This is a genomic window from Pseudomonas fluorescens NCIMB 11764 (genome assembly GCF_000293885.2).
Classification (GTDB): domain Bacteria; phylum Pseudomonadota; class Gammaproteobacteria; order Pseudomonadales; family Pseudomonadaceae; genus Aquipseudomonas; species Aquipseudomonas fluorescens_B.
On the sequence record NZ_CP010945.1, the window covers coordinates 804,191 to 918,407 of the forward strand.

General features: G+C 58.0%; 110 protein-coding genes and 3 pseudogenes (2 of these 113 cut by a window edge). 45 read left to right on the plus strand and 68 right to left on the minus strand.

The genetic code is table 11. The features are described 5' to 3' along the window. Positions 1 to 264, minus strand: partial view of an ATP-binding cassette domain-containing protein gene (locus B723_RS03735; protein WP_017341422.1) — the start only. Its footprint begins 1,647 nt before the window's first position; the window shows 264 of its 1,911 coding nt (coding positions 1–264); its start codon is at positions 262 to 264; its stop codon lies off the left edge, out of view. Positions 265 to 314: 50 nt separating this feature from the next. Here B723_RS03735 and B723_RS03740 point away from each other — a divergent pair, with 50 nt between their 5' ends. Continuing rightward, entirely contained in the window at positions 315 to 779 is a 465-nt protein-coding gene (locus tag B723_RS03740) for a TIGR02444 family protein (RefSeq protein WP_017341423.1), read from the plus strand. On the opposite strand, the gene B723_RS03745 is transcribed toward B723_RS03740, so the two are convergent. Further along, positions 776 to 1,954 (minus strand): AlgP family protein, encoded by a 1,179-nt coding sequence (locus B723_RS03745; protein ID WP_017341424.1) that lies wholly within the window; start codon positions 1,952 to 1,954, stop codon positions 776 to 778. The two genes, B723_RS03740 and B723_RS03745, sit on opposite strands and share 4 nt — an antisense overlap. A 192-nt stretch (positions 1,955 to 2,146) precedes the next feature. Here B723_RS03745 and B723_RS03750 point away from each other — a divergent pair, with 192 nt between their 5' ends. Beyond that, positions 2,147 to 2,812: an FKBP-type peptidyl-prolyl cis-trans isomerase gene (locus B723_RS03750; protein ID WP_017341425.1), complete on the plus strand. Its 666-nt coding sequence runs from the start codon at positions 2,147 to 2,149 to the stop codon at positions 2,810 to 2,812. A gap of 65 nt (positions 2,813 to 2,877) precedes the next feature. On the opposite strand, the gene B723_RS03755 is transcribed toward B723_RS03750, so the two are convergent. The 8 genes and pseudogenes from B723_RS03755 to B723_RS34025 all read right to left on the minus strand — a co-directional run. Further along, entirely contained in the window at positions 2,878 to 3,336 is a 459-nt protein-coding gene (locus B723_RS03755) for an Rsd/AlgQ family anti-sigma factor (RefSeq protein ID WP_007899333.1), read from the minus strand. 178 nt (positions 3,337 to 3,514) lie between these two features. Further along, entirely contained in the window at positions 3,515 to 4,066 is a 552-nt protein-coding gene (locus tag B723_RS03760) for a disulfide bond formation protein B (RefSeq protein WP_017341426.1), read from the minus strand. A gap of 298 nt (positions 4,067 to 4,364) precedes the next feature. Continuing rightward, the gene (locus tag B723_RS03765; protein ID WP_017341427.1) at positions 4,365 to 5,603 is read right to left on the minus strand and encodes a heme biosynthesis protein HemY; all 1,239 of its coding nucleotides are present in this window, start codon (positions 5,601 to 5,603) and stop codon (positions 4,365 to 4,367) included. Then, complete coding sequence (locus B723_RS03770) at positions 5,600 to 6,754, minus strand: uroporphyrinogen-III C-methyltransferase (RefSeq protein WP_017341428.1); 1,155 nt, start codon at positions 6,752 to 6,754, stop codon at positions 5,600 to 5,602. The genes B723_RS03765 and B723_RS03770 overlap by 4 nt, the downstream gene beginning before the upstream one ends. A 16-nt stretch (positions 6,755 to 6,770) precedes the next feature. Beyond that, a complete protein-coding gene (locus B723_RS03775; RefSeq protein WP_017341429.1) occupies positions 6,771 to 7,538 on the minus strand; it encodes a uroporphyrinogen-III synthase in 768 nt (255 codons plus the stop codon). Next, positions 7,535 to 8,476: a hydroxymethylbilane synthase gene (gene hemC, locus B723_RS03780; RefSeq protein ID WP_017341430.1), complete on the minus strand. Its 942-nt coding sequence runs from the start codon at positions 8,474 to 8,476 to the stop codon at positions 7,535 to 7,537. Before hemC ends, B723_RS03775 begins: the two co-directional genes overlap by 4 nt. 138 nt (positions 8,477 to 8,614) lie before the next feature. Next, on the minus strand, positions 8,615 to 9,361 hold the full coding sequence (locus B723_RS03785) for a LytR/AlgR family response regulator transcription factor (protein WP_017341431.1): 747 nt from the start codon (positions 9,359 to 9,361) through the stop codon (positions 8,615 to 8,617). Then, a pseudogene (locus B723_RS34025) lies at positions 9,358 to 9,564 on the minus strand (sensor histidine kinase); the annotation flags it as partial. The pseudogene B723_RS34025 and the gene B723_RS03785, both read right to left, overlap by 4 nt. A 244-nt stretch (positions 9,565 to 9,808) precedes the next feature. Between B723_RS34025 and argH the strand changes: the two are divergent. Continuing rightward, entirely contained in the window at positions 9,809 to 11,203 is a 1,395-nt protein-coding gene (argH, locus tag B723_RS03790) for an argininosuccinate lyase (RefSeq protein WP_017341432.1), read from the plus strand. 129 nt (positions 11,204 to 11,332) lie between these two features. Here argH and B723_RS03795 read toward each other — a convergent pair whose 3' ends face one another. Continuing rightward, positions 11,333 to 11,992, minus strand: a complete 660-nt coding sequence (locus tag B723_RS03795; protein ID WP_017341433.1) for a glutathione S-transferase family protein — start codon at positions 11,990 to 11,992, stop codon at positions 11,333 to 11,335. A gap of 125 nt (positions 11,993 to 12,117) precedes the next feature. Between B723_RS03795 and B723_RS03800 the strand changes: the two genes are divergently transcribed. The 3 genes from B723_RS03800 to B723_RS03810 all read left to right on the plus strand — a co-directional run bounded on the left by B723_RS03800 (position 12,118) and on the right by B723_RS03810 (position 16,048). After that, positions 12,118 to 12,414, plus strand: coding sequence for a hypothetical protein (locus B723_RS03800; RefSeq protein WP_017341434.1), 297 nt, complete (start codon positions 12,118 to 12,120; stop codon positions 12,412 to 12,414). A 350-nt stretch (positions 12,415 to 12,764) separates the two neighbouring features. Beyond that, the gene (locus tag B723_RS03805) at positions 12,765 to 13,010 is read left to right on the plus strand and encodes a TIGR02647 family protein (RefSeq protein ID WP_017341435.1); all 246 of its coding nucleotides are present in this window, start codon (positions 12,765 to 12,767) and stop codon (positions 13,008 to 13,010) included. Between the two features lie 194 nt (positions 13,011 to 13,204). Continuing rightward, positions 13,205 to 16,048: a class I adenylate cyclase gene (locus tag B723_RS03810; RefSeq protein ID WP_017341436.1), complete on the plus strand. Its 2,844-nt coding sequence runs from the start codon at positions 13,205 to 13,207 to the stop codon at positions 16,046 to 16,048. An 8-nt stretch (positions 16,049 to 16,056) separates the two neighbouring features. On the opposite strand, the gene rnk is transcribed toward B723_RS03810, so the two are convergent. The 3 genes from rnk to cyaY form a co-directional block, all read right to left on the minus strand. Next, entirely contained in the window at positions 16,057 to 16,467 is a 411-nt protein-coding gene (gene rnk, locus B723_RS03815; protein ID WP_017341437.1) for a nucleoside diphosphate kinase regulator, read from the minus strand. Positions 16,468 to 16,743: 276 nt separating this feature from the next. Further along, positions 16,744 to 16,962 carry a DUF1289 domain-containing protein gene (locus tag B723_RS31875; protein ID WP_017341438.1) on the minus strand — a complete coding sequence of 73 codons (219 nt, stop codon included), beginning with the start codon at positions 16,960 to 16,962 and terminating at the stop codon, positions 16,744 to 16,746. Between the two features lie 4 nt (positions 16,963 to 16,966). Then, positions 16,967 to 17,299, minus strand: coding sequence for an iron donor protein CyaY (gene cyaY / locus B723_RS03820; protein ID WP_017341439.1), 333 nt, complete (start codon positions 17,297 to 17,299; stop codon positions 16,967 to 16,969). Positions 17,300 to 17,668: 369 nt separating this feature from the next. Between cyaY and lptM the strand changes: the two genes are divergently transcribed. The 6 genes from lptM to B723_RS03845 are packed head-to-tail and all read left to right on the plus strand — an operon-like array spanning position 17,669 to position 22,277. After that, positions 17,669 to 17,842 (plus strand): LPS translocon maturation chaperone LptM, encoded by a 174-nt coding sequence (lptM, locus tag B723_RS31880; protein WP_017341440.1) that lies wholly within the window; start codon positions 17,669 to 17,671, stop codon positions 17,840 to 17,842. 10 nt (positions 17,843 to 17,852) lie between these two features. Then, entirely contained in the window at positions 17,853 to 19,100 is a 1,248-nt protein-coding gene (lysA, locus tag B723_RS03825; RefSeq protein WP_017341441.1) for a diaminopimelate decarboxylase, read from the plus strand. A 4-nt stretch (positions 19,101 to 19,104) separates the two neighbouring features. Then, the gene (gene dapF, locus B723_RS03830; protein ID WP_017341442.1) at positions 19,105 to 19,935 is read left to right on the plus strand and encodes a diaminopimelate epimerase; all 831 of its coding nucleotides are present in this window, start codon (positions 19,105 to 19,107) and stop codon (positions 19,933 to 19,935) included. 13 nt (positions 19,936 to 19,948) lie between these two features. Then, positions 19,949 to 20,674, plus strand: coding sequence for a DUF484 family protein (locus B723_RS03835; protein WP_017341443.1), 726 nt, complete (start codon positions 19,949 to 19,951; stop codon positions 20,672 to 20,674). A 2-nt stretch (positions 20,675 to 20,676) separates the two neighbouring features. Then, on the plus strand, positions 20,677 to 21,576 hold the full coding sequence (gene xerC / locus B723_RS03840; protein WP_017341444.1) for a tyrosine recombinase XerC: 900 nt from the start codon (positions 20,677 to 20,679) through the stop codon (positions 21,574 to 21,576). After that, positions 21,573 to 22,277 carry an HAD family hydrolase gene (locus B723_RS03845; RefSeq protein ID WP_017341445.1) on the plus strand — a complete coding sequence of 235 codons (705 nt, stop codon included), beginning with the start codon at positions 21,573 to 21,575 and terminating at the stop codon, positions 22,275 to 22,277. The genes xerC and B723_RS03845 overlap by 4 nt, the downstream gene beginning before the upstream one ends. A gap of 201 nt (positions 22,278 to 22,478) precedes the next feature. On the opposite strand, the gene sutA is transcribed toward B723_RS03845, so the two are convergent. The 4 genes from sutA to glnK all read right to left on the minus strand — a co-directional run bounded on the left by sutA (position 22,479) and on the right by glnK (position 25,251). Beyond that, positions 22,479 to 22,799, minus strand: coding sequence for a transcriptional regulator SutA (sutA, locus tag B723_RS03850; RefSeq protein ID WP_017341446.1), 321 nt, complete (start codon positions 22,797 to 22,799; stop codon positions 22,479 to 22,481). Between the two features lie 101 nt (positions 22,800 to 22,900). Beyond that, on the minus strand, positions 22,901 to 23,326 hold the full coding sequence (locus B723_RS03855; RefSeq protein ID WP_017341447.1) for a secondary thiamine-phosphate synthase enzyme YjbQ: 426 nt from the start codon (positions 23,324 to 23,326) through the stop codon (positions 22,901 to 22,903). A 213-nt stretch (positions 23,327 to 23,539) separates the two neighbouring features. Next, positions 23,540 to 24,877, minus strand: a complete 1,338-nt coding sequence (locus tag B723_RS03860; RefSeq protein ID WP_017341448.1) for an ammonium transporter — start codon at positions 24,875 to 24,877, stop codon at positions 23,540 to 23,542. Positions 24,878 to 24,912: 35 nt separating this feature from the next. After that, a complete protein-coding gene (gene glnK / locus B723_RS03865) occupies positions 24,913 to 25,251 on the minus strand; it encodes a P-II family nitrogen regulator (protein ID WP_002555808.1) in 339 nt (112 codons plus the stop codon). Between the two features lie 417 nt (positions 25,252 to 25,668). Here glnK and B723_RS03870 point away from each other — a divergent pair, with 417 nt between their 5' ends. From B723_RS03870 to B723_RS03880, 3 genes are all read left to right on the plus strand, one after another. Continuing rightward, on the plus strand, positions 25,669 to 25,929 hold the full coding sequence (locus B723_RS03870; protein WP_017341449.1) for an accessory factor UbiK family protein: 261 nt from the start codon (positions 25,669 to 25,671) through the stop codon (positions 25,927 to 25,929). A gap of 420 nt (positions 25,930 to 26,349) precedes the next feature. After that, positions 26,350 to 26,874 carry a BRO-N domain-containing protein gene (locus B723_RS03875; protein WP_017341450.1) on the plus strand — a complete coding sequence of 175 codons (525 nt, stop codon included), beginning with the start codon at positions 26,350 to 26,352 and terminating at the stop codon, positions 26,872 to 26,874. Between the two features lie 270 nt (positions 26,875 to 27,144). Continuing rightward, a complete protein-coding gene (locus tag B723_RS03880) occupies positions 27,145 to 28,638 on the plus strand; it encodes a YifB family Mg chelatase-like AAA ATPase (RefSeq protein WP_017341451.1) in 1,494 nt (497 codons plus the stop codon). Positions 28,639 to 28,642: 4 nt separating this feature from the next. On the opposite strand, the gene B723_RS03885 is transcribed toward B723_RS03880, so the two are convergent. The 3 genes from B723_RS03885 to B723_RS03895 all read right to left on the minus strand — a co-directional run bounded on the left by B723_RS03885 (position 28,643) and on the right by B723_RS03895 (position 33,184). Further along, positions 28,643 to 29,857, minus strand: a complete 1,215-nt coding sequence (locus B723_RS03885) for an aldose 1-epimerase family protein (RefSeq protein WP_017341452.1) — start codon at positions 29,855 to 29,857, stop codon at positions 28,643 to 28,645. Positions 29,858 to 30,105: 248 nt separating this feature from the next. Continuing rightward, positions 30,106 to 32,082 (minus strand): methyl-accepting chemotaxis protein, encoded by a 1,977-nt coding sequence (locus tag B723_RS03890; RefSeq protein WP_017341453.1) that lies wholly within the window; start codon positions 32,080 to 32,082, stop codon positions 30,106 to 30,108. 181 nt (positions 32,083 to 32,263) lie between these two features. Further along, positions 32,264 to 33,184: a LysR substrate-binding domain-containing protein gene (locus B723_RS03895; protein WP_017341454.1), complete on the minus strand. Its 921-nt coding sequence runs from the start codon at positions 33,182 to 33,184 to the stop codon at positions 32,264 to 32,266. Positions 33,185 to 33,343: 159 nt separating this feature from the next. On the opposite strand from B723_RS03895, the gene B723_RS03900 reads away from it, so the two are divergent. After that, positions 33,344 to 34,741 carry a NorM family multidrug efflux MATE transporter gene (locus B723_RS03900; protein ID WP_033037660.1) on the plus strand — a complete coding sequence of 466 codons (1,398 nt, stop codon included), beginning with the start codon at positions 33,344 to 33,346 and terminating at the stop codon, positions 34,739 to 34,741. A gap of 60 nt (positions 34,742 to 34,801) precedes the next feature. On the opposite strand, the gene B723_RS03905 is transcribed toward B723_RS03900, so the two are convergent. Then, positions 34,802 to 36,475: a putative bifunctional diguanylate cyclase/phosphodiesterase gene (locus B723_RS03905; protein WP_017341456.1), complete on the minus strand. Its 1,674-nt coding sequence runs from the start codon at positions 36,473 to 36,475 to the stop codon at positions 34,802 to 34,804. A 264-nt stretch (positions 36,476 to 36,739) separates the two neighbouring features. On the opposite strand from B723_RS03905, the gene rep reads away from it, so the two are divergent. Both rep and B723_RS03915 read left to right on the plus strand, forming a co-directional pair. Beyond that, positions 36,740 to 38,749 (plus strand): DNA helicase Rep, encoded by a 2,010-nt coding sequence (gene rep, locus B723_RS03910; protein ID WP_017341457.1) that lies wholly within the window; start codon positions 36,740 to 36,742, stop codon positions 38,747 to 38,749. 70 nt (positions 38,750 to 38,819) lie between these two features. Next, positions 38,820 to 39,392, plus strand: coding sequence for a xanthine phosphoribosyltransferase (locus B723_RS03915; RefSeq protein ID WP_010465159.1), 573 nt, complete (start codon positions 38,820 to 38,822; stop codon positions 39,390 to 39,392). A 32-nt stretch (positions 39,393 to 39,424) separates the two neighbouring features. Here the strand turns inward: B723_RS03915 and B723_RS03920 are convergent, their stop codons facing one another. Both B723_RS03920 and B723_RS03925 read right to left on the minus strand, forming a co-directional pair. Beyond that, the gene (locus B723_RS03920) at positions 39,425 to 40,387 is read right to left on the minus strand and encodes an IS110 family transposase (protein WP_017341458.1); all 963 of its coding nucleotides are present in this window, start codon (positions 40,385 to 40,387) and stop codon (positions 39,425 to 39,427) included. 297 nt (positions 40,388 to 40,684) lie between these two features. Continuing rightward, on the minus strand, positions 40,685 to 41,833 hold the full coding sequence (locus B723_RS03925; protein WP_017341459.1) for a hypothetical protein: 1,149 nt from the start codon (positions 41,831 to 41,833) through the stop codon (positions 40,685 to 40,687). Between the two features lie 452 nt (positions 41,834 to 42,285). Here B723_RS03925 and B723_RS03930 point away from each other — a divergent pair, with 452 nt between their 5' ends. Beyond that, the gene (locus B723_RS03930) at positions 42,286 to 43,209 is read left to right on the plus strand and encodes a hypothetical protein (protein WP_017341461.1); all 924 of its coding nucleotides are present in this window, start codon (positions 42,286 to 42,288) and stop codon (positions 43,207 to 43,209) included. A 225-nt stretch (positions 43,210 to 43,434) separates the two neighbouring features. On the opposite strand, the gene B723_RS03935 is transcribed toward B723_RS03930, so the two are convergent. The 7 genes from B723_RS03935 to dadA form a co-directional block, all read right to left on the minus strand. Next, positions 43,435 to 45,357, minus strand: a complete 1,923-nt coding sequence (locus B723_RS03935) for an acetyl-CoA hydrolase/transferase C-terminal domain-containing protein (RefSeq protein ID WP_017341462.1) — start codon at positions 45,355 to 45,357, stop codon at positions 43,435 to 43,437. A gap of 119 nt (positions 45,358 to 45,476) precedes the next feature. Continuing rightward, a protein-coding gene (locus B723_RS03940) for an IS3 family transposase (RefSeq protein ID WP_416739011.1) occupies positions 45,477 to 46,699 on the minus strand; the annotation gives its coding sequence in 2 pieces (ribosomal slippage) (positions 45,477 to 46,348 and positions 46,348 to 46,699; 1,224 coding nt in all). A 107-nt stretch (positions 46,700 to 46,806) separates the two neighbouring features. Continuing rightward, the gene (locus B723_RS03950; RefSeq protein WP_017341466.1) at positions 46,807 to 47,220 is read right to left on the minus strand and encodes a c-type cytochrome; all 414 of its coding nucleotides are present in this window, start codon (positions 47,218 to 47,220) and stop codon (positions 46,807 to 46,809) included. A 182-nt stretch (positions 47,221 to 47,402) separates the two neighbouring features. Then, positions 47,403 to 47,951, minus strand: a complete 549-nt coding sequence (locus tag B723_RS03955; protein ID WP_007947433.1) for a cupin domain-containing protein — start codon at positions 47,949 to 47,951, stop codon at positions 47,403 to 47,405. A 126-nt stretch (positions 47,952 to 48,077) separates the two neighbouring features. After that, complete coding sequence (alr, locus tag B723_RS03960; protein WP_017341467.1) at positions 48,078 to 49,151, minus strand: alanine racemase; 1,074 nt, start codon at positions 49,149 to 49,151, stop codon at positions 48,078 to 48,080. Positions 49,152 to 49,247: 96 nt separating this feature from the next. Next, positions 49,248 to 49,601 (minus strand): RidA family protein, encoded by a 354-nt coding sequence (locus tag B723_RS03965; protein ID WP_017341468.1) that lies wholly within the window; start codon positions 49,599 to 49,601, stop codon positions 49,248 to 49,250. Further along, the gene (gene dadA, locus B723_RS03970) at positions 49,573 to 50,877 is read right to left on the minus strand and encodes a D-amino acid dehydrogenase (RefSeq protein WP_031319174.1); all 1,305 of its coding nucleotides are present in this window, start codon (positions 50,875 to 50,877) and stop codon (positions 49,573 to 49,575) included. The genes B723_RS03965 and dadA overlap by 29 nt, the downstream gene beginning before the upstream one ends. Before the next feature lie 156 nt (positions 50,878 to 51,033). Here dadA and B723_RS03975 point away from each other — a divergent pair, with 156 nt between their 5' ends. Then, complete coding sequence (locus B723_RS03975; RefSeq protein ID WP_003177284.1) at positions 51,034 to 51,522, plus strand: Lrp/AsnC ligand binding domain-containing protein; 489 nt, start codon at positions 51,034 to 51,036, stop codon at positions 51,520 to 51,522. Between the two features lie 143 nt (positions 51,523 to 51,665). Here the strand turns inward: B723_RS03975 and B723_RS03980 are convergent, their stop codons facing one another. Then, positions 51,666 to 52,019, minus strand: a complete 354-nt coding sequence (locus tag B723_RS03980) for a YkgJ family cysteine cluster protein (RefSeq protein WP_007947437.1) — start codon at positions 52,017 to 52,019, stop codon at positions 51,666 to 51,668. A gap of 147 nt (positions 52,020 to 52,166) precedes the next feature. Here B723_RS03980 and B723_RS03985 point away from each other — a divergent pair, with 147 nt between their 5' ends. Beyond that, entirely contained in the window at positions 52,167 to 53,459 is a 1,293-nt protein-coding gene (locus B723_RS03985; RefSeq protein WP_017341470.1) for an NAD(P)/FAD-dependent oxidoreductase, read from the plus strand. Positions 53,460 to 53,510: 51 nt separating this feature from the next. Here the strand turns inward: B723_RS03985 and B723_RS03990 are convergent, their stop codons facing one another. Then, entirely contained in the window at positions 53,511 to 53,756 is a 246-nt protein-coding gene (locus B723_RS03990; protein WP_017341471.1) for a DUF1127 domain-containing protein, read from the minus strand. A 179-nt stretch (positions 53,757 to 53,935) separates the two neighbouring features. Here B723_RS03990 and B723_RS03995 point away from each other — a divergent pair, with 179 nt between their 5' ends. Both B723_RS03995 and B723_RS04000 read left to right on the plus strand, forming a co-directional pair. Beyond that, positions 53,936 to 55,369, plus strand: a complete 1,434-nt coding sequence (locus B723_RS03995; RefSeq protein ID WP_017341472.1) for a PLP-dependent aminotransferase family protein — start codon at positions 53,936 to 53,938, stop codon at positions 55,367 to 55,369. A 60-nt stretch (positions 55,370 to 55,429) separates the two neighbouring features. Then, the gene (locus tag B723_RS04000; protein WP_017341473.1) at positions 55,430 to 56,998 is read left to right on the plus strand and encodes a phospholipase D family protein; all 1,569 of its coding nucleotides are present in this window, start codon (positions 55,430 to 55,432) and stop codon (positions 56,996 to 56,998) included. Positions 56,999 to 57,037: 39 nt separating this feature from the next. On the opposite strand, the gene B723_RS04005 is transcribed toward B723_RS04000, so the two are convergent. Beyond that, positions 57,038 to 58,183: an MFS transporter gene (locus tag B723_RS04005; protein WP_017341474.1), complete on the minus strand. Its 1,146-nt coding sequence runs from the start codon at positions 58,181 to 58,183 to the stop codon at positions 57,038 to 57,040. Positions 58,184 to 58,368: 185 nt separating this feature from the next. Next, entirely contained in the window at positions 58,369 to 59,862 is a 1,494-nt protein-coding gene (locus B723_RS04010) for an aldehyde dehydrogenase (RefSeq protein WP_017341475.1), read from the minus strand. Positions 59,863 to 60,110: 248 nt separating this feature from the next. Between B723_RS04010 and B723_RS04015 the strand changes: the two genes are divergently transcribed. Then, on the plus strand, positions 60,111 to 60,473 hold the full coding sequence (locus tag B723_RS04015; RefSeq protein WP_017341476.1) for a cupin domain-containing protein: 363 nt from the start codon (positions 60,111 to 60,113) through the stop codon (positions 60,471 to 60,473). A gap of 97 nt (positions 60,474 to 60,570) precedes the next feature. On the opposite strand, the gene rpmG is transcribed toward B723_RS04015, so the two are convergent. Then, positions 60,571 to 60,726, minus strand: a complete 156-nt coding sequence (gene rpmG, locus B723_RS04020; protein WP_007894709.1) for a 50S ribosomal protein L33 — start codon at positions 60,724 to 60,726, stop codon at positions 60,571 to 60,573. Positions 60,727 to 60,737: 11 nt separating this feature from the next. After that, a complete protein-coding gene (rpmB, locus tag B723_RS04025; RefSeq protein WP_007894701.1) occupies positions 60,738 to 60,971 on the minus strand; it encodes a 50S ribosomal protein L28 in 234 nt (77 codons plus the stop codon). Positions 60,972 to 61,417: 446 nt separating this feature from the next. Here rpmB and B723_RS04030 point away from each other — a divergent pair, with 446 nt between their 5' ends. Then, positions 61,418 to 63,004 carry an ABC transporter substrate-binding protein gene (locus tag B723_RS04030; RefSeq protein ID WP_017341477.1) on the plus strand — a complete coding sequence of 529 codons (1,587 nt, stop codon included), beginning with the start codon at positions 61,418 to 61,420 and terminating at the stop codon, positions 63,002 to 63,004. Between the two features lie 76 nt (positions 63,005 to 63,080). Here the strand turns inward: B723_RS04030 and radC are convergent, their stop codons facing one another. Further along, complete coding sequence (gene radC, locus B723_RS04035) at positions 63,081 to 63,755, minus strand: RadC family protein (protein ID WP_017341478.1); 675 nt, start codon at positions 63,753 to 63,755, stop codon at positions 63,081 to 63,083. A 136-nt stretch (positions 63,756 to 63,891) separates the two neighbouring features. On the opposite strand from radC, the gene coaBC reads away from it, so the two are divergent. The 5 genes and pseudogenes from coaBC (at position 63,892) to B723_RS04065 (ending at position 68,650) form a co-directional block, all read left to right on the plus strand. Continuing rightward, positions 63,892 to 65,100 (plus strand): bifunctional phosphopantothenoylcysteine decarboxylase/phosphopantothenate--cysteine ligase CoaBC, encoded by a 1,209-nt coding sequence (coaBC, locus tag B723_RS04040; protein WP_017341479.1) that lies wholly within the window; start codon positions 63,892 to 63,894, stop codon positions 65,098 to 65,100. Positions 65,101 to 65,105: 5 nt separating this feature from the next. Then, entirely contained in the window at positions 65,106 to 65,561 is a 456-nt protein-coding gene (gene dut / locus B723_RS04045; RefSeq protein WP_017341480.1) for a dUTP diphosphatase, read from the plus strand. 341 nt (positions 65,562 to 65,902) lie between these two features. Next, positions 65,903 to 67,279 (plus strand): annotated as a pseudogene (locus B723_RS04055) (phosphomannomutase/phosphoglucomutase); the annotation flags it as partial. Between the two features lie 17 nt (positions 67,280 to 67,296). Continuing rightward, positions 67,297 to 68,202 carry an acetylglutamate kinase gene (gene argB / locus B723_RS04060; protein WP_008007602.1) on the plus strand — a complete coding sequence of 302 codons (906 nt, stop codon included), beginning with the start codon at positions 67,297 to 67,299 and terminating at the stop codon, positions 68,200 to 68,202. A gap of 190 nt (positions 68,203 to 68,392) precedes the next feature. Next, positions 68,393 to 68,650 carry a hypothetical protein gene (locus tag B723_RS04065; RefSeq protein WP_017341483.1) on the plus strand — a complete coding sequence of 86 codons (258 nt, stop codon included), beginning with the start codon at positions 68,393 to 68,395 and terminating at the stop codon, positions 68,648 to 68,650. Positions 68,651 to 68,740: 90 nt separating this feature from the next. Here B723_RS04065 and pyrE read toward each other — a convergent pair whose 3' ends face one another. Continuing rightward, on the minus strand, positions 68,741 to 69,385 hold the full coding sequence (gene pyrE, locus B723_RS04070) for an orotate phosphoribosyltransferase (RefSeq protein WP_017341484.1): 645 nt from the start codon (positions 69,383 to 69,385) through the stop codon (positions 68,741 to 68,743). A gap of 82 nt (positions 69,386 to 69,467) precedes the next feature. Between pyrE and B723_RS04075 the strand changes: the two genes are divergently transcribed. After that, a complete protein-coding gene (locus B723_RS04075) occupies positions 69,468 to 70,247 on the plus strand; it encodes an exodeoxyribonuclease III (RefSeq protein WP_008030595.1) in 780 nt (259 codons plus the stop codon). Between the two features lie 85 nt (positions 70,248 to 70,332). Here B723_RS04075 and gltS read toward each other — a convergent pair whose 3' ends face one another. The 3 genes from gltS to rph all read right to left on the minus strand — a co-directional run bounded on the left by gltS (position 70,333) and on the right by rph (position 73,161). After that, positions 70,333 to 71,538 carry a sodium/glutamate symporter gene (gltS, locus tag B723_RS04080; RefSeq protein ID WP_017341485.1) on the minus strand — a complete coding sequence of 402 codons (1,206 nt, stop codon included), beginning with the start codon at positions 71,536 to 71,538 and terminating at the stop codon, positions 70,333 to 70,335. Between the two features lie 502 nt (positions 71,539 to 72,040). After that, on the minus strand, positions 72,041 to 72,409 hold the full coding sequence (locus B723_RS04085; RefSeq protein ID WP_017341486.1) for a DUF4870 domain-containing protein: 369 nt from the start codon (positions 72,407 to 72,409) through the stop codon (positions 72,041 to 72,043). A 29-nt stretch (positions 72,410 to 72,438) separates the two neighbouring features. Further along, on the minus strand, positions 72,439 to 73,161 hold the full coding sequence (gene rph / locus B723_RS04090) for a ribonuclease PH (protein WP_010465211.1): 723 nt from the start codon (positions 73,159 to 73,161) through the stop codon (positions 72,439 to 72,441). 281 nt (positions 73,162 to 73,442) lie between these two features. Here rph and B723_RS04095 point away from each other — a divergent pair, with 281 nt between their 5' ends. The 6 genes from B723_RS04095 (at position 73,443) to B723_RS04120 (ending at position 78,735) form a co-directional block, all read left to right on the plus strand. Then, a complete protein-coding gene (locus B723_RS04095) occupies positions 73,443 to 74,306 on the plus strand; it encodes a YicC/YloC family endoribonuclease (RefSeq protein ID WP_017341487.1) in 864 nt (287 codons plus the stop codon). 12 nt (positions 74,307 to 74,318) lie between these two features. Beyond that, positions 74,319 to 74,939: a guanylate kinase gene (gene gmk / locus B723_RS04100; RefSeq protein ID WP_017341488.1), complete on the plus strand. Its 621-nt coding sequence runs from the start codon at positions 74,319 to 74,321 to the stop codon at positions 74,937 to 74,939. 168 nt (positions 74,940 to 75,107) lie between these two features. Then, positions 75,108 to 75,371, plus strand: coding sequence for a DNA-directed RNA polymerase subunit omega (gene rpoZ / locus B723_RS04105; protein WP_003177259.1), 264 nt, complete (start codon positions 75,108 to 75,110; stop codon positions 75,369 to 75,371). A 57-nt stretch (positions 75,372 to 75,428) separates the two neighbouring features. Then, positions 75,429 to 77,534 carry a bifunctional GTP diphosphokinase/guanosine-3',5'-bis pyrophosphate 3'-pyrophosphohydrolase gene (spoT, locus tag B723_RS04110; RefSeq protein WP_017341489.1) on the plus strand — a complete coding sequence of 702 codons (2,106 nt, stop codon included), beginning with the start codon at positions 75,429 to 75,431 and terminating at the stop codon, positions 77,532 to 77,534. Between the two features lie 25 nt (positions 77,535 to 77,559). Then, on the plus strand, positions 77,560 to 77,940 hold the full coding sequence (locus tag B723_RS04115; protein WP_003229509.1) for a RidA family protein: 381 nt from the start codon (positions 77,560 to 77,562) through the stop codon (positions 77,938 to 77,940). A 54-nt stretch (positions 77,941 to 77,994) separates the two neighbouring features. Next, positions 77,995 to 78,735, plus strand: coding sequence for a hypothetical protein (locus tag B723_RS04120; protein WP_017341491.1), 741 nt, complete (start codon positions 77,995 to 77,997; stop codon positions 78,733 to 78,735). A gap of 139 nt (positions 78,736 to 78,874) precedes the next feature. On the opposite strand, the gene B723_RS04125 is transcribed toward B723_RS04120, so the two are convergent. Beyond that, positions 78,875 to 79,732 (minus strand): SDR family oxidoreductase, encoded by an 858-nt coding sequence (locus B723_RS04125; protein ID WP_017341492.1) that lies wholly within the window; start codon positions 79,730 to 79,732, stop codon positions 78,875 to 78,877. 188 nt (positions 79,733 to 79,920) lie between these two features. On the opposite strand from B723_RS04125, the gene exbB reads away from it, so the two are divergent. The 6 genes from exbB to B723_RS04155 all read left to right on the plus strand — a co-directional run bounded on the left by exbB (position 79,921) and on the right by B723_RS04155 (position 86,838). Beyond that, positions 79,921 to 80,889: a tonB-system energizer ExbB gene (exbB, locus tag B723_RS04130; protein ID WP_031319175.1), complete on the plus strand. Its 969-nt coding sequence runs from the start codon at positions 79,921 to 79,923 to the stop codon at positions 80,887 to 80,889. 6 nt (positions 80,890 to 80,895) lie between these two features. Next, positions 80,896 to 81,324 carry a TonB system transport protein ExbD gene (gene exbD / locus B723_RS04135; protein WP_017341494.1) on the plus strand — a complete coding sequence of 143 codons (429 nt, stop codon included), beginning with the start codon at positions 80,896 to 80,898 and terminating at the stop codon, positions 81,322 to 81,324. Further along, entirely contained in the window at positions 81,321 to 82,067 is a 747-nt protein-coding gene (locus B723_RS04140; protein WP_017341495.1) for an energy transducer TonB family protein, read from the plus strand. The genes exbD and B723_RS04140 overlap by 4 nt, the downstream gene beginning before the upstream one ends. A 277-nt stretch (positions 82,068 to 82,344) precedes the next feature. After that, a complete protein-coding gene (locus B723_RS04145) occupies positions 82,345 to 83,274 on the plus strand; it encodes a hydrogen peroxide-inducible genes activator (protein ID WP_017341496.1) in 930 nt (309 codons plus the stop codon). 9 nt (positions 83,275 to 83,283) lie between these two features. Beyond that, a complete protein-coding gene (gene recG / locus B723_RS04150) occupies positions 83,284 to 85,359 on the plus strand; it encodes an ATP-dependent DNA helicase RecG (RefSeq protein WP_017341497.1) in 2,076 nt (691 codons plus the stop codon). Positions 85,360 to 85,437: 78 nt separating this feature from the next. Next, complete coding sequence (locus tag B723_RS04155) at positions 85,438 to 86,838, plus strand: aminoacyl-tRNA deacylase and HDOD domain-containing protein (protein ID WP_017341498.1); 1,401 nt, start codon at positions 85,438 to 85,440, stop codon at positions 86,836 to 86,838. Positions 86,839 to 87,110: 272 nt separating this feature from the next. Here the strand turns inward: B723_RS04155 and B723_RS04160 are convergent, their stop codons facing one another. Continuing rightward, on the minus strand, positions 87,111 to 87,494 hold the full coding sequence (locus B723_RS04160) for a hypothetical protein (RefSeq protein ID WP_017341499.1): 384 nt from the start codon (positions 87,492 to 87,494) through the stop codon (positions 87,111 to 87,113). Between the two features lie 332 nt (positions 87,495 to 87,826). On the opposite strand from B723_RS04160, the gene B723_RS04165 reads away from it, so the two are divergent. Next, a complete protein-coding gene (locus B723_RS04165; protein WP_017341500.1) occupies positions 87,827 to 88,225 on the plus strand; it encodes a DUF6124 family protein in 399 nt (132 codons plus the stop codon). A gap of 131 nt (positions 88,226 to 88,356) precedes the next feature. On the opposite strand, the gene B723_RS04170 is transcribed toward B723_RS04165, so the two are convergent. The 14 genes and pseudogenes from B723_RS04170 to B723_RS04235 all read right to left on the minus strand — a co-directional run bounded on the left by B723_RS04170 (position 88,357) and on the right by B723_RS04235 (position 100,258). Beyond that, positions 88,357 to 88,932, minus strand: coding sequence for a lysozyme inhibitor LprI family protein (locus tag B723_RS04170; protein ID WP_017341501.1), 576 nt, complete (start codon positions 88,930 to 88,932; stop codon positions 88,357 to 88,359). Between the two features lie 88 nt (positions 88,933 to 89,020). Beyond that, entirely contained in the window at positions 89,021 to 90,118 is a 1,098-nt protein-coding gene (locus B723_RS04175; protein WP_050558267.1) for a tetratricopeptide repeat protein, read from the minus strand. Positions 90,119 to 90,194: 76 nt separating this feature from the next. Then, positions 90,195 to 91,052, minus strand: a complete 858-nt coding sequence (locus tag B723_RS04180) for a tetratricopeptide repeat protein (protein WP_017341503.1) — start codon at positions 91,050 to 91,052, stop codon at positions 90,195 to 90,197. 79 nt (positions 91,053 to 91,131) lie between these two features. Next, complete coding sequence (locus B723_RS04185; protein ID WP_144425199.1) at positions 91,132 to 91,638, minus strand: hypothetical protein; 507 nt, start codon at positions 91,636 to 91,638, stop codon at positions 91,132 to 91,134. Positions 91,639 to 91,749: 111 nt separating this feature from the next. Beyond that, a complete protein-coding gene (locus tag B723_RS04190; protein ID WP_017341505.1) occupies positions 91,750 to 92,595 on the minus strand; it encodes a tetratricopeptide repeat protein in 846 nt (281 codons plus the stop codon). Positions 92,596 to 92,683: 88 nt separating this feature from the next. Beyond that, positions 92,684 to 94,411 carry a tetratricopeptide repeat protein gene (locus B723_RS33575; RefSeq protein WP_238588306.1) on the minus strand — a complete coding sequence of 576 codons (1,728 nt, stop codon included), beginning with the start codon at positions 94,409 to 94,411 and terminating at the stop codon, positions 92,684 to 92,686. Further along, positions 94,408 to 94,839 carry a hypothetical protein gene (locus tag B723_RS04200; protein ID WP_017341507.1) on the minus strand — a complete coding sequence of 144 codons (432 nt, stop codon included), beginning with the start codon at positions 94,837 to 94,839 and terminating at the stop codon, positions 94,408 to 94,410. The genes B723_RS33575 and B723_RS04200 overlap by 4 nt, the downstream gene beginning before the upstream one ends. Before the next feature lie 24 nt (positions 94,840 to 94,863). Next, entirely contained in the window at positions 94,864 to 95,346 is a 483-nt protein-coding gene (locus B723_RS04205; protein ID WP_017341508.1) for a hypothetical protein, read from the minus strand. Positions 95,347 to 95,369: 23 nt separating this feature from the next. Beyond that, positions 95,370 to 95,819: a hypothetical protein gene (locus tag B723_RS04210; protein WP_017341509.1), complete on the minus strand. Its 450-nt coding sequence runs from the start codon at positions 95,817 to 95,819 to the stop codon at positions 95,370 to 95,372. 11 nt (positions 95,820 to 95,830) lie between these two features. After that, positions 95,831 to 95,930: pseudogene (locus tag B723_RS33580) on the minus strand (cell division protein); the annotation flags it as partial. A gap of 1,280 nt (positions 95,931 to 97,210) precedes the next feature. Beyond that, complete coding sequence (locus B723_RS04220; RefSeq protein WP_144425200.1) at positions 97,211 to 97,615, minus strand: hypothetical protein; 405 nt, start codon at positions 97,613 to 97,615, stop codon at positions 97,211 to 97,213. Positions 97,616 to 97,948: 333 nt separating this feature from the next. Beyond that, a complete protein-coding gene (locus B723_RS04225; RefSeq protein WP_017341513.1) occupies positions 97,949 to 98,542 on the minus strand; it encodes a hypothetical protein in 594 nt (197 codons plus the stop codon). A gap of 106 nt (positions 98,543 to 98,648) precedes the next feature. Further along, a complete protein-coding gene (locus tag B723_RS04230; RefSeq protein ID WP_017341514.1) occupies positions 98,649 to 99,527 on the minus strand; it encodes a hypothetical protein in 879 nt (292 codons plus the stop codon). Then, complete coding sequence (locus tag B723_RS04235; RefSeq protein WP_017341515.1) at positions 99,524 to 100,258, minus strand: DUF2515 family protein; 735 nt, start codon at positions 100,256 to 100,258, stop codon at positions 99,524 to 99,526. The genes B723_RS04230 and B723_RS04235 overlap by 4 nt, the downstream gene beginning before the upstream one ends. A 71-nt stretch (positions 100,259 to 100,329) precedes the next feature. Between B723_RS04235 and B723_RS04245 the strand changes: the two genes are divergently transcribed. Next, positions 100,330 to 101,417 (plus strand): IS3 family transposase gene (locus B723_RS04245; RefSeq protein ID WP_144425201.1). Its coding sequence is split into 2 segments (ribosomal slippage): positions 100,330 to 100,582 and positions 100,582 to 101,417, totalling 1,089 coding nucleotides; the frame shifts between segments, so codons are not numbered across the junction. A gap of 3 nt (positions 101,418 to 101,420) precedes the next feature. Here the strand turns inward: B723_RS04245 and B723_RS04250 are convergent. The 10 genes from B723_RS04250 to icmH form a co-directional block, all read right to left on the minus strand. Next, positions 101,421 to 101,732 (minus strand): hypothetical protein, encoded by a 312-nt coding sequence (locus B723_RS04250; protein ID WP_017341519.1) that lies wholly within the window; start codon positions 101,730 to 101,732, stop codon positions 101,421 to 101,423. A 53-nt stretch (positions 101,733 to 101,785) separates the two neighbouring features. Further along, complete coding sequence (locus B723_RS33425; RefSeq protein WP_017341522.1) at positions 101,786 to 102,391, minus strand: hypothetical protein; 606 nt, start codon at positions 102,389 to 102,391, stop codon at positions 101,786 to 101,788. 166 nt (positions 102,392 to 102,557) lie between these two features. Beyond that, positions 102,558 to 103,160 carry a hypothetical protein gene (locus tag B723_RS04260; protein WP_017341523.1) on the minus strand — a complete coding sequence of 201 codons (603 nt, stop codon included), beginning with the start codon at positions 103,158 to 103,160 and terminating at the stop codon, positions 102,558 to 102,560. A 146-nt stretch (positions 103,161 to 103,306) separates the two neighbouring features. Further along, positions 103,307 to 103,903 carry a lysozyme inhibitor LprI family protein gene (locus tag B723_RS04265; protein ID WP_017341524.1) on the minus strand — a complete coding sequence of 199 codons (597 nt, stop codon included), beginning with the start codon at positions 103,901 to 103,903 and terminating at the stop codon, positions 103,307 to 103,309. Beyond that, on the minus strand, positions 103,885 to 106,539 hold the full coding sequence (locus B723_RS04270) for a pesticin C-terminus-like muramidase (protein ID WP_017341525.1): 2,655 nt from the start codon (positions 106,537 to 106,539) through the stop codon (positions 103,885 to 103,887). The genes B723_RS04265 and B723_RS04270 overlap by 19 nt, the downstream gene beginning before the upstream one ends. 53 nt (positions 106,540 to 106,592) lie before the next feature. Next, a complete protein-coding gene (locus B723_RS04275; RefSeq protein WP_017341526.1) occupies positions 106,593 to 108,635 on the minus strand; it encodes a type VI secretion system tip protein VgrG in 2,043 nt (680 codons plus the stop codon). Positions 108,636 to 108,663: 28 nt separating this feature from the next. Beyond that, positions 108,664 to 109,680, minus strand: a complete 1,017-nt coding sequence (locus B723_RS04280) for a serine/threonine-protein kinase (protein ID WP_017341527.1) — start codon at positions 109,678 to 109,680, stop codon at positions 108,664 to 108,666. After that, complete coding sequence (locus B723_RS04285) at positions 109,677 to 110,405, minus strand: PP2C family protein-serine/threonine phosphatase (RefSeq protein WP_017341528.1); 729 nt, start codon at positions 110,403 to 110,405, stop codon at positions 109,677 to 109,679. Before B723_RS04285 ends, B723_RS04280 begins: the two co-directional genes overlap by 4 nt. Then, entirely contained in the window at positions 110,405 to 113,944 is a 3,540-nt protein-coding gene (gene tssM / locus B723_RS04290) for a type VI secretion system membrane subunit TssM (protein ID WP_017341529.1), read from the minus strand. Before tssM ends, B723_RS04285 begins: the two co-directional genes overlap by 1 nt. A 13-nt stretch (positions 113,945 to 113,957) precedes the next feature. After that, on the minus strand, positions 113,958 to 114,217 hold the final stretch of the coding sequence (gene icmH / locus B723_RS04295) for a type IVB secretion system protein IcmH/DotU (RefSeq protein ID WP_017341530.1). It continues 616 nt past the right edge of the window; the window shows 260 of its 876 coding nt (coding positions 617–876); its start codon lies beyond the right edge, outside the window — the gene reads right to left on this strand; its stop codon occupies positions 113,958 to 113,960.

Consider the following 114,217-nt stretch of genomic DNA (forward strand, 5'->3'; position numbering starts at 1 on the left):
GTCGCCATCGAGCACGTAGTCGACCGCCAGGCGTTCGAGCGTCTCGATTTCCTGGCGCATGTGGGCGATGCGCCAGTCGGCCGGCAGGAAGCAGTCACCCGAGTCCGGGTGCAGCTCGCCCCGAATCAAGGCGAACAGGCTCGATTTGCCGGCGCCGTTGGCACCGATGAGGCCGGCTTTGTGGCCGGCGTGCAGGGTCAGCTCGGCGTCTTCTAGCAGACGTTGCGGGCCACGCTGTAAAGTCAGGTTCTGAAGTCGAATCATAATGGCGGCGGAGTCTACCAGCTTCGCTCGCAACTGGCGCGAGTAGCACTATGTCCTCTGACCTGTGGAGCTTTTCCCTTGGCACTTACGCCCGTCCCGGCGTTGAAGCCGCGTGCCTGACTTTGCAGTCGGCGGGGGTGAATGTGTGCCTGTTGTTGTGTGGCCTGTGGCTCGGACAGCGCGGAGTCGCCTGCAACGGGCAACGATTGCAGCAACTGCGAAACGTGGCCGAACCTTGGGACACGGAAGTCGTTCGACCGCTGCGCGCCTTGCGCCTGCAATGGAAAGCCAACGCGACTGAAGATGCCGAACTGGATGCGTTACGCGAACAAGTGAAAGTGCTGGAGCTGGAAGCCGAACGGCATCTGTTGTTGCGACTGGAGCGATCGGCGCAAAGTTGGCCGCAGGATGAGGCGACCGATTTATCGGCCTGGCTGGAGGGTGTGGCGGCGGACGCCGCACACCTGGGCCGCGACGCGCTGCATCAGCTGCGCGCCGCGGTAACCGGCACTTAGGAAGCGCTGGTTGGGGTGGTGCTGGTGCTCGACGGCGCTACTGGCGTTGGCGCAGTGGTGGCTGTCGAGGTAGAGGCTGCTGGTGCAGGAGCGGCCGAAGCGGATGGCGCTGGCGTCGCTGGTTTGGCAGCAGGAGCCGGGGTTGGCTTGGCAACGGCGGCCGGTTTTTTCACGGCTGGTTTGGCAGCGGCTGGTTTTGCGGCTGTCGCTGGTTTGGCGGCGGCTGGCTTGGCAGCAGCAGTTTTTACAGCTGGTTTTGCAGCTGGTTTTGCCGCCGATTTAGCAGCCGGTTTAGCGGCTGGCTTGGCAGCGGTTTTTGCCGCTACCGGTTTTGCGGCAGGCTTGGCAGCAGGTTTCGCGGCGGCGGTTTTGGCGGCTGGTTTGGCAGCAGGTTTCGCCGTAGCAGGTTTGGCAGCAGCGGTTCTTGCAGCCGGTTTAGCGGCCGCGGTTTTCGCCGCAGCAGGTTTGGCAGCGGCGGTTCTTGCAGCCGGTTTAGCCGCCGCAGTTTTCGCTGCAGCAGGTTTTACCGCCGCGGTTCTTGCAGCCGGTTTAGCGGCTGCTGTTTTGGCAGTGGCTGGCTTGGCGGCAGGTTTGGCAGCGGCTGTTTTCGCTGCCGGTTTTGCAGCGCTGGCAGCGACCGTTTTTTTCGCAGCCGGTTTAGCGGCGGTTTTTGCTGCGGCTTTCACCGGAGCCTTTGCAGCAGGCTTGGCCGGTGCCTTTGCAGCAGCCGGTTTGGCCGCGGCTTTCTTGGCAGGGGCCGCAGCAGGCTTGGCCGAACGCAGGGACAACGCCTTGCCGACAGCCTCTTGTACACGACCGACGCCCTGGGCCAGTTTCAGGCTTTCTTGAGCATCGCGCTTGAGTTGCAGAATGTAGGTGCGGGTCTCGGACTGACGATCCTTGAGGGAGTCGAGCAAGTCTTCGAGTTGCTTCACTCCGTCCTTCGCCTTGGCTTGTGCCTTGGCCTTGCCGGCCGCCGCAGCGTCCTGCAATTTGGTGCGGGATTTGTGCAATTTCTCCTGCGCTTTTCCGCGCTGCTTTTCCAGTTTGGCGAGCAATTTTTCAGCATCAGCCAAGGCTTGTGAACAAGCGGTTTCCAAATGCTCGAGCAAGCTGCCCGAGAGTTGTTGGAGTAAGTGCAACGGGGTATTTACAGGCTTCTTGGTGGCCGACATGGTTTACCTCCTGGCTGACGTGGGTGCGGCTCATACTAGACCTCTGCTGCTACCGCCGCTAGGGCATGTTGACAGTATCGAAAGCGCTGCGTTGCAACGGATCGAAAATCTTCCGGGCTTGCGTAAAACAAGTTCACTGTCGCACGCATTCACACTGGCATAATCTGCCGCATCTCAGGTCGGAGAGTGCCGATGTCGCGCTACCTTTTTTTATCGCTGTGCATGTTTTTTTCCGTGGCTCAGGCCGCCGAAAAAACCACCGGAAATGAAGCTCACGATCTCGCGTACAGCCTGGGCGCAAGCCTCGGTGAGCGTCTGCGCCAGGAGGTTCCCGATCTGCAACTTCAGGCACTGGTCGAAGGATTGCAGCAAGCCTATCGAGGCAAACCGCTGGCCCTGAAAGACGAGCAGATCGAACAGATTCTGGCCGAGCATGAAGCGCAGGTTGCCTTGCAACAGAGTGAGCCGCAGAGCGAAGTCGCCCTCGAAAAAGAAAAACGTTTTCTCGCGGAAGAAAAAGCCAAACCCGGTGTTCGTGAACTGGCCGATGGAGTATTGCTGACGGAGTTGGTGCCAGGCACCGGCGCGAAAGCCGGCCCGAATGGCAAGGTCCAGGTCCTGTACATCGGTCGACTTCCCGACGGCACCGTGTTCGATCAGAACAGTCAGCCGCAGTGGTTCAGTCTCGACAGTGTGATCAGCGGATGGCGCAGCGCCCTGCAAAACATGCCGGTCGGTGCGAAGTGGCGATTGGTGATTCCATCGGCACAGGCTTATGGCGCCGACGGTGCCGGCGACTTGATCGATCCATTCACGCCGCTGGTATTCGAAGTCGAATTGCGCGGGGCCACCGGCTGAACAGCGCAAACGAAAAACGGCGCGCATAAGCGCACCGTTTTTTTGAGGGTGTTACCGGAAGGGGTTCAGGCTTGAACCGAATCCTCTTCCTTGTGAGCCGTGTGCAGCACCTCGATCAGGCAGTCTTCCAGTTCGAAGCGTTCGTGCAACAGGCCACCCAGCTCCTTGAATTTCTCTGCCACGCACTTGCCTGCATCGCACAGGTCGTTGAACGCAAGCAGCTTCTCGGTGATGACGTCGATACGCGGGTAGATCGTCTCGGCCAACTCGAGGCCGCGAGTGTCGCCAAACGCCTTGGCTTCGCCCGTCAGCTGTTCGTAGATCTCGAAGTGCCCGGCAGACACGTAATCGACCAGCACGCCGCAGAATTCCTGCAATGGCTTGCGGTTCTCGCCCAGAGCTTCAGGCTTGGCGCCGAGAGCATCATAGGCCCGAACCAGTTCGTGACGCTCCTGCAACCAGCGATCGATCAGCAGATGCACTCCACCCCAGCGTTCCTGAGCATTCTGACAACTTTCGAGCATGGTGATCTCTCTTCCCTTGTGGGTCATGCTGCCCTACACCTGTCGCACACTTGAAGATCAAGAATCGGCCAGGCAGAGCGTCATTCGAGCAACATAATTCCAATGACACGTGCGGGCCAGATTATGCCCGCGCGACTGTGGCTTCAAGGTACGCAGGAGATAAAGTTCATACAAGTGTTTAATCGCCCGCCAGCGCGGGGTGCGACGACTCGCCGCTGAGCGGTCGCCGGCAGGCGATCCAGACAACGCGTAGCAGCTGCTGAATACTGAGAATTGTCATCGCGACAAAGAACAACAGGCTCCACTCCGGCAAGCTCAGGTCGAACAGCGTCCATGAAATCCGTGCACAGTCGGCCGTGCCGTTGAACATTTGCTGCACAACATAAACCCAGGGATTGCTTGCGAACAGATCGGCCAGATCCGGCGAACACGTTGACAGCTGTTGCAGCGGGTCGCCTTGCAGCAACACCTGGCGCCACGCCGTCGCTGTTCCCGCCAGGCTGCACAGCAAACCCAGCAGCCAATACAGGGAAGAACCCAAACGGCCGGGCCCATGCACCGAAGCCATCAGGCAGACACCCGTGAGTAACGCCAGACACATCCGCTGCAACAGGCACATGCCGCACGGCTGGAGGCCGACCGCATATTCCAGGTAATAGGAAACGCCCAAGGCCAGGGCGTCGGCAACGAAAACCATGAAAAACAAGGAGCGTGAGCAGGCCAACGACATGGCTTTTCCGTACCAGTAGAGACAAGTGGTTACGGTAGAGGAAAGCGCGCCAGCCTTACAAGACGGGTCAGCAGGGACACTTCAACAGAAGTGTAGGGAATTCCCGACAGAGTTGAGAGGATCAGATGTAGTCCTCTGTAGGACTTTGTTACCAACCGACCAGGACTGTAAGAATTAACGTCTTTTTGGCGAGGGAGCTTGCTCCCGTTCGATTGCGCAGCCATGGTAAATCAAAGGGTTGCTTCGCAATCAGGCGGGAACAAGCTGCCTCGCCACAGGCTTCAACAGCGGTTAACTTTTAGACGGCTGCAGGCACCGGCAACGGCGCTGCCAACAAACGCTCATCCAGCAAGCCAAGGCCTTCCTGGAACAACTGATTGCTGCGCTCGGTGTCACCCAGTTGTGCCAGCAATCGCGCCAGCTCCGCACAGGCTTCCGGGTTGCGCTGCACGCGCAGGCTGCTTTCCAGATAGTCCCGGGCCTTGCCCCACAGACTGTTTTGCAAACACAGGCGACCCAGGGTCAGCAACAGACTCGGGTCGGCCGGATGGTTCTTCAGCCAGCCCTCGGCGGTTTGCAGCTGACGGGCCGGATCACTGCCGCGAACCAGTCCGTAAAGGCGGGCCAGATGGCTGTCGTAGTTGCGCTTGAGCGCCGTTCGCAAGACCTCTTCGGCCTCGATCTGGGCGCCGATTTGCCGAAGCTGCTCGGCATACGCCAACACCAGTTGCGGTTCCTGGCGCTGTGCCGAAGTGAGTTGCTGCCAGGCGCGGTTGAGCGATTGCAATCCGACGGTTCCGTCTTCTTCGCGGTGCGCCGCCAGGGACAGGTTTTCCCCCCAGGCCCGGCGTTCCAGTTCGGCCAGCTCGGCCGGCGGCAGGACCTTGTCCTTGCGCAGCTCCGGCAGCAGGCGAATAACGGCCGACCAATCACCGCGCTGTTGATGCAAACGCTGCAACTGGCGCAAGGTCTGGACGTTATGAGGGTGACGCTCATGCATCGCCTGCAAGGTCACCAGGGCGCCATCGGTGTCGCCGCGATCGCTCTGCAGTTGAGCGTGACTCAAGGCGATCGCCAACTCGGCCTGGGGCTGGCGCTCCAGCGCACGCTCCAGCAAGTTGTCGCTTTCCTCGTAGTGGCCTTGCTCGTTGGCAGCGCGAGCAGCGCCGAGGTAGTAAAGCAGTGGCTGGCGCTCGGCTTCGGCGGCGCGATGCAAATGACGCTGCGCGCTGGCCCAGCGACCTTCGGCCAAGTCCAGCTGACCGTGTTCGATCGCCACTTGCACCCGACGGCTGCGGTTGCGCCGCGACCAGGGATTGACCACGCCACTGGACGTCATGACCAGTTCGATCAACGCCTTGATGCCCCAGAATACCAGCCACAACACCGCCACCAGGGCCAGGGTTGCCCACAGGCTCGATTCGAAACGGAAGCTCTTGTAAGCGATCAGCACGTAGCCGGAATGCTCGGCAATCGCCAACCCCAAAGCGGCGGCAGCGGCGATGACCAGAAACACGATCACATAGAGGCGCTTCATGGCGTGGCCTCCGGCAGAGTGTTTGCGGCAGGCTTGGCCATGGGTTTGATCGAATCCTCGGCGTTGACATTACGTCGCTCGAGATAGCCCTGAACCGCGCTCAGCGTGGCGGTCAGATCCGGCGTGACCACGGTAACCGGCTGCTTGCTCAGTTCGCCAACCTGCTCGAGCATCACTTTGCTCTGCGGGTTGTCCGGATTGAAGTTGCCTTTGAGCACGTCCCGCGCTTCGGCCAACGCCTGGGTGTAAACCGCAGCCTGACCGTTGAGTGCCGCCCACTGCGCCTGCTCCAGCGCCAGGCTCAGGGCCAGACGCACCTGGCTCAGGCTTTGCCCTGCCAGCAATGGACGTACATTTTTGTCAGCGTTGAAATCGATGCGGATGTAACGCGAGATCTGATCCCACCACTGCGCCCAGCGACTGGCGCCGTCGCCATCGGCGGTCAGGCCCAGCAGGGATTCGCCGCGGTCCTTGTACTCGGGTGCGAGCTCGGTGAGGTTGATGACTTGATCGCGCAGCGCCCCCAGGCGCAGGAAAAGGCCAGTGCGATCCGGCTGTTCGGTGCTGCGCAAGGCGACCAGGGTTTTCGCCACTTGCTCGCGAGCGGCAAAGGAACCCGGGTCGTTCTGTTCACGAAGAATTTCGTCGGCGCCCTGCACCAGGGCCTGAGCGCTGCTGATGTCCTGCAACGCCGAAAGTCGCAGGCTGGCCAGGCGCAGCAAGTGTTCGGCCTCGGCTAGACGCCAGTCCTTGCGGCTCGCGCCGAGGACGGTTTCCAGACGTTGATTCAAACGTTGCTGATCGCCTTGCAGTTGAATCACCAGACGGCTTCGAGCGTCCAGTTCTTCGGCGGCTGGCATTTGCTCAAGGCGCGCACTCAGGCGCTGCTCATTCAGCTTCAGGCTTTGCGCCTGATCGTTCAACGCCTGCACCTGGCTCAACTGCTGCTGCGTATTGGCTTGCAGGTGACGCACCTGCCAGACACCCCAACCGCCCACCGCCACACCGGCGGCGCCCAACAGCAACGCGACTATTGCCAGCCCATTGCCTCGGCGCTGCTCGGCAGCAGGTGGCGCAGTTTCAACCGGAGTTTCAACCGGCGCATCAAGCACTGGCTTCACGTCATCTTTAGGCAAGGCTGTTTCGTTCACGTATCCATCCTTTGCATTAGAGAACGGGTTCGGGATGCTCCCGTAACGCCGTCAGCAAAGCCGCGGCACTGGCGCCACGACAATCCACAACTGTTTGGGCTCCGGCGGCACGTGCCAGCTCGGCAACCCTGGGGCTTGGAACAAACAACGGCAACCGCGCCAATTGCGGCCAGGCAGCGCCGGCCAATCGATGCAGGTGCTCAAAACCCTGTCCACTGCTGACCACCAGTCCGTTCAAGCGTTCCGCCTTGATCCGCTCTGGCAGTACTGCTGGCGGGTATTGCGGCAGATCGCGGCGGTACAGTTCCAGATACTCGACACTAGCACCAAGCTCGCGCAAACGCTCAGCAAGCAACTCGCGCCCGCCCTCTCCGCGCATGATCAATACCCGTGGATCGGGCGGTGCGACAGCCTCGCGCAACGACGCAAGTTCCAGCAAGGCTTCGCTGTCATCACCCTCGGCCGGAAAACTCACGTCCAATCCGTGGTCATCGAGAATCCGTGCGGTCGCGGCGCCCACGCTGAACCACTTCTGGCGTGGTGGTTGCGGCCAGTATTGACTGACCAGCTCCACCGCGATTCTGGCGGCCGGCTTGCTGACCACGATTACCGCGCAGTACCGATCCAGATGCTGAATCACCTCGCGCATTGTGTCAGAGGCAGGAATCGGTTCAATTTCCAAAAGCGGCAAACTGCTGCTGAAAATCCCCGCTTCGGCCAAAATTTCGCTCAGCGCCGCCGACTCATCCGCGGGACGCGTCAGCAGCAGGCGCCAGCCCGTCACTCGTGACCTGCCTCGCCGTAGACCGCTTTCAGAATGTCATTGGCGCCCTGGTTCAGCAGGTCTTCGGCCACTTGCACACCCAAGGCCTCGGCATCGCTGCGCGGCGCACGGGCCTCGGCGCTGAGCAGCAGGCCGCCGCTCGGATCGCCCACCAGACCGCGCAACCAGATCTGCTCGCCTTCCAGCACGGCGTAACAGGCGATCGGCACCTGACAGCCGCCATTCAAATGTTTGTTGAGCGCACGTTCGGCCGTCACGCGGGTGGCGGTGTCCTGATGGTGCAGCGGTGCCAGCAAAGCGTGGATTTCGCTGTCGACGGAGCGGCATTCGATGCCGACAGCACCCTGGCCACCGGCCGGCAGGCTGTCATCGACGCTGATGGCAGAGGTGATTCGATCTTCGAAGCCCAGACGAATCAGGCCGGCAGCCGCGAGAATGATGGCGTCGTATTCACCGGCATCAAGCTTGGCCAGACGCGTGTTGACGTTGCCGCGCAGGAAACGGATTTCCAGGTCCGGGCGACGGGTCAACAACTGGGCCTGACGGCGCAGGCTGGAGGTGCCGACAATGCTGCCTTGCGGCAGTTCGTCCAGGCTGGCGTAGGTATTGGAGACGAATGCATCACGCGGGTCTTCTCGCTCGCAGATGCAAAACAGGCCGAGGCCTTCGGGGAAGTCCATCGGCACGTCTTTCATCGAATGCACGGCGATGTCGGCTTCGTTCTCCAGTAGAGCCGTTTCCAGTTCCTTGACGAACAGCCCCTTGCCGCCGATTTTCGACAGCGGTGAGTCCAGCAGTTTGTCGCCACGACTGACCATGGGCACCAGTGTCACGAGCAGACCCGGATGGGCCGCTTCAAGACGGGCTTTGACGTATTCGGCCTGCCACAGGGCGAGAGCACTTTTGCGGGTGGCGATGCGGATTTCGCGAGAGGACATGGATCAATCCGTACTGAATAGATACGGCGGATAATAACAGCTCAGCCAAATCCACTTTGACTTGTATCAGGTATTGCCTGGCCTCCCTGGCCCCGGATGTCCGGCAATCGGGTGAAAAATTCACCTGAGGATGGCGAATTAAAGCTGTTGCATCATTTTGCGCACGCCGGCCACATGACGCCGGCTGACGATCAGGGCGTCGCCGTTCAGGCCTTTGAGGAACAGCTGAAAGTGTCCCAGAGGCGTGCGTTGCAGGCGCTCGATGCGTTCGCGGGCGACCAGTGCGTTGCGGTGGATGCGCACGAATCGGTCACCGAATTCATCTTCAAGGGCCTTGAGCGGTTCATCCAGCAGCACTTCGCCGCCTTCATGGCGCAAGGTCACGTATTTATGGTCGGCAATAAAGTAGACCACCTGACCCAACGGGATCAGCTCAATACCCTTGCGGGTACGCGCGCTGATATGGCTGCGAGGGCCGCTACCGGTTTCGGCGGCGGGACGGGTCAAAGCCGCAAGCTGGACACGATTGGGCCGCTCGGCTTTTTTCAATGCTTCATGCAATTGTTCTGTACGCACAGGTTTCACCAGATAGCCTACGGCGCTGGCCTGTAAGGCTTCCACGGCAAATTCATCGGGCCCTGTGCAAAACACCACGGCTGGCGGGGTTTCACGTTCGCATAACCGTGCAGCCACTTGCAGGCCGTCGAGGCCTGGCATGCGGATATCGAGCAACACGATATCCGGCTTGTGGCTGTCGATCAGTGCCAACGCTTCTTCGCCGTTCGTGGCGCTGGGCTCCAGGACACTGTATCCCTCGAGTTCGCCGACCATTCGGCTCAGGCGCTCGCGGGCAAGGGGTTCGTCATCAACGATCAGGACATTCATATTGCGCTGGATTCCTGCGTGAGTCTCGCACAAGGATAGCGTAGACAAGTGGAGTGACGTCCGTCACCGCGATCCACGCTAAGACTAGCGCGAGGGCCAAAAAGTGCCGCCCGTCCGACCGCTAAATTTTTATTTGCCGGGCAATCGGCGGTTGGCGAGGCATCGCCGTAGGGTTTGCTGATACACAATACGAACACCCCCTCTGCTTATAGTCCGCTGCAGCGCCGAGAAGTGCGCTGATCCTACTGTCCAACTGTAGACGGTTGCCGGGACGTTATTACTCAATTGAAAAATATCGTTGCGCAATTCCGGTCAGGCTGGCTTCGAGCATAGGCCGGGACATGAGAAAAAAACGTATCGACCAGTGTCAGCGACAGGATTGGCAACCCTGTTATTATCCGCGACAGCTTTCAACGCCATCTTTCTTCAGCCGATACGAGCGAATTCATGAGCACTGACAAGACCAATCAGTCCTGGGGCGGCCGCTTCAGTGAACCCGTCGACGCCTTCGTCGCCCGCTTCACCGCCTCCGTCACCTTCGACCAGCGCCTGTATCGCCACGACATCATGGGCTCGATCGCCCACGCCACCATGCTGGCCAAGGTCGGCGTGCTGACCGATGCCGAGCGCGACAGCATCACCGATGGCCTGAAGACCATCCAGGGTGAAATCGAGGCCGGCCAGTTCGACTGGCGCATCGACCTCGAAGACGTGCACATGAACATCGAGGCGCGCCTGACCGACCGCATCGGCGTGACCGGTAAAAAGCTGCACACCGGCCGCAGCCGTAACGACCAGGTCGCCACCGACATCCGCCTGTGGCTGCGTGACGAGATCGACCTGATCCTGGCGGAAATCACCCGCCTGCAAAAAGGCTTGCTGGAACAGGCCGAGCGCGAAGCCGGCAGCATCATGCCGGGCTTCACCCACCTGCAGACCGCACAGCCGGTGACATTCGGTCACCACATGCTGGCCTGGTTCGAAATGCTGAGCCGCGACTACGAGCGCCTGGTCGACTGCCGCAAGCGCACCAACCGCATGCCTTTGGGCAGCGCCGCACTGGCGGGCACCACTTACCCGATCGACCGCGAGTACACCGCTCAACTGCTGGGCTTCGATGCCGTGGGCGGCAACTCGCTGGACAACGTGTCCGATCGTGACTTCGCCATCGAGTTCTGCTCGGCCGCGAGCATCGCGATGATGCACTTGTCGCGTTTCTCCGAAGAGCTGGTGCTGTGGACCAGCGCCCAGTTCCAGTTCATCGATTTGCCGGATCGCTTCTGCACCGGCAGCTCGATCATGCCGCAAAAGAAAAACCCGGACGTGCCGGAACTGGTGCGTGGCAAGACCGGCCGCGTCTTCGGCGCGCTGATGGGCCTGCTGACCCTGATGAAAGGCCAGCCACTGGCCTACAACAAGGACAACCAGGAAGACAAGGAGCCGCTGTTCGACGCCGCCGACACCTTGCGCGACTCGCTGCGGGCGTTTGCCGACATGATTCCGGCGATCAAACCCAAGCACGCGATGATGCGCGAAGCGGCCCTGCGCGGTTTCTCCACCGCCACCGACCTGGCCGACTACCTGGTGCGTCGTGGCCTGCCGTTCCGTGATTGCCACGAGATCGTTGGCCATGCCGTGAAGTACGGCGTGGAAAGCGGCAAGGACCTGGCGGAAATGAGCCTGGAAGAACTGCGCAAGTTCAGCGACCAGATCGATCAGGACGTGTTCGCCGTGCTGACCCTGGAAGGTTCGGTGAACGCCCGTGACCATATCGGCGGGACTGCGCCAGCGCAGGTCAAGAAGGCTGTGGCTCGCGGTCAGGCGTTGCTCGCCAGCCGTTAAGCCGCCAAAAGCTTCGCGAGCAAGCCCGCTCCCACACTGGGTCTCTGGTGTTCACAAATCATGTGTTCACCATCAATCCAGTGTGGGAGCGGGCTTGCTCGCGAAAGCGACCTGAAGGACGCTACAAATCTATTTCTTGGACGCGACCATCGCCATGAACGCTGGCATCGCCGCTTCCTTGTCCGCTGCGATCCGCTGCACGTTCGGGTTCTGCTCCAAACGCTCCAGCAGTGCCCGGGCCGCTGGCATTTCAGCCAACAAATCCAGGTCGAACAGCTTCTTCGCTACCGCACAGGCCAGCGGCACGCTGTACAGAAAGTACAGATCTGCAATGCTCAGGCTTCCGCCCGCGACATAGGGGGCAAACTTGCCGTGCCGTCCCAGCGAGGCAAAACCCAGCAGCAACTCAGCCTTGGTCTTGTCCTTGATCGCGTCCGGCACCTTCATGCCGAAGAATGCTTCGCCATAACAGGCGCGCCCCGGCAACTCGATGTACAGCTCGATTTCCTTGGCCAGTGCCAGGACCTGCGCCCGCTCGAAGGGATCGCCCGGCAGCAGCGGCGTACCTTTCTGGCTCTGCTCGATGTATTCGAGAATCACCGCGGTTTCATTGACGAAACCTTGCTCGACACCCAGCACCGGGACCTTGCCGCGCGGACTGATTGCCAATGCCTCGGGGCTCGTGCCCGCATAAAACGGTACTTCTTCGAACGGCAGACCTTTCTCCAGCAACGCCAGTTTCACCATGTTGTAGTAGTTACTGACGGAAAATCCATAAAGCTTCAGCATTACAAAGCCTCCAGGCCGTGCGGGGTGGGCAGTGCCTGCTTTATAGAACGCCAGGGCGTTTCTTGCCAGCAGCATCATGGCGCTGAATGCAGGTAAACTGACCGCCTTTCCTTGAGGAGCCTGCCATGAGCGAGCCAACCCCCGACAACAACCAGGACGATATCGACGAAGAAGAATTCGCCGAAAACACCCTGGTCGAAGCCATCGAAAACCAGATCGAAAGCGACAATCCGCCTGCCGCCAAGGCCACCTTCAACAAGTTGACCCTGGTGGGTTACGAACGTGAAGAAATCCTCAACCTGATGGCCCACGTTCTGGCGGTGGAAATCGACGCGATCCTCGAAGAAGACCGCGCATTCAACACCGAATGGTACGAAGCGGCGCTGCGTGCCCTGCCAGAATTGCCGCCGGAAAAGAAGTAACCCTTCATTGCCGGATGGGGCTTTTGTGGCCAGGGACCTTGCTCCCGCTGGATCGCGCAGCGGCCCCAAAAGCTTTACGGCTGCTACACAGCCGAGCGGGAGCAAGCTCCCTCGCCACAGTTAAGCCCCCCTCAGCAAGCTTCCCCTCAGCAACACCCCACACAATTTGTCACCCATCATTCCTGCCTTCCTCCAGCCCCTGACTACACTGGTACGCACCCCGCTGCCGCACCACCCGCCGGGGAATGCCTCCCAAGGTGAAAAACCCTGTCGCGAGCACTGGACATGCCGCACGAGTGGGATCACCTTAGGGGCGCTGTCGTCCAATTCCTAGAAAGTCTGGAGTCCTTATGTCGCTTACCCCTGAGCTGGTTGCCGAACTGGAAATCCTCGCACTCTTCAACCTGGACAGTTCCCAGGAAGGTTTGAAAATTCATCAGACCGCTGCCCCGAAAGCCATTGCTGCCGCTCAACGCCTCTTCGCAAAAGAACTGATCGACCAGCCTGATGGCGGTTATCTGACCAGCCTGGGTCGAGACGCCGCGCAAAACATACAAACCGTCCTGACCATTCTGAGCGTCCCGGAAACCGCCTGAGCACCACCGCATCGCCCACGGAAACCCCTGCTACGGGATTTCCGCGGGCACACTTCGTTGCATGCCGTCGCCCAGCGATAAAAATCTGACGTCAAAAAACAAAATCCGCTTAAACGTCCCGCGACCGAGGCGCTAAACTGCCCTTCATTCTGAGACCTCCCACGTCCGAGCCCTGCGAGCCGGTTTGAGCTGACATGACCCGCACCCATGAAATCCGCCCTGATCTGGACGAGGGGATCGACCGCAAGGTTCTCAGCCAGCTGCGCGCACGCTTTTTAAAACTCAACGAGGGCCGCATGGCCCGCGCCATGGAAGGGCTGTCGACCCGCCAGCAAGGGGTGTTGACCCTGCTGCCGCTGTTTTTCCACGTCAATCATCCGTTGTTGCCGGGTTACGTTTCGGGCAGCACGCCCGCCGGGCTATCGAACTTCGAGCCCGACGCCAATGCCCTCGCCGAAGCCCAACGCCTGACCCGATCGTTTTCCTACAAGCCGCGCCACGGCAGCAATCCGCCGCGACCGATTCACGGCCTGTTTCTGATGGGCAGCCTCGGCACCCTCGCCCAGGCCGATCAGAGCGACATGGACGTCTGGGTCTGTCACGCACGGGACTTGAGCGAAAGCGAACTCAACGAGCTGCGTAAAAAGTGCCAGCTGCTGGAAACCTGGGCCGCGAGCCAGGGCGCCGAAGCGCATTTCTTCCTGATCGACCCGGCGCGCTTCGTGCTCGGCGAGCGGGACAATCAACTGAGTTCGGAAGACTGCGGCACCACCCAGCACTACCTGCTGCTGGACGAGTTCTATCGCACCGCCATCTGGCTGGCCGGACGCACGCCGATCTGGTGGCTGGTGCCGGTTTACGAAGAGGCCGCCTACGACCGCTACACCCACGCGTTGCTCTCCAAGCGGTTTATCCGCGCGGACGAAACCCTTGATCTGGGACACCTGGCGTACATCCCCCCCGGCGAATTCATCGGTGCAGGACTCTGGCAGTTGTTCAAGGGTATCGAGTCCCCCTACAAGTCGGTGCTCAAGCTGTTGCTGACCGAGGTCTACGCCAGCGAACACCCCAGGGTTCAGTGCCTGAGCCTGCGATTCAAGCAAGCTGTGTTCGCCAATCGGCTCGACCTCGACGAGCTGGATCCGTACGTCGTGGTCTACCGGCGCATCGAGGAATACCTCACTGCCCGTGGTGAACCGGAGCGTCTGGAGCTGGTGCGCCGTGCGCTGTACCTGAAGGTCAACCGCAAACTCACCGGCAGCAGTCGCACCCAGAGCTGGCAGCGTTCGTTGCTTGAACGCCTGGCCCACGAGTGGCACTGGGATCATCGTCAACTGGCCCTGCTCGACAGCCGCAGTCAGTGGAAAGTCCGCCAGGTCAGCACTGAGCGCCGGGCGTTGGTCAACGAACTGAATTACAGCTACCGCTTCCTGACCGAGTTCGCCCGCAGCGAACAAACCGTCAGCCTGATCAACAAGCGCGACCTCAACGTGCTGGGCCGGCGCCTGTACGCGGCGTTCGAGCGCAAGGCGGACAAGGTCGAATTTATCAACCCCGGCATCGCCCCGGACCTGGCCGAAGACACACTGACCCTGGTGCACGCGCCCAACAAGAAAGAATCGGGGCAAACCCAGTGGGGCTTGTACAACGGCAGCCTGACCGCCCACGAGTGGGAGCACTTCGCGCCGATCAAGCGCAGCCGTCAACTGCTGGAACTGCTGACCTGGTGCCATCGCAACGGCGTCATCGACAGCAGCACCCGACTGGCGTTGCATCCCGGCGAGAGCGACCTGAGCGAGTTCGAACTGTTCAACCTGCTCGGCAGCCTGCAACAGAGCATCGCCCTGCCGCTGCCCACCGTCGCCGAAGAACCCTTGTTGCGCGCCAGCGTGCCGACCGAGGTGCTGATTCTGGTGAACGTCGGTGTTGACCCGCTCAAGCATCACCGCGACCTGAACATTCTGATGACCACCGAGCGCACCGACTCTCTGAGTTACGCCGGGGTTCGGGAAAACCTGGTACTGACCCTCGATCAGGTCACGCTCAACAGCTGGAATGAAGTGCTGGTCAATCGCTTTGACGGCCCTCACGCCCTGCTCGACTGCCTGCGCGATTACCTCAATAACCTGCCAAGCGGACCGCGACAGCCAAAATTGCGCGTGCGTTGCTTCTGCCATAACCGCGCGCAATTTATCGCGCAGCGGGTCGAAGAAGTGATCGACACCGCGCAGAACCTGCTGCTGAGCAAACTCAATCATCGCTACCTGATTCAGGTCCAGCAGCATTACCACGTGCTGGAACTGGTGCCAGGGCAGGTCAATCACGTCGCCCTCGCCACCCTGCCGGCACTGTTCGATTACCTGGGCGAAGAACTGGCAAGCTACAGCCCGCTGCACCTGGACCCGATGGCGCTGGAAGATCAGGACCTGGCGCTGATTCTGCCCATGGGCCAGCCAGACTGTATTCAGGTGTTCTACCGGATTCACGACAACCAGGCCGATCTGTACGTGATGGATGAATTCAACGCCTTGTGGCAGCAGCGTTTGCCCTATCACGACGAACAAAGCCTGCTCGTGCCGTTGCAACGCTTCCTGCAATCGATCCAGTACCGGCGCGATGCCTTGCTGCCGATGGACGCTGCCCAGCCATTGAGCCTGGACACGCTGTATTACCAACTATTGCCATCCGGCCCTGGGCGAGCCCGCCGGGTCGAGCCCAAAACCCCGCCGCAAACCCCGGTCAACAAACCGTTCTACGACGTGCAGGCAATCGTCGGCAAAGCCGCACCGGGCGAAGTGCACGTCACGTTGTATTGCAATCAGCGGGAATTTTCAGAGCTGGAGCATGGCGAGCAACTGTTCAGTGTGGTCGCCCGGGAAATTGTCGAACAGCGCCGCGAGACCGAACGCTATCGCTGCTACATCACCGACCTGGACCTCTCGGGCCTGCTCGGTGATGGTCAGAGTTCAAGCAATTTGTATTTGCGCTACAAGGCCGATCTGGAGCGCGCACTGAACGACGCGCTCGAGTTGGTCTGAAGAAAAGCTTATTCCGGGAAGTCGCCGCCATGGGCGGGCTGCGATTCGACTGCCAGCAGGGTCAGTTTCAGAGTCTTGCCGCCAGGTGCCGGCCAGTCGATGTGCTGGCCGACCTTCAGGCCCAGCAGTGCGCTGCCGACAGGCGCCAGAATGGAGATCTTGCCTTCGTCAGCGTTGGCATCCTTTGGATACACCAACGTCAGGTGATAGTCCTTGCCGCTGCTTTCTTCACGGCAATGCACACGGGAATTCATGGTCACGACATCGGCGGGCACTTCATCGTGACCGACCAGCGTATCGGCGCGATCCAGTTCGGTTTGCAGCGCGATAACGCCCGGCAGCGTGTCGTCCAGGCTGTCGATCAGGCGTTCCAGACGCTGAACGTCCAGACGAGTAAGGGTGATGGAAGGTGCGGTCATGATAGAGGCAGACTCCTTTCTTCTGCACAGAAAAAGCAAAACCCCGCCAGAAAAAGGCGGGGTTTTCACGAACCTCGATGGGTTGAGGCGTTTCTGGACACTATCACAGCTCAAAAAATATACAAGTGAGGGGCGACCACAGCCTGGCGCAGACTTTGGGAGAGGAGGCTTACGTGTGGCGAGGGAGCTTGCTCCCGTTCGGCTGCGCAGCAGTCGTAAGCTTTCCGGGGCAGCTTCGCAGCCCAGCGGGAGCAAGCTCCCTCGCCACAAAAGCCCTTATGCCAGGGCTTTGCGCTGAACGGCCTGCGCGCAGATGACTCGCCGACGATCATCATCCGCCGAGCGCCATTCGCGGATGTCTTCGACATGGCGAAAACACCCCAGGCAGACCTTCTGTTCATCCAGCCGACACACGCCGCTGCACGGCGAGGGCACCGCCGGGCTGACATTGCTGTAAAGCGGCTTTGGCGGACGAGCGGGGGCAGGCTCAGTCACGATCTCACAGACCTTCGAAATCGAATTCAGCGCCGGCCTGTTGCTTGACGATGCGCTCAAGCATCTCGCCGAGCTGCTCTTCGCTCTTGTCGCACATCCAGCGCTCGCTCTCTTCGTCGTAGTCGAAGTGGAAGCCACCCGATACCGCCGCCAGCCACAGCTGACGCAGGGGCTCCTGGCGGCTGAAGATCAACTGGCTGCCATTTTCGAACTTGACGGTGAGCACACCGGCCGAGCTCTCCAGATCGATATCCAGGTCGCTCTCATCGAAAATATCCTCCAGCGATTGCTGGGTAGCATCGACCAGATCGTGGAAACGGGCTTCGGTCAAACTCATTGCGGCAACCTCAAAAAGTGTCTGTTCACGCTCAAGCGCCGCAAGATACGGGCGAGCCCCAGTGATTGCAAAGAATAACGACCCAGCACCGATTTAGGTACATCAAACACCGCCCCTGTGGGAGCGGGCCTGTGGTGAGGGGATTTATCCCCGTTCGACTGCGCAGCAGTCGCAAGCACTCCCGATTAGCGAACTGCTGGGGCTGCTGCGCAACCCAACGGGGATAAATCCCCTCACCACAAAGGTTCGCTCCCACAGGGATTGCACCTAACTGGCCAAGCCCCGCCGGACGGGAGCCCGGTCGCATAGGCAAGCTGCCGGGTGGCCGGTATACTCCGGCGCAATTAACGCATTTTCAAGGATTTCGCCATGAAGCGCCTGATCTCTTCCCTTGCTGCGCTCGTCGCGGTTGCCTGTCTTGTGTCGGCCTGTGGTCAAAAAGGCCCGCTGTACCTGCCCGACGAAAACCAGGACCCGGCCGAGCAGGCGCAGTCCTCGCAAAAGCAGCCGTCGAAGGCACACAAGCACGACGTCTACCAATAAGGGAACCGCCATGGACGCTTTTAACTACCGTGACGGTGAGCTGTTCGCGGAAGGGGTTGCCCTGTCCGCCATCGCCGAACGCTTTGGCACACCGACCTACGTCTACTCCCGCGCCCACATCGAAGCCCAGTACCTGGCGTTCGCCGATGCGCTGGCCGGCATGCCGCACCTGGTCTGCTTCGCGGTCAAGGCCAACTCCAACCTGGGTGTCCTGAATGTCCTGGCGCGTCTGGGCGCCGGTTTTGACATCGTCTCCCGTGGCGAGCTGGAACGCGTTCTGGCCGCCGGCGGCAGCCCCGACAAGATCGTGTTCTCCGGTGTCGGCAAGACCCGTGACGACATGCGCCGCGCCCTGGAAGTCGGCGTGCACTGCTTCAACGTCGAATCCACCGACGAGCTGGAGCGCCTGCAAGTGGTCGCCGCCGAGCTGGGCGTTCGCGCCCCGATCTCGCTGCGCGTGAACCCGGACGTCGATGCTGGCACCCACCCGTACATTTCCACCGGTCTCAAAGAGAACAAGTTCGGCATCGCCATTGCCGACGCCGAAGACGTGTACATCCGCGCCGCGCAACTGCCGAACCTCGAAGTGGTCGGCGTCGATTGCCACATCGGTTCGCAACTGACCACCCTGCCGCCATTCATCGACGCCCTGGACCGCCTGCTGGGCCTGGTCGACCGCCTCGGCGATTGCGGCATTTACCTGCGCCACATCGATCTCGGTGGTGGTTTGGGCGTGCGTTATCGCGATGAAGAGCCGCCACTGGCTGCCGACTACATCAAAGCCGTGCGCGAGCGTCTCGACGGCCGCGACCTGGCGCTGGTGTTCGAACCGGGCCGCTTCATCGTCGCCAATGCCGGCGTGCTGCTGACCCAGGTCGAGTACCTCAAGCACACCGAACACAAAGATTTCGCCATCGTCGACGCGGCCATGAACGACCTGATCCGTCCGGCGCTGTATCAAGCCTGGATGGACGTCACCGCCGTGCGCCCCCGTCAAACCGCAGCACGTGCCTATGACATCGTCGGGCCGATCTGCGAGACCGGCGATTTCCTGGCCAAGGATCGTGAGCTGGCCCTGGAAGAAGGCGACCTGCTGGCCGTGCATTCGGCCGGTGCTTATGGGTTTGTCATGAGTTCCAACTACAACACCCGCGGCCGTGCCGCCGAAGTGTTGGTGGACGGTGATCAGGCAGTTGAAGTGCGTCGCCGTGAGACGGTAGCCGAGTTGTTTGCTGGCGAAAGCCTGCTGCCGGAGTAAAACCATGCTGCTGCGTTTTACCAAGATGCACGGCCTGGGCAATGACTTCATGGTCCTCGACCTGGTCAGCCAGCACGCGCACATCCTGCCCAAGCATGCCAAGCAATGGGGCGACCGGCACACCGGCATCGGTTTCGACCAGTTGCTGATCGTCGAAGCGCCGAGCAACCCTGACGTGGATTTCCGCTATCGGATCTTCAACTCCGACGGCTCCGAAGTGGAACAGTGCGGCAACGGTGCGCGCTGTTTCGCCCGTTTTGTGCTCGACAAGCGCCTGACCGCAAAACGGCAGATTCGCGTCGAAACCAAAAGTGGCATTATCGAGCTGGATATCCGCAGCGACGGCCAGATCAGCGTCGACATGGGCGCACCGCGCCTGGTGCCGGCCGACATACCGTTCGTTGCCGACAGTCAGGCGCTGAGCTACTCGCTCGACGTCGACGGCGCAGCCGTTGAACTGGCCGCCGTGTCGATGGGCAACCCGCATGCGGTGTTGCGCGTCACGGATATCAACAACGCACCGGTGCATGAACTGGGGCCGAAAATCGAACATCACCCGCGCTTTCCTGCGCGGGTCAATGTCGGTTTTCTCCAGGTCATCGACCGGAACCGCGCGCAGTTGCGCGTCTGGGAACGCGGTGCCGGGGAAACCCAGGCCTGCGGCACCGGCGCTTGTGCTGCTGCGGTGGCCGCGATCAGCCAGGGGTGGATGGATTCGCCGCTATTGATCGACCTGCCCGGCGGGCGTCTGTCCATTGAATGGGCAGGCCCAGGCCAACCGGTGTTGATGACCGGTCCGGCAGTCCGTGTTTACGAAGGACAAGTACGTCTTTGAGTGAGTCAAACCCATGACCGACAAGCCCCAGGTTCCCGCCCGACAGCCCGACGAATCCCCTTCCGAAAGCCTTGAGGCGGCGGCGATTGCCGCGTACCTGGAGGCTCATCCGGACTTCTTCGTCGAGCACGAAGAATTACTCCCGGCCATGCGCATTCCGCACCAGCGTGGCGACACCATCTCGCTGGTCGAGCGCCAGATGACCATCCTGCGCGATCGCAACATCGAATTGCGCCATCGCCTCTCGCACTTGATGGACGTGGCCCGCGACAACGACCGCCTGTTCGACAAGACACGCCGCCTGATTCTCGCTTTGATGGACGCCAGCAGCCTGGAAGACGTGGTGATCAGCGTCGAAGACAGCCTGCGCCAGGACTTTCAGGTGCCTTTTGTCAGCCTGATCCTGCTGGGTGACAACCCGATGCCGGTCGGCCGCTGGGTGACCCACGCCGATGCGCAAACCGCCATTGGTGGTTTGCTCTCGGAAGACAAAAGTGTCAGCGGCAGCCTGCGCGAGCATGAACTGGACTTCCTGTTCGGTGAAGAGCAGCGCAAGCAGATTGGCTCCACCGCCGTCGTCGCCATCAGCCATCAAGGCATCCACGGCGTGCTGGCCATCGCCAGCCGTGATCCGCAGCACTACAAAAGCTCGGTGGGCACGCTGTTCCTGAGCTACATCGCCGAAGTCATGGGCCGCGTGCTGCCACGGGTCAACAACTCCCTTCGCTCGGTACGCTGATCGTGGAACGGCAACTGGACGCTTACTGCGATCACTTGCGCAGTGAGCGGCAGGTGTCGCCCCACACGCTGTACGCCTATCGCCGCGACCTCGACAAGGTGCTTGGCTGGTGCGTCAAACAGAACATCGACAGCTGGGCCACCCTGGATATTCAGCGCTTGCGCAGCCTGATCGCTCGCTTGCATTCCCAGGGTCAATCGTCGCGCAGCCTTGCGCGCCTGCTCTCGGCCGTGCGCGGGCTCTATCACTATCTGAATCGCGAAGGCCTGTGCGATCACGATCCGGCCAACGGTCTGGCGCCGCCGAAAGGCGAACGACGGCTGCCGAAGACCCTCGACACTGACCGCGCCCTGCAACTGCTTGAAGGTGCGGTGGAGGATGATTTCCTGGCGCGCAGGGATCAGGCGATCCTGGAGTTGTTCTACTCCTCCGGCTTGCGCCTGTCGGAGCTGACAGGACTCAATCTCGATCAACTGGACCTGGCTGACGGCATGGTCCAGGTGCTCGGCAAAGGCAGCAAGACCCGACTGTTGCCGGTGGGTAAAAAGGCCCGCGAAGCACTGGAGTTGTGGTTGCCATTGCGCGCCATGACCAATCCGGCAGATGACGCGGTGTTTGTCAGCCAGCAAGGTCGGCGCCTCGGTCCTCGGGCCATTCAGGTGCGAGTCAAGGCCGCTGGCGAGCGCGAGCTGGGGCAGAACCTGCACCCGCACATGCTGCGACATTCTTTCGCCAGTCACTTACTGGAATCTTCGCAAGACCTGCGAGCCGTGCAGGAATTGCTCGGCCATTCGGACATCAAGACCACCCAGATCTACACCCACCTGGACTTCCAGCACCTGGCGACGGTCTACGACAGTGCCCATCCACGGGCCAAACGCATTAAGGGCGATGATTCATGACGATCCAATTGATCACCTTCGACCTCGACGACACCCTGTGGGACACCGCCCCGGTGATCGTCAGCGCCGAAGCCATCCTGCGTGAATGGCTGACCGAACATGCACCGAATCTGGGCGCGGTGCCGGTGGAGCATTTGTGGACGATTCGCGAGCGCATCCTGAGCAGCGAACCGGGACTCAAACATCGCATCAGCGCGTTGCGTCGGCGAGTACTGTTCCATGCGCTGGAAGAGGCCGGCTATGACCATGGCCAGGCGTCCGACCTGGCTGATCAGAGTTTTGAAGTGTTTCTGCATGCGCGGCACCAGCTCGAAGTATTCCCCGACGTGGAGCCGACTCTGGAGGTTCTGGCCAAACACTACGCGCTGGGCGTGGTCACCAACGGCAATGCCGATGTGCGCCGGTTGGGGCTGGCGGATTACTTCAAGTTTGCATTGTGCGCCGAAGACATCGGCATCGCCAAACCGGATGCGCGACTGTTTCATGAAGCGTTGCAGCGTGGCGGCGCGACCGCGCAAACGGCGGTGCATATTGGCGATCATCCGGGTGATGACATTGCCGGGGCGCAGCAGGCGGGGTTGCGGGCGATCTGGTTTAACCCGCAAGGCAAATTGTGGGAAGCGCAGAAGTCGCCGGATGCCGAGATTCGCAGCCTGACCGAATTGCCGGCGTTGCTGGCGCGGTGGAACGCCCAACACTGATCCTGAAAACACCACAAAACCCTGTGGGAGCGAGCCTGCTCGCGATGAGGACTTAACATTCAAAATAGATAGTGGCTGACACACCGCCATCGCGAGCAGGCTCGCTCCCACAAGGGATTGCATCGCCCCGAAAATTTTATCCCTCCCATGAAAAAAGCCCGCAGCGACGGCGGGCTTTTTCAGCAAGCAGGAAGCAAGCGCTTAGATAGGCCGGCTGCCGTACTTGTTGTCAGGCTTCTTGGGAGGATCGGCGACCACATTGGCCTCCACTTCCTGCACCTTGCCGCCCTTGGCCAGGAACTCTTCCATGGCTTTGGCCAGGGCATCGCGCTCCTTGTTTTTTGCTTCGACGCTCGGCAGCTCATCGACCGATACCGCAGCCTTGGCCTTGCCTTTGGCGGTCGGAACGGGCGCTTCCCCGCCGTCGTCTTCAACGACGTCGTCGGTCGCAGCTTCCAGGCCTTCCTCGGTTTCGTCGTCGCCTACTTCGAGGTCGTCGTTTTCCAGATCATCGTCGCTCATGTTCTACCTCATGACTTGCGAAAAGCAGATTAGTTATAGCCCAGCTTCACCGTCTGTCGACAGCCGCCGGAAAAATTCGATAACCACTGGTGACCAGCGGTTCATGCCTCTTCACCGTGCAAGGTGGCGAGGACTTTACGGGCACCGCCAAAATCACGGTGCTCGCCCAGATAAACGCCTTGCCAGGTCCCCAACGCCAGTCGGCCTGCCGAAACCGGCAAACTGAGCTGACAGCCAAGCACGCTGGCCTTGAAGTGCGCCGGGAGGTCGTCCAGGCCTTCGTCGTTATGCTCATAGCCGTCTGTTCCTTGTGGGATCAGACGATTGAAAAATCGTTCGAAGTCGCGACGTACCGCCGGATCGGCGTTCTCGTTGATGGTCAACGACGCCGAGGTATGCTGCAGCCACAAATGCAACAGACCGACCCGACACGCCTTGATTTCAGGCAGGCCGGCGAGTAACTCGTCCGTTACCAGATGAAAGCCCCGGGGCCTCGCCCGCAGGGTAATCAGAGTCTGTTGCCACATACAGTTCTCCGCACGTTCGGGGCGCATTCTAGCGCGCTCTGGGAAAAAACAAAGGCCCTAATATTCCTTCAATCATGTAAGCCATTGGCCGCAGAAAAACGCCCGTCGTAAACGCCCTTAAACGTGTACGAAAAAACCTTTCAGCAGGTCCTTCACTGACAAATCCCAGACAAAAAAATGCCCGGCAAGCCGGGCAAATTTTTATGCGCGTGCTTACAAGTTGTAGCCGCGTTCGTTGTGGAGTGCCAGATCGATACCGACGGCCTCTTCTTCTTCGGTGATACGCAGACCCATGACGGCGTCCAGCACCTTGAGAATGATGTAAGTGACGATCGCGGTGTAGATCACCGTGAAGCCCACGCCTTTGCACTGAATCCAGACTTGTGCGGCGATGTCGGTAACGGTGCCGAAGCCACCCAGCGACGGTGCAGCGAACACACCAGTCAGGATCGCGCCGAGGATACCGCCGATACCGTGCACACCGAAGGCGTCCAGGGAATCGTCATAGCCGAGCTTGCGTTTCAGGGTGGTGGCGCAGAAGAAGCACACCACGCCCGCTGCCAGGCCGATCACCAGCGCGCCCATCGGGCCCACGGTGCCAGCGGCTGGCGTGATGGCGACCAGACCGGCCACAACACCCGACGCGATACCCAGTGCGCTTGGTTTGCCGTGGGTGACCCACTCGGCGAACATCCAGCCCAGTGCGGCGGCGGCCGTTGCGATCTGAGTCACCAGCATCGCCATGCCGGCCGTGCCGTTGGCTGCTGCAGCGGAACCGGCGTTGAAGCCGAACCAGCCGACCCACAGCATCGCCGCGCCCATCAGGGTGTAACCGAGGTTATGCGGTGCCATCGGGGTGGTCGGGAAGCCTTTACGCTTGCCGAGCACGATGCACGCCACCAGACCAGCCACACCGGCGTTGATGTGCACCACGGTGCCGCCGGCGAAGTCCAGCACGCCCCAGTCCCACATCAGGCCGCCGTTGCCGGACCAGACCATGTGCGCGATCGGTGCATACACCAGGGTGAACCAGATGCCCATGAAGATCAGCATCGCGGAGAATTTCATCCGCTCGGCGAAGGCACCGACGATCAGCGCCGGGGTAATGATGGCGAAAGTCATCTGGAAGGTGATGAACACCGCCTCAGGGAACAGCGCCGCAGGACCGGTCAGGCTGGCTGGCGTGACACCGGCGAGGAAAGCCTTGCCCATGCCGCCGAAGAACGAGTTGAAATTGACGACGCCCTGTTCCATGCCGGTGGTATCGAACGCGATGCTGTAGCCATAAATGACCCACAGAATGCTGATCAGACCGGTAATGGCGAAGCACTGCATCATCACGGAAAGAATGTTTTTGGAACGAACCATGCCGCCGTAGAACAGCGCGAGGCCGGGAATGGTCATGAACAGCACGAGGGCTGTCGAGGTCAGCATCCAGGCGGTATCGCCGGAATTGAGGACTGGGGCCGCCACTTCGTCTGCCGCCAAAGCAAGGCTGGGCATTACGAGGGACAACAGGGCTCCTAGCCCTGCGAATTTACGCAGAGTCATATTGTTTTCTCCTGGGGCGTTGGGTTTGTGGCGGCTTAGATTGCGTCGGTATCGGTTTCGCCGGTACGGATGCGAATCGCCTGTTCCAGATTGACCACGAAGATCTTGCCGTCACCGATCTTGCCGGTGTTGGCCGCCTTGGTTATCGCCTCGATAACCCGGTCCAGATCCTTGTCGTCAATGGCGACATCGATCTTCACCTTAGGCAGGAAATCGACCACGTATTCCGCGCCGCGATACAGCTCGGTGTGACCCTTCTGCCGACCGAAGCCTTTGACTTCAGTAACGGTAATGCCCTGCACGCCGATCTCGGACAACGACTCGCGCACGTCGTCCAACTTGAACGGCTTGATGATGGCAGTGACTAGCTTCATGAAAACTCTCTCCCGAATTGGTGGACTTGCCCCAGGAAAACAAACCCGACTCAAGTCTAAGCGCAGTGCCTGGCTTTGTAACGCATCGTCGGCCTTACCTGCCCGTCCGACGCCAGCTAACCGCTCCGCACGAAACACTTCCCCGTTCCGCTTGGCGCACTGCATTCGTCACAGCGACTGCATCAGTGCATGGGTTACTACCGACTAAGCAGAAAGCTTGCCATCTCGCCAAAAACCCCTGATATCAAGCGCTTGCCTGCCACGGTGGCTTGCTGCGCGCGATTGCACGACGCGTAACGCACAACAACAGTGCGGTGCCGTCCGTCCGCATGCGCGAAAAGCGTGCATCCCTGCGGTCGGGATTGACTATAGACACTGCGTGATACACTGCCCGCCATTGTTTTCAGGACATTTCCCATGCTCGCGCCCAAAGACTTCCTCGACGCCCTGACCGGCACCGCCTCCCGCCTCTTCAGCGGCGACACCCCACTGCCGAAAAGCGAAATCGAAAGCCAGTTCAAGGCGTTGTTGCAGAGCGGCTTCAGCAAACTGGATCTGGTGAGCCGGGAAGAGTTCGATAGCCAGATGGTCGTGCTGGCACGCACCCGGGCACGGCTGGAAAGCCTCGAAGCGAAGGTTGCGGAGCTGGAAGCGAAGCTGAGTCCGCCTGCCGAATAACCCTGCTGACAACGCAGCCCCCTGTGGGAGCGAGCCTGCTCGCGATTAGAGTCACCTCGGTCTACAAGCCTTCCCACACTGGCCAGACCAACCCTGTAGGACCTGTCAAAGGCTGCAATCTTCTGATCTGCCGCCCCGCCACCATCTCGGCAACGTCCTACAAAGATCACCACCGCCGTCCGATAGCGCCGTGAAGCCCAGGCTCCTAAGCTCATTCTCAGCTGAATATTCAGCACTGGGTTTGGCGACCTGGAAGCTTAAGGCGTACGACGACCATCTCTCGAGTCATGGCGGCTGTGCGTGGGAGACCTTCGGGTCTGCCGGGTTCCTTTTGCTCCGGTTCGCCAACCCGCGTACAGCTGCCACCCAATTGTTTGGCGACGATTGACGGCAGCCTCTTTAGCAAAAGGAGCTGTATTAATGAGTTGCGATAACGCTTATCTAGTCCCTCACGTCTTCACCCGCCACAAACTCCACCTCCACGCGCTTTTGATCGAAAACCAGCCGTGGTTCAGCGCCCGAGACCTGGGCCGTCTGCTTCGCCTTTACCTCGACGAACGCGCCGTCCGAAAACTCGATCCCGATCAACATCAATCCGCGCGAGTCGTCATTCACGGCATCCTCGAAAACACCCTGCTGATCAGCGAATCCGGCGTCTACGCCCTACTCGTCTACCACTACTGCCCCGAATACCGAGGCCTGCGTGAATGGCTGACCCACGACGTAGTGCCAGCCCTCAGAGATGCCCAACAACCGACGTCAACCGAACGCCCGATTCTGAGTCTGTTGAACTGGCCGGAGATGTCGCTGAGTTTGCTGCACTGGAATAACCAGCCGTGGATCCGGTTGCAGGATGTTCCGCTGATGATGACGGAGCGGGAGCAGGCAAGACACCCGGTGGGATCGTGGTGGAAGCGAGCTTCACGAGTATTGCAGTCGCTTTGAGTTTCCGACTACTTGCATCGGCCATCAAACATGCATAACTTCAACGCACGCGAGTGTATCCACTGAGAGTACGCAGGCCTTGGCCTCACCAAAGCCTGCAATCGAAAAACCGTCTCCTCAAGACGGTTTTTTTTCGCCCGCGATTCAGACCAAACCATTCGCAACATCCTGCGAAAATTTGGCGCCTGCGCCGCCACGCTAAATCACCACCTCCCGACTACCCTTCAAAAACCCGCAGGAAGCGGCCCCCGTAAAGCTCAAGGAACGACCATGTCCCTCTCCATCGTCCACAGCCGCGCCCAGATTGGCGTGGATGCGCCCGCCGTCACCGTCGAAGTTCATCTGGCTAACGGTTTGCCATCACTGACCATGGTCGGTCTGCCCGAAGCAGCAGTGAAGGAAAGCAAGGATCGAGTACGTAGCGCGATCATCAATTCAGGCCTGCAGTTTCCGGCACGGCGCATCACGTTGAATCTGGCGCCTGCGGATTTGCCCAAGGACGGCGGGCGGTTCGATCTGGCGATTGCCTTGGGGATTCTGTCGGCCAGCGTGCAGGTGCCGACGTTGACGCTGGACGATGTGGAATGCCTGGGGGAGTTGGCACTGTCCGGCGCGGTGCGTGCGGTGAGAGGTGTGTTGCCGGCGGCACTGGCGGCGCGCAAGGCTGGACGCTCGTTGATGGTGCCTCGGGCGAATGCCGAGGAAGCCTGCCTGGCGTCGGGGCTGAAAGTCATTGCGGTGGATCATTTGCTGGAGGCGGTCGCGCATTTCAACGGTCACACACCCGTCGAGCCTTACGTCTCCAACGGTCTGCTCTACGCCAGCAAACCCTACCCCGACTTGAATGAAGTGCAAGGCCAACTCTCAGCCAAGCGCGCTTTGCTGATTGCAGCGGCCGGGGCTCATAACCTGCTGTTCAGCGGCCCGCCGGGGACCGGGAAAACGCTGTTGGCAAGTCGGTTGCCGGGGCTGTTGCCGCCATTGGCGGAAAACGAGGCGCTGGAGGTCGCAGCCATTCAATCAGTCACCAGTTGCGTCCCTTTAAGTCACTGGCCACAGCGACCGTTCCGCCAGCCCCATCACTCAGCCTCCGGGCCGGCGCTGGTGGGCGGTGGTTCGAAACCACAACCCGGCGAGATCACCCTCGCCCACCATGGCGTACTGTTTCTCGACGAACTGCCGGAGTTTGATCGCAAGGTGCTGGAGGTTTTGAGAGAACCGCTGGAATCCGGGCATATCGTGATTTCCCGGGCGAAGGATCGCGTGCGGTTTCCCGCACGCTTTCAATTGGTGGCCGCGATGAATCCGTGCCCCTGTGGATATCTCGGCGAGCCGAGTGGTCGCTGTTCCTGCACGCCTGACATGGTTCAACGCTACCGCAACAAACTCTCCGGGCCGCTGCTGGATCGGATCGATCTGCACTTGACGGTCGCCCGTGAGGCCACGGCTTTGAATCCCGCAATCAAACCCGGTGACGACACCCTGACCGCCGCCGTTCTGGTTGCCGACGCAAGGGAGCGGCAACACAAACGCCAGGGTTGCGCCAACGCGTTCCTTGATCTGCCGGGCTTGCGCATGCATTGCAAGTTATCCACAACCGACGAAACCTGGCTGGAAACAGCGTGTGAACGGCTGACCTTGTCGCTGAGGTCAGCCCATCGATTGCTCAAGGTTGCGCGCACCCTGGCGGATCTTGAACACGTCGATCGCATCACCCGTGAACATCTGGCTGAAGCGTTGCAGTACCGGCCAACCACCCACTGAAGCTCTACTCTTTGGTGAGATCCACTAACGGCGCCTGCCTCACCTCAGTCTCCCGACCACCCTGAATCTCGGTGACCCGCTTCAGCGCGTTATCCACAGCGCTCTTGTCCGCCAGCAAGCTGTAGTTGATCCGGAATTGCCTGTGTTCTTTTGGCGCAATTGTCGGCACTAAACCGAGTGGCCGCTGATACCGACGGTTGTAGGAAAAACTTGTCCCTGGCTCCAGCCCGGTGACGTAGCCCTGGCCTTGGGTATCGGTGTTTTTCCACAGGGAAAACACGGGCAGCGTTTGTGTGTTGAAACCGACCGAAACGCCCAGGCTGCCCGCCTTGTTATGCAGTACCGTCAGCGTATCGCCCTTGGCGTCGGCATACGGCACGACGTTGTACACCGTCTCGTCGTAATCCTTGGTTGGCGCGCGATAGGTCTGCCAGTCCGGCAGTTCCGCTTTCGCTTTGTCGTTGAACGGCGACACTTGTTTCACCGGCGCGGCGAAGCGGGCGCCCTGCTCGAGAAACGGGGTGCTGAAGTTACTGTGGTACAGCGCCTGGTATTCCTTCGGGTAGTCGCCGTTGTTGGTCAGGGTGTCATTGAGGCTGAAGCTCGCACTGCCAGGTTCGGTGACCAGTTCGGTCGCGACAGAGAAGTCGACTTTCTTGAACGCCTGCTCTTTCAACTCGCCGCGCAGGCTGATGGCGTACGGCGGTTTTTCGTCAATGTGCAGGGTGACTTTGCTGGCCGGGATGTTGGCAGCGCGACCATGCAGGGTCAGTAATTCGCCGTTGTCCATGCCGGGGTGGCCGACCCACTCGTAGCCGCAGCGGGTGACCAGCTCGTTGAAGCCTTCCAGCCAGCCCAATCCACCACGACCGTTGAGTTCGATGAAGGATGGATTGACCACTTCCTTGACCGGCGAATCCCAGCCCATGCGCACATTACCGACCGAGGCCTGCAGGACGTTCATCCCGCGGGTCGGCACCACTGAAAGCTTCATCGTGCCGTTATCGATGTCGACAATGCTGACCCCCTCCTGCCGCCCACCGTGCAGAGTTCGCAGGGTGACGGAAAAGGGTTTGTCGGTTTTCACCCCGAGTTGCTGGCTGGTGATTTGCCAGTTCTGGGCAGCCTTGTCGGTGTCGAGAAGGACGTAATCCCAGGCCATCGCATGGGACGCGGCAGAGAACGCACTGAGGGCGACGATGAGTTTGAGCGGAGTCATGGCGGGAGCCTTTATTGGAGTTGTGCCATTTTTATAGACTTGCTGAAACGTTTCATCAAGTTAAAAAGTGCAGACAAAGCCAAGAAGACCGCTTTGAGATAAATGATTCGCGAATGTGCGGCAAATCGAAAAGGGGGTCGATCCTTTCGCGAGCAAGCCCACACATTAGGTCGCAGGTGAACACAGCATTTGTGAACACCTGAGGTCAACTGTGGGAACCTGCTCGCGAAGGCTATTTCAAAGGCGCCTCAACGAAACCGGTCAACCTCTTGGCGCAAATCTGCCGCCAGCTTCTCAAGTTCCTTGGCAGTCACCGCCAGGTTCGACACCACTTCCCGCTGCTCGCTGTTCGCCAACGCAATGCTTTGCAGGTTGCTGCTGAGCAATGTCGCGGTGCTGCTCTGCTCCTGGGTCGCCGTGGTGATCGCCGCGAACTGCTGGCCAGCCGAGCGACTTTGCTCATCGATTCGCGCCAGGGCCGACGCGACGTTGGCGTTGCGCGACAGGCCTTCCTGCATCAGCACGTTGCCCTGTTCCATGGTGCTGATAGCGTTGCCGGTTTCCTGCTGGATGCTTTGGATCATCCCGGAAATCTCATCGGTGGCCTGGCGAGTACGCGATGCCAGGTTGCGCACCTCGTCAGCCACCACTGCAAATCCACGCCCCTGTTCACCGGCACGCGCCGCTTCGATGGCGGCGTTGAGCGCCAGCAAGTTGGTTTGCTCGGCAATCGAAGTGATCACCCCGACAATCCCGCCGATTTCCTGAGAGCGCTGACCCAGGGTGTTGATCACCGTGGCGGTGCTGTTCAGTGCGCCGGCAATTTGCTCCAGGGACGAGGACGCTTCATCCATCGATGTACGCCCAATCTGGGTTTGTTGTGCGTTTTCCTGAGCCAGACGTTGAGTGCTGCCCATGTTGTCGGCGATGTTCAGCGAGGTGGCGCTGAATTCTTCCACGGCGCCGGCCATGCTGGTGATTTCGCCCGACTGCTGTTCCATGCCTTCATAAGCGCCACCCGACAGACCCGACAGCGCCTGGGCACGACTGTTGACCTCTTGCGAGGCCTTGCGAATGTGCTCGACCATTGTCGACAGCGCCTGGCTCATCTGGTTGAAGGCGCGGGCCAGTTGACCGATTTCGTCGTTGCTCGACACGTTCAAGCGCACGCTCAGATCACCGGCGCCCAAAGCTTCGGCCTGACGCACCAGATCACCCAGCGGTGCGAGCTTACTGCGCAGCAACCAGACAGCCGAGCCCACGGCGATCAACATCGCCAGCAGACTGCCAATCGCCAATTGAATGCCCACGGCCCAGGTCACAGCACGGATTTCACTTTTCGGCATGCTCGCCACGACCGACCACGGCCCGCCTTCAAAGGGCACGGCAATGCTGTAGAAGTCTTCGGACGTGTCGCTCCAGAACTCACCTTTACCCGGCGTCTTGGCCAGGCTGTTGATCGACTTGACCGCTTGCTCCGGTGCTTGCACACCCGCGATTGGCACCAGCCATTTGTTCTGCTCATCGAGCAGCGCCAAAGAGCCGGTCTGCCCGATGCGGAATCGCGTGAGGTTGGCGAACTGCGCGTTCTGAGCGTCGGTGTAATCGAATCCTACGTACAACACGGCAATGACCTTACCGCTGCTGTCGCGCACGGGGGTGTACTGCGACATGTAGAAGCGTTCGAACAGCAACGCCCGACCTACATAATTCTGCCCCGCCAGCAAACGTGCATAAGCCGGGTTCGCGTGATCGAGCAAGGTGCCGATGGCGCGGCTGCCGTCCTGTTTAGTGACGTTCGTACTGACTCGAATGAATTCATCACCGCTGCGCACGAACACGGTCGCAACGCCCGCGGTCATTTGCTTGAACTCGTCCACTTCCTTGAAGTTGTTATTCAGCACTTCGCTGCCCAGGTGCAGGCCCGGGGTCTGCGTGCCCGCCACGGCCACCGGCTCGTCCGGGTGCACGCTCAGGCCTGCGCTGAAGCGCTTCTCGAACAGGCCGGCCAGGCGCTGGGTACTTTCACGCAACGTACCGTGAAACGTACTCAGCTGGTCGGCCAGCAAGCGGGCTTCGCTGGCCAGGTGCTCTTCGCGGGTAGCGAGGTTGGCAGAGTCCAGCGAGCGCAAGGCAAACACGGTGCTGCCGCTGATGACAATCGCCAGAATAACGGCGAGCGCAAGACCAAGCTGTGAGGCAATCCGGGCACGAGGTTGAGACATGACAGCTCCTGGCCAAGTGACCGGATCGTCATTGATCGGCTGCTCGGCAAATTTTCTAATAATGGGAATTGCATCGAACCTGCACGAAGGTTCCATCTGCAGATTTTCGGCGGCAAACCTGAATACTTGAGTAATAAGCGAGGATATGGCTCAAAGCCTCTATCTCGCCGGCTCTAACGATTCAGCTCAGGTGCTCGACATCCGGCAGTTTCATCGCCTGGGCTTCGCCTTGGAGGAAATCGCTGAGACGGCGCAAACGTTCACCTCCGGGACGTGTTTTCGGCCAGACGAGGTAATAATGCTCACCGCTGGCGACGGCAGTCGGCCACGGCAAACTCAGACGGCCCTGCGCCACATCCTCCGCCACCATCAAAAGATCGCCCATCGACACGCCATAACCCCGGGCGGCGGCAATCATCCCCAGCTCAAGCGTATCGAACACCTGCCCGCCCTTGAGCGACACCTGTTCGGTCAGCCCCATGCGCTCCAGCCAGTTGCGCCAGTCACGCCGGTCAGGCGTCGGGTGCAGCAGTTCGGCATTGGCCAGGCGTTCGACATCCCAAGGTTGATCTTTCAGAAGATTCGGCGCGCCCACCGGAATCAGCTCCTCGGGGAACAGGAAACTCGCCTCCCAGTCCGGTGGAAAATGCCCGTTGCTGAGGATCACGGCACAGTCGAACGGCTCGTGGTTGAAGTCCACCGAGTCGACGTCCATCCAGGCGCTGGTCAGTTGCACCTCGTTGCCCGGTTGCAGATGGCGGAAACGGCTGAGCCGCGCCAGCAGCCAGCGCATGGTCAGGGTGGATGGGGCTTTCATGCGCAGGATGTCATCTTCGGCGCGCAAGGTATTGCAGGCGCGTTCGAGTGCCGTGAAGCCTTCGCGGATGCCCGGCAGGATCAGCCGCGCCGACTCGGTCAGTTGCAGATTGCGACCGCTGCGGTGAAACAGCCGACAGGCAAAGTGCTCTTCGAGCGTACGAATGTGTCGACTGACCGCACTCTGCGTAATCGACAACTCTTCGGCCGCACGGGTAAACGAGCTATGCCGCGCCGCCGCTTCGAATGCACGAAGGGCATACAAGGGAGGAAGACGACGAGACATGCGGAAAGCTCCTATAGCGCAATGGCGTCAACTTATCAGAATCTCCGCAGGATGAGTTTTAATCATGCCATCCATCCTTTTTATCCCTTTGTGCAAACCCCGCAGAGCGCCGAGAATCGACGCTTTCCCTGTTCTCTTTGAGCGTCGAGCGTGATGACCATGCAGCATCCAGCGCGTATTGAACTCTGGGCCATCCTGCGGCTGGCGGGGCCGTTGATTGCCTCGCAGTTGGCGCATATGTTGATGGTCCTCACTGACACCTTGATGATGGCGCGGCTGAGCCCCGAAGCACTGGCTGGCGGCGGACTCGGCGCGGCGACTTATTCGTTTGTGTCGATTTTTTGCATCGGCGTGATCGCGGCGGTCGGCACCCTGGTGGCGATCCGTCAGGGCGCGGGCGATATCGTCGGGGCGGCGCGACTGACCCAGGCCGGCCTGTGGCTGGCGTGGTTGATGGCGTTGGTCGCCGGTTTGCTGCTGTGGAATCTCAAACCGGTGCTGCTGATGTTCGGCCAGACTGAAACCAACGTTCAGGCAGCCGGGCAATTCCTGTTGATCCTGCCGTTCGCCCTGCCCGGCTACCTGAGTTTCATGGCCCTGCGCGGTTTCACCAGCGCCATCGGCCGGGCGACGCCGGTGATGGTCATCAGCCTCGGCGGCACGGTGGCCAACTTCGTGCTCAATTATGCGTTGATCACCGGGATGTTCGGCCTGCCGAAAATGGGCCTGGTGGGCATAGGTCTGGTCACGGCGATTGTGGCCAACCTGATGGCCGTGGCGTTGGCGCTGCATATTCGGCGGCACCCGGCGTACGACGCGTATCCCTTGCGCCAGGGTCTTTCGCGGCCAAACCGGCAGTACTTGAAAGAGCTGTGGCGTCTCGGCCTGCCGATTGGTGGCACTTACGCGGTGGAAGTCGGGCTGTTTGCCTTCGCGGCGCTGTGCATGGGCACCATGGGCAGTACGCAACTGGGCGCGCATCAAATCGCGCTGCAGATCGTCTCGGTGGCGTTCATGATTCCGGCGGGGCTTTCCTATGCGATCACCATGCGCATCGGCCAGCATTACGGCGCCGGGCAGCTGTTGGACGCGCGACTGGCCGGACGGGTCGGGATCGCGTTCGGCGCGGCCGCAATGCTCGGCTTCGCGATGGTCTTCTGGCTGCTACCCAATCAGTTGATTGGCCTGTTCCTGGACCACAACGACCCGGCCTTCCGTCCCGTCATCGAACTGGCTGTGAGCCTGCTGGCGGTGGCGGCGTGGTTCGAGCTGTTTGACGGTACGCAAACCATCGCCATGGGCTGCATACGTGGGCTCAAGGACGCCAAGACCACGTTCCTGGTCGGGCTGGGTTGCTATTGGTTGATTGGCGCGCCTGCCGCCTGGTGGATGGCCTTCCATTTGAACTGGGGACCGACGGGCGTCTGGTGGGGGTTGGCGCTGGGCCTGTTGTGCGCGGCGGTGAGCCTGACGCTGGCGTTTGAGTGGAAGATGAAGCGGATGATTCGGCGGGAGCCAACACCTCAGGAAGGCTTCCGGATGGCTCAACCTGACTGAAATCCGCTGTGGGAGCTTTTGTCGCGAGGGCGCTTGCTCCCTCGCCACAAAAGCTGCGTGTTAAACCACGCCTTCCAGCGCCGGCTGCTGATTGCTGCCGAAACTCAAGTAATCCACCAGCTCCGCCAACGGCAACGGCTTGCTGATCAGATACCCTTGCACCTGATCACAGCCAAACCCGCGCAACAGGTCCAGCTGCTCCGGCGTTTCCACGCCCTCGGCAACCACTTCAAGATTGAGGTTGTGCGCCAGATTGATCATGGCGTGGACCAGTTTGCGATTCTCTTCGCGCCCCTCCATCCCACCGACAAAACTCTTGTCGACCTTCAGCAAGGCAATCGGCAGGCTGTTGAGGTGCACGAACGACGAGAAGCCGGTGCCAAAGTCGTCGAGCGAGAACCGCACGCCCAGACGCCCGAGGGCATCCATGGTCTGCTTCACCAGATCGCTGCGACGCATGACCGCCGTTTCGGTCAGTTCGAATTCCAGCCATTGCGCCTCGACGCCGCGCTCGGCAATCAGCCGGCTCAGGGTCGAAAGCAACTGGCTGTCCTGAAATTGCCGGAACGACAAGTTGATCGCCATGTGCAACGCCGGCAGACCCAGCTCGCGCAGCGCCTGCATGTCGCGCAGCGCGCGGGAAATCACCCAGTAACCGAGCGGCACGATCAAACCGCTTTGCTCGGCCAGAGGCACGAATTCGCTCGGCGGCAGCAAGCCACGTTCAGCGTGACGCCAGCGCACCAGAGCTTCGAGGCCGACAATCTGGCCGTCTTCGAGGTTCAAGCGTGGCTGGTAATGCAGTTCCAGCTCATCGCGACGCAACGCCCGACGCAGCTCGCTTTCGAGGTCGGCCATGCTGCGGGCATTGCGATTGATGCGTTCGTTGAAGATGTGAAAGGTGCAGCCTTGAGTGCTCTTGGCCTGCTGCATGGCGATGTGCGCGTGCCACATCAACGGATCGGCGCCGGCCTGGGCGCGGGCGTGGGCGATGCCCAGACTGGAACCGATCAACAGGCTTTCGCCGTCGACCCAATAGGGCTCTGCCAGTGCCTCGGTGATTCGTTCGGCCATCCACTCGGCGCGTTGCGGCGCGCGGCGGGTGTCGATCAGCAGGGCGAACTCATCGCTGCCCAGCCGCGCCAGTTGATCGCTCGCCTCGAGCTGGCTTTTCAGCCGCGCGACCACTTGCAGAATCAACCGGTCGCCAGCCTGATGGCCGAGGGCGTCGTTGGCGTGGCGGAAGTTGTCGAGGTCGAGGTGACCTAAGGCCAGCCCGCGGCCTTCGTTTTCTGCCAGTCGCGCGGCCAGCAGGGTCTGGAAACCCTGGCGGTTGGCGATGCCGGTCAGCGGGTCCTGTTCGGCGAGGCGCTGCAGGGTGTTTTCCAGCACGCCGCGCTCGCGCACATGGCGCAGGCAACGGCGCAGCATGCCGGGGTCGAGATGCTCGCGCACCAACCAGTCGCTCACGCCATCGGGCGGCAACAGCGGCTCGTGCTCGAGCAGCAACACCGTCGGCAAATTGCAACGGCCCGGCGCCGGCTGAAGGGCCGGGATCGTCAACAACACCGCGCTGCGGTTGTCATCGAACAGAGTGCTGACCGATTCCCAGCTTGGAGCGCTGATGAGCACGGCCGAGCTCCCCATCGGAGCCAGACACTCGCGCAACAACGCTGCCCACGCTGGCTCTTCGGCCAGTAGCAGCAAACGCAAGGGTTCGACAGGCGTAGACAAGCTAGCTCCCTAGACTCTGCAATGATGTAGGCGGCGGGCATTATGCCGTGCCGATAACCAATGACCAAATGACATCAGTTATCAAACGATACCTTTGTATCCGGAATTACGAACATTAGACGCAAATTCACCGCGCATCCTGCGTGAAAGTAACAAAACCGGCAAATATAGATAGCGTGTTGCGTCACAAGTCGGAGAGAGCAGCACAATTCGCTGAGCCTGTTAAAATGCCGGCCCATTTCGTACTGACTCCTGAATTTACGTATGTCCCGACTCAATCCCCGGCAGCAAGAAGCCGTGAGCTACGTCGGCGGCCCTCTTTTGGTGCTCGCCGGCGCGGGCTCCGGCAAGACCAGCGTGATCACGCGCAAGATCGCGCACTTGATCCAGAACTGTGGCATCCGCGCCCAGTACATCGTCGCCATGACCTTTACCAACAAGGCCGCGCGCGAAATGAAGGAACGGGTCGGCACCCTGCTCAAGGGCGGCGAAGGCCGTGGCCTGACCGTGTGCACCTTCCATAACCTGGGCCTGAACATCATCCGCAAGGAACACGTGCGGCTGGGCTACAAACCGGGCTTCTCGATTTTCGACGAGACCGACGTCAAAGCCCTGATGACCGACATCATGCAGAAGGAATACGCGGGCGACGACGGCGTCGACGAGATCAAGAACATGATCGGCTCGTGGAAAAACGACCTGATCCTGCCGGCCGAAGCCCTGGAAAACGCACGCAACCCCAAGGAGCAGACCGCCGCCATCGTCTACACCCACTATCAGCGCACGCTCAAGGCGTTCAACGCGGTGGACTTCGACGACCTGATCCTGCTGCCGGTGAAACTGTTCCAGGAACACGCCGACATCCTCGAAAAGTGGCAAAACAAGGTTCGCTACCTGCTGGTGGACGAATACCAGGACACCAACGCCAGCCAGTATTTGCTGGTGAAATTGCTGATCGGCACGCGCAACCAGTTCACCGTGGTGGGCGACGACGACCAGTCGATCTATGCCTGGCGCGGCGCCCGCCCGGAAAACCTGATGCTGCTCAAGGACGATTACCCGTCCCTGAAAGTGGTGATGCTGGAGCAGAACTACCGCTCCACCAGCCGCATCCTGCGTTGCGCCAACGTGCTGATCTCGAACAACCCGCACGAATTCGAAAAGCAGTTGTGGAGCGAGATGGGCCACGGCGACGAGATCCGCGTGATCCGCTGCCGCAACGAAGACGCCGAAGCCGAACGCGTGGCCGTGGAACTGCTGACCCTGCACTTGCGTACCGACCGGCCCTACAGCGATTTCGCGATTCTGTATCGCGGTAACTACCAGGCCAAGCTGATCGAGCTGAAGCTACAGCATCACCAGATTCCGTATCGGTTGTCGGGCGGCAACAGCTTTTTCGGACGTCAGGAAGTGAAAGACCTGATGGCCTACTTCCGCCTGATCGTGAACCCGGATGACGACAACGCCTTCCTGCGGGTGATCAACGTCCCACGCCGGGAGATCGGTTCGACCACCCTGGAAAAGCTCGGCAACTACGCCACCGAAAGAAAAATCTCGATGTACGCCGCCACCGACGAAATCGGCCTGGGCGAGCATCTGGACACGCGTTTCACCGATCGCCTGTCGCGCTTCAAGCGTTTCATGGACAAGGTCCGCGAGCAGTGCGCCGGCGAAGACCCGATCTCGGCGCTGCGCAGCATGGTCATGGACATCGACTACGAGAACTGGCTGCGCACCAACAGCTCCAGCGACAAGGCCGCCGACTACCGCATGGGTAACGTCTGGTTCCTGATCGAGGCGTTGAAAAACACCCTGGAGAAAGACGAAGAAGGTGAGATGACCGTCGAGGACGCCATCGGCAAACTCGTCCTGCGCGACATGCTGGAACGTCAGCAGGAAGAGGAAGACGGCGCCGAAGGCGTGCAGATGATGACCTTGCATGCCTCCAAGGGTCTGGAATTCCCTTACGTGTTCATCATGGGCATGGAAGAGGAAATCCTCCCGCACCGCTCCAGCATCGAAGCCGACACCATCGAAGAAGAACGTCGGCTGGCCTACGTTGGCATTACCCGCGCGCGCCAGACGCTGGCCTTCACCTTCGCCGCCAAGCGCAAGCAATACGGCGAAATCATCGACTGCGCACCGAGCCGTTTCCTTGATGAATTGCCGCCGGACGACCTGGCTTGGGAAGGCACCGATGACACGCCGGTTGAAGTCAAAGCCGTTCGCGGCAACACCGCATTGGCGGATATACGGGCGATGTTAAAGCGCTAGAATTGAGCACTTTTCAACCAAACACTTTTTGACAAGCTAGGCGCACACAGCGCCAGTAGAGGAACGCTTCATGGAAGCACTGCACCAGAAAATTCGCGAACAAGGCATCGTGCTTTCCGATCAGGTCCTGAAGGTCGACGCCTTTTTGAACCACCAGATCGACCCGGCGCTGATGAAGCTGATCGGCGACGAGTTCGCTGCGCTGTTCAAGGACTCGGGCATCACCAAGATCGTCACCATCGAAGCTTCGGGCATTGCCCCGGCGATCATGACCGGCCTGAACCTGGGCGTACCGGTGATTTTCGCCCGCAAGCATCAGTCCCTGACCCTGACCGAAAACCTGCTGTCGGCGACCGTTTACTCGTTCACCAAGCAGACCGAAAGCACAGTGGCGATCTCCCCGCGCCACCTGACCAGCAGCGATCGCGTGTTGATCATCGATGACTTCCTGGCCAACGGTAAGGCGTCCCAGGCGCTGATCTCGATCATCAAACAGGCCGGCGCGACCGTGGCGGGCTTGGGGATCGTGATTGAGAAGTCGTTCCAGGGTGGGCGTGCGGAACTGGATGCGCAGGGTTATCGGGTTGAGTCGCTTGCTCGCGTTCAGTCGCTGGCGGGCGGTGTCGTGACCTTCATCGAATAACCCGCTACACCGCATTTCCCCTGTGGGAGATTCTATGTTTGGGGGGAACACCCAAACATAGAATTTGGCTTGTATTCGGTTTGGTTTTTCATCAGGGCAAACATCACTCTGGCCAGCTTGCGTGCCAGGATAACCAAGGCCTGAGTGCCTTTTAGACCTCTGGCCAGATAGCGTTCGTAGTACGGCTTCCAGGTCGGCGAACGGCTGGCAGCCATAGCGCTATTGTGAAACAAGCGCCGGAACTCCGAGTCCCCTCGTTTAGAGAGTCGGCGCTTTTGATCCTTTTGTCCTGACTGCCTCACACGCGGATCCATGCCGAGGAAGGCGACGTACTCGTCGCTGTTGGCAAATTCCCCACGCATAAAAGCAGTGGCCGCTGCGGTGGCCGTCAGGAGCCCTACGCCCTCGATGGCCTGGCAACGCTTCACCTGATCATCAATCCCACCTTCCTCAGCAATTTCCTTGAGCGTTTTCTGAATCATCTTTTCGAACTGGGCAATGGCGGCCAGAAGCTGGTTGAAGTGCTCTTTCAGCAAGGATTCGTTTTTCCAGCTCTGCTTGAGTGCAACACAGGCCCGGACCAACTGAGCCCGACGGCGAAGCAGGCTTTTCATTTGTGTGTAAGCCTTCGGTGGCGGATTCCAGATCCTCAATCTGTCGGATTCGCGGCTCAAGTAACGGGCCAGCAGCTCGGCATCCAACGTATCTGTTTTCGCCCTCATGCCTATTCCATCGCGGTATTTGTTGAGGCGACTGCCATCGATGACGTAAACGTCATGGCCCATTTCATGGGCCATTTCCGTTGTATCAAGGTGATAGATATTGGTCGCTTCTAGCGCGATAGCGCTGTGCGCTGGCAGCGTCTTGAGCCATTGCTTCAAGGTTGATCGCTTGTTCGCGATATTTAGGGTCTTTTCCAGGTCGGATCGATAGATAACGATCTCGTCCTTCGCCACATCCACACCGACGACCACCTGCGAATCCAGGATTGTCATGGCACACCCTCCGAGCTAGGGTTTAGATACTTGACGGGGTTCACCGTTGCGCTGGCTTGTTTCTATCGTCGGTCCGAGCCGATGCATTCCTTATCGGCGCATTAGGTGAAGGGGTGGGACGAAGTCTCCCACGGTCTGTACTGGTCAGAGTCAGATGACGAGCTTTAGTCCCACCCACCCCTTCAAGTCTAAACATACAAGCGAGCTTGCTCGCGATGAGGCCATAAAGCCCAACAGCAATGTTGGCTAGCAGGCTCGCTCCCGCGGCGATTGAGTGGTTACTCGGGCAATTAGATTTCAAGCCTTTGGAAGATCCATTCGATAACCCGCCCCCGGCGCCCCTTCATGCATCGCTGCCTGAATGTCCGCATACAAGGCATTCGCCTCAGCGGTAGTGATTGATCGCGAACAATCACGCAGCACCACTCGCAGGAGTACATTCTCCTGGCCCGGTAGCAGCCCTAGGCGCTTGATTGCTTGTGCGGGTAAATCCGAGAACGCCCAGCGTCCCTTGACCTGCATCTCCTCGATCCAGTCAGAGCAGTCACCAGCCGCCTGCAACATCCTCTCGGTCAGCACCTCTTCGCTTAGCCCCGGCGTAATCGCCAACGAGATGTCACGAGCAATCGACGGCAAACGCGATACTGCCGTCCATGGCTTCAGATCATGCATCTGCGCCTGCACTCGCACGTTCTGATCGCGTAGCAAGCGAATATCCGGGATGCCCTTGCGCAGCATTGTCAGGCGATCCAGCCCCATCCCCAGCGCCAGCCCCCCATGACGCAGCGGGTCTATTTTCAAGCGCTCCAACAAAGATCTCGCAATACGACCGCACTCCAACACTTCAACTGGAGCACAGTCATTCAACACATTTACTTCAATTCCGCCCTCCGTGTAGTGATGCGGACTATTGCTGTAGACCCAAGGTTTATCGGGAACGGCGGACTTGAGAATATCGCTGACCAGGCGCAACAGATGTTCATGCGTCGACATATCCGGATCACCCAGCACCCAAATATCCATTTGATGCGGTTCTGCGCAATGCCAACGATCCCGACTATCGCGACGGAAAGTAATACCCGGTGCGGCCAGCAAAATAGTCTGCCCCGGTTGCCGCACTTGCGCCGCTCGCTGAAGCGCTGCCGGAATCTGACTGGTGGTTTGCGTTCGCAACAGCGAGCACTCATCGACCCAACGGGTGTGTTCACTCCCGAGCGTGACTTCTGTCGGATCATAGCCGAGCAAACCGTAATTTTCTTCAGCAGACACAATACGCGGCCCAGTCTGTAACTGTGCTTTAGGCCAGCCTTTTTCAGCGAGTCCTTGCAGGACTTCATGCAGCAGCAGCCGGACGGCGTGATTGGGATTGTTTGTTTCGGTTAGATCAACTAGCAATAAGGCCTGATGGACAGACGTATCTGACAGATATTTCTTTGATGCGCGCACTATATAATCCTCTATCTACAGTTAATATCGAGCCAGAAAACGAAGCCCATAAATAAAGCTAACTACACAAACTCATCCACAACAACATAAAAAATTAAAATATCAAACTTTCAGAATAAGACTACAGATGCGCCCCACACAAATAACCGCATCACATCCTCCGAGAGTCGTGACAGATGAATATATTCTAAAAAATGCCTAGCAAGACACTTAACGCACCCAAAAAATCCTGTATTAATTAGTCCACTCCCAAGCAGCTCGGGGAGCAAACTAAAAATTGAAAAAGGATGATCATATGAAAAATGAAAAAGTCGTCAAAGAAAAGCTTAACCGGATCACTTCTGGCCCGGATAATTTTGGGTGGGCACCGTTGGCCTGGGCTCACACTGAGTAAATGATACCAATGCGCGGTAAGTGTTCTTTCCGCGCATTGGAAAAACCAGGAGAATTTTATGTCACCAACGAATATGATATCGACACTCTTCGGCCGTGAAGAATTATTAATTATTTCGGACTCAAATGACTTCCTCAGAGAGTGTGCGTTGCAAGGATTCAACACAGCCAATATTTTTGAGCTAAAGAAACTACCAAGAAACAGTATTGTTTTTTCTTTTAGCAATGACGCCGCAAAAATGACGTTTGACCTAGCAAAAAATACAGAAAGCAAAAGAAGCGTTTTCTGCGCAACTCAAGTGTTCGAACCCACTGTAGCTACTGCGCTTTATAGCCTTAAGCTTTTGCTGAGTAGCAATTTTGAACATGCCTTATGCACACAGCGATCTGTGTTAAACATGCTCAATTCACATGATTTCTTTTTTCTTTCTGGTAACGACGCCGACGCGCAGGTCTCCATTTTTCCGCACGCCCAGCCTTACGCACTACTTGCCGAAGACGTGTCTCACGATTTTGTTCAGTCCGTAGCAGAATTTTTCGAAGTTCATTACGCACACATGAACCCACAAGAGCCCTGCCCATTTTCTTTTACCGGAACATTAAAAATCGCGGGTATATTGACAGTGCTCAGAAAACCTAACCCGACCCTACCAGAGGGCCTAAAAACTTCACTTAATTGGCTGAGCAATCGAATTTCGAAAGAAGGTGCAGTGTTATCAATTAAAGACAACACCATCATCTCACTAAAAATAAAAAATGAAGAGCAAATAAAGCTTTTAGATCTTGCGGCTGGTGCTCGAGGACTTAAGCTGACGGAGTTTGCCATCGGGGTAAACGAGGCTATCTCATCGAATATCGATTACAAAACAAACTCACAAATGAATGAAGGCATCAGTGGAGTTCACTTAGCTATTGGTGATGGGTCTTCCGGTTATCACATAGACTTCCTTAGTCCATCTGTGAACGTAAGCCCAATACACTAGCTAATTAAGTGGTATCCCACGAAAGTAAAAATACCTGTTCTATTCCTCCTGTCTCAAAAATGTGGCTGGCGGCGTCGTGACCTTCATCGAATAACTATCCCCTGTGGGAGCCAGCCTGCTGGCGATGGCGTCGTGTCGTGTCGTGTCGTGTCAAAATCTTCATGACTGACTGACAGACAGCCATCGCCAGCAGGCTGGCTCCCACAGTTGGTTTTGCGTTGCGTGTTATGGCGCGGTGGCCTTCAGGCCGGTGAGCAGCAGGCGCTGGAACAAATCCTCTTTCAACCCCTCCGGGTTGGTCAGTTGCATCCGCTCCAGATGCTCGGGAAACGATTCAGGCTCTGGCGCATCCAGAGCGGCCTTGCCCAACTCCAGAATCTCCGTCAGCTTGAACTTGCTCTTCAGCCAGTTGAGCGCCCGCAACAAGTCCCGCTCCTCCCCAGTGAAATCACACCCCAGCGGATACTCCGGAAACAACTGCGGATGCCGCGCCTGAATCGCCTGTAGACGCTCTGGCCTGTTGTCGGCAAAACGCGGATCAATGCGGAAATTTTTCGGCAATTTACCTACGTCCTGCGCCTGTTCGATCAACCCCGACTGGAAGCGTGAATCGCTGATGTTGAGCAACGCCTCGATCACCGCCGCATCGGTCTTGCCGCGCAAATCGGCGATGCCGTATTCGGTGACGACGATGTCGCGCAGATGCCGCGGGATCGTGCAATGGCCGTACTGCCAGACGATGTTGGAACTGACCTCCCCGCCTGCCTCGCGCCAGCTTCGCAGCAACAGAATGGAGCGCGCGCCCTCCAGCGCATGGCCCTGGGCGACAAAGTTGTACTGCCCGCCGACGCCGCTGAGTACCCGCCCGTCTTCGAGCTGATCGGCCACACCGGCGCCAAGCAACGTCATGGTAAACACGGTGTTGATGAATCGCGCATCCAGGCGTTGCAAGCGTTTGAGTTCTTCCTGACCGTAAAGCTCGTTGATGTAGCTGATGCGGGTCATGTTGAATTCGAGCCGCTTGCTTTGCGGCAACTCACGAAGGCGCTCATAGAAACTGCGTGGCCCGAGGAAAAATCCACCGTGCACCGAAATGCCGTCGATCTGCGCAGCCTCGTCCAGGGTGCCGGCATTGGCCTGTTGCTGAGTGGGCACGTCCGGGTAGACCTTGCGCCGCACGATCCCGGCATCGGCCAGCACCAGCAAGCCGTTGACGAACATTTCGCTGCAACCGTAAAGGCCCTTGGCGAAGGGCTCGATTCCGCCTTCACGGTCGATCAACTGCGCCCACTGGCTGAGATTCACGTCCGCCAGCAGCGCTTTGTAACCCTCGTTGTCAGCCTGTCGCGCCAGCAACGCAGCTGTCAGCGCGTCGCCCATGGCACCGATGCCGATCTGCAAAGTGCCGCCATCGCGCACCAGCGTGCTGGCGTGCAGGCCGATGAAGTGATCCTGGAAACCCACCGGCATGTTCGGCGTCGAGAAAAGCGTGGTGGTGTCCTTCTCATCGATCAGCAGGTCGAAGGCATCGATACCGATTTCCGCATCACCGGGCATATACGGCAAGTCGTTGTGCACCTGGCCCACGAGCAGGATCGTCTCCCCCGCTGCCCGGCGTTTCTCGATCATCGGGAACAGGTCGAGGGTGATGTCCGGGTTACAACTCAGGCTGAGGCGATCGGGATGCTCGCTGTGGCTGGCCACCAGTTGCGCGACCAGGTTCAAACCGGCGGCATTGATGTCCCGCGCGGCGTGGCTGTAGTTGCTGCTGACGTAATCCTGCTGAGCGGATGCGCTATGCAGCAGGCTGCCGGGCTGCATGAAAAATTGATGAACGTGGATGTTGGGCGGCAGGTTGTCCTTGTGCAGGCCCGCGAGGAAATCCAGTTCCGGATAGTCACCAAACACCCGTTCGATGAAGGGTTCAAGGAAGCGCTTTTGCAAACCGTCGCCCAAGGAAGGACGGCCCAGGCACAGCGCGGTGTAGATCGTCAGCTGCCGCTCGGGCAGTTGCGCCACGCGTTGATACAGCGCGTTGACGAAGTGGTTGGGTTTGCCCAGGCCGAGGGGCAGGCCCATGTGGATGTGCGCCGGCAACCGTGCCAACACATCATCGACCGCCTGTTCGATAGAACACAACTGCACCATCTGATCCTCCCTTACATTCCGTGAGTTGGGGTTGGACCGATCGTGCCGTGTCTTTGCTGCAATGAACAGCCTCGTGCGGCAAATCGCATGTCTAGTCCTGAAATAGGTTTACACCTGTTTCACCCTAACGCCCGATGCACCGCATCGGGCGTTTTGTATTTTAAAGAGAGGTGCGGCCGCTCCTGGTTGTAGATCGTGACGGCCTCTCGCACCATCTGTGTGGCCTGCGCAAAATCCGCAGGTCGGTGGATCAAGAACTCTGTTTTCAAGATGCCGTTGACCCGCTCTGCCAAGGCGTTTTGGTAGCAGTCGTAGCCGTCGGTCATCGAGCAAGTGATGCCATGCTTTGCGTGCATTTCTTGATAAAGGGCCGAGCAGTACTGGGCGCCTCGATCCGAGTGATGGACTAGTTTCTGAACGCTTCGACGTCGCTTCAAAGCCATTCGAAAGGCTTGCACCACGGAGTCGGTGTGCAGACTTTCATGCACGTGATAGCCGACTATTTTTCTCGAAAAGACATCCGTCACTAAACTCAAATAGGCAACGCCATCACGGGTAGGCAGGTACGTAATATCGGCCACCCAGACCTGTTCTGGGCCGGTAGCGACTATTTGTTCCGGGCTTGGTTTCAGCAGATTGGGGTGTCGGCGGAAGCGATGATGGCTGTCGGTCGTCTTGTGATACGCCCGTTTTCTGCGGACCAACTGGCGGCTTTCCCGCAAAACCGCGAACAAACGATCCCGGCCAACATGGAGCTCCTGTTGCTCACGCTGCTCATGCATCATCGAATGCAGCTTGCGAGTGCCGATGCACGGTTGGCGAACACGGACCTTCTCTACAAACGTTATGAGCTGCTGATCCTGGTCGGCCCGAGCCCTGTAGACCCGGTTGCGTTTGTAATAGGCCTGACGGCTTATTCCCATAAATTGGCAAGCCCTGCTGACACTCAGGGTTTGGGTTTGCGCAACGACTTGCCGGGTCGCTTTTTTACGACAGATACGCCGTAGTCATTTTTCAGAACATCGACCACGGCTTCAAAGAATTGGGCTTTCTGAGTTGCCAGCGCCAGTTGTTCTTCGAGTTCTTTGATTCTTTGCTCGGGAGTCAGTGGCAAGGTTGGCTCGTCCATAGGTCTGATCCTCTGGGAACGAATGGAGGCGCCTTGGCTCCAGTCCTGGCGACCATGTTTGCGTAACCAAACCAGCACCGTCGACCGACCCTGAATCCCATAGCGCCGCTGAGCCTCTTTATAACTCAACTCGCCTTTTTCGACCTGGTGGACAACCGATAATTTAAAAGCCAGTGTGTAATCACGCTGACTGCGCTTCGTGCCCGTATCCATTGCACCTTCCTGAAAAGAAGTCAGAAGGTGTAAACCTTATTCAGGACGGGACAGCAGGCACAAAAAAGCCGCTCGAAAGCGGCTTTTTCGCGAAAGATGCAGGCGTATTACAGGCCGGACATCTCTTTGATTGCGCCTTTGAGCTCGTCGTCGGTGCAGTCGGCGCAGGTGCCTTTAGGCGGCATCGAATTGATACCGGTGATGGCTTTGGCCAGGATGCCGTCGAGGCCGCCCTGGTGATCGGCGCGCTCTTTCCAGGCCGCTTTGTCGCCAATTTTCGGCGCGCCCAGCAGGCCAGTACCGTGGCAAGCATTGCAATGCTTGGCAATCACGTCTTTAGGTGCCTTGGCACCGCCGCCTCCGCCAGCAGAGGCAGCCACTTCCATCCCCTTGCACTCTTTACCCTGAACGCAAACCTGGCCGACTGGCTCAAGGCGTTTGGCAATATCGTCGCTGGTCGCAGCTTGAGCGCTGACAGCCCATAGGGCCAATACGGTTGCTGGTGCAGCCAGCATTTTCATAATTAGATTCACGCGTTCACCCTCAATGGTGGCTAGTCACGCCTACGGCCACGGTTCGCAGGCGGGCGCAAGTATAGCGGTAAGCCCGCCGCACTGAAACAACCCCAAAGTCGAAGGGGTCTTGTTGCGCCGCGGAAAAACCCTTTGGGTGTCGCTGCCGTGCGGGCAGGACGCCTCTTCTCTTAGAAATTCGCCGGCGTGGCTGCGCTGATTAGCCGCGCCGGCGCATCGAACGGATTACGGAAGCGATGTGGCTTGGTACTTTCAAAGTAGTAGCTATCGCCTGCTTCAAGCACAAAAGTTTCCAGCCCGACCACCAGTTCCAGCCGTCCTTCCACCAGAATCCCGGTTTCCTCGCCCTCATGGGTGAGCATCTCGTCACCGGTATCGGCGCCTGGCGGGTAGATTTCATTGAGGAAGGCGATGGCGCGGCTCGGGTGCGCCCGGCCGACCAGTTTCATGGTCACGGCACCATCGGAAATATCGATCAGCTCGTTGGCCTTGTAGACGATCTGAGTCGGTTTTTCCTGCAGGATCTCTTCGGAAAAGAACTCGACCATGGACATGGGAATCCCGCCCAGAACCTTGCGCAGCGAACTGATCGAGGGACTGACGCTGTTCTTCTCGATCATCGAAATGGTGCTGTTGGTGACGCCCGCGCGTTTAGCGAGTTCACGCTGCGAAAGACCTTTGAGCTTACGGATGGATTGCAGTCGTTCACCGACGTCCAAGCTTGCGCCTCCAGGATTCAGGTTGTAGGAATATTGAGCGTTATCATGGCGACAGCGTTCAGTATTTACAACACTTTGGCCTGAATCCCGTGCGGCGAGGCGACTTCCGGTGCGCAGTGTTTGGGCTTAAGCCCCGGAATAGAGCAGCGGTACCCGGCGCAGGTTGCAAAAGATCTGGTAAGGAATCGTGTCAGCCGCTTCCGCAACCGTGCTGGCGAGCACATTTTTGCCCCACAACTCGACGGTCGAGCCGAGGCCGGCTTGCGGCACATCGGTCAAATCCACGCAGAGCATGTCCATCGACACCCGGCCGATCAACTGGCTGCGCTGACCGGCAACCATCACCGGTGTACCGGTTGGCGCGTGACGCGGATAACCATCGGCATACCCCATGGCCACCACGCCCACACGCATCGGTTTTTGCGTGATGAATTTTGCGCCGTAACCGATCGGCTCCCCAGCCGGCAGCTCACGCACGCAAATCACCTTCGATTCCAGGGTCATCACCGGTTGCAGGCGGGAGGCTACCGCGTTGGCTTCTTCAAACGGTGTGGCGCCGTAGAGCATGATGCCCGGGCGTACCCAGTCGCTCGGAATCTGCGGCCAACCGAGCACTGCCGGCGAGTTGCGCAGGCTGACCTCGGCCGCCAAACCCTGACGCGCCGCTTCAAACACCGCAACTTGCTCGGTGCTGGCCTGGCTGTGCAGCTCATCGGCACGGGCGAAGTGACTCATCAGCACGATCTTCGCGACCTTGCCGCTCGCCAGCAGACGTTGATACCCCGCCTGGTAATCCTTCGGATGCAGGCCGACCCGGTGCATGCCCGAGTCAAGCTTGAGCCACACCGTGATCGGCTTGCTCAGCGCGGCTTTCTCGATGGCTTCGAGCTGCCACAACGAATGAACCACGCACCAGAAATCATGCTCGACGATCAGCGCCAGTTCATCGGCTTCGAAAAAACCTTCCAGCAGCAACACCGGCGCCCGAATGCCCGCGGCCCGCAGTTCCAGAGCCTCTTCGATGCACGCCACGGCAAACCCGTCCGCCTCGCCCTCCAGCGCCTGGGCGCAACGCACTGCGCCATGGCCGTAGGCATCGGCCTTGATCACTGCGAGGGCCTTGGCCCCTGTGAGTTCTCGGGCGATTTGGTAGTTGTGACGCAGGGCTTGAAGGTCGATCAGGGCACGGGCTGGACGCATGGCGGCAGGCTTCTAGGCGGTCGTGGAAATAAAAACCGGCGCTGGCTGACGGCGTTAACCGCCCACAGCACCGGGAGAGGGATCTTTCTGACAGGCTTATGGCAGAGCGGCTACAACCGACAGCTCTACCAGGATTTCCGGTTCGCACAGCTTCGACTCAACCGTTGCACGGGCCGGGGCGACGCCTTTTGGCAGCCACTTGTCCCACACCGTATTCATGCCCTCGAAGTGCGCATCGATATCTTTCAGGTAAATCGTTACCGACAGCAAATGGTGCTTATCGGTACCCGCCAGATCGAGCAATCGCTCGATATTGGCGAGGGCTTCGCGAGTCTGTTGTTCAATCCCGGCGTTCATGTCATCGCCGACCTGCCCGGCCAGATACACCGTACCGTTGTGAGCGACGATCTGACTCATGCGCTCATTGGTGAGCTGGCGCTGGATTGCCATGTTTTGCGGACTCCTGGAGTTTGCTGCCATAACGGGAAATATCGAGGCCTTCGGCGCTGATCTGTGGCGTTTTCTTCGCCATCAGGTCGGCCAGCAAACGGCCGGAACCGCACGCCATGGTCCAGCCGAGCGTACCGTGCCCGGTGTTCAGGAACAGGTTGCTGAACGGCGTTGCGCCAACAATTGGCGTACCGTCCGGGGTGGTCGGACGCAGACCGGTCCAGAAACTCGCCTGGGCCAGATCACCGCCCTGAGGATAAAGGTCGTTGACGATCATCTCCAGGGTTTCGCGCCGACGCGGGTTCAACGACAGGTCAAAACCGGCTATTTCAGCCATGCCGCCGACACGGATACGGTTATCGAAACGGGTGATCGCGACCTTGTAGGTCTCATCGAGGATAGTCGAAGTCGGGGCCATCGCCGGATTGGTGATCGGCACGGTCAGCGAGTAACCCTTGAGCGGATACACCGGGGCGCGGATGCCCAGCGGCTTGAGCAGTTGCGGCGAGTAGCTGCCGAGTGCCAATACATAACGGTCAGCGGTTTCCAGCTTGCCGTCGATCCATACACCGTTGATGCGATCACCGGCGAAGTCGAGCTTCTGAATGTCTTGGCCGAAGCGGAATTCCACACCAAGGTTCGTACACATCTCTGCGAGTTTGGTGGTGAACATCTGGCAATCGCCAGTCTGGTCGTTCGGCAGGCGCAGGGCACCGGCGAGAATGTCGGTGACGCTGGCCAGGGCCGGTTCAACGCGGGCAATACCGGCACGGTCGAGCAGCTCGAACGGCACGCCGGACTCTTTGAGTACGGCGATGTCTTTCGCGGCGCCGTCGAGCTGAGCCTGGGTGCGGAACAATTGAGTCGTACCGAGGCTTCGGCCTTCGTAGGCAATGCCGGTTTCGGCGCGCAATTCGTCGAGGCAGTCACGGCTGTACTCGGACAGGCGGACCATGCGCTCCTTGTTCACCGCGTAACGGCTGGCGGTGCAGTTGCGCAGCATCTGCGCCATCCACAGGTACTGGTCGATGTCGGCGGTGGCCTTGATCGCCAGCGGTGCGTGACGCTGCAGCAGCCACTTGATGGCCTTGAGCGGCACACCCGGCGCCGCCCACGGCGAGGCATAACCCGGCGATACCTGCCCGGCGTTGGCGAAACTGGTCTCCATGGCCGCAGCCGGCTGACGGTCCACCACCACCACTTCGAACCCGGCACGCGCCAGATAATAAGCACTGGTGGTACCGATGACGCCGCTACCCAAGACCATAACGCGCATTTTCATATCCCTCATCGCGGCGTGCCGCTGACGTTTGTAGTTCAGACCGTAGATGTGGGCAGTTTAAAAAAGATTAGCCAGTGCTTTTCACTATATAAGCACCTATATTTGGCGACAATTCTCGGCAAAAATGCTTTTCACGGAGGCGCATCCCCTATGCGTACCAACACTCAGACCAAACGTGAGCTGGACAAGATCGACCGCAACATCCTGCGGATCCTGCAAGCCGACGGGCGCATTTCCTTCACAGAGCTTGGGGAAAAGGTCGGGCTCTCGACCACACCCTGCACCGAGCGGGTTCGGCGCCTGGAGCGCGAAGGCATCATCATGGGCTACAACGCCCGGCTGAATCCGCAGCACCTCAAGGGTAGTCTGCTGGTGTTCGTCGAGATCAGCCTCGACTACAAATCCGGCGATACTTTCGAAGAGTTCCGACGTGCGGTGCTGAAACTGCCCCACGTGCTGGAATGCCATTTGGTGTCAGGGGATTTCGACTACCTGGTGAAGGCGCGGATTTCCGAGATGGCCTCGTACCGCAAGCTACTGGGCGACATTCTGCTCAAGCTGCCGCATGTGCGGGAATCCAAGAGCTATATCGTGATGGAAGAGGTTAAAGAAAGTTTGAGTTTGCCGATTCCGGATTGAGCCTTTGTGGTGTCTGTTCAGACCTCATCGCTAGCAGGCCAGCTGCTCCCACAGGTGGACTTCAGTGGACACACATTCTGTGTACGACACAGAACCATTGTGGGAGCTGGCCTGCTAGCGATTACAGGCGACTCGGTCTTCCTTCAGACGAGCACCTGCCGGGTAGAAGCCATGTACTCATGAATCTGCTTCTCCACCCGCGGATGAATCAACTCAACCGGCCCCCGCCCATTCGGGCACGGCAGCGTCTTGGTGGTGCCAAACAACCGACAAATCAGCGGCCGCTCGTCATACACCGTGCAGCCGTTCGGCCCAAGGTGCACACAGTTCAGCTCATCCATCGCCGCATCCTGCTCGGCGCGGGTCTTGCGCGGCAGGCGGGACATTTCTTCGGGTGATGTGGTCACCGGCCCACAGCAGTCATGGCAGCCGGGCACGCACTCGAACGAGGGGATCTGCTGGCGCAAGGTGCGGATTTTCTGACTGTTGCAGCTCATCGAAACGGTAGTCCAAAGCGGAATAGAGCGGGATTCTGCAGCAAAAGTGTCGATCCAGACAGCCACAACCGACCAGTGTTGCCCGCGCCGGAAGGTCCGGCTTATGCTCCGTCAAATTTTCTAGACACAAGACTCAGGATGACGCGCATGAATGCCCGCGCCCAGCACATTGCTTCCTATTACGCCGCCAGCAGCCTGCCACAGCCCGATTACCCGGTGCTTACGGAGGATTTGGTGGCCGATGTGTGCGTGATCGGTGGTGGGTTTTCCGGGCTGAACACCGCGCTTGAGCTGGCAGAACGCGGCCTCAGCGTGGTGCTACTCGAAGCGCAAAAGATTGGCTGGGGCGCCAGCGGCCGCAACGGAGGGCAGCTGATTCGTGGCGTCGGTCATGGGCTCGATCAATTCACCAACGTGATCGGCGCGGACGGTGTGCGTCAGATGAAGCTCATGGGCCTGGAAGCGGTGGAAATCGTCCGACAGCGGGTCGAGCGTTTTCAGATCCCTTGCGACCTGACATGGGGTTACTGCGATCTCGCCAACAAGCCTCGCGACCTGGAAGGTTTCGCCGAAGACGCCGAAGAACTGCGCAGCCTCGGCTACCGCTACGAAACCCGTTTGCTGCAAGCCCATGAAATGCACTCGGTGGTGGGTTCCGACCGCTACGTTGGTGGCCTGATCGACATGGGCTCCGGGCATCTGCACCCTCTCAACCTGGCCTTGGGCGAAGCTGCCGCCGCGCAGGAATTGGGCGCGAAGTTGTTCGAACAATCGGCGGTAACCCGCATCGATTACGGCCCGGAGGTGAAGGCCCATACGGCTCGAGGTTCGGTTCGCGCGAAGACGCTGGTGCTGGGCTGTAATGCCTACCTTAACCAGCTCAACCCCGAACTCAGTGGCAAGGTATTGCCCGCCGGCAGCTACATCATCGCCACCGAACCCTTGAGCGAAGAACAGGCGCACGAACTGCTGCCGCAGAACATGGCGGTCTGCGATCAGCGGGTGGCGCTCGATTACTACCGGCTCTCGGCGGATCGACGCTTGCTCTTTGGTGGCGCCTGCCACTACTCAGGTCGCGACCCGAAGGACATCGCCGCGTACATGCGGCCGAAGATGCTGGAGGTTTTTCCGCAACTGGGTGGGGTGAAAATCGATTATCAATGGGGCGGGATGATCGGTATCGGCGCCAACCGCCTGCCGCAGATCGGCCGGCTCAAGGGTCAGCCGAATGTGTATTACGCCCAGGCTTATTCAGGTCACGGGGTGAATGCCACGCACCTGGCAGGCAAGTTGCTGGCCGAGGCGATCAGTGGGCAGCAGGGTGGTGGGTTCGATCTGTTTGCCAAGGTGCCGCATATCACCTTCCCCGGCGGGAAGCATTTGCGCTCGCCGCTGTTGGCGTTGGGGATGTTGTGGCATCGGCTCAAAGAGTTGGTCTGAACCCTGTAGGCGCTGCCTTCGGCAGCGCCTACAGGGGATCGCGTTTAGGCTTCAGATCCTCCAGAAAGACTTAAGTCCCTCCTCCCGCGCCTGCTCCCGACTCAACCCGACATCCTTCAATTGCTCCGGCGTCAGATCGAGCAACGCCTTGCGCGTGTGCAGACGATGCCAGAACAGGCCCCAGCGACTCAGGCCGGACGGTGCGTTGCGCATAATCGCTTCCCGCGCACCGTTTTTTTGCCCTGCCGCCAGTTCCTGACTGCGTAACGCCAGCCGCACATCGCTCAAGCCGTTCATTTTGATTGCTCCTGTTTACTTGGGTAGCCAGAGCTTTCATGATGCGTGGACGGCGAAAAGCATTACAGATTCAACTTGTCAGTATTAACTCCATACAGATTTCGCGTTTTAGCCTCTGAATCATGATTTTTTACCTGATCTGTACTGGTTAAGCGAATCACCCACACCGAGACTGCGCCATGACCCTTTACGTCAACCTCGCCGAATTGCTCGGCACGCGTATCGAACAGGGCTTCTATCGCCCCGGTGACCGGCTGCCGTCGGTACGGGCGCTGAGCGTCGAGCATGGCGTCAGCCTGAGCACGGTGCAGCAAGCCTATCGGGTGCTGGAAGACAACGGCCTGGCGATGCCGAAACCCAAATCCGGCTACTTCGTTCCGGTCAGTCGTGAACTGCCGGAGTTGCCGGCGATCGGTCGCCCCGCCCAGCGCCCGGTGGATATTTCGCAGTGGGATCAAGTGCTGGAACTGATCCGTGCGGTACCGCGCAAGGATGTAGTGCAACTGGGCCGCGGTATGCCAGACATCACCACCCCGACCATGAAACCGTTGCTGCGCAACCTCGCCCGCATCAGTCGGCGGCAGGATATGCCCGGTCTGTATTACGACAACATTCACGGCACCCTCGAACTGCGCGAACAGATCGCCCGCCTGATGCTGGATTCCGGATGCCAACTGACCGCCAACGACCTGGTGATCACCACTGGCTGTCACGAAGCGCTGTCCACCAGCATTCGCTCTATCTGTGAGCCAGGTGACATCGTCGCGGTGGACTCACCCAGCTTTCACGGCGCGATGCAGACGCTCAAGGGCCTGAATATGAAGGCCCTGGAAATCCCCACCGACCCGCTGACCGGGATCAGCCTCGATGCGTTGGAACTGGCTCTGGAACAATGGCCGATCAAGGCCATACAGTTGACGCCCAACTGCAACAACCCGCTGGGCTACATCATGCCGGAATCGCGCAAACGTGCGTTGTTGACGCTCGCACAGCGTTTCGACGTGGCGATTATCGAGGACGATGTGTATGGTGAACTGGCCTACAACTACCCGCGTCCCCGCACGATCAAATCCTTCGACGAAGACGGCCGGGTCCTGCTCTGTAGTTCATTTTCCAAAACGCTGGCGCCGGGTTTGCGCATCGGCTGGGTTGCACCGGGCCGGTATCTGGAGCGGGTGCTGCACATGAAATACATCAGCACCGGCTCTACGGCGCCGCAGCCGCAGATTGCCATCGCCGAATTCCTCAAGGCCGGTCACTTCGAACCGCATTTGCGGCGGATGCGCACGCAATACCAGCGCAATCGCGACATGATGATCGATTGGGTCAGCCGCTATTTCCCCGCCGGCACCCGCGCCAGTCGCCCGCAAGGCAGTTTCATGCTCTGGGTCGAACTGCCTGATGGTTTCGACACCCTGAAACTGAATCGCGCCTTACACGACCAGGGCGTACAGATTGCCGTCGGGAGCATCTTTTCGCCCTCGGGCAAGTACCGCAATTGCCTGCGGATGAACTACGCTGCCAAGCCAACACCACAGATCGAAGACGCGGTGCGCAAGGTCGGCGCTGCGGCGATCAAACTGCTGGCGGAAAATGACAGCTTCACGGACTGACTTTTTACCGGAATCCAGCGTCCATATGCGGACACCTGCCGCCAATCGGAACGATCCTACGTGAGAGTCAGACAGCCCCTGCTCGCTCTTCTGCTACTGGCCTCGCTCCTGGGCGGTTGCGCCAGCTTCGACGTTCAACGCGAGCCCAGTCAGGCGCTGCCCGCCAGTGATTCGGCATTCGGTCGATCGATCCAGGCCCAGGCCGCGCCCCATGAGGGGAAGTCCGGTTTTCGCCTGCTGTCCAATAGCGGCGAAGCCTTCATGGCCCGTGCCGAGTTGATCCGCAACGCCCAAAGCAGCCTCGATTTGCAGTACTACATCGTCCACGACGGCATCAGCACCCGCATGCTGGCAGAGGAATTGCTCAAGGCGGCCGACCGTGGCGTGCGCGTGAGAATCCTGCTCGACGACACCACCAGCGACGGCCTCGACTGGATTATTGCGACCCTGGCGGCGCACCCGCAGATCCAGATCCGCCTGTTCAACCCGTTGCATCTGGGCCGGGCCACAGGCGTGACGCGAACCATGGGCCGGCTGTTCAACCTGTCGCTGCAACACCGGCGCATGCACAACAAGCTGTGGCTGGCGGACAACAGCGCGGCCATCGTCGGTGGCCGCAATCTGGGGGACGAGTATTTCGATGCCGAGCCCAACCTGAACTTCACCGACATCGACATGCTCGGCGTCGGGCCGGTTGCCGAGCAGCTTGGCCATAGTTTCGACCAGTACTGGAACAGTGCGCTGAGCAAGCCGATCGATGAGTTCCTGTCGAGCAAACCGACGCAAAAGGACCTGCAAAATACCCGCACCCGCCTGGAAGAGTCGCTGGAAGAGACGCGCAAGCAGAATCACGCGCTGTATCAGCAGCTGATGACCTACACCACAAACCCGCGCATGGACATCTGGCGCCGGGAGTTGATCTGGGCCTGGAACCAGGCGTTGTGGGACGCACCGAGCAAGGTCCTGTCAGACGGCGAGCCTGACCCGCACTTGCTGCTCACCACGCAGTTGGCGCCCGAGCTCACCGGCGTCAGCAAAGAGCTGATCATGATCTCGGCATACTTCGTACCGGGGCAACCGGGGCTGGTTTACCTCACTGGCCGCGCCGATGCCGGGGTCTCCGTCAGCCTGCTGACCAACTCGCTGGAAGCCACCGACGTCCCGGCGGTACACGGCGGGTACGCGCCCTATCGCCGGGCGCTGCTGGAACATGGCGTGAAGTTGTACGAATTGCGCCGCCAGCCCGGCGAAGGCGGCGGCAGCGGGCCGCATATTTTCTACAGCAAGTCCTACCGTGGTTCCGATTCGAGCCTGCACAGCAAGGCGATGATCTTCGATCAGCAGAAATCCTTCATCGGCTCGTTCAACTTCGACCCGCGCTCAGTGTTGTGGAACACCGAAGTCGGCGTGCTGGTGGACAGCCCCGAACTCGCCGCGCATGTGCGCACAGCGGCGATGGAGGGTATGGCGCCGCCCCTCAGTTATCAGGTGAAGCTGGAAAACGACCGGATCGTCTGGGTGACCGAGGACGACGGAAAAATGCATACGCTGACCAAGGAGCCGGGCAGCTGGTGGCGCCATTTCAATGCGTGGATGAGTACCGCGGTCGGCCTGGAACGGATGCTCTGACAGACGCACCCCCCCCCCCCCGCGGGACAGTCCGTGGCGTCAGGCAGGCTCGGCGACCGTACCGAATGCACCTTCGCGCATCAGCAAAATCACCAGCCCGAACGCACCAGCCGCCATCAAAAGAGGCAACGCGTGCCCGCTGATCCACTGACTGCCAGCCCCGGCAGCCAACGGTCCGACCAGACAACCAATGCCCCATAGCTGCGCGATATGCGCATTGGCGCGCACCAGCGCGTCGTCGCGATAACGCTCGCCGATCAGGATCAGTGACAAGGTGAACAAGCCCCCGGCACTGGCGCCGAACAGTACCCACAACGGCCAGATCAGCAACGTGTCGATCAGCAACGGGATTGCCAGACTCGACAGCATCAGCACCACAGCACAACCGGTGAACAACGTGCGTCGCGACAGGCGATCCGCCAACGCACCAATCGGCAATTGCAGCAAGGCATCACCGACCACCACGGTGCTGACCATCGCCAAGGCTATCTCAGTAGTGAACCCCTGACGCAGGCAATAGACCGGCAACAAGGTCAGGATCATCGCCTCGAACGCCGCGAACAGCGCCACACCCCAGGCAATCGCCGGCAGTCCTCGGCAGAAGCGCCACAAGTCGCTGAAGGTCACGCTGCAGGCTTCACTGGTGGGTGCGCCGCTGCGACCCAGCAACAGGAACGGCGCCACCGTGAGCAAACCGACGCCGACCCAGAATCCATAATCGTGTTCGGTGCCCAGAACGCCCAACAGCAACGGCCCGGCCAACTGACTCAGCGCATAGCTGCTGCCGTACAGTGCCACCAGTCGGCCACGCCACTGCTCGACCACCAGCTGATTGATCCAGCTTTCGCCAAGAATGAAGACCAGCGTGAGGATCACACCAATCATCAATCGCAGCACCAGCCACACCGGATAGCTCGGCAACAGCGCCAGCAACCCGATGGATACCGCCCCGGCCCACAAGCACAGGCGCATCAGATTGGCCGTGCCGAGACGCGCCGCCAGATGACTGGAGATTTTCGCCCCCAGCAACACACCAATCGCCGGCATCGCGGCCATTACGCCGATGGCAAACGAACCGTAGCCCCAGCCTTCCAGGCGAAACGATACCAGCGGCATGCTGACGCCCAGGGCCAGGCCGACACTCAAGACAGATGCCAGCACGGCGAAATAAGTCGCCCAACGCATGTTCCACGCTCCTGTGGATATCTTTATGTACAACACAAAACACTGTGGGAGCGAGCCTGCTCGCGATGACGGAGCAACATTCAACATTTTCGTCGACTGTTACACCGCTATCGCGAGCAGGCTCGCTCCCACAAGGGATCTGCGTCGTTCGGGAGGCCTGTTACTTATAGGCCTCCCTTAACGGCTTACAACTTGATCCAGGTCGCCTTCAGCTCGGTGTACTTGTCGAACGCGTGCAGCGATTTGTCGCGACCGTTGCCCGACTGCTTGAAGCCACCGAACGGTGCGGTCATGTCGCCGCCGTCGTACTGGTTGACCCACACGCTACCGGCACGCAGCGCGCGGGCAGTCAGGTGAGCCTTCGAGATGTCCTTGGTCCACACCGCGGCGGCCAAGCCGTAAGGCGTGTCGTTGGCAATCGCGACGGCTTCTTCGGCAGTGTCGAAAGCAATGACCGACAGGACCGGGCCAAAGATTTCTTCCTGGGCAATTTTCATTGCGTTGCTGACGCCGTCGAAAATCGTCGGCTCAACGTAAGTGCCACCGGTTTCCTGCAGCGTGCGCTTGCCACCAGCGACCAGTTTGGCGCCATCGGCGTGGCCGGATTCGATGTAGGACAGTACGGTGTTCATCTGCTGGGTATCGACCAGAGCGCCGACGTTGGTCGCCGGGTCCAGCGGGTTACCCGGCTTCCAGGTTTTCAGGGCCTCGATCACCAGCGGCAGGAATTTGTCCTTGATCGAGCGCTCGACCAGCAGACGCGAACCGGCGGTGCAGACCTCGCCCTGGTTGAAGGCGATGGCGCCGGCGGCGGCTTCTGCGGCAGCTTGCAGGTCCGGGGCATCGGCGAACACGATGTTCGGGCTCTTGCCGCCGGCTTCGAGCCAGACGCGCTTCATGTTCGATTCGCCGGAGTAGATCAGCAGTTGCTTGGCGATCTTGGTCGAACCGGTGAACACCAGGGTGTCGACATCGTTGTGCAGGGCCAGAGCCTTGCCGACGGTGTGACCATAACCCGGCAGCACGTTCAGCACGCCTTTCGGGATGCCGGCCTCAACGGCCAGCGCAGCGATGCGGATGGCGGTCAACGGCGATTTTTCCGACGGTTTGAGAATCACCGAGTTACCGGTGGACAGCGCCGGGCCGAGTTTCCAGCAGGCCATCATCAACGGGAAGTTCCACGGCACGATGGCGCCGACAACGCCCACCGGCTCGCGGGTCACCAGACCCAGTTGATCGTGCGGGGTCGCGGCGACTTCGTCGTAGATCTTGTCGATGGCTTCGCCGCTCCAGCTCAGGGCTTGCGCCGCACCGGGAACGTCGATGTACAGGGAATCGCTGATCGGTTTGCCCATGTCCAGAGTTTCAAGCAGGGCGAGTTCTTCGGCGTGCTGTTTCAGCAGGCCGGCGAAACGGATCATGGTGGCTTTGCGTTTGGTCGGCGCCAGGCGCGACCAGACACCGGAATTGAACGTGGCACGAGCGTTTTCAACAGCGCGCTGGGCGTCGGCGGCGTCACAGCTGGCGACTTTGCCCAGCAGACGGCCATCGACCGGGCTGATGCACTCGAAGGTCTCGCTGGAGACGGCATCGGTGTATTCGCCATTGATGTAGGCGCGGCCTTCGATCTTCAGATCGCGAGCCCGTTGTTCCCAATCGGCACGAGTCAGGGTGGTCATTCGAGTGTCCTCCTCTTATTGAATACGAGCGCCCCGCGTTCTTCGCGGACGTCCCCAGGAATTCTGCCCGGCCAGCCTGCAATTCGGCCCAAGGCAACCGCCACCCTAAACCAGTGACCGGGGTTGTTTCAATATATTTGACATAAGGTCGTTAAACGGCCTTGCGGTGTTCATTTTAATAAACATAGACTTTGGGCTTTCCAGCACCTTTCCAGCCACTCGCGCCGCAATCACGGGGGATAACAACAATGAGCATCCAGAACATCGTCGACTTCAGCCAGGCCGCTACCGAGCCCGAGCGCTACAGACCGGACCAGGCGAAAATCTTGAAGGGCGACCCTGAGCAGGTGGTTTACAACCACTACAACAGCCCGTGTGGCCAGTTGAATGCGGGCGTATGGGAAGGCGCGGTTGGCCAGTGGCACGTGAACTTCACCGAGCATGAATACTGCGAAATCGTTCAGGGCGTTTCGGTACTGCGCGACAACGATGGCAACAGCAAGACCGTGCGCGCAGGTGATCGCTTCGTGATCCCGGCCGGGTTCCGCGGCACCTGGGAAGTGCTGGAGCCGTGCCGCAAGATTTATGTGGCGTTTGAACAGAAGGCCTGAGGATGTGTGTTGTCTGAGCTGGGCAACAACAAATTCAGGCAACAAAAAAGGCCCGTATCTCGCGATACGGGCCTTTTTCGTAAGAGGGAAAAATCAATTACTTGATTTTGCCTTCTTTGTAGATCACGTGCTTGCGAACAACCGGATCAAATTTCTTGATCTCGATTTTGTCCGGAGTAGTGCGCTTGTTCTTGTCGGTAGTGTAGAAGTGACCAGTACCGGCGCTCGAGATCAAACGAATCAATTCACGCATGATTATCTCCCTTAGATCTTGCCAGCTTTGCGGATTTCGGCCAGCACGACAGTGATGCCACGCTTGTCGATGATACGCATGCCTTTGGCAGATACGCGCAGACGCACGAAACGTTTCTCTTCTTCAACCCAGAAGCGGTGATGCTGCAGGTTCGGCAGGAAACGACGACGGGTTTTGTTGTTTGCGTGGGAAATGTTATTCCCAGTCACCGGACCCTTACCGGTAACTTGACATACTCTCGACATGCCTCAGCCCTCTAAAACCACATGCCCAACCCGGCATGGGTTGGCCGCTTAATCTCTCAGTCATTTGGCGCCAGGCGCCGCGTTTCTTTAGAGGTCTTACCGGCTACACCTACAGTGAAGGAACCGGGCCCCTAGAAAAGAGCGCTGCTTTATACCAGAAAGACTGGGGTGCAACAACATTCCGTGTGCACGGACATGATAAAAACCCCGTTTTTCTGGCTCCGAGCGCCTTGGATAAAGGCTATCGTCGATAAAGACCGCTCGTCGCAGAAAATCGGCCAACCGGCCTGTTCAGGGTTTTCCTCGGCCGGCATTCACCGAAAACGATCGCATATAGTCCTCTTAAAATGAAAAAGGGGATAGTCATTTGCAAAAGAGCCCACTAGGGTAAGACGTTTCCAGACTGCACTTGCAGATGGGCCTTCGATCTGTAAAGGAATCCGACCATGCGCCTCGCTGCCCTACCGCTGCTGCTCGCCCCGCTTCTACTGAGCCCGCTGGCCCATGCTGCTGCCCTGAGCGTCTGCACCGAGGCCAGCCCGGAAGGGTTCGACGTGGTGCAATACAACTCGCTGACCACCACCAACGCTTCGGCCGACGTGTTGATGAACCGTCTGGTGGACTTCGACACGGCCAGCGGCAAAGTGGTCGCCGGCCTCGCGGACAGCTGGGAAGTCACCCCCGACGGCCTGACCTACGTGTTCAAGCTGCATCCGCAGGTGAAATTCCACCGCACCGAATACTTCAGCCCTACGCGCGACCTGACCGCCGAAGACGTGAAATTCAGCTTCGACCGCATGCTCGACCCGGCCAACCCTTGGCACAAAGTGGCACAGAGCGGCTTCCCGCACGCGCAATCGATGCAGCTACCGGCGCTGATCAAGAAGATCGACGCGCTCGACCCGCTGACTGTGCGCTTCACCCTCGACCATCCGGATTCAACCTTTCTGCCGACCCTGAGCATGGGCTTCGCTTCGATCTACTCCGCCGAATATGCCGATAAACTGCTGAAAGCCGGTACGCCGGAGAAACTCAACAGCCAGCCGATCGGCAGCGGCCCCTTCGTGTTCACGCGGTTCCAGAAAGATGCCTCGATTCGCTATAAGGCCAACCCGGACTACTTCCGTGGCAAGCCTGCGGTGGACCCGCTGATTTTTGCCATCACCCCGGACGCCAACGTCCGACTGCAGAAGCTGCGCCGCAACGAGTGCCAGATCGCCCTGTCGCCCAAGCCACTGGACGTACAAGCCGCGCTGAAAGAACCGACGTTGAAAGTGGAAAAGACCGACGCGTTCATGACGGCGTTCGTCGCCATCAACAGCCAGCATCCACCGCTGGACAAGCCTGAAGTACGGCAAGCCATCAATCTCGCGTTCGACAAGGCCAGCTATGTCAAAGCCGTGTTCGAAGACACCGCCGAAGCCGCCAACGGCCCGTACCCGCCCAACACATGGAGTTATGCCAAAGGCTTGCCGGGCTACGCGTACGACGTGGAAAAAGCCAAGGCATTGATGGCCAAAGCCGGGCTCAAGGACGGTTTCCAGACCACCATCTGGACGCGCCCATCCGGCAGCCTGCTCAACCCGAACCCAAGCCTCGGGGCGCAGATGCTGCAATCGGATCTCGCAGAGATCGGCATCCAGGCCGAAATTCGCGTGATCGAGTGGGGCGAAGTGATCCGCCGCGCCAAGGCAGGCGAACACGATCTGCTGTTCATGGGCTGGGCCGGCGACAACGGTGACCCGGACAACTTCCTCACGCCGCAGTTTTCCTGCGCGGCGGTCAAGTCCGGCACCAATTTCGCTCGCTACTGCAATCAGGATCTGGACAAGCTGATCAGTGCCGGCAAGACCACTTCCGAGCAAGGCGTGCGCACCAAGCTTTATGAACAGGCCCAGGCGCAGATCCAGCAGCAGGCGCTGTGGTTGCCGCTGGCCCACCCGACGGCCTTCGCGCTGATGCGCAAGGGAGTCGAGGGGTATTCGGTCAGCCCGTTTGGTCGCCAGGATTACTCCAGGGTCAACCTCAAGTAACGCTCGGAAACGCTGCGCAAATGCTTCTCTGTGGCGAGGGAGCTTGCTCCTTCGCCACAGAAGCCCGTCCCCCGCCCTACATCCACCCATACTCGGCCATTGAAAGCGGCTCGCCGTCACCAATGATGAAATGGTCAAGCACCCGCACATCAATCAATTCCAGCGCCTCTTGCAGGCGTTTGGTCAGCGTGCGGTCGGCCTGGCTGGGGTTGGTGTTGCCCGAGGGATGGTTGTGGCAGAGGATCAACGCGGCGGCGTTGTGCGCCAGGGCGCGCTTGACCACCTGCCGTGGATGAACGCTCGTGTTGTCGATCGAGCCGCGAAACAACGCTTCGAAGGTCAGCACCTGATGCTTCGAATCCAGAAACAGGCAGCCAAACACTTCGTGAGGCTCGTGCCGAAGCATCGACTTCAGGTAATCACGAACGGCCTGGGGATTTTCCAGCGCTGGCTTCTGACGCGCGCGCTCGGCCAAATGTCGCCGCCCCATTTCCAGAATCGCCTGCAACTGAGCGAATTTCGCCGGACCGAGCCCTAATTGCTTGCTGAATGTTGCTTGATCGGCTTCCAACAGCGAACGCAGACTGCCAAATTGGCTCAACAAGTGTCGCGCCAGATCCACCGCACTTTTACCGGCCACCCCGGTGCGTAAAAAAATCGCCAGCAGCTCGGCATCCGAAAGGCTCGCCGAGCCCAACTCCAGTAATCTCTCCCGCGGGCGCTCCGCCGCCGGCCAATCCCGAATACTCATAACACCTCCCTGGTCTGTGGGCGCCGCTGTTCCGTAGCGGTCGCTGTGATATCGTAGCCCATCTTTTTTGCGGGCGATTTCACTCCTGGGGAGGGGGTACCGCCACGCAGTCATCAACGAAATGAAAGGCAGACCTATGCAGCGGCTGTATCGGAAACGCATCGTTCTGGGCGTCGGCGGCGGTATTGCCGCCTACAAGAGCGCTGACCTGGTTCGCCGCCTGATCGACCAGGGCGCCGAAGTGCGCGTGGTCATGACCCGTGGCGGCAGCGAGTTCATCACCCCGCTGACCATGCAGGCCCTGTCCGGCCACCCGGTTCATCTGGACCTGCTCGACCCGGCGGCCGAAGCCGCGATGGGTCATATCGAGCTCGCCAAGTGGGCCGACATGGTGCTGATCGCCCCCGCCACTGCGGACCTGATCGCCCGCCTGGCCCAGGGTATTGCCGACGATCTGCTGACCACACTGGTGCTGGCCACCGACGCCGTGGTCGCCGTAGCCCCGGCGATGAACCAGGCCATGTGGCGCGACCCGGCCACCCAGGCCAACCTGCAAACCCTCGAAAGCCGCGGCATCAAAGCCTTCGGCCCGGCCTCCGGTAGCCAGGCCTGTGGTGACGTCGGTCTGGGCCGCATGCTCGAAGCCGTCGAACTCGCGCAATGCGCGGCGGACTGCTTCCAGCGCCAGGCGCTGACCGGCAAACACGTGCTGATCACTGCCGGCCCGACCCAGGAAAACATCGACCCGGTACGCTACATCACCAACCACAGCTCCGGCAAAATGGGCTTTGCCCTGGCCGAAGCGGCGGTTGAAGCCGGCGCCCGCGTGACCCTGATCACAGGCCCCGTGCACCTGCCAACCCCGGATCGCGTCACGCGCATCGACGTGGTCAGTGCCCGCGACATGCTCGCCGCTTGCGAAGCCGCGATCCCTTGCGACCTGTTCATTGCCTCGGCAGCGGTCGCGGACTACCGCCCCGAAGTCGTTGCCCCACAGAAACTCAAGAAAGACCCTACGAACGGCGACGGCTTGTTACTACAAATGGTGCGTAACCCAGACATCCTGGCCACCATTGCCACCCGCCCCGACCGTCCGTTCAGTGTCGGTTTTGCCGCCGAAACCGAACACCTGCTCGACTACGCTGCGCGCAAGTTGAAAGACAAAAACCTCGATTTGATCGTCGCCAACGACGTCGCCAACCCAAGCATTGGCTTCAACAGCGAAGAAAACGCCTGCAGCGTGATCGACCGGGAGCTACACGCCACACTTTTCGCCCAGACCAGCAAGAGCAAGATTGCTCGCCAGCTGATCACTTTTATCGCCGAACGTCTGAACCAGGTTTAATTTACATGCACGCTTTGCAAGCCAAGATCCTCGACCCCCGCATCGGTACCGAATTTCCGCTGCCGCAGTACGCCACCCCAGGCTCCGCCGGCCTCGACCTGCGCGCCATGCTGGAAAAAGACACCGTGATCAAGCCGGGCGAAACCGTGCTGATTCCGACGGGCCTGTCCGTCTACATCGGCGATCCAGGTCTGGCCGCGCTGATTCTGCCGCGCTCCGGCCTGGGCCATAAGCACGGCATCGTGCTGGGCAATCTGGTCGGCTTGATCGACTCCGATTACCAGGGTCCACTGATGGTTTCGTGCTGGAACCGTGGGCAGACCGACTTCAACATGGTGGTGGGCGAGCGTTTGGCACAGTTGGTTTTGGTGCCAGTGGTTCAAGCGCATTTCGAGATGGTCGAAGAGTTCGTTGAAACCCAGCGCGGTACGGGCGGTTTCGGGCATTCCGGCAGCCATTGATCGGATAGACGGCGACCCTGTGGCGAGGGAGCTTGCTCCCGCTGGGTTGCGTAGCAACCCTTAAATACTGTGAGTGCTCCGCACTCAAGCGGGAGCAAGCTCCCTCGCCACAGGATGCTGAAATCGCACAGCCGTCATCTGCAAGGTTTACTACTGAAAACCAAGGCATTGACCGGCCAGATGCTGACTGAAACCGGTGTCATGGCCTTTTCGCACCACGAACTCTCTGTGGAAAACGTCGTCATACCCTTCAGTTCGAACCCGCCAAAGCGTTCTTCGCGTGCAGGTCCAGCCACTTTCGAGATGGAGCATTCCTACAGATGAACACCCCCGCCCAAGTCGCACCCAAGTTCCCTGACAGCATTTTCCGCGCCTACGACATTCGCGGCACCGTCCCGGAATTCCTGAACGCTGAGACCGCTTACTGGCTCGGTCGCGCCATCGGCGCCCAGAGCCTGGCCGAGGGCGAACCGAACGTTTCCGTTGGCCGTGACGGTCGCCTGTCCGGCCCGGAACTCGTCGAACAACTGATCAAAGGCCTGGCCGAGGCTGGTTGCCATGTCAGTGACGTGGGCCTGGTGCCAACGCCGGCGCTTTACTACGCCGCCAACGTACTGGCCGGCAAGTCGGGCGTGATGCTCACCGGTAGCCACAACCCGTCGAACTACAACGGTTTCAAGATCGTCATCGCTGGCGATACCTTGGCCAACGAACAAATCCAGGCCTTGCACGACCGCCTCAAGACCAACAACCTGAGCAGCGGCAAGGGCAGCATCACCCAAGTCGAAATCCTCGACCGCTACAACACTGAAATCGTCGGGGACATCAAACTGGCTCGCCGCCTGAAAGTCGTGGTCGACTGCGGTAACGGTGCGGCCGGTGTGATCGCTCCGCAACTGATCGAAGCGCTGAACTGCGAAGTCATCCCGCTGTTTTGCGACGTCGACGGCAACTTCCCGAATCATCACCCGGACCCGGGCAAGCCTGAAAACCTTGTCGACCTGATCGCCAAGGTCAAGGAAACCAACGCCGACATCGGCCTGGCCTTCGACGGCGACGGCGACCGCGTTGGCGTGGTGACCAACACCGGCAGCATCGTCTACCCGGACCGCCTGCTGATGCTGTTCGCCCGCGACGTGGTGGCGCGCAACCCGGACGCGGAAATCATCTTCGACGTCAAATGCACCCGCCGCCTGACGCCGCTGATCAAGGAATACGGCGGTCGTCCGCTCATGTGGAAGACTGGTCACTCGTTGATCAAAAAGAAAATGAAACAGACCGGCGCCCTGTTGGCCGGCGAAATGAGCGGGCACATTTTCTTCAAGGAGCGCTGGTTCGGTTTCGACGACGGCATTTACAGCGCCGCGCGGCTGCTGGAGATCCTGAGCAAGGAAAAATCCACGGCGGAAGAGCTGTTTGCGACCTTCCCGAACGATATTTCTACGCCGGAAATCAATATCCATGTGACCGAAGAGAGCAAATTCAGCATCATTGATGCATTGCACGACGCGAAGTGGGGCGAAGGCGCCGACCTGACCACCATCGACGGCGTGCGAGTCGACTATGCCAAAGGCTGGGGCCTGGTGCGCGCGTCCAACACCACACCGGTGCTGGTGCTGCGCTTCGAGGCCGATGACGAGGCTGAATTGCAGCGCATCAAGGACGTATTCAAAGTCCAGTTGAAGCGTGTTGCACCTGATCTCCAACTACCGTTCTGATTCACCCGGAGCCCTGAATGACCCTCGAACGCGAAGCCGCCGCCAACACCGCCAAGGTCCTGTCCGAAGCGCTGCCTTACATTCGCCGCTATGTCGGCAAGACGCTGGTGATCAAATACGGCGGCAACGCGATGGAAAGCGAGGAGCTGAAAACCGGCTTCGCCCGCGACATCGTGCTGATGAAAGCCGTGGGCATCAACCCGGTGGTGGTTCACGGCGGTGGTCCGCAAATCGGCGACCTGCTCAAGCGTCTGTCGATCGAGAGCCACTTCATCGATGGCATGCGCGTGACGGATGCGCAAACCATGGACGTGGTGGAAATGGTCCTCGGTGGCCAGGTGAACAAGGACATCGTCAACCTGATCAACCGTCATGGCGGCAGCGCCATCGGCCTGACCGGTAAAGACGCCGAGCTGATTCGCGCGAAAAAACTCACCGTGACCCGCCAGACCCCAGAGATGACCCAACCGGAAATCATCGACATCGGCCAGGTGGGCGAAGTGGTCGGGATCAACACCGACTTGCTGAACCTGCTGGTAAAAGGCGACTTCATTCCGGTGATCGCGCCAATCGGCGTCGGTGCCAACGGCGAGTCGTACAACATCAACGCTGACCTCGTGGCCGGTAAAGTCGCCGAGGCGTTGAAGGCTGAAAAGCTGATGCTGCTGACCAACATCGCTGGCCTGATGGACAAGTCGGGCACGGTTCTGACCGGCCTGACGACTCAGCAGGTGGACGATCTGATCGCCGACGGCACCATCTACGGCGGCATGCTGCCGAAGATCCGTTGCGCGCTGGAAGCGGTTCAGGGCGGCGTGGGCAGTTCGTTGATCATCGATGGTCGGGTACCGAATGCGATTCTGCTGGAGATCTTCACCGATACGGGTGTGGGTACGTTGATCAGCAATCGCAAGCGTCACTGATTCAAAAACGTTAAAAGATCGCAGCTTTTGGCAGCGCCTTCGGATGTAAGAAAATTCCGTAGGCTCTGAAGAAATCTGCGATTTTTTTTATGGGCATAGGAAATGCCTGACCTGATTCAGCGAAACGCCTGACATCGCTCAGGAATCAATCTGCATAGGATCTTCCCTGTATCCACAGGAGGACTCCCTCATGAAAAAAGATTACGTTCCTTACGGCAGCGATGTTTCCCCAGGTACTTACGAGTGTGTCGACTGCGGCCACCAATATTCGAATCAGGCCAAAACTTCGATGCCGCCGTGTCCACAGTTTCGTAAAACCGTGCATTCGCGCTATGGCTGGAAAATTCTCACCGGCCAAGGCGACGCAGTGAAGGATCCCTATCCGGAGAAATCGGAAAAACCTGGAATCAAAAGCGCCGAGGTCATCAAACCCGCGAGCAAAAAATAACCTCGCGGACGCCCACGATCCAGAAAAAAACCCCGATCAGCCTGACTGAGCGGGGTCTTTTTTCGCCTGCGATCCCTGAGGGAGCTGCCGTTATACGCCGAATTGGGCGCGGTAAGCTTCTACAGCTGGCAGGTGCTGCTTGAGCTGCGGATCGTCAGCCAGGAATTCCAGCACCTGATTCAGCGAAACAATGCTGATCACCGGAATGCCGAAGTCACGCTCCACTTCCTGGATTGCCGACAACTCACCGTTGCCACGCTCCTGACGGTTGAGGGCGATCAGCACGCCCGCCGCCTTGGCGCCGTCCTGGGAAGCGATGATCTGCATCACTTCGCGGATCGCGGTGCCAGCGGTGATCACGTCGTCGATGATCAGCACGTCACCGGTCAACGGTGCGCCAACCAGGCTGCCGCCTTCGCCGTGGGCCTTGGCCTCTTTACGGTTGAAGCACCATGGCAAATCACGGTTGTGATGTTCAGCCAGGGCCACCGCAGTGGTCGCCGCCAACGGAATGCCCTTGTACGCCGGGCCAAACAGTACATCGAACGAAATACCGCTCTCGACAATGGCTGCCGCGTAGAAACGACCCAGCTGCGCAAGGGCGGAACCGGTGTTGAACAGGCCGGCATTGAAGAAGTAAGGACTGGTGCGCCCGGACTTCAGGGTGAACTCACCGAAGCGCAAAACGCCGCGATCGATGGCAAAACGAATGAAATCGCGCTGATACGCTTGCATGAAAAAAACCCCAAATACCACGGATTTAGCTAATTAGGTTGACGCCGTGTATCATACACGCACGCGATTTTTGGGGCCATTTATGCGGATCATCAGTGTGAACGTCAATGGTATTCAGGCTGCAGTGGAGCGAGGTTTGCTCAGTTGGCTGCAAGCACAGAATGCCGACGTCATCTGCCTGCAGGACACCCGCGCCTCCGCCTTTGAACTGGACGATCCAGCCTTCCAACTGGATGGCTACTTCCTTTATGCCTGCGAAGCAGAAGTTCCCGCCCAGGGTGGCGTGGCTTTGTATTCGCGGTTGCAACCGAAGGCAGTCATCAGCGGTCTCGGGTTCGAGACGGCCGACCGCTACGGGCGCTACCTGCAAGCCGATTTCGACAAGGTCAGCATCGCGACCTTACTGCTCCCTTCGGGGCAGAACGGCGATGAAGACTTGAACCAGAAGTTCAAGCTAATGGACGATTTCGCCCGTTATCTGGATAAACAGCGGCGCAAACGTCGCGAGTACATTTACTGTGGCTCGCTGTACGTGGCGCAACAGAAGCTGGATATCAAGAACTGGCGCGACAGCCAGCAATCCCCGGGCTTCCTGGCACCTGAACGTGCCTGGATGGACGAGATTGTCGGCAACATGGGTTATGTCGATGCCCTGCGCGAAGTCAGCCGGGAAGGTGACCAGTACAGCTGGTGGCCGGATAATGAGCAGGCAGAAATGCTCAACCTGGGCTGGCGCTTCGATTACCAGATACTGACCCCGGGCCTGCGCCGCTTTGTACGCAGTGCGCGCCTGCCACGTCAGCCACGGTTCTCGCAGCATGCTCCGCTGATCGTTGACTACGACTGGACACTGACTATCTAGTTTTCGCTGACACGAAAACCTGCTGACCGGTGAACGAAAATGCCCGTATCGAAAGATACGGGCATTTTTCTTATGGGTTATCCCTTCACGCAGCAGCGAGGAATGGCAGCGCCAGATACAACTTGATCACGATCACATTAATGATGTCGATGAAGAAAGCACCCACCATTGGCACCACCAGAAACGCTATCTGCGAAGACCCATAACGCTGCGTCACCGCTTGCATGTTTGCGATGGCAGTTGGCGTTGCACCCAGTCCAAAACCGCAATGCCCTGCCGCCAGAACGGCGGCATCGTAGTTACTGCCCATCATTCTGAATGTCACGAAAATCGCAAACAGCGCCATGACCAACGCTTGCGCAGCGAGGATGATAAAGATCGGCAAAGCCAGTGCGGCCAGATCCCACAGCTTGAGCGACATCAAGGCGATCGCCAGAAACAGCGATAAGCTGACATTCCCCAACACGGAAACTTCACGCTCAAACACCTGATACAAGCCAAGCGCTGAAAGCCCGTTCCGTAAAATCACCCCCACGAACAAGACGCAAACGAACGTCGGCAGCTCAAATGCAGTTCCTTGGAGCTGACCATTCAGGAGAGAACCCACCAGCAAACTGACCGCGATCAGAGCGAGCGTCTCGACAAACGAAAATGGCGTGATCGAGCGCTCTTTGTTCGGTTGCTCAAACCCCCTTGGCAGCCGTGGCTTTTCTTGCGTAAGACCGGGCACCTGGACACGCTTGATGAGCAGGCGAGCGACCGGACCACCAATCAAACCGCCCAACACCAGGCCGAACGTCGCAGAGGCCATCGCGAGCTCGGAGGCAGAAGCCAGACCGTACTTCTCACTGAACACCGTTCCCCACGCAGCGCCTGTACCGTGACCGCCCGCCAGGGTAATCGAGCCTGTCAGCAGGCCCATCAACGGATCGAGCCCCAACGTTTTTGCCAGCGCGAGGCCCATGGCATTCTGGACCACCAAAAGCGTGGTGACCGCCAGTACAAAGATCCCCACTACGCGCCCGCCCTTCTTCAGGCTGGCGAAGTCTGCACTCAAGCCGATGGTGGCAAAAAATGCCAGCATCAAGGGCGTTTGCAGTGAGGTGTCAAACCGGACGTCAATATCGAGCCCCCGCAAAGCCAGGAGAAGCAGAGCAACCACCAGGCCGCCTGCTACAGGCTCAGGGATATTGTAGTTACGTAAAAAACCGATTCGTGTGACCAGCCCGCGCCCCAGTAACAGTACTAAAGAGGCGGCCACAAGTGTTCCATAAAAATCGAGCTGAACCATTGGGATTATTCTTTGATATATATTCAGGGGCGAACTTTTTACCTGGACACGCCTCTTGAACAGGTTGATTTATCAACGCTGGTTAGTTTTGGATTCAAGGACCGTCAATGGTCAGAATATATCGAAATATTTCTTGATAAATATTACTTGGCGCAACTCTATCAACCGCCAAGTCAGATTGCCAAGCTCATACACGGCACTGAAGCTTTACAGTTGTGACTAAAAGTGTAGGGGAGAGAGTTATACAAGTGTAAATCTGGGCAGAGGCTTAGCCTGTCGGGCACGCATCTTTTACATCGGGAGAAAGTTTTAACTTTAAAAAAAGAAAAGTCCTACACGGCAGGGTAATTAATTTCAAGTTTCGGTGCACTGCGTTTTGCCGCTGAATTTTAAATGTGAAAGCGAGCTTGCTCGCGAAAGTGGTGTATCACTCAACTTAAGTGTTGAATGATAAGCCGCTTTCGCGAGCAAGCCCGCTCCCACATGAATTACGTGCTACTGGCTACTTGATCAACCGCCAAGTAAACGGATACCGGTACGGCACGCCCTCATTGGCTTTCACGCCAGCAATGATCGTCAACACCAACGCACCAATCGCCACCAGCCCAAACAGGAAGAACCCGATGATCACCACCATCAGCAAGAAGCAGATGGCGGAGGCAATGGCGACGGTGATCTGGAAGTTCAGCGCCTCCTTGCCCTGCGCATCGACAAACGGGTCCATCTCGCGCTTCATCTGCCAGAGAATCAGCGGGCCGATCAACGTGCCGAACGGAATCCAGATTCCCAGCAAGGCGGACAGATGACAAAACATTGCCCACTGCCGAACCTCTTTGCTCGGGGTGGGAAGCAGCTCTTGCTCGTCACTCATGATGTCCTCCTTGTCTGGAATGGTTCCGGTCAGTCAGCCAGTGCAGCCTTTTGCAATTCGAAGATTTCGGTCATGCCTTTCTTCGCCAGCTCCAGCATGGCATTCAGCTCTTCAGGCTGGAACGGCGCACCTTCGGCGGTGCCCTGCACTTCGATGAAGCCACCGGTGCTGGTCATTACCACGTTCAAGTCCGTCTCGGCAGCCGAGTCTTCCAGGTAGTCGAGGTCGAGCACAGGCTCGCCCTGATACATGCCCACCGAAACGGCCGCGATCATTTGCTTGAGTGGGTCGCCGCCTTTCAGGCCGCCACGCTTCTTGATGACTTTCAAGGCATCGACCAGTGCAACCATGGCACCGGTAATGGACGCCGTGCGGGTGCCGCCGTCAGCCTGGATCACGTCGCAGTCGACGTACAGGGTAACGTCGCCCAGCTTGGACATGTCCAGCGAGGCGCGCAGGGAACGACCGATCAGGCGCTGGATCTCCAGGGTCCGGCCGCCTTGCTTGCCACGGCTCGCTTCACGCTGGTTACGCTCGCCGGTGGCGCGCGGCAGCATGCCGTATTCGGCGGTCAACCAGCCTTGGCCCTGGCCTTTGAGGAAACGCGGCACGCCGTTTTCAACGCTGACAGTGCAGATGACTTTGGTATCACCGAACTCGACCAGCACAGATCCCTCGGCGTGTTTGGTGTAGTTGCGGGTAATGCGGATCGAGCGGAGCTGATCGGCAGCGCGACCACTTGGACGTTTCATAGGGAATACCTGTACGGAGGACGGAAAACTGCCGAGCATTATAGAGCCGCGCGCCAAGACTGGGCACTTCTAAAAAAGCCGCCCGACGATTGAAGGGCCTGGTTTGAGCTTAGAACAGCGCTTAACCGACGGCCTGCAGCCCTTTGTCACACCGTGTGTTTGGGCGCATCCGCCCCACTGCGCTACAATCCTGCGCCTTTGCTGCCTCTTGGCTTCAATTCACAGATAGCGGGTCCGCGAAACCTTTGGTAACGCATGGACCTGCATTGCGAGGTACCTCCATGGTGCACAGCATGACCGCCTTCGCCCGCGTCGAAAAAGCCGGCGCCCAAGGCACCCTGAGCTGGGAACTGCGCTCGGTCAACAGCCGCTACCTGGAACCCCACCTGCGCCTGCCCGAGTCGTTTCGCGACCTCGAAGGCGCGGTCCGCGAGACACTGCGTCAGGGCATCTCCCGAGGCAAACTCGAGTGCACCCTGCGCTTCACCGAAGAAAACACTGACAAACCCCTGCAAGTGGACCGCGAGCGCGCCGCGCAACTGGTTGCGGCCGCCGAAACCATCGCAGGCCTGATCAAGAATCCGGCGGCGCTGAACCCGCTGGAAGTGCTGGCATGGCCCGGCGTTCTGGTCGGCGACGCCAGCGACCCGCAAGCCTTGAATGCCGAAGCGCTGGCACTGTTCAACGAAGGCCTGAAAGAACTCAAGGCTGGCCGCGAGCGCGAGGGCGCAGAGCTGGCACGGTTGATCAACGATCGCCTGACCTCCATTGAAGAAGACGTGGTGACCCTGCGAGAACTGGTCCCGCAGATGCTCGCCACCCAGCGCCAGAAAGTCCTCGACCGCTTCGCCGATATGAAAGCCGAGATGGACCCGCAGCGCCTGGAACAGGAAATGGTCATGCTCGCGCAAAAGAGCGACGTCGCCGAAGAACTGGATCGCCTGAGCACTCACATCATTGAAGTTCGCCGGGTGCTCAAGTCCGGCGGTGCTGCCGGTCGGCGCCTGGACTTCCTGATGCAGGAACTCAACCGCGAAGCCAACACACTGGGCTCCAAAGCCTTCGACCCGCGCAGCACACAGGCAGCGGTCAACCTCAAAGTGTTGATCGAGCAGATGCGCGAACAAGTGCAGAATATTGAGTAAGGCAAACCCGACATGACCCACAGCACCGGCACCCTGTACATCATTTCCGCCCCTTCGGGCGCGGGCAAGAGCAGCCTGGTCAAGGCCCTGACCGACACCAACCCGGAGATCCGCGTATCGATTTCCCACACCACCCGTGCCATGCGCCCGGGTGAAGTGGACGGCGTGAACTACCACTTCGTGAGCCGCGAAGCCTTTGTGAAGATGGGCGAACACGGCGATTTTCTGGAGCGCGCCGAAGTATTCGGCAACTTCTATGGCACCTCGCAAAGCCATCTGCAGCAAACGCTGGACGAAGGTCACGACCTGATTCTGGAAATCGATTGGCAAGGCGCCGAACAAGTGCGAAAGCTGATGCCTCAGGCGCGTTCGATCTTCATTCTGCCGCCATCGCTGCAAGCCTTGCACCAGCGCCTGACCCACCGTGGCCAGGACAGCGACGAGATCATTGCGGGCCGGATGCGTGAAGCCGTCAACGAAATGAGCCATTATGTCGAGTACGACTACCTGATCATCAACGACGATTTCTCCCACGCACTGGATGACCTGAAGGCGATTTTCCGTGCCAATCAATTGCAACAGAAGCGCCAACAGGTGCGTTTCGGCATGTTGCTGGCTGAATTGCTGGGCTGAAACAGCTCTTCCCAAAACCGCTGCAAGGGCTTTACATTGGCACTTGCAGCGCGTTGAAGGGCTTGGTCAAAAAATCAGCGCTTCCCTAATCGCTGGTGATTTTTTAAACTGTTGAGTCCGCTCGCCCAACCGGGCAGCGCGCATATTGCATTCGCTCCGAGGAATACCATGGCCCGCGTAACCGTTGAAGACTGCCTAGAACACGTGGAAAACCGCTTTGAGCTGGTCATGCTCTCTACCAAGCGTGCCCGTCAACTGGCCACAGGCGGCAAAGAGCCACTGGTTCAGTGGGAAAACGACAAGCCTACCGTTGTAGCCCTGCGTGAAATCGCCGAAGGCCTGATGAGCTACGAGTTCATCGCCAACGCTGAAATCGTCGAAGACGAACCGCTGTTCGCAGCGTTCGAGGACGAGTCCAACGAGGCCGTCTAAGCCTATGCCTGGTCGACGTAGCACGGCGCGGGGTCACAACGAACGGCAGGAGTCATCATGCCGAGCATAGACGCCCTCGCCGATCGCTTATCGACCTACCTCGGCAAGGACCAGGTCAACCTGGTCCGCCGAGCGTACTTCTACGCCGAACAAGCCCACGACGGCCAACGCCGCCGCAGCGGTGAGGCGTATGTCACGCATCCTCTTGCCGTGGCCAATATTCTTGCCGACATGCACATGGACCATCAGAGTTTGATGGCCGCGATGCTGCATGACGTGATCGAAGACACCGGTATTGCCAAGGAAGCGCTGCAAGCGCAGTTCGGTGAAACCGTGGCCGAACTGGTCGATGGCGTCAGCAAGCTGACCCAGATGAACTTCGAGACCAAGGCCGAAGCACAAGCCGAAAACTTCCAGAAGATGGCCATGGCCATGGCGCGCGACATTCGCGTGATCCTGGTCAAGCTCGCCGACCGCCTGCACAACATGCGCACGCTGGAAGTCCTGTCTGGCGAAAAACGCCGGCGGATCGCCAAGGAAACCCTGGAAATCTATGCACCCATCGCCAACCGGCTGGGCATGCACGCCATTCGCATAGAATTCGAAGACCTCGGCTTCAAGGCGATGCACCCGATGCGTTCCGCACGGATCAACCAGGCGGTCAAGCGCGCCCGGGGCAACCGCAAGGAAATCGTCAACAAGATCGAAGAGTCCCTCAGCCACTGCCTCGCCATCGACGGTATTCAGGGTGAGGTCAGCGGTCGTCAGAAACATCTCTACGGCATCTACAAGAAAATGCGCGGCAAGCGTCGGGCCTTCAACGAGATCATGGACGTCTATGCGTTCCGTATCATCGTCGACAAGGTCGATACCTGCTACCGCGTGCTGGGTGCCGTGCATAATTTGTACAAACCGTTGCCGGGTCGCTTCAAGGATTACATCGCGATCCCCAAGGCCAACGGCTATCAATCGCTGCACACCACGCTGTTCGGCATGCACGGCGTACCGATCGAGATTCAGATCCGCACCCGTGAAATGGAAGAGATGGCCAACAATGGCATCGCCGCCCATTGGCTGTACAAATCCAGCGGCGACGAGCAGCCCAAAGGCACTCACGCCCGCGCCCGCCAGTGGGTCAAAGGCGTGCTGGAGATGCAGCAACGCGCCGGCAACTCGCTGGAATTCATCGAGAGTGTGAAGATCGACCTGTTTCCGGACGAGGTCTACGTGTTCACGCCCAAAGGCCGGATCATGGAGCTGCCCAAAGGCTCCACGGCAGTCGACTTCGCTTATGCGGTGCACACCGACGTCGGCAACAGCTGCATCGCCTGTCGGATCAATCGTCGTCTCGCGCCGCTGTCCGAACCGCTGCAAAGCGGCTCCACGGTCGAGATCGTCAGCGCTCCCGGCGCACGGCCGAATCCGGCGTGGCTTAACTTCGTGGTCACCGGCAAGGCGCGGACGCATATCCGTCACGCACTCAAACTGCAACGCCGCTCCGAATCCATCAGCCTGGGCGAGCGCCTGCTGAACAAGGTGCTGAATGGCTTCGACAGCTCGCTGGAAAAAGTTGCGGCGGAGCGCGTCAAGGCGATGCTCACCGAGTACCGTCTCGAACTGATCGAAGACCTGCTCGAAGACATCGGCCTGGGTAATCGCATGGCTTACGTGGTCGCCCGCCGCCTGTTGGGCGAAGGCGAACAGTTGCCAAGCCCGGAAGGCCCGCTTGCGATTCGCGGCACCGAAGGTCTGGTCCTCAGTTACGCCAAGTGCTGCACGCCGATCCCGGGCGACCCGATTGTCGGTCACCTGTCCGCAGGCAAAGGCATGGTCGTGCACCTGGACAACTGCCGCAACATCAGCGAAATCCGCCACAACCCGGAAAAATGCATCCAGCTCTCGTGGGCCAAGGATGTCACCGGCGAATTCAACGTCGAGCTGCGCGTCGAGCTGGAACACCAGCGTGGCCTGATCGCACTGCTGGCCAGCAGCGTCAACGCGGCCGACGGCAATATCGAAAAAATCAGCATGGACGAGCGCGATGGTCGCATCAGCGTGGTTCAACTGGTGGTCAGCGTGCACGACCGCGTGCACCTGGCCCGCGTGATCAAGAAACTGCGCGCACTGACCGGGGTGATTCGCATCACCCGCATGCGCGCCTAAGCCAACCTATTACAAGGAGTCATTCATGACCAAGACTGTTATCACCAGCGACAAGGCCCCGGCCGCCATCGGCACTTACTCCCAGGCGATCAAGGCGGGTAACACCGTCTACATGTCGGGTCAGATTCCTCTGGACCCAAAAACCATGGAACTGGTTGAAGGCTTCGAAGCCCAGACCGTCCAGGTGTTCGAAAACCTGAAAGCCGTGGCCGAAGCCGCTGGCGGCTCGTTCAAGGACATCGTCAAACTGAACATCTTCCTCACCGACCTGAGCCACTTCGCCAAGGTCAACGAGATCATGGGCAAGTACTTTGACCAGCCATACCCTGCCCGCGCCGCCATTGGCGTAGCCGCCCTGCCAAAGGGTTCGCAGGTTGAAATGGATGCCATTCTGGTCATCGAGTAATACGTCCGGCGCAGCCCCTGGGCTGCGTCGATTCTGTTTTGAAAGGATTCCACCATGCGCCAAGCGCTAGCCCTCTCGCTGGTCGCCCTGTTCTTGGGCGGATGTGCCAGCAACCCTGCCGACCGTGACATCAGCGGCACCTGGATCAATCAGGTGGCGATCGACGCTGCGTCCAAAGGCGGCCCACTGCGTGAAGCGCTCCAGGCCTATGGCCCGAACCTGGAATGGGACGTCAACACCAAGGCCGGGCAGGCCCGCTACACCAACGGTTTTGAAAATGTCGACGGCAAGCTGCTGGGCGAGGAGTCCGGCGCCTGGAAAGTCGACTTCTATGGCAGTTCCGCCAGCGAGCTGAAGCGTGACGGCAAGCAACTGAGCCAGATCGCCAGCGACAACGAACCCGCACAGGTCTTTGACCGCGCCCTGATCCCCGTACCGGATGGCGCGCCGATGGGTGCGAGCTTCGAACGCGCGCTGTATTCAGCCTACATGGGGGGCAGCTGGAAAGTCGTCAGCGGCCCCGGTGAAGGTAGCACTGTGCAATTCCAGGCCGACGGCCAGGTGACCGGTCTGCCGGGCGCGGATCGCTATGCCCTGTGTCTGGCCGGCGATTGCGCGTCGATGAGTGGCGGCGACGACAACATGTGGCTGCAACTGAACGGCCAAGGCAACACGTGGATCTTTGCGCGCAAGGGCAAGGAACTGGAGATCCTGCAGGCAGTGAACACCGCACAGGCGGATGAAATGCCTCAGTTCACGCCGGGTCAGCGCAAATGGTTGCTGGAAAAACAGTAACCCGATCTTAAGACCACCAAAAAACTAATGTGGGGGCGGGCTTGCTCGCGAAAGCGGTGAAACAGTCAACGATGATGTTGAATGTTATGGCGCCTTCGCGAGCAAGCCCGCCCCCACATTTGGTTTGTGGTGACAGGGGTCAGCAGCGGCCTTCGAGAATGGCGGCGTAACCTTCACGATAGCTTGGGTACTTTGGCGTCCAGCCCAAGGCCTTCGCCCGTGCATTACTGCACCGTTTGCTACCTGTGCGCCGCACGCTCGCATCCTCGGACCATTCAGTCACGCCCAGATATTCACGCAACCAGTCCACCACTTCGGCCAGCGGTGCAGGCGCGTCGTCGACACCGATATAGATGTCATCCAGCGCAACACCACGCCGATCCGCCTCAAGCAGAAACGCCATCAGCCCCGCCGCGTCATCCGCGTGAATGCGGTTGCCGTACAGCGGCGGATCGATCGCCACGCGATAGCCGCGACGAACCTGAGTCAGCAGATATTCACGGCCCGGGCCATAAATACCGGTCAAACGCACGATGCTCGCCGGGATGCCACTGTTGAGCGCCACTTGCTCCGCCTCCAGCATCAGTCGACCTGAATAGCCGGCAGCGATGGTCGGCGATGTTTCGTCGACCCACTCGCCCTCCTGCTGGCCATAAACACTACTACTGGAAACGAACAGCAAGCGATTGGGCACCTGCCCATAGTCGCCCAGCCACTCAAGCACGTGCTCCAAGCCCTCGACATAAGCGGCGCGGTAACCGGCTTCATCGTGATCGGTGGCGGCCGCGCAATACACCAGGTAGTCCACCGCACCAACCGGCCAGGTGTGCGGGCAGTCTTTGTTGAACAGGTCGCCGGCAACACCGATCACCCCATTGGGCAGGCGCGAGACGTCACGTCGCAGGCCGTGAACCTCCCACCCTGCAGCCAGCAATTGTGTGGCCAGACGACTGCCGACGTCGCCGCAGCCGGCGATCAAAACAGATGGCGCGGACATCAAAAAACTCCTATCGGAAAGCCACAGACTAGCGCCGGCAATGGACGAGCGGCTAGCGATGAAGGAAAAAAAGATACTCTATTACTTTTGTTAACAAGAATTACTTGCAATAATGCCCACCACTTTTGTTCTCGGCCTTCGAGGCCTGGAAGAACATTTACCGTCTTTTTCTCTCAGGTCCGGCCAGCATGACACGCAATCAATTCCTCGCTTCGCCAACCAAACGACCTCGCGCCTGGAGCGCGGTGGCCGCCCTGCTGCTCAGCCTGATGCTGGCGCCAACCGCCACATTTGCTGACGCACAAGCGCCGGCTACCCCAGCCACCCAGGCCGCGGCCGCGGCCGCACCTGCTCCAGCCGATCACGCCGCACCGGCGGCCACAGACCCGGCCCAGGCAGTAGACACCACTGCCGAAGACGCTCCTGAAGTCCTCGAAGCCGACAACTCCCTGGGCATGGCCCATGACCTGTCGCCGTGGGGCATGTATCAGAACGCCGACATCATCGTGAAAATCGTGATGATCGGCCTGGCTATCGCGTCGATCATCACCTGGACCATCTGGATCGCCAAGGGTTTCGAGCTGATGGGCGCCAAGCGTCGTCTGCGCACCGAAATCGTCCACCTGAAAAAGGCCACCACCCTCAAGGAAGCCAGCGCGTCTGCCACCAAGGCAGGCACCCTCGCCAACTTGCTGGTGCATGACGCGCTGGAAGAAATGCGCCTGTCGACCAACAGCCGCGAGAAAGAAGGCATCAAGGAACGTGTCGCCTTCCGCCTCGAGCGTCTGGTCGCAGCCTGTGGTCGCAACATGAGCAGCGGCACCGGTGTACTCGCCACCATCGGCTCTACCGCGCCGTTCGTGGGTCTGTTCGGTACCGTATGGGGCATCATGAACAGCTTCATCGGCATCGCCAAAACCCAGACTACCAACCTTGCCGTCGTGGCCCCCGGCATTGCCGAAGCCCTGCTGGCGACGGCGCTGGGCCTGGTGGCCGCGATTCCAGCCGTTGTGATCTACAACGTCTTCGCCCGCTCCATCGCCGGCTACAAGGCGCAAGTGTCCGACGCCTCGGCAGAAGTCCTGTTGCTGGTCAGCCGCGACCTCGACCACCAGCCTGAGCGCAGCTCGCAACCGCACATGGTGAAAGTGGGGTAATCGGCCATGGGCCTGCATTTGAAAGAAGGCGCAGACGACGATCTGGCCGAGAACCACGAAATCAACGTCACGCCGTTCATCGACGTGATGCTGGTGCTGTTGATCATCTTCATGGTGGCCGCTCCGTTGGCCACCGTGGACATCAAGGTCGACCTGCCCGCCTCCAGCGCCAAACCGGCGCCACGGCCAGAGAAACCGGTGTTCCTCAGCGTCAAGGCTGACCAGCGCCTGTTCCTCGGCGAAGAAGAAGTGAAGGCCGAAGCCCTCGGCGCCACCCTCGACGCCAGGACCCAAGGCAAGAAAGACACGACAATCTTCTTCCAGGCCGATAAAGGCGTGGACTACGGCGACCTGATGAGCGTGATGGATAACCTGCGTTCCGCGGGCTACCTGAAGGTGGGTCTGGTCGGGCTTGAGACGGCAGTCAAGAAATGATCACGACGCGCCATAAGCTGACGCGTTACAGCGGGAGCCTGGCCGTGGTGCTGGGCGTCCATGCAGTGGCCATTGCGCTGGCGATGAACTGGACCGCACAACCACCCATCGAGCTGCCACCGCAGGCGATGATGGTCGAGCTGGCGCCGGTTCCTGCCCCGCCACCACCGGCACCGCCAAAGGTGATAACGCCGCCACAACCACCCGCGCCGGTGGAAGAACTGCCGATCCCGAAACTGGCCGAAGTGCCGAAGGCAGAAATTACCGTACCGAAACCGGTCAAACCCAAGCCGAAGCCTCAGCCGCCCAAGCCTGTGGAGAAAAAGCCGGAGCCGCCGAAGGAAAAACCGTCCGAGGAAAAACCGAGCGACACGCAACCGACCCAGGCACCGACGGAAAAATCCGCACAACCGGCACCGGGCCCATCGCCCGCACAGCAGGCCGCCAAGGCCAGCTGGCAAGGGACGCTGCTCGCTCACCTGGCCAAGTACAAAAAGTACCCGGCCAGTGCCCAGGCGCGGGGCAAGGAAGGCTTGAACCGTCTGCGTTTCGTGGTGGATGGCGAAGGTAACGTGCTGTCGTTCGAACTGGTGGGCCGCTCCGGCAACGCCGATCTGGACCGGGCGACCCTGGAAATGATCAGACGTGCCCAACCGTTGCCCAAGCCACCGGCCGACATGCTGAACAACGGTTCCATCGAAATCGTTGCACCGTTTGTTTATTCGCTCGAACGTCGCCGCTAATCCAACGCTGAACCAGGGTGGGAGCGGGCTTGCTCGCAAAGGGGCCGTATCAGATGACATCAATGTTGGATGACACACCGCTATCGCGAGCAAACCCGCTCCCACAGGAGATCTTCAGCGAGCGAAATACCTGCAAAAGGCACCCGAAAGGTGCCTTTCGCATATCCGCCAGCGGCAAACCCGCATTGCCCGGTGTCACCCGACACACTCTCTCTGATAACGTGCGTCTATCGATTGCAGCCGGTATGCTTGGCCCGCAACTTCATGGACGCTCGCTATGACTCTTACAGAATTACGCTACATCGTTACCCTCGCCCAAGAGCAGCACTTCGGCCACGCGGCCGAGCGTTGCCACGTCAGTCAGCCGACCCTGTCGGTGGGCGTGAAAAAGCTTGAAGACGAACTCGGTGTGCTGATCTTCGAGCGCAGCAAGAGTGCCGTGCGCCTGACCCCGGTCGGCGAAGGCATCGTGGCCCAGGCACAGAAAGTCCTGGAACAGGCCCAGGGCATCCGTGAACTGGCCCAGGCCGGCAAGAACCAGCTGACCGCCCCGCTGAAAGTCGGCGCGATCTACACCGTCGGCCCGTACCTGTTTCCGCACCTGATCCCGCAACTGCACCGGGTCGCCCCGCAGATGCCGTTGTACATCGAAGAAAACTTCACCCACGTGCTGCGCGACAAACTGCGCAACGGCGAGCTCGACGCGATCATCATCGCCCTGCCGTTCAACGAAGCCGACGTGCTGACCTTGCAGCTCTACGACGAGCCGTTCTACGTCCTGATGCCGGCCCAGCACCCGTGGACGCAAAAAGAATCCATCGACGCCGCCCTGCTCAACGACAAGAGCCTGCTGCTGCTGGGCGAGGGCCACTGCTTCCGCGACCAAGTGCTGGAAGCCTGCCCGACGCTGACCAAAGGCAACGACGGCGCCAAGCACACCACGGTGGAATCCAGCTCGCTGGAAACCATTCGCCACATGGTCGCCTCGGGGCTCGGGATTTCGATCCTGCCGCTCTCGGCAGTCGACAGCCACCACTACGCCCCCGGCGTGATCGAAGTGCGGCCACTGACACCGCCGGTGCCGTTCCGCACCGTGGCCATCGCCTGGCGAGCGAGCTTCCCGCGGCCGAAGGCGATTGAAATCCTCGCTGACTCCATTCGCCTGTGCTCGGTGGCCAAACCGCCCGCGCCAGTAGTTGCGGCTTAAGTCGCTGTCATGACCGAGTTGTCGCAAGTGTCGGTAACGGCACTCAAGGGTGTCGGCGAGGCCATGGCCGAGAAACTGGCCAAGGTCGGCCTGGAGAATCTTCAGGACGTGCTGTTCCACCTGCCGCTGCGCTATCAGGACCGCACTCGTGTGGTGCCGATCGGCCACTTGCGACCCGGACAGGACGCCGTGATCGAAGGCACCGTCAGCGGCGCCGACGTGGTCATGGGCCGTCGCCGCAGTCTGGTCGTGCGTTTGCAGGACGGCACTGGCGGGCTCAGCCTGCGCTTCTACCATTTCAGCAACGCCCAGAAAGAAGGCCTCAAACGCGGCACGCGGATTCGCTGCTACGGCGAAGCGCGGCCCGGTGCGTCGGGGCTGGAAATCTACCACCCGGAATACCGCGCCATCACCGGCGACGAGCCGCCGCCCGTGGATGAAACCCTGACGCCGGTCTACCCGCTCACCGAAGGCCTGACTCAACAGCGTTTGCGCCAACTGTGCATGCAAACCCTGACGATGCTCGGCCCGACCAGCCTGCCCGACTGGCTGCCGACCGAACTGGCGCGGGACTATCAACTGGCGCCGCTGGCCGATGCGATCCGCTACCTGCATCACCCGCCGGCCGATGCCGACGTCGACGAACTCGCCCTCGGTCATCACTGGGCCCAGCACCGTCTGGCCTTCGAAGAACTGCTGACCCATCAACTGTCGCAGCAACGTCTGCGCGAAAGCATGCGCTCCCTGCGTGCGCCGGCGATGCCGAAAGCCACGACGCTTCCGGCCAAGTATCTGGCCAACCTGGGGTTCGCACCGACTGGCGCCCAACAGCGCGTCGGCAACGAAATCGCCTACGACCTCAGCCAGCACGAACCGATGCTGCGGCTGATTCAGGGCGACGTCGGCGCGGGCAAAACCGTGGTCGCCGCCCTCGCCGCGCTCCAGGCTTTGGAGGCGGGTTATCAAGTCGCGTTGATGGCCCCCACCGAAATCCTCGCCGAGCAGCACTTCATCACCTTCAAGCGCTGGCTCGAGCCGCTGGGCATTGAAGTCGCGTGGCTGGCCGGCAAGCTCAAAGGCAAGAACCGCGCGGCTGCGCTCGAGCAGATCGCCAGCGGCACACCGATGGTGGTCGGCACTCACGCGCTGTTTCAGGACGAAGTGAAGTTCAAGAACCTCGCCCTCGTGATCATCGACGAACAACACCGCTTCGGCGTGCAGCAACGCCTGGCATTGCGACAGAAAGGCGTCGGCGGGCGGATGTGCCCACATCAGCTGATCATGACCGCCACGCCGATTCCTCGAACGCTGGCCATGAGCGCCTACGCCGACCTCGACACTTCGATCCTCGACGAACTGCCGCCCGGCCGAACGCCGGTGAACACGGTGCTGGTCACCGACACCCGGCGCGTCGAAGTCATCGAACGGGTGCGCGGCGCCTGTGCCGAAGGGCGTCAGGCCTATTGGGTGTGCACGCTGATCGAAGAGTCGGAAGAGCTGACCTGCCAAGCGGCGGAAACCACTTTTGAGGACCTCACCGCCGCCCTCGGCGAGTTGAAGGTCGGACTGATCCACGGCCGCATGAAGCCCGTCGAAAAAGCTGCTGTGATGGCCGAGTTCAAGGCCGGCAACCTGCAACTGCTGGTCGCCACCACCGTGATCGAAGTCGGCGTGGACGTCCCGAACGCCAGCCTGATGATCATCGAAAACCCCGAACGCCTCGGCCTTGCGCAACTGCACCAATTGCGCGGCCGCGTCGGCCGAGGCAGCGCCGCCAGCCATTGCGTGCTGCTCTACCATCCGCCGCTGTCGCAGATTGGCCGTCAGCGTTTGGGCATCATGCGCGAGACCAACGACGGGTTTGTCATCGCGGAAAAAGACCTCGAACTGCGCGGCCCCGGCGAAATGCTCGGCACGCGTCAGACCGGCCTGCTGCAATTCAAGGTCGCCGACCTGATGCGCGACGCCGATCTTCTTCCCGCCGTGCGCGACGCCGCCCAGGCATTGCTGGAGCGCTGGCCGGATCACGTCAGCCCGCTGCTCGACCGCTGGCTGCGCCATGGGCAGCAATACGGCCAAGTGTGAGCACCGTCGCAGATTCTGGACGATGCCTTTAGACAAGCTGGTTATACTCCTGCAATTGTTTGAATACGGATACAGACCATGACTGAAGCTGCCCTCGTCCCCGAAACCCCGCACGCTCCGTCTGTTATTCGGCTGCTGCTTGCCAAACTGGGCATCGCCTACGAAGAAGTCCTCGACCACCACGGCCTGAACGCCTCGCGCAAAGTGCAGGCGGTATTGCTCGACGACGCCGTCGGCGCGCTGATGGTGCTGTTTCCGCAGAGCCAGTTACTCGACCTCAATCGTCTCGCCGAACTGACCGGTCGCCGCCTCGCTGCCGTGTCGACCGAGCGCCTGGAAAAAATGCTCGGCAAACACAGCCTGAGCCTGCTGCCCGGCCTGCCGGCACTGACCAGCTCGCCGTGCCTGTACGAAGAAAGCCTGCTGCGCGAACCGAAGTTGCTGATCAACTCGGGCGAGCCGGGCGTATTGCTGGAAATCACCAGCGAAGCCTTCAAGACCATGCTGACCAAGGCCAGCGCCGCCAACTTCGGCGAAAACCTGACCAGCATCCGCCCGAACCTCGACCGCCCCGACGATGACCGCGAGGAAATCACCCAGGCCGTCCAGGCGTTCACCGCTCGGCGCATCCAGCAACGCCTGGAAGCCACCATCGAAATTCCGCCGCTGGCCGAGACCGCACAGAAAATCATCAAACTGCGCGTCGACCCCAACGCCACCATCGACGACATCACTGGCGTCGTCGAAACCGACCCGGCCCTGGCCGCACAAGTGGTGAGCTGGGCGGCATCGCCGTACTACGCGTCGCCGGGCAAGATTCGTTCAGTAGAAGATGCGATCGTCCGCGTGCTGGGTTTCGACCTGGTGATCAACCTGGCGCTGGGACTGGCCCTGGGCAAAACCCTCAGCCTGCCCAAAGACCACCCGCAACACACCACGCCGTACTGGCAGCAATCGATCTACACCGCCGCCGTCATCGAAGGCCTGACCCGCGCCATGCCCCGTGCCCAGCGCCCGGAAGCCGGCCTGACCTACCTTGCCGGCCTGCTGCACAACTTCGGCTACTTGCTGCTCGCGCACGTCTTCCCGCCGCACTTCTCGCTGATCTGCCGCCACCTGGAGGTCAACCCGCACCTGTGCCACAGCTTTGTGGAGCAACACCTGCTGGGCATTAGTCGTGAACAGATCGGCTCATGGCTGATGCGCTACTGGGACATGCCGGACGAACTGGCCACTGCGTTGCGCTTCCAGCACGATCCGAGCTACGACGGCGCCTACGCTGAATATCCGAACCTCGTGTGCCTGGCGGTGCGCTTGCTGCGTAGTCGCGGCATCGGCTCCGGCCCGGATGAAGACATCCCGGATGCCTTGCTTGAACGCGTAGGTTTGACCCGCGACAAAGCCAACGACGTCGTCAGCAAAGTCCTCGAAGCTGAAGTGCTGCTGCGTGAACTCGCGTCGCAATTCACCCAAGCCTAAAAAGCATCGCGAGCAAGCCTCGCTCCTACAGGATTTTGGTGATCCCTGTAGGAGCAAGGCTTGCCCGCGAAGAATCCCCCCAATCCAACTGAACCACCACACCCCCTGTGGCGAGGGAGCTTGCTCCCGCTCGACTGCGCAGCAGTCGCAACCCCAGCCAACGCGGTGTGCCAAATACAACCAAGGTCTCAGGCTTTAGGGCCGCTCCGCAGCCCAGCGGGAGCAAGCTCCCTCGCCACAAAAGCCCCCTCACCCAGTCTTGATCAAGGTTCTCAAGCCTTGGCCTTCGCCTTCCGCGGCTTCAAATACTTGGTCAACCCCTGAAACCAGATCACCAGCGCCGGATTCCCCTTGATCTGAATCGACTTGTCCTGAATCCCCGTCATAAACGCCAACTGCTTGTTCTTCGCCTGCATCGTGACAAAGCCATATGCTGCATCCTTGAACGCAATCGCAAACGCCGGTTCGGCATACACACCCGACTTGCTGGTAATGCGCTGATCCTTCACAAAGAAATGCCGCGCCACTTTCCCGTCCAGGGTCTGTAGCTGGAACACCAATTCCTTGTCACCCAACTGCTGCTGAAACGCAGGATTTGTCCGACTGGCCTTACCCATCAACAAACCCAGCATCCACAGAAGAAAACGAAATTTCATACGTGCAGCCTCAAGAGAAAAATGAACGGCCGGCGCAGTGTAGCGGCTTCGAGCAGGAACGCCACTGTTGTGCAGTGTTAGAAGAAGATGCCGGTATTTTTGACGCTGATGACTACCAAGTCATTGACTAAACGTCGATGTTTAAAAGCCGAGGACTTTTGATCTTTCTACGCTCGGTTCTATCGGACATTTCCTTCAACACGTGGCGCTGTTCATGAACTAGGCATCTCTAATCTTCATCGATAACCTTTGCTCGTTGCCGCGAAATCGGCGACCGGATGTGCAAGTCCGAAACCGGAGAAAAATTTCATTAACTCCAAGGATTTACACCAATGACCAATCCGACGCCCAATGTTCCCGAATACGAGACCACATCCCCCTACGAATCCTTCGATTCCAAAAAACTCCACGAAGCCGCCGAGCGCGCCCTCGACCATCACCTCGGAACACATCCTGATAAAAAATCCAAACGTCGCAATGGCGACCTCTTCAGCGTCTGCCCCGACATCAACACTGAAACCCTCCTCGCCAACGCCTCGGAAGACCTCTTGTCCATCAGCGCCATCGCCGCCGACCTGGCCGACGGCGTGGAAGGCTCACGCCGCTCCGTAGCCCTGGCGCTCAGCCGCATGGCCGACGGGGTGCATTTGCTGGTTGAGCGAGCGCTGGATCATCTGGATGAACCGGAAATGGCGGCGATTTTCGCCAAGCAACAAAGCCGAGTCAGCTGACCTGTAGGAGCCGGCTTGCTGGCGATGGCGGCGCATCAATCGACGTAAAAAAGGGGACTTGGCGTCCCCTTTCTCGATAATCCCTAACTCGACAGCCTGTCTCGGGCAGCGAGTTCAAACCTGTCATTTTTTTAGCGGTTCATGGGTAACTGAAAACGCATTCGTACAGCGCAATAGGCGAGGTCTTCGCGCAACATGCGGAAACTCATGTCGCACTGCGCATCGGCGTATTGCTTCCAAACCGGATCGTCGAATTCAACTCCGCCTAGCAGGTTGATCGAGGCCTTTAGGCCGTTTTCTCGATCCGGCCCTGCCATCAGCGATGCAGCTTTGTAAAAGCCATCATTCGGCATCCCTGTCTGTAGATAAATGAGTTCGCCCAACCGGGCATTGGTTGCACGCGCCAAACACGCAAGCTTCTCGATTGGCGCCTCAGCTCCCGGTAAAGCGGACTGATAGATATCTTCGCAATACGTTTCTTTGAAACGCACCCACTTTCTTTGCACGTCGGTCAGTTGCTTCTTGTCTGCGGGAGCCAAACTGGCCATTGCTTTCTTGTATTGCTCATTCAAGACGGCATCGACTTTCTCGAGGCTTTGCTGACCGCAAGTGATCAAATCGGGATTGGTGAAGCTGTCGTGGTTGCAGGTTTCCTGAGCATTCGCCGAGATCATCGACGCCGCTAAAACGAAGCCCGTCAACGCCATCGCAAGCCTCTTAAGTGTTGTGCTCACTGCTGGGCCCCTACGCTACTGCCAAGCTCCAGTTTCTGATTCGCCACAGCCTGCTCGCCCATTACTCCACCGCTCCTTTACTGCGCTCAGCCACTCGATCAGGAATCTTCGACCCCTTGCCCGCGCTGGTCATCAACGAGGCATATTGCTTGTAAGCCTGCGCCGCCCGCACCTTATCTTTCACGCCCCAGTAACTATCCGCGAGATTCAGATAGGCAACTGTTCTGCCGGGGTTTCTGGCAATAACCGCGTTCAACAACTCAATGGATTCTTCGTAATAGCCGGACTCGCCCAATAGAAAACCGACGTCGTTAGACCAGCTTGGCGATTGAACGAAGTCATACTTTTGCGCGATGTAACTGTGCGGATAGCAGTGGCCTTCGCCCCCATCCATCAGAAAATTCGCCATCACCGTCGAAACGGCCTCTTTCTGCCCTTTTCGATACAGCACCAGCGCTTGGTCGAGCTGGTACGCGATATCCGACATCATCAGTTTTTTGTAGCCCTCGGCGGGTCGCTTAACGTGCAGGTCATGCAACTGCTCAAACACCTTGCGCCCATCGAACGACGACAACGAGGTTTCGCCGATCATGCTTTTGGGTACTTCTTCAACACTGACTACCGAGCGATCACAGGACTCGTTGTTGGTTACCTGCACTAGGCTACTCAGCTCAAACTGTTTTGAGTTTTTGTTGTAGCGGAACACCAGATTGAAGTTGTAAACGCCGTTATCTTCTTCGTTACTGACCAGCACAAGCGCGTCCCCTGCTTCAGCGGAAGACTGCTTGACTGACACGGGCTCCCCTTGCATATCGACAACCGTAAGCACACCTGCCGGACTGTTGATCACGTTGATACTGAAGCCTTCACTCATGGCCGCCGAGTATTGGCTTTTGATTAACGGTATCGCTTTGGATGTATCCAGCAGAATGTCGTCGCTGGCCCCAGGCTCAGGCGCGATCAGCAGTCGGTGATAAGCTTCATCGGTATCACCAGTCAGCACAAACACGTTTTGACGTGATGCATCACCCATTAAACTGACCGGAATCTTCCTGATAACCTGCGGAGTAGCGAGCGCAGGCGAAAGCAGCAGAGTGACATAGCAGACTAACGCGCAAACAAAGCACAAAAAAAAGCGTTTCACTGTCTTCAATTCCATAATTCAATCAGTTGAAATTCCCGCGACAAAGGAACGCAGTCTCCCGAGAGACTGTATATAAATAACGCCACCCTTACTAATTCAAACGTTCCTCAACTCTCTTAGGAACCTTACTTGCAACACCTTTCTTCCTCATCGCCTTTCGATATTCAGCATAGTACGGCTTCGCCTCATCATGCTTTCCAAGTACCCAGAGAGAATCAGCAACATTAAGTTTCAAGGGCACTCTATCCGCCGCAACAGCCAACAAACGATTATAAATTTGCATTGCCAAAAGGTGCTCGCCACCTTGGGCAAAGTAGAACGCAATGTCATTATATTCAGATATATTTTTTTCAGGTGGATAGCACGCCATATAGGAGGCAATTCCCATGAAAACAGAGTCTCTTAATGCACTAGCGCGCGACTCATTCTCAGACACGCCAACCACATCAGAGATTAGTTGCTTCGGAGAAATTCCCCCATTAGAAAATTCGAAAACCCCTCCTTCCGCACTTTTCCATTTGTTGTCCAGCCATGCGCCGTCACATTGCTGAACTGAACCCACATTTTCGACACAGCCAGTTTCCAGCGAAACCATATCGCAGTATACCGGAGAGGAAACTATTTCACTCCCTTCCCCATCGACTACTTCTCCGGTATTTGTTCGCTGCACTATCACATATTTTTTATCGCCAGAGACAAGACCTATCTCTGAGCTTGCAACGACTCCATTCTCATAACCCGCCAATTGAGTTGGGAGCGAGTATATGCTGAACCCATCTGTGGAGCCTTGATATTGCACATCATTCCACCCCCCATACTTCTCTTCATAATATTTAAAGCTTAAAGAACCACCTTTAAAACCAACAATTTTCAACGGCGCTGTATTTCCATAACTCGTATCAGTGAGCAAAAACACCAAACATGTGATCACACAGCACTTATTAAACATTTACTGCCACCTTTAAAAATGTGGGACAGACTTATTTTATCCCCAACTACAAAACCAAATTCACCCCTCCGACTAACTGTTATTTATCACCAGGTTCAACGTAATAAGTCTCAGCGTGCTTAAGCAACGACAGAAAGCTTCTCCTCAACTCATTAGTTTCCTTTTCCTCGCCACATGTCTCTATAAAAAAAACATTATTCCTGCCTGCCTCAAATGATGTGGTAAAACAAACGGAACCTAAAAAGTATACGCCCTCTACTCCAGACCAATTGCTACCAGAGTAGAGGTTTGCTTTTGATAGCGGATGCGATCCATTCCCAACTTTCAATCCATCTTTCTCTTGCGCATAATCGCCAGCTATTGCGTCCGCCAGAGTCATATCTTCGCAGCCGACCTTAATATCCCGCACCCTACCGTCTTTATATTTGTATTTAACAATAGTCTCGCCCTCACTTGTTTTCCCAGATGAGAAACCAGCGAAATCTTTTACCTTCATCACACAACCATTGCTTTCAACAACAAGATTCTCTCCAGCGTTCGCCAGAAAAAACGAGGACAATAAATACAAAGCGGCGACTTTAATCACTGTCTCTGCCTCTTAATAAATGAAGAAAAATGGGACAGATTTATTTATCGGCGACCGCACCACAAAGTGCCGAGCGCAACTAAACAAATCCATTCCCTTTTCCCTTTTTCGTTAAAGACTAGAAGAAGCTTCAGAGCGCTCAAATACTCGCGATGGAATTTTCGACTTTTTGTTTACCGACAGCATGAGTTTTTTATATTCAGAATATTGTTTTACGGCATCATTTTTATTGCCAACCGCCCAGTTTGAATCCGCCAAATTCAACCAAGCAACCGCTCTATTTGGCTGAGCAGTTACGATATCTTTTAGGAGCGGGATCGATTCCGCTGCTTGATTATTCTCCTGTAGAAAATAGGCATAATCATTTATCGCTGATACAACTACATCAGCCAATTCTTTGTCAGCCAGCCAAGCAGACTTATAATTTTCCGCATAAGCAGAAAGCCCGATGATCGCCTCCTCTTTTTTTCCTCTTTTAAACAACGACAGAGCATTGGCGTGAGCGAGACCAATCATTTCCGAATAAACAATTTTATGTTTCTTGTCATTGAGCAGAATCTTTCCATAGCGATTAACCAGACTATTATCTAATGCACAAATACCCACATCATCCACATCAGTTATAACTATCGCCGCGGAATCACTCTCAACGTTTATTTTTTTCCCCTGCGCTTGTTCTTCACTATAACTGTTTATGCCCGTGCTGACTGGAAAGAGGTTACCTTTAAAGCCTCCTTCTACAGCTGTTAAACTTGCTGCGATTACGCAACTACCTGACGTAGCCTGCCCATTATCGTTTCCCCCAGCAAGAACTAGCAACGAAGTACGTCCTTGCACCTCCGTTAAAGCTGCACTTCCTGAATCGGAAACGTAAAGCGCCAAACTGTTTTGAGCCATTGAAATACTGGCAAAAAGCACTGCAACAGCAAACATCAAAATATTAGTAGCCGCTTTCATCTTTCAACCGCCCCTGTGCTTTCGCCTTTTTTGAAACAAATCTAATGCCAAGCTTCAGTTTTTTGATTCGCAACAGCCTGCTCGCTTACTACTCCACCGTTCCCTTACTGCGCTCAGCCACTCGATCAGGAATCTTCGACCTCTTGGCCGCGCTGGTCATCAGCAAGGCATACCGCTTGTAAGCCTGCGCCGCCCGCACTTTATCTTTCACGCCCCAGTAACTATCCGCGAGGTTCAGATAGGTCACTGTTCTGCCGGGGTTTCTGGCAATAACCGCGCTCAACAACACAATGGACTCATCGTAATAGCCGGACTCACCCAATAGAAAACCGACGTCGTTAGACCAGCCTGGCGATTGAGCGAAGTCATACTTTTGCGCGATGTAGCTGTGCGGATAACAGTGACCGCTGCCTCCATCCATCAGGAAATTCGCCATCACCGTCGAAACGGCCTCGGTCTGCCCTTTTCGATACAGCGCCAACGCCTTGTCGAGCTGTTCCGCGACGTCAGTCATCATCAGTTTTTTGTTGTCACCGGCAGATTTAATGCGCAAGCCAGAGAGCTGCTCAAACACCTTGCGCCCATCGAAAGATGCCAAAGACATTTCACCGATCAGGCTTTCGGGTACTTCTTCAACACTGACAACCGAGTGATCACAGGACTCGTTATTGACGACCTGTAATACATTTTTCAGCTCGAACTGCCTGGAACTTTTGTTGTAGCGAAACACCAGGTTGAAGTTATAAACGGCGTTATCTTCTTCGCTGCTGACCAGCACAAGGGCGTTTCCGGCTTCGGCAGAAGACTGCTTGACCGACACGGACTCGCCTTGCATATCGATGACCTTCAGCACGCCTGCCGGGTTGTTTATTACGCTGACGCTGAAGACATCGCTCATGGCCGTCGAGTATTGGCTCTCGATCAACGGCAATGCCTTGGAGGTATCCAGCAGGATGTCGTCACCGGTGCCGTGTTCAGGTGTGATCTGCAGACGGCGGAAGTCTGCCCCAGCATCACCGGACAGCACAGACACGTTTTGACGGGACGCATCACCCAATAAACTGGCCTGTTGCTGTTTGATCACCGTTGGCTGATGGGCGCTGGAACTCGGCTGCACGACCTCACCCGTACTCAGCGAAACTGTTTCTTTCAAGGGAAGCGCGCAGCCGGAATCACACGCCATCTTCAGAAACTCAGGCTCGTCAGTCCCCTCGAACACATAAGTTGACGCGCCATTGCGTTGCCCGTCGCTGTACACCGGGACACTGACCGCCAACGAACCGGTGGCCGAAGATGCAGGGGGTTGATCCGCAACCGTTACCACGCTGGCTTCAACGTCCTTGCAAAGGGTGTTGATGGCGGAATCCAGAAGCCCCTGCCCCGCTCCAGCAACCAACTTCGCATTGGCCGGACGGCAGTCATAGCCATGCCAGTACGGGCCAATCTGTGTAGAGATATCCAAGGAAAAAATATAGATATGGTTCAGGACGATCTCTTTACCGTCATAGCTGAAAACCACCCAACGGCGCGATTTGGCCGAAGAGTAATTCTCACTGTCCAGGATGTACTGTCTGCCGGATCGATACAGCGCGTTGGTAAACATCGCGCCAGTGTCTTCCGGGGCATCGAACAATCGCTTTCCTGAGTTGGCATCTAAAATATAGCCGTCTGCATTCAAAGCGACGGAACAACTGCCGGGCGTCTTGCCGTAAGGCTCACAGATCGTTGCGTGTGGAAGAACAAACTCAGCGGCGCCAGCGCCAAAACTCAACAGCGCCATCAGGTACATTGAAATCTTCAAGGTATGCAGCTTCACCACTGACACCCCTTCTCGGGAGAAAACTCAATCTGCGGGTGATGCTCAAACCCATAGTGTTTCTTGCTTTTGGCATTGGTGTACGCCATGCCGTAAATCAGCGCCCCTTGACGGACCATGACATATTCGCCCGTGACTGCGCCGCCAACGACCTCGACCCACGTGGTGGTAGTGGTGGATTGAAAAGGTCGGCCGTCGGACATTTCTTCTTGCTCGGTACTTTTGTAAACCAGCGGGATCGACTCTTTGGACGTCGCATACTTGGCCCCCGCCCCGCTCCACTTGGCGGCATGATCACTGTAGGCCCTGAACTCCAACTTTATGTCCTTGCCCTCCTGGGATCGAAAACAGGAAATTTCCGTTTCCACTTCGCTGTGAGCGAATGCGGGGAAGGCCAATAACATCAGCATCACTAACTTTTTTTTCAAAGACAACTCCCTTTGCCAAATCGCTTATGAATCGGTGATTTTCAACAGCCGGAATTCGTTGTTCACAAACTCGTAATAGCGAGTTCGGTCGCGGTTCTTCAGCCGTTTACCCTTCATATCTTTTTCGGTATTGGCGGTGATGCCGGAGACGATGATCAAGTTGCTGTCGGGCTGGTAAGACAGCGTCAGCAAGTTGCCGTCGTAGGCATTGGGCAGACCCGTCGCGACCTCGCCGGTCTGCGCGTCCAGCACCTCGACACACATCGTGCTGCCACCACAGCCCACCCTGTGCAGAACGTAGTGCCCGGCGAAATTGACCTTGCCGGCGAGGGCTTGTGCTCGCGCTTGATCCATCCATTGGTTGCTGTTTTCCTGGGGCGCCAGGGCTTGGTTTGGACCAGCAAACACTTCGGTGACGGTGACGTCCGTGAAGGATGGATCGGCGGCGAAAGATAAAGAGGCTGCACCGGTCAGGATGCAACCCAATAAAATCGACAGTCCTTTCATGTTGTAACTCCTGAGCAAACCGATTATTCCCATTGGCAGCCTTTCTCCAAAGAGACTTCGGTGGCTGTATAAAAAAAACCGTATTCCTTTCCGCTCGACTTATTCGTGTAGCTCATCGAAACGATCATCCCCCCCTGACTCACCATTTCGTATGTACCCGTCACCTTTCCCTCAAGCACTTCAGACCATGTTCTTGTGAGCTCCCCTGGCCTATCCGGGCTCACTTCTTCAGATTGGCTGTCGGTTAAAACCAGAGGTATCGGAACACCGGATGACGCGTACTTAACAAAGCCACCCTCCAACTTGTTCGTAGTGTCGTAGTAGGTTCGAAGCTCGAATTTCACAGGGCTCCCGTCACCCATTTCAAAACACAGATTCTCCGACACAACCTCGCAGTGAGCCGTCAACGGCAACACGCCAATCACCAACAGCAGCAATCTTTTCACTTCAAATCCCTTGAAATAACCCGCCATTCAAATCGAGAAATCCTGCCGAGCATGTAGAGGGAATAGCTTTGCAGCGTGGCGCCGAATAGAGCGAGCCACCAGACTTGTTGCGCGCGGGGCGGTGGGTACGGCGTCGGCAACCCAGAGGGCTTTTCCGACCGTCACTAAAGCCGTCAATCCCGCTTAAGTACCTATTAGCCTGAATCAACTGATTGGGGATCAACTTACCATTGCTATGTCGCGCATAGGCATAAACTTGATACAGCGTACCGTAGGCCCCCATGCCTCTATGGTTAATTTCCCAAGAAACCAAAACAAAGACATTCTTTACATCCTGAACCGGATAAAAAAATATCGACTCGACCTTAGGCGGCGAACCAGCAACATCATATTTATCAACCAACTGTCTAGCCGATACTCCATCGTTATTTTTCACATCGAGGACTAGAGACACGGGATACTCTGCATCTCCCGTTTCCAAAACCAATAATTCCGCATTTTCGACAACAGTTGTTTTATAGGGGCCATCTATTACCGCTCCCCGCAGATAGAGGCTATCATCCTGCGCCACGGAAACCCTACAGAAGATAAATACCAATAATACAAAACAAAATTTACGCATCGTCCTTTTTGCCTCTCCTCGTTGTAAAAACTAATTTTTGCTAGGCGTAATGGCCTCAAATGACGCCTTTATATCAGATAACTTAGGATCACTTCTCAGGTTAGACCTAGGTATACATGCAGAAAATTTAACCGTGGTATCTTTCACACCCTTCAACCCATAGAAACAGTCGAACCACAGGCCTGTTTTGTCTAACGAAAATCTATTCTTGGCAGCAGCGACGTCTCCATCAGAGTTCCAAATCATAAAAGGAGACATTATTACTCGGACGGCAGCAGAACCCGATGCAGAGGGATGAACAAGATCTACCGAGCCCGTCTCAGACTCTTGATACAATACCTCGTCAACGGCATAGTTGTATATATACTTACCATGACTATCAAAACGTCCGGACATACTCAAACTCTTATCAAACTCAACCGGCTCTACAATAAAAACGTTCTCCTCAGTCAGTATATCCGGATTTAAATTAACGTTCGAGACCAAGTCCCCATAGCAAACCCCATTCTCAGCTCTCACGTTCAATTTAAAACCAGGAATCTCCGGAATTACAACTCCACACATATCCAGAGACTCGGTCTAAGCCACCGACGAAAGCGTAATGAAAGACAAGCCACCAAACAACATGAACAACACTTTCATTATAACGATCTCTTATGATAAGCGATCAAAGGAAAGAGACCAACTCTGATAGAGAAATAGCATGAACAAATGGGGCAGATTTATTTATCAAAAGTCAAATTCATCTCACAAATAAATCCGTCCCCTTCACACCCCTTTACGCCTGTTAAGCGCATTAGTGCGTATCACAGCTCGGCCCACTGAGCGCTTCACCGTCAACATTAAACTTACATACCTCAGTAATGTCTGCGCCCTGTGTTAGAGACATAAGAGTTAGAGTGAATAAAAGTTCATTATTGGAAAACTCTCCTTTTTCCAGCACAACCTCCGAGAAATCAGTGTTGAAGCTTTTTCCAGAAATACTGCAAAAATCCATTGAGTTACTGGCAGCACCTTTGCCGCCTGGCTTTAGGACCTGAATTTTTATGCAAGGACTGCCCAGCGACTGATAGTAGCGAACCAACTTACCAGAAATGACAGCCGTATCGGCTTTATATATATTTACAACTGGATCTTTTTCATCCGCTGCCAAGGCGCAGCAGGAAAAAGCCAAACCTACCAACACCATTAAGTTTTTCATTTCTCACCTTATAGATAATTTTTACGCCTAGTAAAGCGATCTAACGGAACATTTGACCAATTGTTTTGATTGGACATAACAGACTTCAATTCAGCCCTATTGTTTTGAACGCAATTGGGCGGCGGTGATCGTTCGATCGGCCGCGTCGAATGCCAGCGCCGTTCGCAGGGCAATTTGTCGCGTGCCGAGCCACGCAAAGCGCCGTCGAACAGACGCTCCAGCGCAATCCCATGCTGATGAAAACGCGTTGATCAGCAAGGGCGGAGGTCAGGGAAAATGGGCATCCGAGGAAGGTTAAGTAAGTGCCATTCAAATCTGTCCCCTTTCGCTTTTCTAATTCGACAACTTCAAAAGCCGGTGTACCAACGTCGCGCCGGGACTCCAATCACGCAGAGTCGGCAACAACCCCTTGTTCCGGCTTTTTTCATAATCATCCGCGCCGTCCGGAACGACCAACTCATCCCACACGAAATAGACATTTGCAGCGACACCCGTCTTTACGTAGTACCTGGGCGATTCCCCCCGCGAATCCGTTTCGAAATAGGCAGGAAGCGGATTATCTGAAAACACCATCGCCGCGTTCACGTGAGTCACGGGTGAGTCTGGGCCAGCGAGAAACCTGACCTGAACAACCAAGGTAGGAGGGAATACCGACATCCAAAGGTCATCGACTTGCCCGAGGTCCACGACACCCGGCAAAACTGGAGCAAGCAGGGTGATATTCGTCAAATCCCATTCGTCTCCACCCGCACGTAGAGACATGACGGGTTCCTGATCAGAAAAATCGCGAATCTCCTGGGTTACCAGCGCAGCCGCTGCTTTGGAAGAGTCGATTGCCGTAATAACGCCTGTGCCGTTGTTATCGCTCCCCGTGTCCCCGCAGGCGCCGAGTAGAAGGAAAGTGAAGAACCAAAAGAAATACTTCATAGTGAGTGCTACTTTTTCCTTAATTTTTATATAGAAATCCTGTAATGCCGACTCGATATCAGTGCCGCCGGCGATACAGTTAAGTCCGCACTCCCCTTGTAAGATTTTAATGGAGTGCTTTTATCGAAGGATCCTTATAACTTGAATTAACGTCGATACCCGCATCCCTCGCCTTTGTCTCAAGCTCATCTCGCTGTTTCTTATATTTTAAAAGCAGATCAGGTAACAAATCTGTCCAGCGCGTCTTATCGGATTCCTTACTAAACTCAGATACCCAATACTCACGTTCGCTCATGAATTTCAAAGAGATCAAATAGGTGCCTCGCTGCGTTGGATCCGAATCAGAGTTACGACGCCATGCCTTCAGGGTCAAATAATTGCCATCACTATAAAAATTCCAATCATAAAAATCGTCGACCTTTAACCATTGGTCTATATTCATCTTGTAGTCAGGATCAAGCCATGGATGGCTTTTTACATAAACGCCAAGCACATCGCCGGGATTCACTATTTTTTCCGCCTGCGAGCCTGGGATGCGCGGATCGTATGGTGCAAAGTAATGTTTCCAACCTGACGCTTTAATTTCTTTTATCAGGCTATATAAAAACGCCTGATTTTCTTCATGCTGACTATTGTCTGGAAGACCTCGAACCATCAATTCAAGATTTTCTATATCACCCCCAACATCACCATCAATCGACGTTTTCACATCTGTAACGTGTTCAATTTTTAACGATTTATTAACAATCACAGTAGGAAGGTCCGCATCTGCAGCCGACTTGCTAATTTTGTACCAGCACATATTTACTTGCGGCATGCACTCTTTTCGAAATTCCACTGGGCTTTCGGACAATACTTTTGTCATCGCTTCTGACAATTTAATTTCGATTACAGCAGTCGTGCCGGCCATACTATTACTCCTGGTATCTTTTTCATCACCGCATGCGCTAAGCAGAAAAAATAATAAAATAAAAAACATCTTCATTTTTGATTTTTCCAACTGGCGATTGTTTCAATCTCACCTTCCATATACGTTAATTTTTTATCCATCAGTTCGTGATACTGACCGGCAATAGCAGTAATAAATACCATTCGTTCGCGCTCATTGTATAAGTTGCCATCTTTCATCTGCACTCTCAGCTCCGGATCTTCAACGTCACACGCCGTACTAAAGGCGGCGGCGCGGACTGGCACAAAAGGTGCCCATTCAAACGCGGCCTGGACCTTCAATGTCGTCTGGAAAAAATAGTCGTTATAGATTAATGGCTGCAGTATTCTGCGCTGCTCATGATCCGCAATAGCAAGCAATGATTTTAGTTGCACAGCCCTTCTAGCTGAGCCACTGGCTATGGTTTCAGATTCACGAATACGGTCAAATCCCTTCTTTACATCAGGCGTTAAAGAAAGATTTTTTAATACAGGCAGAGCCTCCTCTGCCCAAGGCAAACTGTCTATGTTCATCTGCACTTGTGCATCACAGCTTTTCGCATTGCGAACGGGCGCACAATCCTCAAATTGCTCTGGATACTTCTTGTAAAACCAATGCCACACAAAGATGTCCTGAAACAGCCAGAAATTGCCTTTCCCAAGCCCTTTCTTGCCAATTCTTAGTGGCGGTTGGCCAACAGGGGGTATTCCAATGGTCAGGTAAGGCTCGGCAGGAATGAAATCCAATCCGCACTTAACCTGTTTACTGGCAAAGGCAGCCAGGCCCATCGGTAATCCCCCCTGAAATCAGTACTCGTCAGAAGTAGAATTTTCTCCTAATCGGATCAAGGAAATTTTGCGTGAAGACATCGCGTTTTTCGGACAGCCAAATCATTGCCATCCTCAAGCAGGCCGAGGCCGGCAGCCCAGTCCCGGAGCTGTGCCGCGAGCACGGCATCAGCTCGGCGACCTTCTACAAGTGGCGCGCCAAGTTCGGCGGCATGGACGCCTCGCTGATGGCCCGGCTACGTGAGCTGGAGGAAGAAAACCGCCGCCTCAAAAAGATGTACGCCGAAGAGCGCCTGAAGGCCGAGATCATCCAGGAAGCCATGGCAAAAAAGTGGTGAAGCCATCTCAGCGGCGCGAGATGGCGCAGCAGGCCGTTCATTCTGGCCGGGTCAGTATCAAGCAGGCGTGCCTGGCCTTCGGGGTCAGCGTCACCTGCTATCGCTACCAGCGACGGTTGTCCTCGGAAAATGCCGAGATTGCCGATCACCTGATCCGGCTTACGCACAACCAGCGTAATTGGGGATTCGGCCTGTGCTTCCTGTATCTGCGCAACGTGAAAGGCTGCCGCTGGAATCACAAACGGGTGTACCGGATCTATCGAGAGTTGGAGCTGAACATGCGGATCAAACCGCGTAAACGCATCGTGCGGGAGAAACCCGAGCCGCTGGCGGTGCCAGAGGCGATCAATCACTGCTGGTCGATGGACTTCATGCACGATCAGTTGGCCGATGGCCGCAGCTTCCGTCTGTTCAACCTGATCGACGACTTCAACCGCGAAGCCCTGGCCATGGATATCGACCTGTCACTGCCTGCGGAGCGTGTCGTGCGCGCACTGGATCAAGTCATCGAGTGGCGCGGTAAACCACAGGCCATCCGTAGTGACAACGGCCCAGAGTACATCAGCAGCAAGCTTGTGCTCTGGGCGGAAAAGCACGGCGTTCGCCTGGAGTACATCCAGCCAGGAAATCCACAGCAGAATGCCTACGTCGAACGCTACAACCGCACGGTGCGTTATGACTGGCTGGGGCATTATTTGTTCGAGTCGATCGCCGAGGTGCAGGAACATGCAACTCGCTGGATGTGGACATACAATCACGAACGACCAAACATGGCCCTGGGAGGCATCACCCCCAAACAGAAGTTGGCCCGCGCGGCCTGACCTCTACTTCTGGCGAGTGCTAAAAATGGGGGGATTACCCATCCAATAAAACCGACCGTTCAAATCCGGTTTCCCATCTTCGCCGCGCTCCAGGTAGAACTCGGCGTAAGCAGCTGCGATACGCGCAGCCCGAGCACCAAAATCTGAAACCAAAACCATTTTTGTCGATTTGGAGAAAAAGCTCTTCTCCGGCACGCTTAATCGACTGATTGCTTCCTGCTGTCCCATTGTCCACAGCTTGTCGCACTTCAAGGCAACGTCTTGAACAGAGCAACTCTGATTATTGGTTTTAAACGTAGCTACGGGTGCGCTCATTTATTCCTACTCGCTTCGTAATCATCAGAACCTGGCGGCACAATCAGTTCGTCCTACATCAGATGGATTTCTGCGGTCTCGGCAGTGTCCGTTTCGATACGAGGATGAAGGCCGTCTGCATTGCTTTTGGAAATTTTCGGAGCAACTGAGGAAGGGACAATAACTGCAGCCTTCACGGATTTGATGGGTTTTCCAAGCCCTGTCAAAAAGCGGATCTGCTCGTCGAACTTCTCACTATTGGCAGTACCGGCTTTAAGCGTATTCCCCGCCCGAGCCTGATCCGCAATCAACGGCAAGTCCGGTACCAAAATACCAATCCCCGTCCCACTCCCACTCCCCGCCGCCCCACCGGCATTAAAAACTTCACCGTCTTGGCCGACCACAGAACCATAGATAGCCTGACTAACCAGCAACGTTTTCTTGTCAGGGCTTAGCCAGCCGTCATCTGTATCAACACCAACGTCGGCAACGTAGAGCGAAAAAGCTTTATCCTTCGCGGTAAACAAGGCCGTCGCCGACTCTGCAACGGGTCTGCTCCATGACTTTGTCTTCAGCGTCAATGTGTGCCCGTCGACTCCAATTATTTGGGTTTCCTTGGCAAAAGTACTGGCTACGGTACACAGGCTGACGATAATCAGCGCGCACTTACGGCTGGCCATACCGTGGGGCTTTTTTCGTCCGGATGATTCGGGGTAGTGCGTTGTTGTATGCTCACTCGAAAGCAATGCTCATCAAAAAACGGAACTAAAAAGGAACAGATCTATTTACCGGCAGCTAGCCTACCCGCAATAAATCCGCCTCTATTTTACCCTTTTTTTCACAAACTTACCTGAGAACAAACCGACTTGCTGTCACCACCCGCCAATTAAGTCTCCCTATCGAACCAAGCAATACTTTTAAATAAGATATATCAGCCTCATAAAATGCATTGCACTGCGAAACAACTACATAATTTGAATCTATCTGCTTCTCGAGAGTAGTGCAAACTACGCCTGCTCCTTCCTCTCCACCTTGCCCCTCATATACGACATCCTTCATATCCAACAACTTCCAACCTGTTTCCGCAAACTTCAGTTTCGCCGCAGCGGATGCATCATCATAGTGCAGAATTGCTTCTGGATAGGGCAATTCAATAAAGTTATTGTATCGCGACTGAGCTCCATCCCCCACAGCCTTCAACACCAAACCAAAATCATCACCACTTACAATATACGTAGGTAAGTTTTCAAGATTCGTTTCATAAGAAGGTTGACCAGATGGCGTCAACTTCAATATATTCAGGCCGTCTTTCTGCGTACAGCTGACAAGCTTAAGTTTAAATCGTAAATCGTCAAATGCACAATTCCGCTCCTCAGCACATGCTGAAATCGAAAAAAGCACGACACAGAACAAACCTAACGCAGAGATGTTAACTTTATACTTTGTCACTTAACACGCTCCACATAGACACAAGTGCATTTTGTCTTTCGACATCATGTTCTGGAGTACTATTGAAAAGTGGGGACAGATTTATTTATCGACAGCCAAATCTGCTTTACAAATAAATCTGCCCCTTTTCATTTTTAGTGGCCAGATCAATAGATTGGCATCTGAAATCGCATTCTCGCCATACATCTCCCTGGCATTTCCCCATACAACTTCTGAGTCATGGCGCAATTTTTTTCCGCATACTCTTTCCATGCAGGGCCAAAGTCTACATCCCCTGCAACGTAGTCAACTGCTTTGGCGTAATCCATGGCAGTAGCTTTTTCGTTGACAACTGAAACCGCCTTGTAAAAACCATCTCCAATTACACCGGTACGGAGATATATGAGTTCACTCAAGCGAAAACTTGTCAGCTGTTTCATGCAGGAAAGCTTTTCTATCGGAGCTTCTTCACCAGAAGCCCCGTCGCTTTCGTCATTGCAATATCCATCTTTCAACTTAATCCAGTTTTTTTGCGTGACCAGCAATTCAGACTTTAATGATCCATCTAACTCCGACGCTAATACCTTGTACTGTTCATTAAGAACTTTATCAACTTTTACAAACACTGCCTGCGAGCAGGTAACAATCTCCTGATTCGTTAAACTTTCAGAATTACATTTTACATCCGCCACTGCAAAACCCATCGAAACGGATAAAATAGAGAGAACAGCAAACGACTTATGAATTATTTCCAGCAGTTGCATTTTAGTGCCTCCTCAAAAAAAACCGCTTCTTTTTCGCGTCTTGTCACCAAGCCAGCAGTTTCAGGCGCATCCTCCCAAAGCCTTTTCATACTGCGAAGACGTGAAGGAATCAACTCTGGTTTATCGCTATCAAAATCTTCTTTTATTTGTTTCATTTCTAGACGTGCTAACGTTTTGGCAGGAGTGCTGCCGCTTAACGCATTACCTCTATTTACAACGAGGGAAAGCAACACACCCTGACAGTCTGGATGTAAATTTATCGCTTTAGGGTACACATTCACAACCTGCTGCGCATATCGTCTCTTCATAATGACAGCAAGCTTAAGCGCGTTATCTTTATTTATCGATATAGAACTCACATTATGGACAAAGTCTCTTGCATCTTGGCCTTTTTTACCTAACGCCCCTTTCAAACTTTCGATTTCACTTTCTGTGTAGAGATCTGTAAGCTCAGCATCTACCGTAGCCGCAGTTTGCTGCCCAAGATCATACCCATAACCGATTGTCACGCCACTACCATTATCGGCCAAAGCATACGGATGCTCTCTATACGCTTCCGTCGCCAAAAGAAACTCGAACAGCTTCTTGGAAACTACATAAGGTCCAACCGTCGTTTCCAAAGTGTAGACTTCCGATTTACACTTTTCAGGACATCCAGACTGGAAACTCCCCAACAATCCAATGGGGTTAATATGTTGGACGCTCGCAGCGCTGGTGATACCGCTGACTCCTACTAGTTTATCCCACCAACTCAAACGTTCAATCCGCGCCTTTTCCTCAACCCACCCCTTATGCGGGTCTGAGTCGCTGTGCCCCATCAGTTCATCGAGGGCGTCCCACTTATCCCTTTTGAACTGCCACTCGCTCTCATAACGAGTAACCATCTGAGAGATTGGTTGAGAAAACCAAGGCTTACTTAATGCTTCTTTTATTTCCGATGGGTTAAGTTTTTTATCGCCATTCTTATCGAGAATTTTATACAATCGCTGTTTCGCAGGTCCGTCGTTAGCGGTCCCGACATTCGGTAGGTAAGTCGCGCGCTCTTCTTCACTTAAACTTTCCTGTGCATGCAGGAATGCAGCCAGATGATCTTCATTACTGACGGTTTCCTCGATAAAAGTGAAACCTTCCCACTCAAACGGCGAATGACGTGTCAACGTGATATCTGGCTCCGCAAACCAGCCGTTGATTTCGTTGCCCTCCGCATCTCCGAGTAATCCATCCAGACGCCACCAAAGCGTGTAGGTCGTGGTCCCCGCCATAACAATAGGTACTTTGATTTTCTTCTCGGCAGGCAATGCTTCAAGGACTCCGACAGGAACCAAATAGTCAGAACCGACCTTTTTGTGTGCATCGGTCACTTTAGGTGGGTTCGTTGCGTTCATGCCTTGTACGTGAGTAATCAATGGGCTGTCTTTTGGAATCTTAAGCAGTGTCTTTTCCTTTGCCGGCAAGCTAGCAGCCTTGGACTTGCTCAACTCTGTAAATGCCTTGACGTCCTCGCAGCTGAAAACTTCCAGGTGCAACAGGTTCTTGGAAGCAGGATCAGAGTGGTTCTGAAACTTCCCTACATGACCAATCAGGCTCCCAGCTTTTACAGGGAATGGGCGCTCCAGGACATGGACCGCATTTTTTTCTGCCGGCTCACTTTTTGTCTCAAGAAGCCCTTCCCAGATAAAACCAAGCACGCCGTTGGCTGCGGTCAACGCAGGACGGGGATTTCCACTGACGATTTCCAATAGCTTCTGATATTTTCCGCTTGTTCCGTCATTGCCGATCTTCACTTGAGTTCCAATCGGCAAAATGGATGTTGTAGCACTCGATTGGTTGGCCGCAGCATGCACGGCGAGGCCTTTTTGAGGCGGAGTCATCGCGTCTTTGGCAGCACTACCGATGACGTAACTATTGGGTGTAGTACCCGCTGTCATTTCTTTTTTGAAGACCCAACCGGTTCCCGACGGAAGGCTGGCATCAGCGGGTGTGACACTCACAACCTTGAGCCACCCATGATCCTCTTCGCCTGTTTCTACAACGGTGCCTCGGGGCAATACGGCCAATACAGTGCCATAGCCAGGTTTACCCTTCTGCTCCTGACGAACCCTCAATCCAAGGATTTCGTCTTTCACTGTAGATTTAACCTGCCAAGTTCCACCGCTCCAGAAGGCCGGTCGGCCCAAGGCAGGGGTTTCGTTGTATGTCTTCCAATCTAACAAATGCATGTAAAGACTAAAAAAGGTGAGACTGGGCTGCGGGGCCGCTGCTGCTGGTTGCGCGCCAGCAGCAGGTGCTGGCGCAGGAGGGGCGGGAACCTCGAGACGATGCTTAACCAACACAAAGCCAGTTGAAAATACCGAGTGCGAGGAGCCGAAATCAGATTTTGGATAGGTCTCATCAATCCGATAAGCCACAACCTCACCATCAGCGATGCATCTGACTTCAGTCAGATCCTTCACCAATCCAGTGTCCTCATCAAAGTGAACACCGCCGTGCCAAAGGCCATTCGCCCCTAATGGGTAGTAACCATCTTTTGCCTTGGCTAGCGCCTTATAGAACTGCTGCGGATCCGTCGCTTCTGCGGTCCCTACTTTCAGCGGATACGCCCATTTCTCAACTTTGCTTGTTGTTGTCTCAGTCATTACCAATTACCTGAATTCTGATCCCTGGTGGCTTGGATTGCCGTCGGTGTCTATTAGCCGGAAAAATTAAGCATTCGTTTTGGTTTGCGTTTGATCTGCTCCTCGGGCGCATTCCCCAACGCCTGATCCATCAAACTCCCCGCCTTATCCTTATCCGCAGCTCCCGGCAGCACCGGCGGCTTGATCCCAATCCCTGTCCCCGAGCCCGCCGACCCACCCGCATTAATCTTCACCACCGGCCCAACAACCGTCACGCCACCGCCATCCAGCTTGATAAAGCTGCCACCACCCAAGATGGTCAGCTCCGACCCTGCCTCGATAACAATCTTCGCCCCAGCCTTCAGGTGAATCTCTTTCCCAACGCTGGTCAGTTGAGCGGTGCCGAGCTTCACATGCTGGTTCTGCCCAATCGTCAGGTGATCATCCACCCGCGTCTCAACCTTGCGATCAGCAATCGTGGTGCGGTGCTCTTCAGCCTTGAGCTCGGTGTAGGTGTTCTTCACCACCGTGTCGTGTCGTTCATTGCCGACGCGAATCTTTTGGTCGTGCTCGATGTTTTCATCCCAATCCCGCTGGGCATGAATAAAGATCTGCTCCGCACCCTTCTTGTCTTCAATCCGCAGTTCATTAAACCCGCCGCCCCCCGGTGAGCTGAGCGTTTTGAAGACGCTGCGGGTTTTGTTCGCCGGCAAATCGTACGGAACCTGGTTTTCCTTGTGGTACAGGCAACCGGTTACCAACGGCTGATCGGGGTCGCCTTCGAGGAAGGTGACGAGGACTTCCATGCCGATGCGCGGGATGACGATGGCGCCGTAGCGGTCGCCGGCCCAGCTTGAGGAGACGCGCATCCAGCAGCTGGTTTTGTCGTCGGCCTGGCCTTCGCGGTCCCAGTGGAATTGCACTTTGATGCGGCCGTACTGGTCGCAGTGGATTTCTTCGCCGGCAGGGCCGGTGACTTTGGCGGTCTGGCTGCCGAGTACGCGGGGCTTTGGATGTTCCAGCGCCGGGCGGTAGAACACGTCCCACGGGGTGGCGAGGAAGCGGTTGCGGTAGCCCTGGTGGAAGTCGTCTTTGTTGTCGGTGGTGTCGCTGGTCACCGATTCTTCGAGGACTTGCGGCTGTTTGCCTTCGTGGACGATTTCGGTGAGCAGCCAGAGGTCGTTCCACTCGGTGCGCGGGTGGTCGGACATTTCCAGGAAGTGGCCGCTGATCAAGCGGGTCTGGTCGCCGTGGCCTTCGGCTTGCTGGTAGTCGGCGCGGTGGCGTTCGAGGGCGCGCTGGCTGAGGAATTTGCCGCGCGCGCGGTCGAGGAAGCGGCCGGGGTAGTCGTAGTCTTCGAGGTCGGGTTCGTCGCTCTGAACATCAGGTTTGTAGGCCGCTTCGAGTTGCAGGCGTGGTTTTTCAAAATCGTAGTCGCGGCGGGTGGTGCGACTGGTGCGGGTTTCCAGGCGCAGTTTGAAGCCTTTGATCACCGGTTCGTCGGCGACCATGCCGCTGCCTTGCACATAGGCGGTGGGCTGGCCGAGTTTCGGGAACACGGTCTGGTCGTCGCCGAACACCAACAAGTGAGCTTTTGCGCTGTGCTGGAAGTGGTAGTGAATGCCTTCTTCTTCGCACAGGCGCTGGACGAAGTGCAGGTCGGTTTCGTCGTACTGCACGCAGTAGTCGCGGTCCGGGCACGGCTGGCTGAGCTGAAAGTTGTAGGCGTTGCCCTTGATGCCGTGTTCTTCGAGGATCAGCGCGATGATTTTCGGCGCGGACATCTGCTGGTAAATGCGCTGGTTGGTGCGGTGATGCAGGTATTGCAGCTGCGGCACCAGGGAGATTTTGTAGCGGGTCAGGCGTTTGCCGGCGTCACCTTGGGCGACTCGGTAGATCTGGCCGTGGATGCCGGAACCCTGCGGATCGAATGCGAGGAACGCCTGCTTGTGCAGGAGTTTTTCCAGGTCCAGATCGGGGTTTTCGCTGACCAGTTCAATGTCGAAGCGATACGGCTGGCTGATGCCTTCGGTGCCGGTGAACGACAGCACTTGCAGGTCGCCCACGTAGTCTTCGACAGTCAGGCTGAAGTGGGTTTCGTTAGCTGAGTTGAACATTGCTTGCTCCCTGTTCGGTAGTCATCCGTTACGCCCGAAGTCGCAGACGTTGCAGCAAAGACGAAGTGGCGCCCATGGCGTCACGCAATTGGGCGGCGGTGATCGTTCGATCGGCCGCGTCGAATGCCAGCGCCGTTCGCAGGGCTGGCCAGCAGTGTTTCGGTAGATTCCGAGGCGCGTGCAGTTCGCGGTCGAGGTGCGCGTCACGGGCCTCGGTCGAAGGCAAGCGCCGGAACGGGTGTTTGCCGCCCGCCAGTTCGTAGAGCACGCAGGCCACACCGTAGACGTCGGCGCTGGCAGACAGCGGCTGGCCTTCGAGCAGTTCGGGGGCGGCGTAGCCCGGGGTCCAGGCGTTGAAGCGGTCGCGGCTCAGGTGTGGCAAGCCAGGGAGGATGCCCTCCTCGGCCTGGCCCAGGCCGAAGTCGAACAGGCGCACGCCCTCTTCGCTGAGCATCACGTTGCTCGGTTTCATGTCACCGTGCAGCACGCCGCGAGCGTGGGCGTAGGCCAGGGCGTCGAGCAGCGGCAGCGCGATATCGCGCAGTTCGTTCCACGGCAAGCCAAGGGGCCGCTCGCAGAGCAGTTTGTCCAGGGTCAGCCCACGCATGAGTTCCATGGTGATGAAGGCGCGCTGGCAATCGGTGTCCACTTCAAAGGTGTGCGGTCGCAGCACGTTGTCGTGGCGCAGTCGTCGGGTCAGGGCGAACTCGCTGTAGAGCAAGGCGCTGGCGTCCGGCGATTCGGCAAATTCTTCGCTGAGGATTTTCAGCGCGATGTAAGGGTCGGGATCGCCGAACTGTTCGCTCAGCAAGTCCCGTGCGCGGTAAACCGCGCCCATGCCGCCGGCACCGAGCAGGCGCTCGATGCGGTAACGGCCTGCGAGCACGTCGGGCATTTCGCCGACGCTGGCCTTGGTCGGCGCCAGCGCAGGTTCTGCCTTGTGCGGCTTTCCGTTTAGAGACGGGGCAAACGCAAAGTAAGTCAGGTTACTGTCTTGCTCTTCGCTCACCAGCAGGTCGTCGAGCGGCGGCATGAGTTGAGTCATTGGCGGATCACCACGGCAGTCAGGTTGTCCCGGGCCGAGCCACGCAAAGCGCCGTCGAACAGACGCTCCAGCGCGACGTGTGGCGCGGTCAGGCTCAGGGCATTGCCCAAGGCATCAGTGCTCAGCCCGTTGTACAAACCATCGCTGCACAAGAGAAACGCATCGCCGGGATAGACCTCGAGTTCCAGCACGTCCAGCGTCAACTGCTCGGCCGCCCCGACCGCACGGGTCAAGGCGTGGGCGGAAGGATGCGCACGGGCGTCTTCGAGACTCATGTGTTGCTCGTCGATGAGTTGCTGTTGCAGTGAATGGTCCTTGGACAGCTGATACAAACGCTGGCCGCGCCACAGGTAGCAACGGCTGTCGCCGGCCCAGATGCAGGCCGCGCGATTGCCGTCCACCAGCAGCGCCACCACGGTGCTGCCCATGATGCTGTCGTGGCGCCCGGCGGTGACGGTCAACTCCTGACCCAGGCGGCGATTGAGCCAGTGCAGGCACTGGCGAATGCCTTTGAGTCGTTCGTCGAAGTCATCCTGCGCCGGCAATTCCGCCAGGCTGGCGACGATCAACTGGCTGGCAACATCGCCACCCTGATGACCGCCCATGCCATCCGCGACCACCCACAGCCCCTGCTGTGGACAGTCGAGAAAAGCATCTTCGTTGCGCGCCCGAACCTTGCCGGCATCGGTACGCGCAGCGCTGCGCCAGGGACTGGCAACCAGCATCAGAGCTGCACCGGCATACGGAAGGTGCGCAGCACACCCATGTCGAACGGGTTTGGCGTGCGCTGGCTCGACAGCAAGTAGTTGGCGCGCAGGCCACCCACGTCAGCTTTCAGCACCAGCACATCACGACCGCTCAGGTACTCGGTCTGCATCAGGTCGAACAGGCGGAACAGCGACCACGGGCCGGTGTTCTTCTCGATGCCGATCGGGCGGCCGGCCATTTTGTCGAGGACCAGGCTGGTGCGACCGTCTTCAGCATCGGTCGGCCATTTGAACGACACCGGCACGATCGGGCCGTGGCGGTATTCGATGGTCTTGTCGCCGAACTTGAACTCGGAACGGCTGACCGCCGGGTCGAGGGTGTACGGCTCCAGTTTGAACTGCACTTGCGGCTCGGCCGGGTTGATCGAGAAGAAGCTCTGGCGAATCACTTGTGCCGCGGCCATCTGGTCGAGGTAGAGCTTGGAGATCGGCATGCTGTGACCGTCGATGCTGCGCAGACGGTAGTTGCCTGGATCGCCGCTCACGAACGGACGCATGTAGGTATCAAAGAAGCGATCGGCAATGCCCTGCGCCTTGAAGAACTCGCGGAAGTCGCTGATCGCCACGTCGCTGGTGCTGTGGGCGCTGAACGGATAACGCTTGTTGATCGCCTTGCCGTAGAAGCTGTACAGCTCGCTCTGATAACGCTGGTTCAGGTACTGGTAGGAATCGTTGAGCACCAGACGCCAGGTGTCTTCGGCCAGCACGTTGAACCACACGCTGACCGGGCGCGGCAGACGGTTTGACGCATTGCGCAGGTTGCTCAGCGCATCACGCTGGCCGCTCATGCGGGTCTTGGCCATTTCGAATGCAGCCTGCTCCGGCGCACTGGCACGCGCCAGGCTCGCCAGTTGCATTTGCAGGTCGTTGAGCGCGTTCAGTGCCGGGGTCAAATCAGCGGCCGGGCCGTTGTTGTCATCCAGCAAACGGTGCAGCGGTTCGAAGCGGCGTTGCAGGGATTTCTTCGCCGTGTCCGGCAGGTTTTTGACCGCTGCCATGTCCGAGGCTTTGTCCGCTGCGGCAGACGCCAGTTTGCCCAGCTTGCCCAACTTGCCTTTCTGCTCGCCCAGTGCGGCGGCGGCATCAGCCGCTTGATCGACCGCCTCGGCTTCCACCGGGAACCGGGTGTTCTCACGCACTTCCACCAGCAGTTGCAGCACCGGCGAGTTGGCCGACGTCAGGCCAGCCAGTTGCTCGGCGCCCTCGCTGAAGTCGCTGATCGCGGGCAGTGCAACCTGGCCCACGGCTTCGCTCCAGAAGTTGGCGTAGTCGCGGAAGTACAGTTGCTCCAGTTCGACCATCAGGCGACGCAAGTCCATGCCGCTGATGCCCGAGCCTTCGCCCAGCACCCAGTTGTCACGCAGGATGTCGGTGACCAGCGCCGAGCCCTGGACCGAGAAATACTGCTGATAACCCTGTTGGGTGTAGAAGCCCGGGATCACGTATTCGGTGCCGACAAACAGCGCACCCTGCGGGCCCAGGTGTTGGCTCAAACGGTATTCCGGCAGGTTGCGGGCCTGCTCGCGCAGCATCCGGTAAACCACGTTGGCCAGCGATTCGCTGCGCAAGACCTGACGCGCCTGCGCCACCAGTTGATCGTTCAGCGGGTAGATAAACGGCTGCTTCAGCAAACGCTCGAAGTGGGTGTTCAGACCGTTCTGCACCGCGGTGTTCCCGGCGTAACGCTGGGACCATTCGGTGGCGACCCAATCCTTGAGCCACGGGCTGTCACGACGGTCTTCCATGTTCAGCATCAGGTACGCACGCAGGCTGTTGAGCAGGCGTTCGCGGTCCTTCATGTTGGCGCGGATCTGCCCTTCCAGCAGGGTCGCGACCTTCGGCAGCAACTGCGTTTCGAGCTCGCGCTCGTAAGCTGCCTTGACCACCGGATTGACGTCTTCGCCCTGATACAGACCGCCGCGTTCGTGGTACGACACGTCGCCCTTTTTCGGGAAAACCTGAGTCGCCGCGTAGCTGGTGTCGAGGGGCTTCAGTACGGCCATGGAATCATCACGCGCGGTCAGCGCCGAGCGTTGTTGCGTCCAGGTTTGCGCCAGGTTGCGCAGGTTTTCCAGACGCTCATAGTTCGCCGAGAAACCGCCTGCCCACAGCAGACCAAACAGGCCCAACGCCGCCAAAGCACCGACGTACAACGCACGCTGGCCCCAATGGATGCGACTGCGTTCGCGCTTGTCCAGACCGGCCAGATCGGCCTCGGGGAAGATCACCCGGCTGAGCAAGTGATGAATGAACCGCGAGCGGCCACTGCGCAGGGTTGGCAACACGCCGGAGTTGATCCCCAGATTCGCGCCGATGCCGGCGGTGGTCTGGTCCATTTCCTGGGTCAGGTGCGGTGCGCTGGTCAGGTAGAAACCGCGCAACTGGCTGACACGCTGATAGCGGTTGCCAGTGAACGCCATGTCGACGAACAGGCACAGGCGCTCGCCGATCTGCCCCAGTTGATGCGGGAAATCGAGGATGCGGCCACGGCGCTGGGTGTCGCGCTCCTGGTGCATGCGCATGATCACCTGACTGTTCAGGCGACGCAGCAGCTCTTCGAACTCGGCGCGCAGGACGGTGACGTCGGTGCCGCTCTGCTCTTTGCGGAAGCTGGTGCCGAGCACCTGATCGCTTTCTTCGCGGGTCAACTGATCGAAGAACTCGTCGAAACCGAGCAACTGGTCAGCCTTGCTCAGCACCAGATAAATCGGCACATCGACGTGCAGTTTCTGATGCACGTCTTGCAGGCGCGCACGCACTTGGCGAGCCAAGGTGTCCAGATCCTGCTCGGTGTCGCCCAGCAGCATTTCCACCGGAATGGTCACCAGCACGCCGTTCAACGGACGGTTGCGGCGACGCTTGCGCAGCAGGTCGAGCAAGGTGCTCCAGGCGCTGCCGTCGACTTCGGCATCCGGCTGGGTCAGGTAACGCCCGGCGGTGTCGATCAGCACACCGTGGTCGGCGAAATACCAGTCGCAATGACGGGTGCCGAGGGTGTCGCGGGTCAGTTTGCGGTCGATCTTGTTGATCGGGAATTCAAGGCCCGAGAAGTCCAGCAGGCTGGTCTTGCCGCTGCCCTGCGGGCCGATCAGCAAGTACCACGGCAAATCACTGCGCCAGCGTTCGCTGCGGCCGCGATACAGGCTCGAGGTCTTCAGGGTTTTCAGGGCGTCCTTGAAACGCTCCTTCAACTCCTTCTGCTCTTCGTCGATCTTCTCTTCGCGGCGGATACGGTCCTGACCGTCTTCAGTGTCTTCGACCGCTTTCTTGCGCACACCGGCGCGCCAGCTGACGAAGACCATGGTCAGGCCCCAGATCAGGAACAACACACTGATGGTCAGCAGGCGGGAGGTCGAGCCTTCCCAGAACTTGTAGTCATTGACCGCCAGCAGCGGCCCGACGAACCACACCAGCAGCGCGACGAACAGCACCAGCAGCAAGGTCCAGACCCAGGTCTGACGCACGAAGGCGCCGACTTTCTTGAAAAACTTTTTCATCACACGTCCCTGTTTACGGCTGCGACTGCGGCTGGACCGCGGCGGAATCCAGCGGCTGATAAGGTTGCAGAACGGTGTCGCGCTGCTCGCCCAAGACCCAGGCGAAACCCGAATACATCACCACCAGGCAGACCACGGTGAACAACACCACCATCCACGCCGGCACGATGCGCACCAGGCTGCGGCGCTGATCGTTCAAGCCTTCCCAATGCGGCGACAGTTCGCGAGGCACGTCGCCGCGCAGCTGACGAATCTGCCGATACAAGGCATCGC

Bases quoted from the DNA above. Each gene is read 5' to 3' on its own strand.
- B723_RS04175 (WP_050558267.1), bottom strand. From the start codon at position 90,118: ATGGAATTGAAGACAGTGAAACGCTTTTTTTTGTGCTTTGTTTGCGCG.
- B723_RS04015 (WP_017341476.1), top strand. From the start codon at position 60,111: ATGAGCATCCAGAACATCGTCGACTTCAGCCAGGCCGCTACCGAGCCC.
- B723_RS04270 (WP_017341525.1), bottom strand. From the start codon at position 106,539: ATGACTGAGACAACAACAAGCAAAGTTGAGAAATGGGCGTATCCGCTG.
- B723_RS03935 (WP_017341462.1), bottom strand. From the start codon at position 45,357: ATGGTGCAGTTGTGTTCTATCGAACAGGCGGTCGATGATGTGTTGGCA.
- B723_RS03965 (WP_017341468.1), bottom strand. From the start codon at position 49,601: ATGGCAATCCAGCGCCAGCTCACCAATGAGCGCATGAGTCAGATCGTC.
- B723_RS03810 (WP_017341436.1), top strand. From the start codon at position 13,205: ATGACCCGCACCCATGAAATCCGCCCTGATCTGGACGAGGGGATCGAC.
- B723_RS04075 (WP_008030595.1), top strand. From the start codon at position 69,468: ATGCGGATCATCAGTGTGAACGTCAATGGTATTCAGGCTGCAGTGGAG.
- B723_RS03885 (WP_017341452.1), bottom strand. From the start codon at position 29,857: ATGACTCCGCTCAAACTCATCGTCGCCCTCAGTGCGTTCTCTGCCGCG.
- B723_RS03740 (WP_017341423.1), top strand. From the start codon at position 315: ATGTCCTCTGACCTGTGGAGCTTTTCCCTTGGCACTTACGCCCGTCCC.
- B723_RS04280 (WP_017341527.1), bottom strand. From the start codon at position 109,680: ATGACTCAACTCATGCCGCCGCTCGACGACCTGCTGGTGAGCGAAGAG.
- argH (WP_017341432.1), top strand. From the start codon at position 9,809: ATGAGCACTGACAAGACCAATCAGTCCTGGGGCGGCCGCTTCAGTGAA.
- B723_RS03880 (WP_017341451.1), top strand. From the start codon at position 27,145: ATGTCCCTCTCCATCGTCCACAGCCGCGCCCAGATTGGCGTGGATGCG.
- B723_RS03890 (WP_017341453.1), bottom strand. From the start codon at position 32,082: ATGTCTCAACCTCGTGCCCGGATTGCCTCACAGCTTGGTCTTGCGCTC.
- B723_RS03745 (WP_017341424.1), bottom strand. From the start codon at position 1,954: ATGTCGGCCACCAAGAAGCCTGTAAATACCCCGTTGCACTTACTCCAA.
- glnK (WP_002555808.1), bottom strand. From the start codon at position 25,251: ATGAAGCTAGTCACTGCCATCATCAAGCCGTTCAAGTTGGACGACGTG.
- B723_RS33425 (WP_017341522.1), bottom strand. From the start codon at position 102,391: ATGGCCAGCCGTAAGTGCGCGCTGATTATCGTCAGCCTGTGTACCGTA.
- exbB (WP_031319175.1), top strand. From the start codon at position 79,921: ATGACACGCAATCAATTCCTCGCTTCGCCAACCAAACGACCTCGCGCC.
- B723_RS03760 (WP_017341426.1), bottom strand. From the start codon at position 4,066: ATGTCGTTGGCCTGCTCACGCTCCTTGTTTTTCATGGTTTTCGTTGCC.
- coaBC (WP_017341479.1), top strand. From the start codon at position 63,892: ATGCAGCGGCTGTATCGGAAACGCATCGTTCTGGGCGTCGGCGGCGGT.
- B723_RS04145 (WP_017341496.1), top strand. From the start codon at position 82,345: ATGACTCTTACAGAATTACGCTACATCGTTACCCTCGCCCAAGAGCAG.
- B723_RS04125 (WP_017341492.1), bottom strand. From the start codon at position 79,732: ATGTCCGCGCCATCTGTTTTGATCGCCGGCTGCGGCGACGTCGGCAGT.
- B723_RS03750 (WP_017341425.1), top strand. From the start codon at position 2,147: ATGTCGCGCTACCTTTTTTTATCGCTGTGCATGTTTTTTTCCGTGGCT.
- B723_RS04225 (WP_017341513.1), bottom strand. From the start codon at position 98,542: ATGAAGTATTTCTTTTGGTTCTTCACTTTCCTTCTACTCGGCGCCTGC.
- B723_RS04160 (WP_017341499.1), bottom strand. From the start codon at position 87,494: ATGAAATTTCGTTTTCTTCTGTGGATGCTGGGTTTGTTGATGGGTAAG.
- B723_RS04065 (WP_017341483.1), top strand. From the start codon at position 68,393: ATGAAAAAAGATTACGTTCCTTACGGCAGCGATGTTTCCCCAGGTACT.
- argB (WP_008007602.1), top strand. From the start codon at position 67,297: ATGACCCTCGAACGCGAAGCCGCCGCCAACACCGCCAAGGTCCTGTCC.
- gltS (WP_017341485.1), bottom strand. From the start codon at position 71,538: ATGGTTCAGCTCGATTTTTATGGAACACTTGTGGCCGCCTCTTTAGTA.
- B723_RS03990 (WP_017341471.1), bottom strand. From the start codon at position 53,756: ATGAACGGCTTGAGCGATGTGCGGCTGGCGTTACGCAGTCAGGAACTG.
- B723_RS04120 (WP_017341491.1), top strand. From the start codon at position 77,995: ATGCGCCAAGCGCTAGCCCTCTCGCTGGTCGCCCTGTTCTTGGGCGGA.
- B723_RS04115 (WP_003229509.1), top strand. From the start codon at position 77,560: ATGACCAAGACTGTTATCACCAGCGACAAGGCCCCGGCCGCCATCGGC.
- exbD (WP_017341494.1), top strand. From the start codon at position 80,896: ATGGGCCTGCATTTGAAAGAAGGCGCAGACGACGATCTGGCCGAGAAC.
- B723_RS03845 (WP_017341445.1), top strand. From the start codon at position 21,573: ATGACGATCCAATTGATCACCTTCGACCTCGACGACACCCTGTGGGAC.
- B723_RS04205 (WP_017341508.1), bottom strand. From the start codon at position 95,346: ATGAAAGGACTGTCGATTTTATTGGGTTGCATCCTGACCGGTGCAGCC.
- rep (WP_017341457.1), top strand. From the start codon at position 36,740: ATGTCCCGACTCAATCCCCGGCAGCAAGAAGCCGTGAGCTACGTCGGC.
- lysA (WP_017341441.1), top strand. From the start codon at position 17,853: ATGGACGCTTTTAACTACCGTGACGGTGAGCTGTTCGCGGAAGGGGTT.
- B723_RS03805 (WP_017341435.1), top strand. From the start codon at position 12,765: ATGTCGCTTACCCCTGAGCTGGTTGCCGAACTGGAAATCCTCGCACTC.
- alr (WP_017341467.1), bottom strand. From the start codon at position 49,151: ATGCGTCCAGCCCGTGCCCTGATCGACCTTCAAGCCCTGCGTCACAAC.
- spoT (WP_017341489.1), top strand. From the start codon at position 75,429: ATGCCGAGCATAGACGCCCTCGCCGATCGCTTATCGACCTACCTCGGC.
- B723_RS03920 (WP_017341458.1), bottom strand. From the start codon at position 40,387: ATGACAATCCTGGATTCGCAGGTGGTCGTCGGTGTGGATGTGGCGAAG.
- B723_RS03975 (WP_003177284.1), top strand. From the start codon at position 51,034: ATGCGTACCAACACTCAGACCAAACGTGAGCTGGACAAGATCGACCGC.
- B723_RS03755 (WP_007899333.1), bottom strand. From the start codon at position 3,336: ATGCTCGAAAGTTGTCAGAATGCTCAGGAACGCTGGGGTGGAGTGCAT.
- B723_RS04190 (WP_017341505.1), bottom strand. From the start codon at position 92,595: ATGAAAGCGGCTACTAATATTTTGATGTTTGCTGTTGCAGTGCTTTTT.
- rpmG (WP_007894709.1), bottom strand. From the start codon at position 60,726: ATGCGTGAATTGATTCGTTTGATCTCGAGCGCCGGTACTGGTCACTTC.
- B723_RS03855 (WP_017341447.1), bottom strand. From the start codon at position 23,326: ATGTGGCAACAGACTCTGATTACCCTGCGGGCGAGGCCCCGGGGCTTT.
- hemC (WP_017341430.1), bottom strand. From the start codon at position 8,476: ATGTCCTCTCGCGAAATCCGCATCGCCACCCGCAAAAGTGCTCTCGCC.
- B723_RS03765 (WP_017341427.1), bottom strand. From the start codon at position 5,603: ATGAAGCGCCTCTATGTGATCGTGTTTCTGGTCATCGCCGCTGCCGCC.
- B723_RS03915 (WP_010465159.1), top strand. From the start codon at position 38,820: ATGGAAGCACTGCACCAGAAAATTCGCGAACAAGGCATCGTGCTTTCC.
- B723_RS04165 (WP_017341500.1), top strand. From the start codon at position 87,827: ATGACCAATCCGACGCCCAATGTTCCCGAATACGAGACCACATCCCCC.
- B723_RS03995 (WP_017341472.1), top strand. From the start codon at position 53,936: ATGACCCTTTACGTCAACCTCGCCGAATTGCTCGGCACGCGTATCGAA.
- B723_RS04230 (WP_017341514.1), bottom strand. From the start codon at position 99,527: ATGAAGATGTTTTTTATTTTATTATTTTTTCTGCTTAGCGCATGCGGT.
- B723_RS04155 (WP_017341498.1), top strand. From the start codon at position 85,438: ATGACTGAAGCTGCCCTCGTCCCCGAAACCCCGCACGCTCCGTCTGTT.
- B723_RS03985 (WP_017341470.1), top strand. From the start codon at position 52,167: ATGAATGCCCGCGCCCAGCACATTGCTTCCTATTACGCCGCCAGCAGC.
- rnk (WP_017341437.1), bottom strand. From the start codon at position 16,467: ATGACCGCACCTTCCATCACCCTTACTCGTCTGGACGTTCAGCGTCTG.
- B723_RS03785 (WP_017341431.1), bottom strand. From the start codon at position 9,361: ATGAATGTCCTGATCGTTGATGACGAACCCCTTGCCCGCGAGCGCCTG.
- B723_RS03870 (WP_017341449.1), top strand. From the start codon at position 25,669: ATGCTCGCGCCCAAAGACTTCCTCGACGCCCTGACCGGCACCGCCTCC.
- rpmB (WP_007894701.1), bottom strand. From the start codon at position 60,971: ATGTCGAGAGTATGTCAAGTTACCGGTAAGGGTCCGGTGACTGGGAAT.
- B723_RS03875 (WP_017341450.1), top strand. From the start codon at position 26,350: ATGAGTTGCGATAACGCTTATCTAGTCCCTCACGTCTTCACCCGCCAC.
- tssM (WP_017341529.1), bottom strand. From the start codon at position 113,944: ATGAAAAAGTTTTTCAAGAAAGTCGGCGCCTTCGTGCGTCAGACCTGG.
- B723_RS04030 (WP_017341477.1), top strand. From the start codon at position 61,418: ATGCGCCTCGCTGCCCTACCGCTGCTGCTCGCCCCGCTTCTACTGAGC.
- rpoZ (WP_003177259.1), top strand. From the start codon at position 75,108: ATGGCCCGCGTAACCGTTGAAGACTGCCTAGAACACGTGGAAAACCGC.
- B723_RS04140 (WP_017341495.1), top strand. From the start codon at position 81,321: ATGATCACGACGCGCCATAAGCTGACGCGTTACAGCGGGAGCCTGGCC.
- gmk (WP_017341488.1), top strand. From the start codon at position 74,319: ATGACCCACAGCACCGGCACCCTGTACATCATTTCCGCCCCTTCGGGC.
- B723_RS04235 (WP_017341515.1), bottom strand. From the start codon at position 100,258: ATGGGCCTGGCTGCCTTTGCCAGTAAACAGGTTAAGTGCGGATTGGAT.
- pyrE (WP_017341484.1), bottom strand. From the start codon at position 69,385: ATGCAAGCGTATCAGCGCGATTTCATTCGTTTTGCCATCGATCGCGGC.
- B723_RS03900 (WP_033037660.1), top strand. From the start codon at position 33,344: ATGCAGCATCCAGCGCGTATTGAACTCTGGGCCATCCTGCGGCTGGCG.
- dadA (WP_031319174.1), bottom strand. From the start codon at position 50,877: ATGCGCGTTATGGTCTTGGGTAGCGGCGTCATCGGTACCACCAGTGCT.
- B723_RS04285 (WP_017341528.1), bottom strand. From the start codon at position 110,405: ATGCTGGTTGCCAGTCCCTGGCGCAGCGCTGCGCGTACCGATGCCGGC.
- B723_RS04010 (WP_017341475.1), bottom strand. From the start codon at position 59,862: ATGACCACCCTGACTCGTGCCGATTGGGAACAACGGGCTCGCGATCTG.
- B723_RS04180 (WP_017341503.1), bottom strand. From the start codon at position 91,052: ATGTTTAATAAGTGCTGTGTGATCACATGTTTGGTGTTTTTGCTCACT.
- B723_RS04210 (WP_017341509.1), bottom strand. From the start codon at position 95,819: ATGGCGGGTTATTTCAAGGGATTTGAAGTGAAAAGATTGCTGCTGTTG.
- dapF (WP_017341442.1), top strand. From the start codon at position 19,105: ATGCTGCTGCGTTTTACCAAGATGCACGGCCTGGGCAATGACTTCATG.
- recG (WP_017341497.1), top strand. From the start codon at position 83,284: ATGACCGAGTTGTCGCAAGTGTCGGTAACGGCACTCAAGGGTGTCGGC.
- dut (WP_017341480.1), top strand. From the start codon at position 65,106: ATGCACGCTTTGCAAGCCAAGATCCTCGACCCCCGCATCGGTACCGAA.
- B723_RS03980 (WP_007947437.1), bottom strand. From the start codon at position 52,019: ATGAGCTGCAACAGTCAGAAAATCCGCACCTTGCGCCAGCAGATCCCC.
- B723_RS03930 (WP_017341461.1), top strand. From the start codon at position 42,286: ATGTCACCAACGAATATGATATCGACACTCTTCGGCCGTGAAGAATTA.
- B723_RS03835 (WP_017341443.1), top strand. From the start codon at position 19,949: ATGACCGACAAGCCCCAGGTTCCCGCCCGACAGCCCGACGAATCCCCT.
- B723_RS03950 (WP_017341466.1), bottom strand. From the start codon at position 47,220: ATGAAAATGCTGGCTGCACCAGCAACCGTATTGGCCCTATGGGCTGTC.
- B723_RS04005 (WP_017341474.1), bottom strand. From the start codon at position 58,183: ATGCGTTGGGCGACTTATTTCGCCGTGCTGGCATCTGTCTTGAGTGTC.
- cyaY (WP_017341439.1), bottom strand. From the start codon at position 17,299: ATGAGTTTGACCGAAGCCCGTTTCCACGATCTGGTCGATGCTACCCAG.
- lptM (WP_017341440.1), top strand. From the start codon at position 17,669: ATGAAGCGCCTGATCTCTTCCCTTGCTGCGCTCGTCGCGGTTGCCTGT.
- B723_RS04275 (WP_017341526.1), bottom strand. From the start codon at position 108,635: ATGTTCAACTCAGCTAACGAAACCCACTTCAGCCTGACTGTCGAAGAC.
- sutA (WP_017341446.1), bottom strand. From the start codon at position 22,799: ATGAGCGACGATGATCTGGAAAACGACGACCTCGAAGTAGGCGACGAC.
- B723_RS03795 (WP_017341433.1), bottom strand. From the start codon at position 11,992: ATGCTGAAGCTTTATGGATTTTCCGTCAGTAACTACTACAACATGGTG.
- B723_RS04095 (WP_017341487.1), top strand. From the start codon at position 73,443: ATGGTGCACAGCATGACCGCCTTCGCCCGCGTCGAAAAAGCCGGCGCC.
- B723_RS03860 (WP_017341448.1), bottom strand. From the start codon at position 24,877: ATGACTCTGCGTAAATTCGCAGGGCTAGGAGCCCTGTTGTCCCTCGTA.
- radC (WP_017341478.1), bottom strand. From the start codon at position 63,755: ATGAGTATTCGGGATTGGCCGGCGGCGGAGCGCCCGCGGGAGAGATTA.
- B723_RS03895 (WP_017341454.1), bottom strand. From the start codon at position 33,184: ATGTCTCGTCGTCTTCCTCCCTTGTATGCCCTTCGTGCATTCGAAGCG.
- B723_RS04220 (WP_144425200.1), bottom strand. From the start codon at position 97,615: ATGAAAAACTTAATGGTGTTGGTAGGTTTGGCTTTTTCCTGCTGCGCC.
- B723_RS04170 (WP_017341501.1), bottom strand. From the start codon at position 88,932: ATGGCGTTGACGGGCTTCGTTTTAGCGGCGTCGATGATCTCGGCGAAT.
- rph (WP_010465211.1), bottom strand. From the start codon at position 73,161: ATGAAACGTCCAAGTGGTCGCGCTGCCGATCAGCTCCGCTCGATCCGC.
- B723_RS03800 (WP_017341434.1), top strand. From the start codon at position 12,118: ATGAGCGAGCCAACCCCCGACAACAACCAGGACGATATCGACGAAGAA.
- B723_RS04250 (WP_017341519.1), bottom strand. From the start codon at position 101,732: ATGAGCGCACCCGTAGCTACGTTTAAAACCAATAATCAGAGTTGCTCT.
- B723_RS04265 (WP_017341524.1), bottom strand. From the start codon at position 103,903: ATGCAACTGCTGGAAATAATTCATAAGTCGTTTGCTGTTCTCTCTATT.
- B723_RS04085 (WP_017341486.1), bottom strand. From the start codon at position 72,409: ATGAGTGACGAGCAAGAGCTGCTTCCCACCCCGAGCAAAGAGGTTCGG.